General features: G+C 48.8%; 98 protein-coding genes, 1 tRNA gene and 7 pseudogenes (1 of these 106 cut by a window edge). 70 read left to right on the top strand and 36 right to left on the bottom strand.

The features are described 5' to 3' along the window. From HMPREF2606_RS01765 to ubiE, 5 genes are all read left to right on the top strand, one after another. Positions 1-299, top strand: the final stretch of a protein-coding gene (locus HMPREF2606_RS01765) for a CAP domain-containing protein (RefSeq protein WP_070843202.1). It extends 991 nt beyond the left edge of the window; only the last 299 of its 1,290 coding nucleotides appear in the window; its start codon lies beyond the left edge, outside the window; the stop codon is at positions 297-299. A 76-nt stretch (positions 300-375) separates the two neighbouring features. Then, positions 376-609 (top strand): cytochrome b6, encoded by a 234-nt coding sequence (locus HMPREF2606_RS01760; protein ID WP_070843201.1) that lies wholly within the window; start codon positions 376-378, stop codon positions 607-609. A gap of 1 nt (position 610) precedes the next feature. After that, complete coding sequence (locus tag HMPREF2606_RS01755; protein WP_003746392.1) at positions 611-1,042, top strand: gamma-butyrobetaine hydroxylase family protein; 432 nt, start codon at positions 611-613, stop codon at positions 1,040-1,042. A 19-nt stretch (positions 1,043-1,061) separates the two neighbouring features. Further along, on the top strand, positions 1,062-1,427 hold the full coding sequence (locus HMPREF2606_RS01750) for an MBL fold metallo-hydrolase (protein ID WP_283122332.1): 366 nt from the start codon (positions 1,062-1,064) through the stop codon (positions 1,425-1,427). A gap of 29 nt (positions 1,428-1,456) precedes the next feature. Next, positions 1,457-2,194 carry a bifunctional demethylmenaquinone methyltransferase/2-methoxy-6-polyprenyl-1,4-benzoquinol methylase UbiE gene (gene ubiE, locus HMPREF2606_RS01745; protein ID WP_003746386.1) on the top strand — a complete coding sequence of 246 codons (738 nt, stop codon included), beginning with the start codon at positions 1,457-1,459 and terminating at the stop codon, positions 2,192-2,194. 168 nt (positions 2,195-2,362) lie between these two features. Here the strand turns inward: ubiE and HMPREF2606_RS01740 are convergent, their stop codons facing one another. Beyond that, entirely contained in the window at positions 2,363-3,493 is a 1,131-nt protein-coding gene (locus HMPREF2606_RS01740) for a polyamine ABC transporter substrate-binding protein (protein ID WP_070822079.1), read from the bottom strand. Between the two features lie 251 nt (positions 3,494-3,744). Between HMPREF2606_RS01740 and alaS the strand changes: the two genes are divergently transcribed. Both alaS and HMPREF2606_RS01730 read left to right on the top strand, forming a co-directional pair. Continuing rightward, the gene (gene alaS, locus HMPREF2606_RS01735; protein WP_070843200.1) at positions 3,745-6,558 is read left to right on the top strand and encodes an alanine--tRNA ligase; all 2,814 of its coding nucleotides are present in this window, start codon (positions 3,745-3,747) and stop codon (positions 6,556-6,558) included. 86 nt (positions 6,559-6,644) lie between these two features. Next, positions 6,645-8,075 carry a hypothetical protein gene (locus HMPREF2606_RS01730; protein WP_070843199.1) on the top strand — a complete coding sequence of 477 codons (1,431 nt, stop codon included), beginning with the start codon at positions 6,645-6,647 and terminating at the stop codon, positions 8,073-8,075. A gap of 60 nt (positions 8,076-8,135) precedes the next feature. Here HMPREF2606_RS01730 and HMPREF2606_RS10890 read toward each other — a convergent pair. From HMPREF2606_RS10890 to HMPREF2606_RS01715, 4 genes and pseudogenes are all read right to left on the bottom strand, one after another. Beyond that, positions 8,136-8,276 (bottom strand): annotated as a pseudogene (locus HMPREF2606_RS10890) (folate-binding protein); the annotation flags it as partial. A gap of 273 nt (positions 8,277-8,549) precedes the next feature. Further along, positions 8,550-9,407, bottom strand: coding sequence for a CAF17-like 4Fe-4S cluster assembly/insertion protein YgfZ (locus HMPREF2606_RS01725; protein WP_070843198.1), 858 nt, complete (start codon positions 9,405-9,407; stop codon positions 8,550-8,552). Between the two features lie 122 nt (positions 9,408-9,529). Further along, the gene (locus HMPREF2606_RS01720; protein ID WP_004519955.1) at positions 9,530-10,093 is read right to left on the bottom strand and encodes a peptidylprolyl isomerase; all 564 of its coding nucleotides are present in this window, start codon (positions 10,091-10,093) and stop codon (positions 9,530-9,532) included. A 198-nt stretch (positions 10,094-10,291) separates the two neighbouring features. After that, positions 10,292-12,550, bottom strand: coding sequence for a TonB-dependent siderophore receptor (locus HMPREF2606_RS01715; RefSeq protein ID WP_070714001.1), 2,259 nt, complete (start codon positions 12,548-12,550; stop codon positions 10,292-10,294). Positions 12,551-12,783: 233 nt separating this feature from the next. Between HMPREF2606_RS01715 and HMPREF2606_RS01710 the strand changes: the two genes are divergently transcribed. The 13 genes from HMPREF2606_RS01710 to HMPREF2606_RS01650 all read left to right on the top strand — a co-directional run bounded on the left by HMPREF2606_RS01710 (position 12,784) and on the right by HMPREF2606_RS01650 (position 26,352). Further along, the gene (locus HMPREF2606_RS01710; RefSeq protein ID WP_070714004.1) at positions 12,784-14,550 is read left to right on the top strand and encodes an ABC transporter ATP-binding protein/permease; all 1,767 of its coding nucleotides are present in this window, start codon (positions 12,784-12,786) and stop codon (positions 14,548-14,550) included. A gap of 146 nt (positions 14,551-14,696) precedes the next feature. Beyond that, complete coding sequence (locus tag HMPREF2606_RS01705) at positions 14,697-15,422, top strand: glycosyltransferase family 2 protein (protein ID WP_070714009.1); 726 nt, start codon at positions 14,697-14,699, stop codon at positions 15,420-15,422. 4 nt (positions 15,423-15,426) lie between these two features. After that, entirely contained in the window at positions 15,427-16,356 is a 930-nt protein-coding gene (locus HMPREF2606_RS01700) for an LpxL/LpxP family acyltransferase (RefSeq protein ID WP_070714012.1), read from the top strand. A 26-nt stretch (positions 16,357-16,382) separates the two neighbouring features. Beyond that, the gene (locus HMPREF2606_RS01695; RefSeq protein ID WP_004519960.1) at positions 16,383-16,820 is read left to right on the top strand and encodes an acyl-CoA thioesterase; all 438 of its coding nucleotides are present in this window, start codon (positions 16,383-16,385) and stop codon (positions 16,818-16,820) included. 103 nt (positions 16,821-16,923) lie between these two features. Beyond that, the gene (locus HMPREF2606_RS01690) at positions 16,924-18,303 is read left to right on the top strand and encodes an MATE family efflux transporter (RefSeq protein WP_070714014.1); all 1,380 of its coding nucleotides are present in this window, start codon (positions 16,924-16,926) and stop codon (positions 18,301-18,303) included. 63 nt (positions 18,304-18,366) lie between these two features. Beyond that, entirely contained in the window at positions 18,367-19,140 is a 774-nt protein-coding gene (locus tag HMPREF2606_RS01685; protein ID WP_070714017.1) for an LEM-3-like GIY-YIG domain-containing protein, read from the top strand. A 46-nt stretch (positions 19,141-19,186) separates the two neighbouring features. Continuing rightward, the gene (gene murB / locus HMPREF2606_RS01680; protein ID WP_070714021.1) at positions 19,187-20,227 is read left to right on the top strand and encodes a UDP-N-acetylmuramate dehydrogenase; all 1,041 of its coding nucleotides are present in this window, start codon (positions 19,187-19,189) and stop codon (positions 20,225-20,227) included. 18 nt (positions 20,228-20,245) lie between these two features. Continuing rightward, positions 20,246-20,887, top strand: a complete 642-nt coding sequence (locus HMPREF2606_RS01675) for a TetR/AcrR family transcriptional regulator (RefSeq protein ID WP_004519965.1) — start codon at positions 20,246-20,248, stop codon at positions 20,885-20,887. Positions 20,888-20,976: 89 nt separating this feature from the next. Beyond that, positions 20,977-21,750 (top strand): Rossmann-fold NAD(P)-binding domain-containing protein, encoded by a 774-nt coding sequence (locus HMPREF2606_RS01670; RefSeq protein ID WP_070714024.1) that lies wholly within the window; start codon positions 20,977-20,979, stop codon positions 21,748-21,750. Between the two features lie 50 nt (positions 21,751-21,800). After that, on the top strand, positions 21,801-22,373 hold the full coding sequence (locus tag HMPREF2606_RS01665) for a ubiquinone biosynthesis accessory factor UbiJ (RefSeq protein WP_004519967.1): 573 nt from the start codon (positions 21,801-21,803) through the stop codon (positions 22,371-22,373). 27 nt (positions 22,374-22,400) lie between these two features. Further along, positions 22,401-23,291, top strand: a complete 891-nt coding sequence (locus HMPREF2606_RS01660) for an NAD(+) kinase (RefSeq protein WP_003746351.1) — start codon at positions 22,401-22,403, stop codon at positions 23,289-23,291. Positions 23,292-23,317: 26 nt separating this feature from the next. Beyond that, a complete protein-coding gene (locus tag HMPREF2606_RS01655; RefSeq protein ID WP_036491162.1) occupies positions 23,318-23,623 on the top strand; it encodes a hypothetical protein in 306 nt (101 codons plus the stop codon). A 284-nt stretch (positions 23,624-23,907) separates the two neighbouring features. Further along, a complete protein-coding gene (locus HMPREF2606_RS01650) occupies positions 23,908-26,352 on the top strand; it encodes a TonB-dependent receptor (protein WP_070714220.1) in 2,445 nt (814 codons plus the stop codon). 100 nt (positions 26,353-26,452) lie between these two features. Here the strand turns inward: HMPREF2606_RS01650 and HMPREF2606_RS01645 are convergent, their stop codons facing one another. The 8 genes from HMPREF2606_RS01645 to HMPREF2606_RS01615 all read right to left on the bottom strand — a co-directional run bounded on the left by HMPREF2606_RS01645 (position 26,453) and on the right by HMPREF2606_RS01615 (position 33,655). Then, entirely contained in the window at positions 26,453-27,505 is a 1,053-nt protein-coding gene (locus HMPREF2606_RS01645) for an AAA family ATPase (RefSeq protein ID WP_283122331.1), read from the bottom strand. Between the two features lie 113 nt (positions 27,506-27,618). Further along, positions 27,619-28,422 (bottom strand): RNA ligase family protein, encoded by an 804-nt coding sequence (locus HMPREF2606_RS01640; RefSeq protein WP_070843197.1) that lies wholly within the window; start codon positions 28,420-28,422, stop codon positions 27,619-27,621. A 59-nt stretch (positions 28,423-28,481) separates the two neighbouring features. Then, a complete protein-coding gene (locus tag HMPREF2606_RS01635) occupies positions 28,482-29,783 on the bottom strand; it encodes a polyamine export protein PaeA (RefSeq protein ID WP_070646004.1) in 1,302 nt (433 codons plus the stop codon). Between the two features lie 182 nt (positions 29,784-29,965). After that, positions 29,966-30,391, bottom strand: coding sequence for a low molecular weight protein tyrosine phosphatase family protein (locus HMPREF2606_RS01630; RefSeq protein ID WP_234394521.1), 426 nt, complete (start codon positions 30,389-30,391; stop codon positions 29,966-29,968). Beyond that, entirely contained in the window at positions 30,363-30,578 is a 216-nt protein-coding gene (locus tag HMPREF2606_RS01625) for a hypothetical protein (protein ID WP_003679777.1), read from the bottom strand. Before HMPREF2606_RS01625 ends, HMPREF2606_RS01630 begins: the two co-directional genes overlap by 29 nt. A 187-nt stretch (positions 30,579-30,765) precedes the next feature. After that, positions 30,766-32,073, bottom strand: a complete 1,308-nt coding sequence (locus tag HMPREF2606_RS01620; protein WP_070714033.1) for a replication-associated recombination protein A — start codon at positions 32,071-32,073, stop codon at positions 30,766-30,768. Positions 32,074-32,111: 38 nt separating this feature from the next. Beyond that, positions 32,112-32,285, bottom strand: a complete 174-nt coding sequence (locus HMPREF2606_RS11020) for a hypothetical protein (protein ID WP_168165910.1) — start codon at positions 32,283-32,285, stop codon at positions 32,112-32,114. A gap of 14 nt (positions 32,286-32,299) precedes the next feature. Then, positions 32,300-33,655 carry a hypothetical protein gene (locus HMPREF2606_RS01615; protein WP_070714036.1) on the bottom strand — a complete coding sequence of 452 codons (1,356 nt, stop codon included), beginning with the start codon at positions 33,653-33,655 and terminating at the stop codon, positions 32,300-32,302. Positions 33,656-33,802: 147 nt separating this feature from the next. On the opposite strand from HMPREF2606_RS01615, the gene HMPREF2606_RS01610 reads away from it, so the two are divergent. Next, positions 33,803-34,174 carry a hypothetical protein gene (locus HMPREF2606_RS01610; protein ID WP_070843225.1) on the top strand — a complete coding sequence of 124 codons (372 nt, stop codon included), beginning with the start codon at positions 33,803-33,805 and terminating at the stop codon, positions 34,172-34,174. A gap of 143 nt (positions 34,175-34,317) precedes the next feature. Continuing rightward, on the top strand, positions 34,318-35,727 hold the full coding sequence (gene thrC, locus HMPREF2606_RS01605; protein WP_070843196.1) for a threonine synthase: 1,410 nt from the start codon (positions 34,318-34,320) through the stop codon (positions 35,725-35,727). A gap of 210 nt (positions 35,728-35,937) precedes the next feature. Here thrC and cadR read toward each other — a convergent pair whose 3' ends face one another. Further along, positions 35,938-36,345 carry a Cd(II)/Pb(II)-responsive transcriptional regulator gene (cadR, locus tag HMPREF2606_RS01600; protein ID WP_004364961.1) on the bottom strand — a complete coding sequence of 136 codons (408 nt, stop codon included), beginning with the start codon at positions 36,343-36,345 and terminating at the stop codon, positions 35,938-35,940. Positions 36,346-36,440: 95 nt separating this feature from the next. Between cadR and HMPREF2606_RS01595 the strand changes: the two genes are divergently transcribed. The 14 genes and pseudogenes from HMPREF2606_RS01595 (at position 36,441) to HMPREF2606_RS01535 (ending at position 52,197) form a co-directional block, all read left to right on the top strand. Then, complete coding sequence (locus tag HMPREF2606_RS01595; RefSeq protein WP_070588402.1) at positions 36,441-37,337, top strand: cation efflux transmembrane domain-containing protein; 897 nt, start codon at positions 36,441-36,443, stop codon at positions 37,335-37,337. Positions 37,338-37,340: 3 nt separating this feature from the next. After that, positions 37,341-37,853, top strand: coding sequence for a signal peptidase II (gene lspA, locus HMPREF2606_RS01590; RefSeq protein ID WP_003821921.1), 513 nt, complete (start codon positions 37,341-37,343; stop codon positions 37,851-37,853). Positions 37,854-37,874: 21 nt separating this feature from the next. Then, positions 37,875-39,164, top strand: coding sequence for an ISL3-like element ISPpu12 family transposase (locus HMPREF2606_RS01585; protein ID WP_049331821.1), 1,290 nt, complete (start codon positions 37,875-37,877; stop codon positions 39,162-39,164). A 171-nt stretch (positions 39,165-39,335) separates the two neighbouring features. Next, positions 39,336-41,102 (top strand): lipid A export permease/ATP-binding protein MsbA, encoded by a 1,767-nt coding sequence (gene msbA / locus HMPREF2606_RS01580; protein ID WP_070843195.1) that lies wholly within the window; start codon positions 39,336-39,338, stop codon positions 41,100-41,102. An 85-nt stretch (positions 41,103-41,187) separates the two neighbouring features. Then, on the top strand, positions 41,188-41,964 hold the full coding sequence (locus HMPREF2606_RS01575; protein ID WP_003746329.1) for a ferredoxin--NADP reductase: 777 nt from the start codon (positions 41,188-41,190) through the stop codon (positions 41,962-41,964). 72 nt (positions 41,965-42,036) lie between these two features. Beyond that, a pseudogene (locus HMPREF2606_RS11215) lies at positions 42,037-42,732 on the top strand (uroporphyrinogen-III synthase); the annotation flags it as partial. Positions 42,733-42,888: 156 nt separating this feature from the next. After that, positions 42,889-44,160, top strand: coding sequence for a uroporphyrinogen-III C-methyltransferase (locus HMPREF2606_RS11210; RefSeq protein ID WP_249967818.1), 1,272 nt, complete (start codon positions 42,889-42,891; stop codon positions 44,158-44,160). Beyond that, positions 44,157-45,380 carry a heme biosynthesis protein HemY gene (locus HMPREF2606_RS01565; protein ID WP_049336806.1) on the top strand — a complete coding sequence of 408 codons (1,224 nt, stop codon included), beginning with the start codon at positions 44,157-44,159 and terminating at the stop codon, positions 45,378-45,380. The genes HMPREF2606_RS11210 and HMPREF2606_RS01565 overlap by 4 nt, the downstream gene beginning before the upstream one ends. Positions 45,381-45,514: 134 nt before the next feature. Next, positions 45,515-46,576 carry a uroporphyrinogen decarboxylase gene (gene hemE, locus HMPREF2606_RS01560; protein WP_049336807.1) on the top strand — a complete coding sequence of 354 codons (1,062 nt, stop codon included), beginning with the start codon at positions 45,515-45,517 and terminating at the stop codon, positions 46,574-46,576. 144 nt (positions 46,577-46,720) lie between these two features. After that, positions 46,721-48,214 (top strand): cardiolipin synthase, encoded by a 1,494-nt coding sequence (cls, locus tag HMPREF2606_RS01555; protein WP_049336808.1) that lies wholly within the window; start codon positions 46,721-46,723, stop codon positions 48,212-48,214. Between the two features lie 311 nt (positions 48,215-48,525). Continuing rightward, positions 48,526-50,622 carry a TonB-dependent receptor plug domain-containing protein gene (locus tag HMPREF2606_RS01550; protein WP_070843194.1) on the top strand — a complete coding sequence of 699 codons (2,097 nt, stop codon included), beginning with the start codon at positions 48,526-48,528 and terminating at the stop codon, positions 50,620-50,622. Positions 50,623-51,086: 464 nt separating this feature from the next. Then, on the top strand, positions 51,087-51,281 hold the full coding sequence (locus HMPREF2606_RS01545; protein ID WP_070843193.1) for a YgaP family membrane protein: 195 nt from the start codon (positions 51,087-51,089) through the stop codon (positions 51,279-51,281). Between the two features lie 12 nt (positions 51,282-51,293). Then, entirely contained in the window at positions 51,294-51,815 is a 522-nt protein-coding gene (locus HMPREF2606_RS01540) for a rhodanese-like domain-containing protein (protein ID WP_070843192.1), read from the top strand. Positions 51,816-51,894: 79 nt separating this feature from the next. After that, entirely contained in the window at positions 51,895-52,197 is a 303-nt protein-coding gene (locus HMPREF2606_RS01535; protein ID WP_070843191.1) for an ArsR/SmtB family transcription factor, read from the top strand. A gap of 90 nt (positions 52,198-52,287) precedes the next feature. On the opposite strand, the gene HMPREF2606_RS01530 is transcribed toward HMPREF2606_RS01535, so the two are convergent. The 4 genes from HMPREF2606_RS01530 to HMPREF2606_RS01515 all read right to left on the bottom strand — a co-directional run bounded on the left by HMPREF2606_RS01530 (position 52,288) and on the right by HMPREF2606_RS01515 (position 58,186). Then, on the bottom strand, positions 52,288-52,629 hold the full coding sequence (locus HMPREF2606_RS01530) for a hypothetical protein (protein WP_070714076.1): 342 nt from the start codon (positions 52,627-52,629) through the stop codon (positions 52,288-52,290). Between the two features lie 218 nt (positions 52,630-52,847). Then, the gene (locus HMPREF2606_RS11205; RefSeq protein WP_249967798.1) at positions 52,848-53,828 is read right to left on the bottom strand and encodes a hypothetical protein; all 981 of its coding nucleotides are present in this window, start codon (positions 53,826-53,828) and stop codon (positions 52,848-52,850) included. Positions 53,829-53,958: 130 nt separating this feature from the next. Beyond that, positions 53,959-57,363 (bottom strand): transcription-repair coupling factor, encoded by a 3,405-nt coding sequence (mfd, locus tag HMPREF2606_RS01520; protein WP_070843190.1) that lies wholly within the window; start codon positions 57,361-57,363, stop codon positions 53,959-53,961. Positions 57,364-57,493: 130 nt separating this feature from the next. Then, the gene (locus HMPREF2606_RS01515) at positions 57,494-58,186 is read right to left on the bottom strand and encodes a VIT1/CCC1 transporter family protein (RefSeq protein ID WP_070843189.1); all 693 of its coding nucleotides are present in this window, start codon (positions 58,184-58,186) and stop codon (positions 57,494-57,496) included. Between the two features lie 298 nt (positions 58,187-58,484). Here HMPREF2606_RS01515 and HMPREF2606_RS11015 point away from each other — a divergent pair, with 298 nt between their 5' ends. The 4 genes from HMPREF2606_RS11015 to HMPREF2606_RS01500 all read left to right on the top strand — a co-directional run bounded on the left by HMPREF2606_RS11015 (position 58,485) and on the right by HMPREF2606_RS01500 (position 61,417). After that, a complete protein-coding gene (locus HMPREF2606_RS11015) occupies positions 58,485-58,631 on the top strand; it encodes a hypothetical protein (RefSeq protein ID WP_003685706.1) in 147 nt (48 codons plus the stop codon). A gap of 190 nt (positions 58,632-58,821) precedes the next feature. Then, positions 58,822-59,022 carry a hypothetical protein gene (locus tag HMPREF2606_RS01510; RefSeq protein ID WP_070843188.1) on the top strand — a complete coding sequence of 67 codons (201 nt, stop codon included), beginning with the start codon at positions 58,822-58,824 and terminating at the stop codon, positions 59,020-59,022. An 89-nt stretch (positions 59,023-59,111) separates the two neighbouring features. Beyond that, entirely contained in the window at positions 59,112-60,509 is a 1,398-nt protein-coding gene (aspA, locus tag HMPREF2606_RS01505; RefSeq protein WP_070843187.1) for an aspartate ammonia-lyase, read from the top strand. A gap of 245 nt (positions 60,510-60,754) precedes the next feature. Continuing rightward, positions 60,755-61,417, top strand: coding sequence for an NAD(P)H-dependent oxidoreductase (locus HMPREF2606_RS01500; RefSeq protein ID WP_070843186.1), 663 nt, complete (start codon positions 60,755-60,757; stop codon positions 61,415-61,417). Between the two features lie 180 nt (positions 61,418-61,597). Here the strand turns inward: HMPREF2606_RS01500 and HMPREF2606_RS01495 are convergent, their stop codons facing one another. Both HMPREF2606_RS01495 and HMPREF2606_RS01490 read right to left on the bottom strand, forming a co-directional pair. Next, the gene (locus HMPREF2606_RS01495; RefSeq protein WP_070843185.1) at positions 61,598-63,829 is read right to left on the bottom strand and encodes a FepA family TonB-dependent siderophore receptor; all 2,232 of its coding nucleotides are present in this window, start codon (positions 63,827-63,829) and stop codon (positions 61,598-61,600) included. A 230-nt stretch (positions 63,830-64,059) separates the two neighbouring features. Further along, positions 64,060-64,278, bottom strand: coding sequence for an HP1242/YdcH family protein (locus HMPREF2606_RS01490; protein ID WP_003685475.1), 219 nt, complete (start codon positions 64,276-64,278; stop codon positions 64,060-64,062). A 221-nt stretch (positions 64,279-64,499) separates the two neighbouring features. On the opposite strand from HMPREF2606_RS01490, the gene HMPREF2606_RS01485 reads away from it, so the two are divergent. Then, positions 64,500-64,874 (top strand): hypothetical protein, encoded by a 375-nt coding sequence (locus tag HMPREF2606_RS01485; RefSeq protein ID WP_070843184.1) that lies wholly within the window; start codon positions 64,500-64,502, stop codon positions 64,872-64,874. Between the two features lie 133 nt (positions 64,875-65,007). Beyond that, positions 65,008-66,258 (top strand): serine hydroxymethyltransferase, encoded by a 1,251-nt coding sequence (glyA, locus tag HMPREF2606_RS01480; RefSeq protein ID WP_004520001.1) that lies wholly within the window; start codon positions 65,008-65,010, stop codon positions 66,256-66,258. A gap of 72 nt (positions 66,259-66,330) precedes the next feature. Here glyA and HMPREF2606_RS01475 read toward each other — a convergent pair whose 3' ends face one another. Then, the gene (locus tag HMPREF2606_RS01475) at positions 66,331-67,641 is read right to left on the bottom strand and encodes a sulfate adenylyltransferase subunit 1 (RefSeq protein ID WP_070843183.1); all 1,311 of its coding nucleotides are present in this window, start codon (positions 67,639-67,641) and stop codon (positions 66,331-66,333) included. A gap of 129 nt (positions 67,642-67,770) precedes the next feature. After that, a complete protein-coding gene (gene yddG / locus HMPREF2606_RS01470; protein ID WP_039862220.1) occupies positions 67,771-68,685 on the bottom strand; it encodes an aromatic amino acid DMT transporter YddG in 915 nt (304 codons plus the stop codon). Positions 68,686-68,867: 182 nt separating this feature from the next. On the opposite strand from yddG, the pseudogene HMPREF2606_RS01465 reads away from it, so the two are divergent. From HMPREF2606_RS01465 to HMPREF2606_RS01435, 6 genes and pseudogenes are all read left to right on the top strand, one after another. Next, positions 68,868-69,295 (top strand): annotated as a pseudogene (locus HMPREF2606_RS01465) (MarR family winged helix-turn-helix transcriptional regulator). An 11-nt stretch (positions 69,296-69,306) separates the two neighbouring features. After that, a pseudogene (locus tag HMPREF2606_RS01455) lies at positions 69,307-70,176 on the top strand (ABC transporter six-transmembrane domain-containing protein). A gap of 27 nt (positions 70,177-70,203) precedes the next feature. Beyond that, positions 70,204-70,527, top strand: coding sequence for a DMT family transporter (locus tag HMPREF2606_RS01450; RefSeq protein ID WP_049336818.1), 324 nt, complete (start codon positions 70,204-70,206; stop codon positions 70,525-70,527). 190 nt (positions 70,528-70,717) lie between these two features. Continuing rightward, the gene (locus HMPREF2606_RS01445) at positions 70,718-72,508 is read left to right on the top strand and encodes an assimilatory sulfite reductase (NADPH) flavoprotein subunit (RefSeq protein ID WP_070843182.1); all 1,791 of its coding nucleotides are present in this window, start codon (positions 70,718-70,720) and stop codon (positions 72,506-72,508) included. Between the two features lie 449 nt (positions 72,509-72,957). Continuing rightward, positions 72,958-73,464 (top strand): hypothetical protein, encoded by a 507-nt coding sequence (locus tag HMPREF2606_RS01440; protein WP_070843181.1) that lies wholly within the window; start codon positions 72,958-72,960, stop codon positions 73,462-73,464. Between the two features lie 90 nt (positions 73,465-73,554). Beyond that, the gene (locus HMPREF2606_RS01435) at positions 73,555-74,127 is read left to right on the top strand and encodes a hypothetical protein (RefSeq protein ID WP_070843180.1); all 573 of its coding nucleotides are present in this window, start codon (positions 73,555-73,557) and stop codon (positions 74,125-74,127) included. A gap of 137 nt (positions 74,128-74,264) precedes the next feature. On the opposite strand, the gene cysI is transcribed toward HMPREF2606_RS01435, so the two are convergent. Then, a complete protein-coding gene (gene cysI, locus HMPREF2606_RS01430; protein WP_070714124.1) occupies positions 74,265-76,022 on the bottom strand; it encodes an assimilatory sulfite reductase (NADPH) hemoprotein subunit in 1,758 nt (585 codons plus the stop codon). Between the two features lie 296 nt (positions 76,023-76,318). Here cysI and HMPREF2606_RS01425 point away from each other — a divergent pair, with 296 nt between their 5' ends. Then, positions 76,319-76,945 carry a hypothetical protein gene (locus HMPREF2606_RS01425; protein ID WP_070714125.1) on the top strand — a complete coding sequence of 209 codons (627 nt, stop codon included), beginning with the start codon at positions 76,319-76,321 and terminating at the stop codon, positions 76,943-76,945. A gap of 202 nt (positions 76,946-77,147) precedes the next feature. Here the strand turns inward: HMPREF2606_RS01425 and HMPREF2606_RS01420 are convergent, their stop codons facing one another. From HMPREF2606_RS01420 to HMPREF2606_RS01410, 3 genes are all read right to left on the bottom strand, one after another. After that, the gene (locus HMPREF2606_RS01420; RefSeq protein ID WP_003678634.1) at positions 77,148-77,681 is read right to left on the bottom strand and encodes an inorganic diphosphatase; all 534 of its coding nucleotides are present in this window, start codon (positions 77,679-77,681) and stop codon (positions 77,148-77,150) included. 84 nt (positions 77,682-77,765) lie between these two features. Then, positions 77,766-78,230 carry a dihydroneopterin triphosphate diphosphatase gene (nudB, locus tag HMPREF2606_RS01415; RefSeq protein ID WP_070714128.1) on the bottom strand — a complete coding sequence of 155 codons (465 nt, stop codon included), beginning with the start codon at positions 78,228-78,230 and terminating at the stop codon, positions 77,766-77,768. A 137-nt stretch (positions 78,231-78,367) separates the two neighbouring features. Next, positions 78,368-79,021 carry a metallophosphoesterase gene (locus tag HMPREF2606_RS01410; protein ID WP_070843179.1) on the bottom strand — a complete coding sequence of 218 codons (654 nt, stop codon included), beginning with the start codon at positions 79,019-79,021 and terminating at the stop codon, positions 78,368-78,370. A gap of 86 nt (positions 79,022-79,107) precedes the next feature. Here HMPREF2606_RS01410 and HMPREF2606_RS01405 point away from each other — a divergent pair, with 86 nt between their 5' ends. After that, positions 79,108-79,551, top strand: coding sequence for an RpiB/LacA/LacB family sugar-phosphate isomerase (locus tag HMPREF2606_RS01405; RefSeq protein WP_039862203.1), 444 nt, complete (start codon positions 79,108-79,110; stop codon positions 79,549-79,551). Positions 79,552-79,583: 32 nt separating this feature from the next. Here the strand turns inward: HMPREF2606_RS01405 and HMPREF2606_RS01400 are convergent, their stop codons facing one another. After that, a complete protein-coding gene (locus HMPREF2606_RS01400) occupies positions 79,584-81,062 on the bottom strand; it encodes an RNA ligase (protein ID WP_070714135.1) in 1,479 nt (492 codons plus the stop codon). Positions 81,063-81,150: 88 nt separating this feature from the next. After that, positions 81,151-82,725 (bottom strand): vWA domain-containing protein, encoded by a 1,575-nt coding sequence (locus HMPREF2606_RS01395; RefSeq protein WP_070714138.1) that lies wholly within the window; start codon positions 82,723-82,725, stop codon positions 81,151-81,153. A 1,031-nt stretch (positions 82,726-83,756) separates the two neighbouring features. On the opposite strand from HMPREF2606_RS01395, the gene HMPREF2606_RS01390 reads away from it, so the two are divergent. The 3 genes from HMPREF2606_RS01390 (at position 83,757) to rtcR (ending at position 91,573) form a co-directional block, all read left to right on the top strand. Then, a complete protein-coding gene (locus HMPREF2606_RS01390) occupies positions 83,757-84,512 on the top strand; it encodes a tRNA(His) guanylyltransferase Thg1 family protein (RefSeq protein ID WP_070714143.1) in 756 nt (251 codons plus the stop codon). Between the two features lie 22 nt (positions 84,513-84,534). Beyond that, a complete protein-coding gene (locus HMPREF2606_RS01385) occupies positions 84,535-89,862 on the top strand; it encodes a RecQ family ATP-dependent DNA helicase (protein ID WP_070714145.1) in 5,328 nt (1,775 codons plus the stop codon). An 88-nt stretch (positions 89,863-89,950) separates the two neighbouring features. Beyond that, complete coding sequence (rtcR, locus tag HMPREF2606_RS01380) at positions 89,951-91,573, top strand: RNA repair transcriptional activator RtcR (RefSeq protein WP_070714147.1); 1,623 nt, start codon at positions 89,951-89,953, stop codon at positions 91,571-91,573. Positions 91,574-91,723: 150 nt separating this feature from the next. Here rtcR and fghA read toward each other — a convergent pair whose 3' ends face one another. The 4 genes and pseudogenes from fghA to pip form a co-directional block, all read right to left on the bottom strand. Then, positions 91,724-92,551, bottom strand: coding sequence for an S-formylglutathione hydrolase (gene fghA / locus HMPREF2606_RS01375; protein WP_070714150.1), 828 nt, complete (start codon positions 92,549-92,551; stop codon positions 91,724-91,726). Between the two features lie 8 nt (positions 92,552-92,559). Beyond that, positions 92,560-93,669 carry an S-(hydroxymethyl)glutathione dehydrogenase/class III alcohol dehydrogenase gene (locus HMPREF2606_RS01370; protein ID WP_210399768.1) on the bottom strand — a complete coding sequence of 370 codons (1,110 nt, stop codon included), beginning with the start codon at positions 93,667-93,669 and terminating at the stop codon, positions 92,560-92,562. A 126-nt stretch (positions 93,670-93,795) separates the two neighbouring features. Beyond that, positions 93,796-94,050, bottom strand: a pseudogene (locus HMPREF2606_RS10550) (CRISPR-associated helicase/endonuclease Cas3); the annotation flags it as partial. Positions 94,051-94,171: 121 nt separating this feature from the next. Beyond that, positions 94,172-95,101: a prolyl aminopeptidase gene (gene pip, locus HMPREF2606_RS01360; RefSeq protein WP_049323425.1), complete on the bottom strand. Its 930-nt coding sequence runs from the start codon at positions 95,099-95,101 to the stop codon at positions 94,172-94,174. Between the two features lie 124 nt (positions 95,102-95,225). On the opposite strand from pip, the gene yciA reads away from it, so the two are divergent. Both yciA and HMPREF2606_RS01350 read left to right on the top strand, forming a co-directional pair. After that, positions 95,226-95,660 (top strand): acyl-CoA thioester hydrolase YciA, encoded by a 435-nt coding sequence (yciA, locus tag HMPREF2606_RS01355; RefSeq protein ID WP_070585543.1) that lies wholly within the window; start codon positions 95,226-95,228, stop codon positions 95,658-95,660. Positions 95,661-95,906: 246 nt separating this feature from the next. Next, on the top strand, positions 95,907-96,698 hold the full coding sequence (locus HMPREF2606_RS01350; RefSeq protein WP_070843177.1) for a formate/nitrite transporter family protein: 792 nt from the start codon (positions 95,907-95,909) through the stop codon (positions 96,696-96,698). 158 nt (positions 96,699-96,856) lie between these two features. Here HMPREF2606_RS01350 and HMPREF2606_RS01345 read toward each other — a convergent pair. Both HMPREF2606_RS01345 and HMPREF2606_RS01340 read right to left on the bottom strand, forming a co-directional pair. Continuing rightward, positions 96,857-96,933, bottom strand: a tRNA-Pro gene (locus HMPREF2606_RS01345). 154 nt (positions 96,934-97,087) lie between these two features. Further along, a complete protein-coding gene (locus tag HMPREF2606_RS01340; protein WP_070714193.1) occupies positions 97,088-98,611 on the bottom strand; it encodes a fumarate hydratase in 1,524 nt (507 codons plus the stop codon). Positions 98,612-99,464: 853 nt separating this feature from the next. On the opposite strand from HMPREF2606_RS01340, the gene HMPREF2606_RS01335 reads away from it, so the two are divergent. From HMPREF2606_RS01335 to trkA, 5 genes are all read left to right on the top strand, one after another. After that, positions 99,465-100,103, top strand: coding sequence for a 2Fe-2S iron-sulfur cluster-binding protein (locus HMPREF2606_RS01335; RefSeq protein ID WP_063068720.1), 639 nt, complete (start codon positions 99,465-99,467; stop codon positions 100,101-100,103). Next, complete coding sequence (locus HMPREF2606_RS01330; protein ID WP_070714197.1) at positions 100,103-101,731, top strand: FAD-binding protein; 1,629 nt, start codon at positions 100,103-100,105, stop codon at positions 101,729-101,731. The genes HMPREF2606_RS01335 and HMPREF2606_RS01330 overlap by 1 nt, the downstream gene beginning before the upstream one ends. Next, on the top strand, positions 101,728-102,981 hold the full coding sequence (locus HMPREF2606_RS01325; protein ID WP_070714201.1) for a complex I 51 kDa subunit family protein: 1,254 nt from the start codon (positions 101,728-101,730) through the stop codon (positions 102,979-102,981). Before HMPREF2606_RS01330 ends, HMPREF2606_RS01325 begins: the two co-directional genes overlap by 4 nt. A gap of 213 nt (positions 102,982-103,194) precedes the next feature. Then, complete coding sequence (locus tag HMPREF2606_RS01320; protein WP_070714204.1) at positions 103,195-104,646, top strand: DASS family sodium-coupled anion symporter; 1,452 nt, start codon at positions 103,195-103,197, stop codon at positions 104,644-104,646. Positions 104,647-104,740: 94 nt separating this feature from the next. Further along, a complete protein-coding gene (gene trkA, locus HMPREF2606_RS01315; RefSeq protein ID WP_070714208.1) occupies positions 104,741-106,153 on the top strand; it encodes a Trk system potassium transporter TrkA in 1,413 nt (470 codons plus the stop codon). A 77-nt stretch (positions 106,154-106,230) separates the two neighbouring features. Here the strand turns inward: trkA and lgt are convergent, their stop codons facing one another. Both lgt and HMPREF2606_RS01305 read right to left on the bottom strand, forming a co-directional pair. After that, positions 106,231-107,091, bottom strand: a complete 861-nt coding sequence (lgt, locus tag HMPREF2606_RS01310) for a prolipoprotein diacylglyceryl transferase (RefSeq protein WP_070843176.1) — start codon at positions 107,089-107,091, stop codon at positions 106,231-106,233. Positions 107,092-107,165: 74 nt separating this feature from the next. Next, positions 107,166-108,296, bottom strand: a complete 1,131-nt coding sequence (locus HMPREF2606_RS01305) for a M14 family metallopeptidase (RefSeq protein WP_070843175.1) — start codon at positions 108,294-108,296, stop codon at positions 107,166-107,168. Between the two features lie 174 nt (positions 108,297-108,470). Here HMPREF2606_RS01305 and argB point away from each other — a divergent pair, with 174 nt between their 5' ends. The 10 genes and pseudogenes from argB to HMPREF2606_RS11200 all read left to right on the top strand — a co-directional run. Beyond that, positions 108,471-109,358, top strand: coding sequence for an acetylglutamate kinase (gene argB / locus HMPREF2606_RS01300; RefSeq protein WP_049323441.1), 888 nt, complete (start codon positions 108,471-108,473; stop codon positions 109,356-109,358). 261 nt (positions 109,359-109,619) lie between these two features. Continuing rightward, positions 109,620-110,906 carry a phosphopyruvate hydratase gene (eno, locus tag HMPREF2606_RS01295; protein WP_070843174.1) on the top strand — a complete coding sequence of 429 codons (1,287 nt, stop codon included), beginning with the start codon at positions 109,620-109,622 and terminating at the stop codon, positions 110,904-110,906. A 23-nt stretch (positions 110,907-110,929) separates the two neighbouring features. Further along, the gene (gene ftsB, locus HMPREF2606_RS01290) at positions 110,930-111,205 is read left to right on the top strand and encodes a cell division protein FtsB (protein ID WP_003679613.1); all 276 of its coding nucleotides are present in this window, start codon (positions 110,930-110,932) and stop codon (positions 111,203-111,205) included. A gap of 101 nt (positions 111,206-111,306) precedes the next feature. After that, a complete protein-coding gene (locus HMPREF2606_RS01285) occupies positions 111,307-111,798 on the top strand; it encodes a DUF1841 family protein (RefSeq protein WP_063068729.1) in 492 nt (163 codons plus the stop codon). 112 nt (positions 111,799-111,910) lie between these two features. Beyond that, a complete protein-coding gene (locus HMPREF2606_RS01280) occupies positions 111,911-112,618 on the top strand; it encodes an SIMPL domain-containing protein (RefSeq protein ID WP_070843173.1) in 708 nt (235 codons plus the stop codon). A 9-nt stretch (positions 112,619-112,627) separates the two neighbouring features. Continuing rightward, positions 112,628-113,167: a hypothetical protein gene (locus HMPREF2606_RS01275; protein ID WP_141762170.1), complete on the top strand. Its 540-nt coding sequence runs from the start codon at positions 112,628-112,630 to the stop codon at positions 113,165-113,167. Positions 113,168-113,245: 78 nt separating this feature from the next. Then, a complete protein-coding gene (locus HMPREF2606_RS01270; RefSeq protein WP_070585516.1) occupies positions 113,246-113,500 on the top strand; it encodes a hypothetical protein in 255 nt (84 codons plus the stop codon). Next, the gene (locus HMPREF2606_RS01265; protein ID WP_002231633.1) at positions 113,497-113,922 is read left to right on the top strand and encodes a hypothetical protein; all 426 of its coding nucleotides are present in this window, start codon (positions 113,497-113,499) and stop codon (positions 113,920-113,922) included. Before HMPREF2606_RS01270 ends, HMPREF2606_RS01265 begins: the two co-directional genes overlap by 4 nt. Before the next feature lie 46 nt (positions 113,923-113,968). Continuing rightward, positions 113,969-114,424, top strand: a pseudogene (locus HMPREF2606_RS01260) (IS1595 family transposase); the annotation flags it as partial. An 80-nt stretch (positions 114,425-114,504) separates the two neighbouring features. Continuing rightward, positions 114,505-115,343, top strand: a pseudogene (locus HMPREF2606_RS11200) (hypothetical protein); the annotation flags it as partial.

Below are 115,343 nucleotides of genomic sequence, written 5' to 3'. Positions count from 1 at the left end.
GAACGGTCGAATGGACATTCAGCACGCAAAAACCCGATTATCCTTATTTCATCGTCAAAGGCGGCGAAACGCTGGCCATCGAATCCGGACAAAAATATTTTATCCATTGGCAGGATTTTTGGTGCTTGAAACAATGCGAACGCTACAACTACCGCATGAACCGCGACACCCAACTCGACATTATCGAGCGGCAGGCGGGCGGCATCATTATCCGTGTCAACGGAAGCAAAGGCAGCAGCATCCGCTTAATGCCCGAAGGCGAAGACAGGCGCGCCATTACACTTTATTTATGGAAATAAAGCCGTTTTCAGACGGCATGAAGCAGCAAAAAACTGATAAAATACCGCCTCATCACCCTACGGCAAGCTATCCAATATGACCAAACATCCGCAAATAGCAGCCAATACCCGCTATGCCTTTGCCAGCATTGCCGCCATGTTGTCCGCATTTCTACTGTTCGTTGCCGTCATGTTGCTGCCTTTGGGGCTGACGGCGGACACACAAGTGAGCCTGATACGGTTTTCACTCTACGCAATCGTGCTGTTTGCCGTACTTGGCGGTATTTTTTCTGTACGCGTTGCCTATTTGCGTAAAAAGAACGGAGCATGACATGACCCAAGCCGATAAAATTCCACAAGAAATCCGCCTCCAAAAAGAGCGGCGCGTACTGACTTTGGTCTATGTTGACGGTGCCAAGAGCCTTCCTGCCGAATACCTGCGCGTGTACTCGCCCAGCGCGGAAGTGCGCGGACACGGTGCCGGCCAAGATGTTTTGCAAACAGGCAAAGCCGAAGTCAGCATTACCGATTTAGACCCCGTCGGCCAATACGCCTTGAAAATTACTTTTTCAGACGGCCACGACAGCGGCCTTTACGATTGGGACTATCTCTACCGACTGGCGCACAATCAAGACGCGCTTTGGCAAGACTATCTCGACCGCCTCGAAAAAGCCGGCGCGTCCAGAACACCAAGTGCCGAAGATTTGAAACCCAAACACACACATTCCTGCGGTAGCGGCGGTTGCGGCGGGAAGGCCGTCTGAAAAAAGCGAGACCGTAAGTTTGGATGACGGAAGGACGATTGACGGCAAAGCGTCCCTCTCCCCGCCCAAAAAAGGCCAAGAAGTGGCCATCTTCGGCGATACCAAAGCCTGTCCGCAGGCAGTACGCACCGCGCAAAACACAGACGTTTTGGCGCATGAAGCAACCTTTGCGGCAGGTGATGAAGAAACAGCGGAACGAGTGTTCCATTCAACCGTATCCAATGCCGCCAAGCTGGCTTTGCAGGCCAATGTGAAACAACTTTACCTGACCCACATCAGCGCACGTTATACCGAAGAAGAACAACGCCTGATGCTGAAGCGACAGGCACAAACTATATTTCCCGCGTCGAAAGTGGTTGGCGATTTCGACGTATTCGATATCTGAATCCGTATTATTTTAAGAAGGCAGACACTATGAGCGACCACAAAACCCATTTCGGCTTCACTACCGTTGACGAAGACGAAAAAGCAGGCAAAGTTGCCGAAGTCTTCCACTCCGTGGCAAAAAACTACGACATTATGAATGACGTAATGTCCGGCGGTCTGCACCGTGTTTGGAAACATTTCACCATCAATACCGCCCGTCTGAAAAAAGGCGACAAAGTATTGGACATCGCCGGCGGTACGGGTGATTTGTCCCGAGGCTGGGCAAAACGTGTGGGCAAAGAAGGCGAAGTTTGGCTGACAGACATCAACTCCTCCATGCTGACCGTCGGCCGCGACCGCCTGCTTAACGAAGGCATGATTCTGCCCGTATCGTTGGCAGACGCTGAAAAATTGCCATTCCCCGACAACTATTTCAATCTGGTTTCCGTCGCATTCGGCCTGCGCAACATGACGCACAAAGATGCCGCGCTGAAAGAAATGTACCGCGTATTGAAACCGGGCGGCACCCTGCTGGTGTTGGAATTCTCCAAAGTGTACAAACCTTTGGAAGGCGTGTACGACCTCTACTCTTTCAAACTGTTGCCGATTATGGGCAAACTGATTGCCAAAGATGCCGACAGCTACCAATACCTCGCCGAGTCCATCCGTATGCACCCCGACCAAGAAACCTTGAAACAAATGATGCTGGATGCAGGCTTCGACAGCGTGGATTACCACAACATGAGCGCAGGCATCGTTGCCCTGCATAAAGGCGTGAAATTCTAAGGCCGTCTGAAACAAACACAAAGGGCGTGATTGATAGACACGCCCTTTGATTTTTCAAACCTTATCCAAGCCAGTCTGACACAAACCAAAGGCCGTCTGAACAGCTGTAAAACGAAATCAAGAATTTCGGTTACACCATTCAGACGGCCTTAATATGTTCAAATCAGCTTATTTTCCTGCTTTCACGCTTTGCCATTGACGGACCATAAATTTCAACGCCGCAGGTTGAATAGGCACCATGATAAAGCTGTTTTTCAAATCTTCATCAGTCGGGAAAATTGTATTGTCGTTTCTAAACTCTTCATCCATCAGCTCCTGAGCCGGTTTGCTGGACGGCGCATAAGTAACAAAATTGCCATTTTTAGCCGCAACTTCAGGATCTAAGAAATCATTGATATACGCATGGGCATTGGCCACGTGTTTGGCATCTTTCGGAATCACAAACGAATCCACCCAAATTCCCACGCCTTCTTTCGGCATCATCACACGGATTTTTTCCTTGCCGCCCGCTTCTTCGGCACGACGTTTGGCAATGTTCAAATCGCCGCCAAAACCAATCGTTACGCAAGTATCGCCGCGCGCCAAATCATCGATAAAACCGGACGAGGTAAAACGCTTGATGTACGGACGGTTTTTCTTCAAAACTTCCGTAGCCGCCTTAATATCCGCCGTTTCGCTGCTGTTTGGATTTTTACCCATATAGTTCAACACCATAGGATAAATCTCCGCCGCGCTGTCCAAATAGCTGATGCCGCATTGCTTGAGTTTGGACGTGTATTCGGGGTTAAACACCAAATCCCATTGATTGTCCGGCAGTTTGTCCGTACCCAAAGCCTTTTTCACACGCTCGGTATTGATGGCGAAAGTATTGGTACCCCAATAAAACGGAACGGCGTATTCGTGATTCGGATCAACGCCTTCCATCAGCTTCATTAATTGTGGATTCAGGTTTTTATAGTTGGGAATCAGGGATTTGTCGATTTTCTGATACGCACCTGCCTTAATCTGCCTACCGACAAACGCATTGGAAGGACCCACGATGTCGTAACCCGACTTGCCGGTCAATACCTTGCTCTCCAGCGTTTCATCGCTGTCATATACATCATAAGTTACTGAGATACCGTGTTTTTTCTCAAACGCGGCAACCGTCTCGGGATCGACATATTCCGACCAGTTATAAATGCTCAATACCTTTTGATTATCGGTTTGCGCTGCCTTGTCGGCAGAAGTTTTGTCCGAGCCGCCGCAGCCGGCCAATGCCAGCGCAGTCAGTACGATGAGGGGCAGATGTTTGGCCATTATCATTCCTTGCGTATCCGGTTGAAAAGAGAAAGGCATTATAAAGCAGGCAAGCCGGGGCGGATAGGCTTCATTGTTAAAAGATATCGACCCGCTTGAGGCCGTCTGAAAGACAGTTTGCCGCCAACTTAAAACCTTTCTGCCGATAGCTTGAAATATGGTTTTGCGGTAAGATAACGCCCATTCGTTTTTAATCTCAACGCGCCGTCCGGGCCGTCTGAAATCTTTGTACAAAATCTTATCGAGACATTATGAAAACCACCGAACTACGCCAAAAATTCCTGAAATTTTTCGAATCTAAAGGCCACACCATCGTCCGCTCCTCCTCGCTCGTGCCACACGACGACCCGACCCTGCTGTTTACCAACGCAGGCATGAACCAATTTAAAGACGTATTCCTCGGCTTTGACAAACGCCCGTACAACCGCGCCACTACCGCGCAAAAATGCGTACGCGCAGGCGGCAAACACAACGACTTGGAAAACGTCGGCTACACCGCCCGTCACCACACCTTCTTTGAAATGATGGGTAACTTCTCCTTCGGCGACTACTTCAAACGCGACGCCATCCACTTCGCTTGGGAATTCCTCACTTCTCCCGAATGGTTGAACATCCCCAAAGACAAACTGTTGGCGACCGTTTACGCAGAAGACGACGAAGCCTACAACATCTGGCTGAACGAAATCGGCATGCCTGCCGAGCGCATCGTCCGCATCGGCGACAACAAAGGCGCGAAATACGCATCCGACAACTTCTGGCAAATGGGCGACACCGGCCCTTGCGGCCCTTGCTCCGAAATTTTCTACGACCACGGCGAAGAAATCTGGGGCGGCATTCCCGGCAGCCCTGAAGAAGACGGCGACCGCTGGATCGAAATTTGGAACTGCGTGTTCATGCAGTTCAACCGCGACGAACAAGGCAATATGAATCCGCTGCCTAAGCCTTCCGTCGATACCGGCATGGGCTTGGAGCGCATGGCCGCCGTCATGCAGCATGTTCACAGCAACTACGAAATCGACCTGTTCCAAGACCTGCTCAAAGCCGTTGCCCGCGAAACCGGCGCGCCATTCAGCATGGAAGAACCCAGCCTGAAAGTCATCGCCGACCACATCCGATCCTGCTCCTTCCTGATTGCAGACGGCGTCTTGCCTTCCAACGAAGGCCGCGGCTACGTATTGCGCCGTATCATCCGCCGCGCCGTGCGCCACGGTTACAAACTCGGTCAGAAACAAGCGTTTTTCTACAAACTCGTGCCTGATTTGGTCAAAGTGATGGGCGACGCGTATCCCGAGTTGAAAGAAAAACAGACGCAGATTATGGAAGCCCTGCGCGCGGAAGAAAGCCGCTTCGGCGAAACGCTGGAAAAAGGTATGGGCTTGTTTTCTAAAACTTTAGAGCGAATGAAATTATTAGATAAGGCGTTATCTCATGATGACATTAATATCGAAGGTGGTGGAACACGTATAGAGTCATTATTAAACATTATGAATAAAGAATCAGCTTTAAAAGCTGAAGAAGCTCTCATAAAAGCTGAGAAACAGGGCGTAACTGGTAGCTTATATGAAAAAATTTTAGCTGGTGGATATGAGTATAAACGAATCATTCCAGGTGAAATTATCTTCAAACTCTACGACACCTACGGCTTTCCCTACGATTTAACTGCCGACATGGCGCGCGAACTGGGCATCGAATTGGACGAAGAAGGCTTCAACCGCGAAATGGAAGCCCAACGCGCACGCGCACGCGCCGCACAAAGCTTCAAAGCCAACGCCCAACTGCCTTACGACGCTCAAGACACCGAGTTTAAAGGTTATAGCGAACGCCAAACCGAATCCAAAGTCCTCGCCCTCTACAAAGACGGCGAGCAAGTCAACGAATTGAACGAAGGCGACGAAGGTGCCATCGTTATCGACTTTACCCCGTTCTATGCAGAATCCGGCGGTCAAGTCGGCGATGTCGGCTATATCTTCGCAGGCGAAAACCGCTTCGAAGTACGCGATACCCAAAAAATCAAAGCGGCCGTATTCGGTCAATTCGGCGTACAAACTTCAGGCCGTCTGAAAGTCGGCGACAGCGTTACCGCCAAAGTGGATGACGAAATCCGTAATGCCAATATGCGCAACCACAGCGCTACCCACTTGATGCACAAAGCCCTGCGCGATGTATTGGGCGAACACGTTGAACAAAAAGGCTCTTTGGTTACCGCCGAATCCACCCGTTTCGACATTTCCCATCCTCAAGCAGTAACTGCCGAAGAAATCGCCGAAGTAGAACGCCGCGTCAACGAAGCCATTTTGGCCAACGTTTCCGTCAACGCAGCCATTATGAGCATGGAAGACGCCCAAAAAACCGGCGCCATGATGCTCTTCGGCGAAAAATACGGCGACGAAGTACGCGTACTGCAAATGGGCGGTTTCTCTACCGAATTGTGCGGCGGTACACACGTTTCACGCACCGGCGACATCGGCCTCTTCAAAATCATCAGCGAAGGCGGTATTGCCGCAGGCGTGCGCCGTATCGAAGCCATCACCGGCCTGAACGCACTCAAATGGGCGCAAGAGCAAGAGCGTTTGGTTAAAGACATTATTGCCGAAACCAAAGCCCAAACCGAAAAAGACGTACTGGCAAAAATCCAAGCAGGTGCGGCACACGCCAAAGCATTGGAAAAAGAATTGGCACTCGCCAAAGCCGAACTCGCCGTCCACGCAGGTGCCAAACTCTTGGACGATGCAAAAGACCTGGGTTCAGCCAAACTCGTTGCCGCACAAATCGAAGCCGATGCCGCCGCCCTGCGCGAAATCGTGACCGACTTGACCGGCAAATCAGAACAAGCCATCGTATTGCTCGCCGCAGTCAACGACGGCAAAGTTTCCCTGTGTGCCGGCGTATCCAAACCGTTGACTGGCAAAGTCAAAGCAGGCGATCTGGTTAAATTTGCAGCCGAACAAGTCGGCGGCAAAGGCGGCGGCCGTCCTGACTTGGCGCAAGCCGGCGGTACAGATGCCGACAAATTGCCTGAAATGTTGGTAAGCATTGAAAATTGGATAAATGAAAAACTCATTTAATCTGAATTGATGAATTTTAAATATGCCAATCAAAAATTATCATTTGATTGGCATTCTAATATTTTCTTAATAATAAAGGGATACATATGCTAATTCACTCTTTTGAATTCCCATTACCTGATAAATTAGAAGTAAAAAAAATTTTGCAATTAGCGTGCGATTGGATTATTGGTAGTAAGCATTACATCTTATCAAAAGATGACTTTAATGGACTACTTGACAAAACTGATGAAATTATTGAAAAAGGAAATGAAAAAGTAGAATTTGGATATGCAAATTTTCCAAATATATCTTCTTCAATTGGGGGGATTAGATTCTCAAAACAAGACAAAGATAATACTACTTGGGTGACAACTATTGTTTCGTCTAAAAATCATAACCAACATTTTATTAGTATTCAATTAAGTTGTGAATTATCTCAAGCTTCCTTGCAAATACCTAAGGCTAAAAAGCCATATATTATTAAACAAATTCTAAAAGAATATAGTGGAGGTATGGATGGACAAATTCCTGTCTCAGATAAGGCAATTCTTTTAAAAGAAGGTGAAGAAGAAATTGCTGCAGCATTGATTCAAGATGTAGCAGAAAATATTTTGCCTATTGTCTACATTAGTTATGATCCTGAATCAAATCAACATCTAATAGATTACAAAAAAATTGCTAAAAACCTTTCTGGAAATGCGCATGTAATTGTAGAACCAAGCCGTAAGTTCTCTATGAAATTAAGAAGCCTCTCAAATGCTAAAAATGTATTTAATGGTACAATTGGCGTTTACTGGCCTCAAAATGGACGAAAATCATATTTCCTTACTGATTCTATTGATACGCCGAATAAGTTAGAACGTAATATCCAAGAGGATATTATTCAAGCACTACTCAACAAAAGACAGACAACACAATGCAATTGGTTATATTTAAAAGAATGTATTTCAAAACAAAGAATTGATCAATTAAGAAAAAATTCTACTGATGTAAACGTAGAAGAATATATTAATGCATTTGATGATGAATTAAGAATCAAAGAAGAAAGACTAGAAGAGGCAAATAAAGAAATTGCAAAGCTAGAAGCAGAGAATCGAAGATTAAATTCTACTAATTTTAGTCGCTCCCAAGGAGTCTTAAACTATGGAAATGAACAAGATCTATACGATTATGAAATCCGAAGTTTTGTAGTAGATGCTTTAAAGTATACTTTAGAAAATAACACAAAAGAGGATTCTAGAAAATATCATATATTGTATGACTTATTTAATCATAATAAATTAGATGAAAAAAAAGATCTTCGAATCATAAAACAAGATAGACTTAAACGTATTATGAATGATTACCAAAAAATGACTCCTAAGACTTTAGAGGAGTTAAAAAATTTAGGGTTTGATCATTCAGATGAAGGAAAACATCATAAATTTGTTTTTTCCAATGATGGCAGATACACTGCAACCATTTCTAAAACAAGTAGCGATTATCGTGCAGGTAAAAATTTCGCACGAGATGTAGCAAATCAAATTTTTAAATAAATTTTCAAAGGGCGCAATTCACACACGCCCTTTTATTTGAATCTTAGATATTAAAGCTAGTTATTCCTTCTCAACCGTAAAAAACAGTTCTTCCTGTTTCAAAGCATTGCCGTCTGCATCGGTTAATGCTGCTTCTGCTGCGGAAAACTTGATAACGGCGAGGCTGAGGCTGCCTTGTTCAGTCAGTGCCGTATTAAGCAAGCCGTAGACCAACCGCGTGCGTGGCTACGCCACACACCCTACCTGTGGGCGACGCAAACCTTAAGATTAAGGTGTAGGGTGTGTGCGGTACGCACGCACGCGGTTTTTGTTGCTACCGAATGATTCCAAACCATGCCGTAATCCAGTCAGCAGCAAACGCAGCTTGGGTCATGTACCAACAAAACTCAATATCAAAGGCCGTCTGAATTTCAGACGGCCTTTCTGTTTTCATTTCAAGCTAATATTTAAGCTTTTTATTCAATCATCTAACAATCAATCTTTCTCAACCGTAAAAAACAGTTTTTCCTGTTTCAAAGCATTACCGTCTGCATCGGTTAATGCTGCTTCTGCTGCGGAAAACTTGATAACGGCAAGGCTGAGGCTGCCTTGCTCAGTCAGTGCTGTGTTGAGGATAACGCCTGCTTCTTCCTCAGCAATTTTGACGGCAATACCGGCGGCTTCTAAAGAATTGCCGCTTAATACGGCCAGGCCGCGTTTGACTTGGCCTCGGTATTGGGCGCGGGCGATGATTTCTTGTCCGGGGTAGCAGCCTTTACGGAAATGGACGGCGCCGATGATGTGTTGGTTGAGCATTTGGGCAACGGCCGCTTCTTTGGTTGCGGCGCAAATCCACGGATAGCCGCTGCGGATTTCGTGCAGGTTCCACGCGTTTTCGGCTTCTGCTTGATATTCGGATGCGTTTTCTGCTGCTGAAATTTTCAGACGGCCTGTGTGCGGCAAGGCGATTTCTACGGTGTTTTCTTGAATCTGAACCGGGAAAGACAGTTGCGGTTCGGCAGCAGGATGTGGTTCTACATTGTCTGCCAACTCGCCGCTGACTGCCAAATCAGGCATCAACTCGAAGACGACTTTTGCACGCAAGACAAACATTCTCAGGCGTTTGACGATGGCTTCGGTCAAATCTTGTGCCATGACCAGCAGTAAATCCTCTCCGCGATTGACGACCAGCATATTCGCCAACACACGGCCTTTAGGCGTATTGTATGTGGCATAACATGCCTGACCAGAAGCTAAATTATTAATATCGTTGGATAATTGGCCATGAAGAAATGAAGCTCTGTCTTCACCGCTGACGCGGACAACGCCGAAAAAAGGCAGGCGGGTTTGCATAATCGACTCCTTAAATAGTAGATGCTGAATTATCGCTCAAATTACCGCTTATTATCAAATAAATAAATTCAGGCCGTCTGAATGTTTCAGACGGCCTGTTGTTTGGGTTCAAACAATCAAAATTATTTGATGCTGACTTTGCGGATAATCACGGCTTCGGTCGGTACATCTTGATGGAAACCGCGTGTCGCTGTTTTCACTTTGCTGATTTTACGGACAACGTCCATGCCGGAAGTAACTTTACCGAAAACGGCATAGCCGTAGCCTTGAGGGGTTTTGCTTTTGAAATTCAAAAAGTCGTTGTCGGCCGTATTGATAAAGAACTGGCTGGTTGCGGAATTCGGATCGCCGGTGCGCGCCATGGCGATGGTGCCGACGTTATTTTTCAAGCCGTTGTCTGCTTCGTTGTTGATGGCTTTATCGGTGGATTTTTGAACCATTTTCTCGGTAAATCCGCCGCCTTGAATCATAAAATTGTCGATAACGCGGTGGAAAATCGTGTTGTCGTAAAAACCTTTTTTGGCATAATTGACAAAGTTTGCCACGGTTTTCGGCGCTTTGACTTCATCCAGCTCCAGTTGGATGTTGCCCATATTGGTTTCAATCACGGCATGGGTAACCGCTTGCGCTTGCACGGAGAGTGACAGTGCGAGGGCGCACAGGGTGAGTTTGATGGATTTTTTCATATGTCTTCTCGAATAATGTATTGTGAAAATGGAATATTAACCTTGTTTCGCGTGAAATCCATAAAAAACATGTAAGATTTTTCAAGCAAAAAACATAAGGCAATCAAATCAGGCCGTCTAAAAAGGGATAAAAAACAAATTCTTGCTTTTTATATTCCCTTTCAGACGGCCTGCTATTACGGTCAAACCGAAATCAGATTAGAAATCCAATTCCGCTTTCAGCCAGTAAGTACGCGGCATACCGACGACGGCGAAGCTGCGGTCGTATTGGCCGCGCTGTACTTGCCAGTAGTTTTTGTTAAACAGGTTTTCTACCGAGCTGCTGACGGTCAAAGTATTTTTGCCCAGTTTGGTTTTGTAGCGCGCGCCTACGTCAACCAAAGTGTAAGATGGGAAGGCATATTGTTTTTGCGTGTCTTGGTAAGACTTGCCGAAATACGAAACATTGCCGTTCAAGGTCAGACCTTTGACAAACGGTGTATCCCACTCAACACCTGCTTTGGCAATCACGCGCGGATTGGCGACTTGCACGCCGTTAACCAGCATATCGCGCGAATTCGGATAATTCTTCACGGTCGATTGCAGATACATCAGGCCCAAAGACGGACGCAAAGTATTATTGAGCAAATTCGCGTAGGTGTTGAACTCAATACCGCGGCTGCGTTCCATGCCTTGCTCGTCTCCGGCTGCGCCTCCTTGGGCTTTATACGCTGCGAAGTCTGTTTTGCTGGTGGTAGAACCGCGCCAGTAGCCCGGACGTTTGATTTGGAACGCGTTTAACGTGGTCACGAAATTGCCCCAGTTTTTACGCACGCCCACTTCAAACTGACGGCTGACACGCGGTTTGGACATGGTGGTATTGCCGTCATCGTCGGTTTTGATATCCGCAGGCTCCAAGTCTTCCATGTAGTTGCCGTAAACGACCAAGTCAGGTTGCGGTACCCAAGCGGCCATCAGCATCGGGCTGAAGCGTTTGGAGTCCCCGCTTTTACCTTCTTTTTTATTGGTGTATTCAACCGCTTGGAAACGACCGCCCAAAGTCAGACGGTATTTGTTGTCGGCAAAGCCCAGTGTGTCAGACAAGGCCAAGCTGTTGACTTTGATATTGGCATCCAGGTTTGCTGAGCTTTCCCAGTCTGTCGCGTAATTAGGGACAAAAGAAGCCAGTTGATTGTCAATATTGCCGTTTGCATCAACCTCAACGCGGCTTTTGCCCGCAGCCGAACCACGGACAGTCGCACGCTGACGAATGATACGGTCAAAAGCAGTACTCCAGTTATGCGTTACCGGGCCGGTTTCAAATTCGCCGCGCGCGGATAAATTCATACTCAAAGTACGGAAATATTGGTCGGTCAGGCGTGCCGTACCTGTGTGGTATTGGTTGGCACTTGAGCAGGTTGCGGTTTGGCTGCTTGCGCCTTTTTTACCGCAGATGGTCGGAGAAATCAGCGTGCCGTAATAACGCGCCTTGTTGTAACCGATACCGCCGGTAATTTGCGCATTTTCAAACGCATCCCATTCGAAAGTCAGCATATTGGTTTGACCGACGGTATTTTGCCAGTTCCAGCTTGGCAACAGATTTGTTTTGCCATCCGGTGCATCGAACAAACGACCATCAGCGTTTTGGATGTCCTGCATACGTGCGCGGCCACCGTTGGTTTTGCGTTTCGCGTAGATGGAGTCGAACGCCACGCGCACTTTTTCGCCGCGATAGTCGGCATTTAAAGCAAATTCTTTGTTGTCTTCGCTGTAACCGTGGCGCGGGGTGTCGCCGTGGCGCAGTTTGCCGTTGGCGCGCACGCCGAATTCTTTGTTTTCGCCGAAGCGTTGGCCCAAGTCAAACGTGCCTTGGGCGCGGTTGTTGCTGAACCAGCCCAAACCGATTTTGCGGTTGCCTTCGTCGGCGGCTTTTTTGGTTTCGATATTGACGGAACCGGATACCGCGCCTTCAGGGTCCATGCCGTTTACGGCGGTGGACGCGCCTTTAATCAGTTGTGCGGAGCCGACTTGCACGCTGGCCGTACCTTGTGTGCCATACATACCGGCCAAGCCGTTGACGCTGAATTGGCGCGAGTCAAGCTGATAACCGCGGAAATACAGGCCGGTCAAGGTATTACTTTCGCCGCCAAACTGCCAAACGGAAGCGTCTTTTTTCGCTACGGCATCTACCAAAGTACGCGCTTCGGTATTATTGAGGGCTTTTTCGTCGTAATTGACCACGGTAATCGGTGCGGTAAAGGCATTGGCTTTACCCAATACACCCAAATTCACACGGTCGCGCATATCGCCGTCACTGGCAATAGAATACGAGCGTGCGGCCTTCACGCGTTTGGCGTTGGCGTGGACTTTGACTTCCTGCACTTCTGCATGGGCTTCGGGAGCAGGAGTGGCTTCATCGGCGGCGTAGGTGAATGCGCTTGCAACCACAAGCGGCATTAAGGCTAATTTGCTTTTCATAAATTCCTTCTGAGTTGAAATATTAATAATTCTTATATCGGGTAAAAAATTACAAAGTAATTTAGCTTTGTGATTATATTTGATAAGATTCCTACTTTCCACAAAAACAAATAAGAACTGTTTGTAAATACAAAAATACAACAGTTTGAAAAACTATTTTCATAGTGATCATAATTTAATAAATTTGCCGTCCTTTTCAGACGGCCTTTACGACCCTTTTAGAGAATACACCCATGCAAAAATGGCAAACCGAGCTTTATTCCTCACCGTCTTGGTTGGTGCAGACCTTGTTGATGGTCGCCGCAGCTTCGGCGGTAATTCTGTTTTTTGCACGCAACACACGCTTCGGGCGCGAGTTTAGCTATATCCTGCGCCTTTGCCTGACGCCGAAAAGTGCAGTTAAAGTATTGCTGCTGATTACGGCGATGATTACGTTGCTGTTAACCGAAGTGCGGCTGAATGTGTTGAGTACATTTATGTCCAAAGGGCTTTACGACTCGATGCAGGATTTGAACGCCTCCGCGTTTTGGATGTTTGCAGCGATGAACGCAGGCGTGGTGCTGATACGGGCGTTTAACAACGTCGTCAACGACTTTCTCGATCAAGGCTTGGCGATTAAATGGTCGGAGCGGCTCAATGAAGTTTTAACTTCGCGCTGGCTTGCCGACAAAAACTACTACCGCCTGCAAATGCGCCGCCATGCGCCGGACAATATTGACCAGCGTATCCAACAGGACGCGCAGGAATTCATTGCTTCGACCATTGAATTTGTGCGCGGCATGGTCAATTCGGTCGTTACCTCGCTGGAATTTGCCGTTGTTTTGTGGGGCTTGGCAGGCATCCTGACCGTGTTCGGCTTCGATATTCCGCACGGCATCGTTTGGTTTGTCTATATGTTTGTGATTTTGGCGACCTTTATCGCCATGTGGATAGGCAACCCTTTGATTCGTTTTAATTATGAAAACGAAAAACTCAACGGCGACTACCGTTATTCCCTTGTCCGCGTGCGTGACCATGCGGAAAGCGTCGCGTTTTACAACGGCGAAAAACACGAACACGACCAGCTTTCTGACCGCTTCAAAGCCATTATTCGCAACCGTTGGCGCATTGCTCGACAAAGCGTCTGCCTGAGCGGCTTTAACGATATGTTCACCAACGGCATCAAACTCTTCCCCATTATTTTGCAAGCTCCGCGCCTGTTTGCCGGACAAATCAAAATCGGCGACATTCAGCAGACCGTCCAAGCCTTCGCACGACTGCAAAACGCGCTGTCTTTCTTCCGGATGTTCTACAACAAATTCACCGCCTACCGCGCCCGATTGGAGCGTCTGTACGGCTTTTTGCTGAGCACGGAAGAAAAACACGCCGCACAACAACCCGAGCTTACCGAAGTTTCAGACGGCCTGATCTTGGAAAACGTTGCCCTATACCGCCACAACGGCGAAGTTTTATTAGACGGTATCAACATCAACCTCAAAAACGGCAACTCCCTGCTGATACGCGGCCCGAGCGGTTGCGGCAAAACCTCGCTGCTGCGCGCGCTGGCGGGGCTTTGGCCTTTCGGCAGCAGCGGCAAAGTCAGCCATCCGCCACATCAAGACATCCTCTTCCTGCCCCAACGCCCGTACACGGCACAAGGCAGCCTGCGCAATGCGATTTGTTACCCCGACATCGACAAGCAGCATCCGGAACTAATCAACGCCATGAATACCTGCCGCTTAGGTTATCTCGTTGATAAATTGGATAAACCCGACGACTGGCAACACAAACTCTCCCCCGGCGAACTCCAACGCGTCGCCTTCGTCCGCGCCCTGCTCTCGCAGCCCAAAGTCATCCTGCTTGACGAAGCTACCGCCGCTTTGGACGAACCGACCGAAGCCATGCTCTACCGCGCCTTAAAGCAAAAACTGCCCGACAGCATCATCATCAGCATCGGACACCGCAGCACACTCAACGAGTTCCATGATTTATGCCTCGATGTCGGTCATGTACAATGCTGAATTAATGGCATATAAAAGGCCGTCTGAAACAGTGAAAAACGAAATCAAACGATTTTGTCCTCGCCGTTTCAGACGGCCTTTTCAAACGCCATGGCATGTTTATTTGCTATACTCTGCATTGTGTTAACGTCGTCTAAAAAATATTTATGAAAACCCTGGCCCTCATTCCACATTACAACCACCCGACCACCATCAGCCACGTTGCCCAAACCATGCGCGGCTTCGGTTTAAACGTTTTAATTGTGGACGACGGTTCACGCGAAGAATGCAAACCTGTATTGCAGGCTTTGGTTTCAGACGGCATTGATGTCCTTTACCGCCCCATCAACGGCGGCAAAGGCGCAGCGGTCAAAACCGGCTTGGAATACGCTCAAGAACATGGCTATACCCACGTCTTGCAGGTTGATGCAGACGGCCAGCATTGCTTGAGCGACACACCCAAACTCCTCGCCGCAGCAGAGCAAAACCCCGAAGCCGTTGTTTGCGGCTGGCCGCAATACGGCGATGACGCGCCCAAAGCACGGCTTTACGGACGCAAAATTACCGATTTCTGGAATATGCTGCACACTTGGTCATGCGACATCAAAGATGGCATGTGCGGCTTCCGCCTCTATCCGCTTGCACCCGCGCTGTCCGTCGTCCGCGAAGAAACCGTAGGTGACCGCATGGACTTCGATACGGAAATCCTTATCCGCCTGTACTGGCGCAACGTCAAACCGGTTTGGGTTAAAACACCCGTCCAATACGCCGCCGACGGCGTGTCCCACTTCGATGCCTTTGCCGACAATGTCCGCATCAGCAAAATGCACACACGGCTGTTTTTCGGTATGTTGAAACACCGATTGGGTAAAGTTTTCGGAAAGGCCGTCTGAAACCATGACCGACCATAAACAAACCCATTGGGCAGCGCAGCCCGAACGCGGCAGCCGCCTGTTTCTCGCCCTGACCACATTGATGGTGCGCTATCTGCCGGCCTTTTTGATGAAGCCGTGCATTTGGTTTGTGGTGCTGTATTTTTATGCAACCGCGCCCAAACCGCGCCGTCATGTCTTACGCTATCAAACCCGTCTTCAGACGGCCTTTCCCCATATCGTCCTACCGAAACACAGCGTATTCAAACAATTCGTTGCATTTGGCGAAGCGGTTTGCGACCGTTTTGCCGTGTGGCAACGCAAAATCCGTTATGAAGATTTGGTGATTGAAGATCCTGACGACATCTATTCGCAAGTCAAACGCAACGAACGCGGCCAGATTTTTGCCTGTTCGCACTTGGGCAATACCGAAGTTTGCCGTGCGCTGGTGTCACACCACAAAGATTTCAGACTCAATGTATTGGTGCACAGCAAACACGCGCAGGCATTTAACGAGGCATTGCAAAAAGCCGGCGCAGAACATATCCGCCTGATTCAGGTAACCGATTTGGACACCACCCTGATGATGGAATTGAACCGCCGTATCGAAGACGGCGAATGGATTGCCATCGCGGCCGACCGCGTACCTGTCCGCGGCGAGAAAACCGCCGATATTAATTTCTTAGGCCACACCGCCCCTATGCCGCAAGGCGCATGGCTTTTGGCTTCGCTTTTAAAAACGCAAGTAAACATGCTGTTTTGCGTCAAACAAAACGGCCGCCATCATTTGAAACTGCGCCGCTTTACCGATACTTCCAGCTGGAAACGCGGTAACCGCGAAGCCGCCGTCAAAGACGCGATGCAGGGTTTTGCCGACATTTTGGCGCAAGAATGTGCGCAAAATCCGTTACAATGGTTCAATTTTTATGATTTTTGGGGCGAAGACGCCGTCTGAAACCAACACACTCACTTTTTTAAGCCATGAAAAAACACATCTACTGCCAACACAGCTTTGAAACCGAAGTTCCTTTTTTTGATGTAGATGCCATGCACATCGTGTGGCACGGCAACTATGTCAAATACCTTGAAACCGCACGTTGCGCTTTTCTGTCTTCCATCGGTTATGACTACAACGAAATGGGGCGGCAGGGGTACAGCTGGCCGATTGTGCAGATGAACCTCAAATACATCCGCCCTGCCCGTTTCGGCCAAAAAATCCGCGTTGATATGGACATTGTCGAAATCGAAAGCTGCCTGCGTATCGATTACACCATTTACGATGCCGAAACCAATGAAAAGCTGACCCGCGCTTCGACTACCCAAGCCGCGGTTTCGCTTTCAGACGGCCTGATGCAGTTTCAAACGCCGGACAGCTGGTTGGAAGCCGTCAAAAGACATCCGACATTTAAGGCCGTCTGAAAAATTTAACGATTAAACCAATCTTTGTCTATGTACAAACATTACCCTTTATAATTTTAAATTTCCGTTTTCAGACGGCCTTTGTCCTCAAACCGCACACATTATGCTACTGAACCTCAACCGCTTTGCCTTTCCTGTTTTCTTAAAAGAAACCCGCCTGCTTACCGCCCTCGCCCTGCCTATGCTGTTGGCGCAAGTGGCGCAAGTGGGCATTGGTTTTGTCGATACGGTGATGGCCGGCGGCGCAGGCAAGGAAGATTTGGCTGCGGTGGCTTTGGGTAGCAGCGCGTTTTCTACGATTTACATTACTTTTATGGGCGTGATGGCGGCGTTGAACCCGATGATTGCCCAATTGTACGGTGCAGGTAAAACCGAAGAAGTCGGCAAAACAGGAATGCAGGGCATTTGGTTTGGTTTGTGTTTGGGCGTATTCGGTATGCTGTTGATGTGGGCGATGATTACGCCGTTCCGTCATTGGCTGACATTGAACGATTATGTCGAAGACACGATGGCGCAATATATGTTCTTCACCAGCTTGGCAATGCCTGCCGCCATGATACACCGCGCCCTGCACGCTTATGCCTCCAGCTTGAACCGTCCGCGCGTGATTATGTTGGTCAGCTTCGCGGCATTTGTGTTGAATGTGCCGCTGAACTATGTGTTCGTTTATGGCAAATTCGGTATGCCTGCTTTGGGCGGCGCAGGTTGCGGCGTGGCAACGGCGGCGGTATTTTGGTTCAGCGCATTGGCTTTGTGGCTGTATATCGCCAAAGAAAAATTCTTCCGTCCGTTTGGCTTGACGGCAAAAATCGGCAAACCCGATTTGACAGCTTTCAAACAGATTTGGAAAATCGGCGCCCCCATCGGCTTGTCTTATTTTTTAGAAGCCAGCGCGTTTTCGTTTATCGTCTTTTTGGTGGCGCCATTCGGCGAGGATTATGTCGCCGCGCAACAAGTCGTCATCAGCCTGTCGGGTATTTTGTATATGGTTCCGCAAAGCGTTGGCTCGGCAAGCACGGTACGCGTTGGCTTTTCGCTCGGGCGGCGCGATTTTTTGCGGGCGCGTTATATTTCAGGCGTTTCACTGGTGTTGGGCTGGATGCTTGCTGCCTGCACCGCGCTGCTCTTGGTCATCTTTCGCTTTCAGTTGGCCGGTATGTACACCAACGATGCGGCAGTATTAGGCATTGCTGCGACTGTTTTATTTTTCGCCTCCCTATTCCAATTGGCAGATGCCACCCAATGTATCGCTTCATATGCGCTGCGCGGCTATAAAGTAACCAAAATGCCGATGTTCATCCATGCCGTGGCTTTCTGGGGGTGCGGCCTGTTGCCCGGCTACCTGCTTGCCTATCATGCCGATATGGGCATTTACGGCTTCTGGACTGCGCTGACCGTTTCACTGACGATTGCCGCCATAGCATTGGTATGGTGCTTGGAATTGTGCAGCAGGGAGATGGTCAGATCGCATAAGGTCGTCTGAAATTTCTTTCAGACGACCTCCATTTATATTTTATTTACGGCTTATTCACTTTTAAGGAAAAAAATGTTTTCAACCTCTATTATAGAAAAACTTGCTTACTATGTTTATTGCTTGATTGACCCTAGAGATGGCAATATTTTCTATGTAGGTAAAGGCGTGGGCAATCGCGTTTTCCATCATGCCCTAGGTTCATTACAAGAAACAGAAACGCCAAGTGATAAAATTGCCTTGATTAGGGAAATACATCAAAGTGGAAACCAACCCGTGTATTACATTCTGCGGCACAACATCCAAACAGACAAACAGGCTTTTGAATATGAAGCGATGGCAATAGACCTACTCTCCTTAGTCAAACCGAGCCAGCAGCCGCTGACTAATATTCAAGGCGGCACACATTCTTCTGAAGTAGGATTGATGAGCTTATCCGAATTAAAACGAAAATATGATGCGCAAGAATTGAAAACTGATAAACCTATTGTTTTAATTACGATTAATAACGAATACGAGAAACTGAAAAAAGACATTAGATCTGGGAATATTCCTGAAGCCAATAGGGATAAGGAAATTTACGAACGCACACGGAAATATTGGAAAATCGGAAGCCGACGTGAAAAAGCAAAATATGCAGTTGCAGTCTATCGCGGCTGGACATTGGCAGTGTATGAAATCGAAAGATGGATTTCTGCCGACGATATTATTCAAGGTCGTTGGATGTTTGAAGGCAAGCCGTTACCAGAAGGCTCCGACATTTATGAAGAAATCGTGAATAAGCTGACCTATTCTTCCCAAGAAAATTATAAAGCGCCCCAAAACCCCATTACCTATCGTAATTGTTAAATAGTAAGTTTTCAGACGACCTGAATCCACAAAATCACAAATCATCATGCAACCCATCCAATACCAAACCGACCTCACCCCCTACAACACTTTCGGCCTTCGCGCCCAAGCCCAAGCATTTGTTGCACTCAAACATGCCGACGAGTTGCGCGACATCGTCCGGCTGTCCGAGTTCAACCGAGATACTGTTTTATGGCTCGGCGGCGGCAGCAATATCCTTCTGATGGAGGACTATGCCGGTCTGGTTGTGCATATGGAAAACAAGGGGATACGCGAAATTGAGCGTTCAGACGGCCTGGTTTATATTGAGGCTCAGGCTGGGGAAATTTGGCATGATTTTGTTTTGCACACGGTTGGGCTGGGTTTAAGCGGGCTGGAAAACCTCAGTCTGATTCCGGGCACGGTCGGCGCGTCTCCGGTACAAAATATCGGTGCATATGGTGTTGAAGCGAAAGATGTTATCCATAGCGTACGCTGCTTTGATTTGGATACGGAAACCTTTGTCGAGCTTTCCAATGCCGACTGTGACTTTGCCTATCGTGAAAGCCTGTTCAAACAGGAAGGCAAAGGGCGTTATGTGATTGTTTCGGTTGTCTTTGCGTTGAAAGAGCATTTTGTGCCGAACTTGGGCTATGGCGATTTAGCGACCGCGGTTGCCGAACTGAGCCAAGGCCGAGAGGCAACGGCCAAAGATGTTTCCGATGCAGTGTGTGCAATCCGCAACAGTAAACTGCCTAATCCTAACGTACTTGGTAATGTCGGAAGTTTCTTTAAAAACCCAGTTGTCAGCGCTGAAAAAGCGGCCGATTTGTTGCAACAATACCCCAATATGCCACGCTATCCGCAGCCTGACGGTTCGGTCAAACTCGCGGCCGGCTGGCTGATTGACCAATGTCATCTGAAAGGCCATCAGATCGGCGGTGCGGCTGTGCATGACAGACAGGCTTTGGTTTTGGTGAATAAAAACAATGCGTCCGCGCAAGATGTCCACCAGCTGGCACAATATGTTTGTAATACAGTATTTACTCAATTTCAGGTAGAATTACACGCAGAACCCAACTGGCTGCCTACTTCATACAGCCTATAAAACAAAGGAGTGTATCCCATGCCGCGCATTGCCAAAGTCAACACTTACACACGAATCATCAATGCCAGCCTCGCCTTGTTCAACGAAGAAGGCGAGCGCAATATCAGCACCAACCACATTGCCGCCCACTTGGGCATCAGCCCGGGCAACCTCTACTACCATTTCCGCAATAAAGACGAAATCATTGTCCAATTGTTCAAGCGTTACAGCGAAGCCCTGCTTGTCTACCTTAACGAAGCCGTATTGCCGTCTAATGTGGAAGACTCCATCAACTACATGGCCGGTATTTATGATGTGATGTGGGAATATCGTTTCCTTTTCAGCGATGTGAATACCCTGCTTGCCCGCAGTGCCGAATTATTGGGCGAACACAATACCTTTACCCAAGCCAAAGTTTCACCGCTGTTGGTCAACCTGCTGACCCAGCTCAACGGTCTGAACATCATCAGCGCAGACCAAACCGCCATGAACGACCTTGCCGTCAATATGTGGATGGTAACGAAATACTGGTTCGACTTTGACAGCTCCCTGCGCGGCCGCGCCAAGTTGACCGAAGACTCCAAAGTACGGGGCATCAGCCGCACACTCAGCCTGTTGCGCCCTTACCTCCTGCCGGAACACCGCGCTGAATTCGACCAAAAAATCGGCAGCAACCATTAATTTTTCCATACAAAGGCCGTCTGAAAACGTGGCTTTAACCAAGTTAAAGCTATTTTCAGACGGCCTGTTAATTTTCGGATGCTTTATTTATGCACCTTCCCGATATTTCCATTCTCGGCTTAGGCTATCTCGGCCTGCCGCTGGCGCAAAAATGTTATGAGCAAGGCAGTCAGGTAGCCGCCATCAAACGCAACCTGACCTCCGACGACATCAATCTGCCGATTGAACTCGACATCCTCGATTTAAATCAAGATGATATTTTTCACAGTTCGGCATTGTGGCAAAATCATATCAACAAGCCGACATGGTTCTGCCTGCTTCCGCCTTCATCATTAAACCATTACGCCGATACCCTGAAAAAATGGATTCAACTTGCCGAGCAATCTAAGGTACAACACATCATCTTTACCAGCAGCACCAGCGTGTATGGCGACCAAGCACGCATATGCGATGAAACCACGCCGCCCGATCCGCAAACCGAATCCGCCCGTCAAATCCTCACAATCGAGCAAGCCTTGCTGAAAAGCGCCGTCCCCCATATCGACATACTGCGACTGGGCGGACTTTATTCTGCCGACCGTCATCCCGTTACCAAGCTGGTTCAAAAAACACGCATTCAAGGCGGCAATCGACCCATCAATATTCTTCATAAGGATCTTGCCGTCCAAGTCCTTTTTCAGACGGCCTGCCAAGCAGACGGCAAACGCATCCGCAATATTGTCGAACCCCTCCACCCAAGCCGGGCCGAATTTTATACTGCCGAAGCGGCCAAACTCGGCCTGCCGGCTCCTGATTTCATCGTTGATGACAAAAGCAACGGCAAAATTGTAAATACCGTTTGCGCAGACGGGCTAAGCCTGTAAAATTGCGACTCAACCCATTAATCCGTTTCAGACGGCATTTAGAGTAAACCATGTCCGCCCTATTTCCCCTTATCAACCACCTGATACAGCAAAATCCAGAGCAACAGCGCGAGCTGTCTGAATTTGCAGGCAGCATCATCTGCATCAGCCTGACCGGTTTCAGACTGACCGGACGCATCAGCGAACAAGGTTTTCTTGAAACCGCAAATGAAACCGCCGACACCAACATCACATTTCACAACAGCGCCATCCAAAAAATCCTCCAAGGCGGCCAGCCCGGCGTGGGCGATATCAGCCTCGAAGGCGACTTGGTATTGGGCATGTCCGTCCTTCCTATTTTGGGTGGACTGCGCTATTATCCGAGCGAAGATTTGGCGCGTGTATTCGGTCATGTGGCCGCAGAAAGCATCAGCTCGCGCGCCGGCGACATCGGCCGCACCATGAAAAAAATCGGCAAAAGCATTGCCGAACAAATTAGCGACTTTTCACGCGAACCCGAATCCCCTGTTATCGACCAAGCCACGCTTGCCGCATGGCTGGAAGAAGTGGACAAACTGCGTGACGACGTTGCCCGCCTAAACGAACGCCTCGACCGGCTCGAGCGCGATATCTGGATAGATTAGACACTTAATTTCAGACGGCCTACTACCATGAAAAGCCCATTTAAAAACATCGGTATCGTTACACGTCCCAATACGCCCGAGATTCAAGATACCGTCCACACATTGGTTTCTTTTCTGCGCGAAAACGGCTTCACCATCTATCTGGATGAATTGAGCGTAGAAGAACACTGCGTCTATATCCAAGATTCCGCCTACTGCGAAACCGTAAACAAAGCCCAGCTGGGCAAATACTGCGACCTCGTCGTTGTACTCGGCGGCGACGGCACCTTCCTCTCCGCCGCCCGTGAAGTCGCCCCGCGCGCCGTACCCATCATCGGCATCAATCAAGGCCACTTGGGCTTCCTCACCCAAATCTCACGCGACACCATGGTTGAGGGCATCCGCCCCGTCCTGGAAGGCAAATATCTGCCCGAAGAGCGCATCCTCATCGAAGCCAGCATCATTCGTGACGGCGAAACCATCGAACGCGCCCTCGCCCTCAACGACACCGTACTTTCTCGTGGCGGCGCAGGCCAAATGATCGAATTTGAAGTATTTATCAATCAAGAATTTGTCTATACCCAACGTTCGGACGGTCTGATTATTTCCACGCCGACAGGTTCGACCGCCTACGCGCTTGCCGCCGGAGGCCCCATCATGCAGGCCGGTCTGCACGCCTTCACGCTTGTGCCTATCTGCCCGCAATCCATGACCAACCGTCCGATTGCCATCCCTGACACCAGCGTGATTGAAATCCTCATTACCAAAAGCGGCGACGCACGCGCACATTTTGACGGACAATCCCATATCGACGTGCAAAACTTCGACCGCATCATCATCCGCCGCTATCACAACCCCTTGCGCGTCCTCCATCCCACCGATTACCAATACTTCAAAACCCTGCGCCAAAAGCTGCATTGGGGCGAACAATTGATTTAAACACCACTTCAATAAATAGGCTTACCATGAAAACCATTCCCCAAACCTTAATCATCGCGCTGTGCGCCCTTTCCTCCCTATCCGTCTCTGCACACGGCATGCACAAAAGCAAACCCTTGTCCTTTGAAGAATTGCCGAAAATCTGCCAGCAATACTTTACCCGTGCAGATGCGTGTTACCAAAAAGCAGGCGATAAAGCATCGTTCCAACGCGACAACACAAAATACCTGCGCCAAATCCTGCCCGCCGCCGACGTAGGCCAACGCGAACGTATGTGCCAAATTGCCATGGATACATTTGCCGAAAAAACAAAAAACTTGAGCTGCGAATAAAGACCTTTGTCTTAACTCTAGCAATTTTTGATTCCATAAAAAGGCCGTCTGAAACATTGGATTGTTTCAGACGGCCTTTTAATATTTTATAACTAATTATTAATAGCTAGTCTATACTAAATTTTACAAATATTTATAATTATTGATAATAATCAAAACTAATTAAAATAGACATGTTTATTTATGATAATTACCATAGAAAAGATATATCATGATGCCTTTCGTAATGTGATATCAATAAAGGATAAGCGGTGAAACAACAATTTTTATGTAACAAAAATAAAATGTTATGCGCCATTTTGGCTGTTTTCTCAGGCCAGTCATTTGCGGAAGAACTTCCTCAAGTAGATATACCTGAAGTCAAAGTTGTCGGTAATGCGCCTTCAAGTAACTGGCGTTTGCAGCCTGGCGCAAAAGACTATCTAAGAGATGGAGAAGTTTTAACTACAAACGATTTAAAAACAAAACGCGCCGTATCGCTCGGACAGACTGTGGAACAAGTCTCCGGCGTTCAAAACAATGCTTACGGCCCTAATACCGGCGTACCGCAAATCCGCAGCTTGAGCGGCTCGCGCGTATATGTCAGTGAAAATGGTTTGGGTATTTCGGATGCCGCTTCTGTCAGCCCTGACTTACCGCTGATGGTCAATCCGTTCATGGCGGAAAAGATTACCGTTTTAAAATCATCGGCAGCAGTCTTGTATGGCGGCAATGCGATTGGCGGCGCAGTTGATGTTGATACCGGCGTGATTGCCACAGAACTGCCTGAAAAAGATTTAAACGGCAAAGTCGAAGTCAGCGGCGGCTACAATACGCCGCGTGTCGAAGCGTTCAAATTAAACGGCAAAGTCGGCAATGTGGCTTGGCATTTGTCGGGGGCAGACACTCATGCCAATGATTACCGTATTCCGGGCGATTCCAAACCGGCCGCCTGTTACGATCATGCCAATATTTATAGCTCTCGCCTGATGTGGGCGTGTCAGGTTACGCCCGACATTACCGAAACCTTAAACAAAGGCTATTACCGTTATGTCGCAAAAGACATTCCGGCTTTCATTGAACAATGGAAACGCTATAACGACGGCTCGGAACCTGACGAATCTGAATTGTACAAATTAAACAAACCGTTTTGGGGCGATTGGGTAGAAAATCCGCTTTATGACGGCAGTCCAAACTTTAGAAATAAAGTCATCAATGCCATGAAAGACGATATGCCTGTTGAAAAAGGCCGTCTGAAAAACAGCCATCTGAGTAATCAAAACTTTGCTTTCGGCTTGAGCCATATCGGTGAACGCAGCTATGCAGGCTTATCCGTCAGCCGCTTCTTGAGCAAATCCGGTATTGCAGGCTTCGGCTATTACAATTTTGCCGAATCAGGCCACCACCACGGCGGAACCCACAAAGCACCGGTACGCGAATACGCTTCCGTACGTGCCCAACAAACCCGTTGGCAGGCAGAAGCCATGTACCGTCCATTGACGCCATGGATTGAAAACATCAAATTCCAAGCCGCCTATACACAAAACCCAACATCCGAATACTTGGGCGACACCAAAATGCAAACTTTGGACAGCAAAACTTTCCAAAGCCGTTTGGAGTTCAACCACAAAGCAAGTTCTTGGCTGAAAGGTACATTGGGCGCAGATTGGAAACAGCGCAGTACAGAATCTTCAGGCATCAACGGCAAACGCACCGGAAACTATGCCTACCTGCCCGATACCGACAGCAAAGAATACGGCATTTTCGCTTTGGAAAACTTCAAGTGGAAAAACTGGAATGCGTCTTTGGGTTGGCGACATGGCGAAGTCCGTCACTCGGTCGACATCGGCGATTACAAACCTGGACGCAACAGTTCGACCGTTAAAGGATTGGAAGAGAGAGGCCGTCTGAAATACAGCTTAAACCACTATCATGCAGGCTTAGGCGTAGATTTGTTTGACTTCTTAAAACTGGGCGCACGATACAGCCGTTCACAACGCGCCCCTGAAGTCAACGAGTTGTATGCAGGTGGCGATCACTATGCACTGATGGCTTCAGAATCACACTGGGGAGTCGATGTCCTACGTCCGGAAACAGCAGGTACTTGGGAAGTAAACGGCGAAATCGGTTGGAAAGACGGCCGCTTCCGTGCAAGCTGGTATAAAACCCAATTTAAAGACTATACCTTCCTCGTAGATGCCGCACATGACGGCGGCCAACGTCTGCCAACCAAATACTGGCGCTCTGGCGATACCCAGCTTCACGGCGTAGAATTGGAGGTAAACCAATGGTTTGACCTGAATAAATACGGCACATTGGAAGCACGCCTATTTGGCGATTTCGTACACAACCGCGCCGATTTGGACGACGAACGCAACAGCACATTAGGCAATGGCAACCGTGTCCGCAACAACGGCTATTACATGCCCAATATGCCCGTATCCCGCTACGGCGCGGGCCTGACATGGAATAAAGGCAACTGGCAACTGGGCACCAGCCTGACACGCTACCGCCCAGCCAAACATACAGGAAACATGGCTGCCAACTACAAAGAGCCTGTTTTAGGCGGCTATACCATGTGGGATATGTACATGAGCCATACCACCAAACATGGAAAATCGACAGCCGAATGGTTCCTCGATGCACGCAACCTTGCCAACCGTACCGCAAGACCGCAAAACTCCATGCTCAAATATATCGCACCATTGCCGGGCCGCTCTGTCCGCGCCGGTGTAAGGCTGACGTTCTAAGTTGAAAATAAAACAAACCGGATCCCCAGCTGATGGAAATCCGGTTTTCTTTTTTGATTATTTGATTTTCAGACGGCCTAATTACAAGGTTCTTACCTTTTTAAGAAGAAACCACAGAATCCACTGTATGCGCTTCACTGTAATCAGGGATTTCTAACTTTTCTATCATGCGGTGCAACACATCATTCGGCACAGAATGTTCGCGGTTACGGTTTTGCGATAGTAATTGCGTGTAAGGCACTTCCAAATAAATGAGATGCACGCGTGCGCCGTAATCGGCAAACATCGGCAGCCATTTGCTGCGCAGGTCGCGGTTAAGATTGGTCGCATTAAAGACAAATGACGTACGGGCTCGCAGATATTCCTTTGCCTGCTCTTTACCCAAACGCACGGCTTCGGCGGTATGTTTGGAATCTGCGGGATTGAGTTTGCGCTCACGGCGAATCTCATCCAGCGACAGCATAGGCAGATGGGCAAGATGTTGCCTGATGTAACTGTCTTTGCCGCTACCTGCTATGGCGCACATGGCGTACACATCAAAGGTTTGATCATCAAATGGCTGATAATCCGGCATTTCGCTACGGCCGTTAAGATAGAGATAGCGTCCGTAGTCGCTGGCAAAAGTACGCGCTTTACCCCAACAAGCATTTTCTTCACAGAGTTCACGAAACAAATCAATGCGCAGCAAAATATCCTGTTGGTCGCAACATATACGACCCAGTACATCGGCTTTAGCCAGCATGGCAAGATGCTCAGTATTGACCTGCAAACTGGCCGCTATGACGGCTCGCTCAGGATTAGGCTTGTTAATCGCCCATAAGGGCAATCCGTGCAAGCGCACGAGTTTGGCAATGGCTTCTCTTACAGCAAACGGAGCGGCAAGTTCGGTATACAGTAAAGTACGGGCGGTATGCTCGCCTTTTTTTGCGTGATGCGGCGAAACGATACGCTCTTTGCCGTTTTCTATTTCACACTTGGTCGTACTGCGTTTTTCCACATCATGCAGCATGGCGGCAGCAAACAAAATATGCTGCTCCTGTTCATCAAGCGCTTGAAACTCGGGCAGTTTCAAAAGGGCTTCGCACACCATTTTGGTATGCGTAAATACATCGCCTTCGGCATGCCACTCAGGGTCCTGGGGAACGTCCTTCATATCGGCAAACCAGCTGAAACGACGTTCTAATGCTTGCCAGTCAGGAAGTTGACCGGATATATAATATGGGAATGTCCACATAATTGTCTTTCTTATTATTGGATCATTGGACTTCAGGCCGTCTGAAACTGCCAGCTTTGCCAATGGTATTTGTCGTAATCGATAAGGTGGGCAGGCTTCCAAGTTTTCGTCCAATGAACGTCGGTTTTAACATGTTTGGCTCGCACCAATTTGAAAAGATTGTCGAATTCATTGGATTGAACAGGCAGGTTGCCGTTGTTGGTGGCAAAATCAGCGGCGTTCCGGATAACAAAACCTTCACTGCATGCCTTTCCTGTTTTCGGATCGTAGCCGCCGATCTTTCCGGCAGTTTGTACGCTGTCTGTCCACGGCTCTCCCAAATTAGCGGCAAGCCATTGCGCTAAAGCAATATCTTCATTGGCGTATTTTTGAGTGAAATCTGCAAGCAGCTGGACAATGGGGATTTCTGGCACAGTCGGAAAATCAAACAGCTGCGCATAAAATTTAACCTCTTCCCATGAAAGCCAATATCCGCCACGTCGGACTGCAAACAGGTAAAAATAGCTTTCCAGTTGTGAATAGGCAATCGAATGAATGCCATACATATTCTCGCCAAAAAGTTCAAGATCGCCTAAATCATCTTTAATTTGCTGCCATCGTTGCAGCAAAGGCTTGTCCCACGGATGCTGGGTAGGTGCAGCATGACTACGGGCATAGAGGCCGTGCGCGGCAAAGCAGTTGTTTTGCCCATCTAATTTTTCGGTTAAAACCAATTTCGGCAGCTCGGCAAAATATGAAAGAAAGCCGCGCGGCATAAAGCGGTCGTCTGAAGTCGTGCCGAGGCTGATGGGCGCGTGCAGGCTGCGGGCGTATTTTTGGGGTTCGGTTGTCGTCATAATATTTTTTCCTTTTTATTCATTTTTTAATTTTCTTTTCAAGTATTCCCAGCGACTTGTTATATTTTCCCCACTATATTTCCTTGTTTGGAAACCAAAAGTTGGTCGATTTTCAAATTTTCGGTATCGATGATTTCAAACTTATAACCGGCATAAACCAGAAAATCCGTACGCTTCGGGATTTTGCGCAGGGAATACATCATAAAGCCGGCGATAGTTTCGTAGTTTTCCGAATTGGGAAACTCTTCAATATCCAATGCGCGCATAACATCGGTAAGCGGCGTGGCACCGTCCACCAACCATGTATCTTCGGTACGGCGGATGATTTGCGGCTCTTCTTCGGTATTGACCAGCTCGCCCATCACAATGCTCATCACATCTTTCAGCGTTACCACGCCGACCACCAGCGCGTATTCGTTCACCACTACAGCAAAGTCTTCACCGGAAGTCTTGAAGGTCTCCAATACATCATAAAGCGACAGCGTGTCGGGGATAAACAAGGCTTTGCGCAACACGCGCTTGTCGGTCAGACGGACATCTTTTTCTTTTAAAAACAAGGTCAGCAGCGTATGCGATTCGATATAGCCGATAACGCGTTCCAAATCGCCGTCACATACGAGGAATTTATTGTGCGGTTTGTCCGACATCATTTCCAACACGGTATCGCTATCATCGTGTTTATCGAAATAGGCGATGTATTCACGCGTGCTCATGGTGGAAGTGACCGTGCGCTCCTGCATATCGAAAATGTTTTCAATCAGATAGTGTTCTTGTTCTTTCAATACACCAGCCTGCGCGCCTGCATCAACAACGGCATAAATATCTTCCGAAGTCAGCTGCTCCTGACGGACGGTTGAGATTTTGAAGAGTTTGAATATTGCGTTTGCCAATCCGTCAAAAACCCAGACAAGGGGCTTTAAGATAAAAATCAAAAACATCATCGGACGGACAATGCGTACCGCCACCGCTTCGGGATGGGTCATTGCCATACGCTTGGGCATCAGGTCGGCAATTAAAATAAAGCTGCCTGTAACCAGCGAGAAAGTCAGCAAAGAGGCAACTGTGCTGCCCCAACTGCCTGCATTCTCCAATAGTTTGCCAAAATAAGGACGTATTGCCGCCTCGCCAACGATACCGGCAAGAATGGCGACGGCGTTCAAACCGATTTGGACGACAGTAATAAAACTGCCTGGCTGCTGCTGCATATTGATTACGTCAAGCGCGCGCGTATCGCCGCCGTCTTTCGCCATGACCTGCAATTTGATTTTGCGTGCCGAAGCAAGCGCTAGTTCGGAACAGGACACAAACGCGCTAATGACAATCAGCAGGCACAATAATAGTAAGGCTTCAAAAATATTCATGAAAAAGTGTGTGTATGGTATAGGTTAAAAATATTCAAACAGCAAAGGCCATCTGAAAAATTCAATTTGATTTTAGATTTGCGTTTTATTTGTCAGTGATGCGTGAAGTAAATGATGTTTTGGAATAAATTTTACTTAGAAGTAAGTCATATTTTTTTCAGATAATCTTGAGGAAAACCTCATTATCTAGACAGATAAGGCACGACACTTTCCTTCAATATTTCTATCAACTCTTCATCCATGTATCTGTAATCATCAGGAATATCTAAAACAATCATTTCCTTATATTGCAAAGCACGGGGAAACTGTGCCAGCAGACGGCTCTTATGTTTTTGTTCCATTACGAAAATCTTATCCGCCCATGCAATATCATCTATGGAAACAGTATGCCGCGCATTGGGGCTGGTCCCTGCAGAACGTGCCTGTACATTTGGATAACGTCGAAATACGGTTTCAGCGGTAGGACTGCGCCATTGGTTACGACTACAAATAAAAAGTGCATTCATAAAAATTAAAAAAGGCGGAAAGTATCCGCCTTGTGAAAACCATCTCGATTGAATCGAAAATGTATCTTTTGAGTTAGTCAAACCATTCAGCATCAAATTCATGCTGTCTGAACGGATAAATAAAACCCAGTTTTTGTGCACGTTTGATTTTATTGCTGCGGAGATATATCAAATCCCACTTTTTTTCAGGTTTATATTTCAAAGGATTTTTGCCATGTACACGATGACTGGGGCGTTGCTCTTGATGTCGTCGCCATGCACGGCTACGACTTTGATCTAAATTGTCCATTATCTGCTTTCTAATTTTGTTTCGGAAATCGGGTTCAGCAGCCGCGATTTTTTATGTATTCGATTATTCGGCAAGAAAATAGGATGACAAAATTATAGCGAAATTAAAGATATAATGCCAATATTAAACCATCTATTAGGCTCAAAATAACCAAAGGCCGTCTGAAACTTGAGACACATTTATTGTTTTAATCATCCAACGCTTCTTCATCCAAGGATTTCAACCATTTCAGCTTTTCGCCGATTTTGATTTCCAATCCGCGTGGAACGGGTTGGTAGAAGTCTGGTTCGTCCAAGCCGTCGGGCATATAGCTTTCGCCGGCGGCGTAGGCGTTAGGCTCATCATGGGCGTAGCGGTATTCGCGTCCGTAACCCAATTCTTTCATCAACTTGGTCGGGGCGTTGCGCAGGTGGACAGGCACTTCGTCGCTGGCGTTTTCTTTGACGAAGCGGCGCATTTGGTTGTATGCCTTGTAGCCCGCGTTGGATTTTGCGGCGGCGGCAAGGTAAAGCACGGCTTGCGCCAAAGCAAGCTCCCCTTCCGGCGAGCCTAAGCGCTCATAAGTAGTGGCGGCATCATTGGCAATCGTTAAAGCACGCGGATCGGCCAAGCCGATGTCTTCCCATGCCATGCGGACAATGCGGCGGGCGAGATAGCGCGGGTCGGTGCCGCCGTCGAGCATACGGCAAAACCAATACAATGCCGCATTGGGATGCGAACCGCGCACGGATTTGTGCAGCGCGGAAATCTGATTGTAGAAACTCTCGCCACCCTTATCAAAACGGCGGATTTGCGCACCCAAACTATCAGCAAGGAATTCGGCGGTTAAGTTTTTCAGACGACGTGTATCGGCGGCGCGTAAAAGTTGTTCCAATAAGTTCAACAATCTGCGCGCATCGCCGTCGGCGGTATTGACGAGCAGCTCTTGCGCATCGGCTTCAATCGTAAAATCCCGGTATTCGGGCAACGCCAACACTTTGGCAATCAGTTTCTTGAGGTCGTCTGAAGACAAGGATTGTAAAACATACACCTGCGCGCGGCTCAACAGCGCGGGATTGACTTCAAACGACGGATTTTCCGTCGTCGCGCCGATAAAGGTCAGCAAACCGCTTTCGACATGCGGCAAAAACGCGTCCTGCTGCGCCTTGTTGAAGCGGTGGACCTCATCGACAAACAAAATCGTCGCGCGTCCCTGCTGCAAAGCAATTTCGGCTTTATCGATTGCTTCGCGTATGTCCTTCACACCGGAAAACACGGCGGAAACAGGCAGAAACTGGGCATTGAAACTCTGCGCCAAAATCCGCGCCAACGTCGTCTTGCCCACGCCCGGCGGCCCCCACAGCAACATAGAATGCGGCTTCCCACCTTCCACCGCCACGCGCAGCGGCTTGCCTTCGCCGATTAAATGCTGCTGCCCGATAACATCATCAAGCGTATGCGGGCGCAGGCGTTCGGCAAGCGGCGCATCGGGTTGGCGGGTAAAGAGGTCGGACATGGCGGTTTCCGTGAAAGAGGATTTTCAGACGACGTGGATTATAGCAGGTCGTCTGAAAACAGACGGATGGCAAAGGGAACAATAAAGACAGGATACATCACAACCGTCATTCCCGCGTAGGCGGGAATCCGTTTGTGAATTTCAGTTGATTGATTTTTATGGCTTTGCTTTTCGTCAAAGATGGATTCCCGCCTGCGCAGGAATGACGGCATGGATTTTCCATAACTTACTGGCAGATTTTTTTGTCTGTGTATCCTATATCAGGATGACCATCCTTGTTTTTTGGCGAATCATGATTACAGCTGCCGTAATTAATCTGGATTGACATATTTTTTGCATTGGATTGTATCGGCAGGACAGGTCGGATATTGTAATTATTCAAGCCGGCATTGGATTGAGCATTAAGGTCATTTTTAAATCTAACGTCCGTATTAATATCAATTGCAGGATCGTCATGAGCGGTATTCTCAGGATTACCGTCGTCAATGCCATCAGTATTGGTACTGATATAACTTTCCGGCATGATTTGCAAGGCTTTTCCGCTGATGACGATACATTCCTTACCTAATTTTTCCTTTTCTTCTTCGTTTCTTATGATGTTGTAAACAGTTGGCGGACAGAAAACTTTAGTATCGCCTAAATTCCAAGCCATATAGCCGAATAGGGCATTATTGCGTGTTTCTGGAGAACAGGTAATTCCTTTTTCTGCTTTTTCTTTTTCTGAAAGAATAGAACATTTGAATTTTTGTTTTAATTTGAGTAAGTCATTTTTATCAATGCCGTTGGCTTCTTGAGAGCCGTTGTTTTGTTGGAAGTTGTTGTGCAGTAAATACCATGAGGAATCTGAGTGAAACTCAACATAATGTATAGGGTATAAAACTTTTGCTTTTTCGCTATGAAACATAAGGATAAGAATGATAAATGCGTTAATAGGGAGATATACAATAAAAAAATTTTTTTTAAATATTTTACTAGATAAATAAGCTATAAGACTAAATACAAACGCAACAAAACAGAAAACTACGAAGTTCGAAAATGAAAAAGATATTATATCTAAGAATATTGAAATTAGATATATTATTACATAAAGTAAAATGATAATAAAAATTCCATCTAGTTTAAATAATGGAATATTTTTAATACCTTCCGAATTTGCTAAACAAAATATAAAGTAAAGCAATACATAAAATATAAGGAAAATTATTCCAAAAGAAATAGATATTGTTAATAAATTTGCTGCACTCGCTATTACATCAGGGAAAATGCTTAATTGACCTATATTAAGAAGATAAGAATATATAGTAATTCCACCAATAAATATTCCAAATATTGCCGAAATACCTAATATTTTGCTGGTGACTTCCAAAACGTCAGTCAGTTTTATTTGCTCTTTTGGTTGCACAACCGTATCAGCTTGTTTCATTTCTGCCTGTTTTGCAGCCTCATCGTTTTTTGCGGCATTTTCTTCTGATTCAGGCTGTTTATTTTCAGCGGTATGCTCTGAGTGCTCTTGAATGCCTTTGTCAGCCGTTTTCTCTTGATTCTCTTTAGGGTTTTGCGTGTTTTCGTTTGAGTTAGCCATTGATCAATCCTCTATTTTCCCAAAAAAACGGATTATACCCGACTTTCCCCAATCCCCCATCTCACACCGCTTACGGTATAATACGCGTTTGTTTAAAGACTTTGCGGGGCGTTTCAGACGACCTTGCGGCAAGGGATGGCTATGAATATGAAAAAGATGGTTGCCGTTGCTTCTGTGGCGGCGTTGTTGGGCGGTTGCGCTTATGATTCTGACTCGGCGTTCGGCGGTTTGGGCGGCGGTACGGGTATCGGCGGCAGCGTGGTGAAAATGGCGGTCGATCATCAGTGCCGTTCGGAGTTGAACAAGCGCAATGAATGGCGCTTGGTCGCGCTGACGATGAGCGCGGACAAACAGCGCGAGTGGGAAGACAAAATCTGCGGCTGCGCGAGCGAGGAGGCACCGAACCAGGTGTCCGCGCAAGAGTTGATGGATGTTTTGAATCCTTCTTCGCACGATCGGGCGATTGCGTCGATAACGGTGAAAACCGTCAATGCTTGTTTCAAGCGTTTGTATAGATAATGTTTTTCAGACGACCTCTGTGTATCGGGGTTGTCTAAAAGTTTATAGTGGATTAAGGTCAGGATAGGGCGGCTTGTGGGATGGTTCGCAGGCGGGTTTCCTGTTTGGATCGGCAATATTTTTGTTTTTATAGAGAAGAAATTATGAAATATATCAGCACCCGCGGTGCAACCGCACGCAAGCAATTCAGCGAAGTTTTATTGATGGGTTTGGCTCCTGACGGCGGTTTGATGCTGCCTGAGCAATACCCTCAAATCGATCGTGCTACTTTAGACCAATGGCGCACACTCAGCTACCCCGAGCTGGCGTTTGAAGTCATGAGCCTGTTTGCCACCGACATCCCTGCTGATGATTTACGCGATATCATCAACCGCACCTACACCGAAGAAGTATTCGGCACCAAAGCCATTACTCCGGTGCGCACACTTTCAGACGGCATCAAAATCCAAGCCCTGTCCAACGGCCCGACTTTGGCATTCAAAGACATGGCCATGCAATTCTTGGGCAATGCGTTTGAATATGTATTGAACAAAGAAGGCAAAGAACTCAATATTTTAGGTGCCACCAGCGGCGACACCGGTTCTGCCGCCGAATATGCCCTGCGCGGTAAAAAAGGTGTCAACGTCTTCATGCTGTCGCCGGAAGGCAAAATGAGCGCATTCCAACGCGCGCAAATGTTTAGCCTGCAAGATGCCAACATCCACAACATCGCCGTTGAAGGCATGTTTGACGACTGCCAAGACATCGTCAAAGCCGTACAAAACGATGCCGAATTCAAAGCCAAATACCATATCGGCACAGTCAACTCTATTAACTGGGGCCGTATCGTCGCCCAAGTCGTGTACTACTTTGCCGGTTATTTCAATGCCACTTCGAGCAATGACGAAAAAGTCAGCTTCTGTGTACCAAGCGGCAACTTTGGCAATGTCTGCGCCGGCCATATCGCCCGTCAAATGGGCCTGCCTATCCATCGCTTGATTGTTGCCACCAATGAAAACGATGTATTGGACGAATTTTTCAAAACCGGCGCATACCGCCCGCGCAACAGCGAACACACCCACGTCACATCCAGCCCGTCTATGGATATTTCCAAAGCCTCCAACTTCGAGCGTTTTGTGTTTGACCTGATGGACCGCGATGCAGATGAAATCAAAACCTTATGGGCTGAAGTAAGCTCCGGCAAAGGTTTCAATTTGGAATTTGTCTTAAACAAAGTACATCAACAATATGGCTTTGTTTCCGGCAAATCAACCCATGCCAACCGCCTTGCCACCATCAAACAGGTTTACGAGCAAGATCATGAATTGATTGATCCGCATACAGCCGATGGCGTCAAAGTTGCCCGTGAAGTCCGCGAAGCCGGCGAAACCATCGTCTGCCTCGAAACCGCACTGGCCGCCAAATTTGAAGCTACCATCCATGAAGCGGTCGGTGAAGTTTCCATCCCCCGTCCGGCCACATTGGAAGGCTTGGAAAACCTGCCGCAACGTGTCCGTGTTGTCCCTAATAATGCAACAGCAGTGAAAGACATCATTAAGGAAGCCCTGGCTTAACCGGCCGTCCTTGACGACTGCACAGGCCGTCTGAAAAAGTTTCAGACGGCCGCAACCGATATTTGAGAAGTGGGTAACATTATTGCCAAACCCACCACGCCGCAGTCGTTCCTAATATAAAATGGGTAAGCGGATTAAATGGTTGATCTTACCTTTGCATGAGAGTGAGACAGACTAGCATCTCATCGGATTATCTGGTTGATGCTTCACCTACTGCTGGTGCATGTTTCCTTCGCTAATTCCAGCAAGAACCCCACACGCCTCAACTTCCCGGTCATCGTTGCAACTCGCTCTCAGTGAAACGAGTTGTTTCTCAAGCGCTTGCAGAGCGGTTATCTGCGACCGCACATGAGAGATGTGATCATCGAGCAAGGCGTTGACGGCGGTACAAGGCTGATGAGGGTCGTCCTGATAGCTCTGTAGTTCGTGAATCTCAGCCAGTGACAGGCCCAGGATTCTGCAGCGACGGATGAAGGCCAGCCCCTCACCATGCTTCTCGGTATAGACACGGTAACCGTTGTCCTGCCGATCAGGCGGCGGCAATAAGCCCTGCTGTTCATAGAAGCGGATCGTCTGTGTTTCGACCCCTACCAACTGCGCCAACTGACCAATGCGCATCAGCCTCCTCCCCAACGGATTCTTTACTCTATTGACCTTATAGTAGCTTTATAGTTTAAAATGGTACCACAACATTGTTCAAGTGGAGTCATATTATGAGCAAATCCTGTGGTGGCGCCTGTGGCGGTGATGCAACGTCCGCAGCGGATACCGATATACAGGCCTCCTCCGAGGCGACAGGGAGATGGGTCAGTGTTTATGCAGTGCCGAAGATGGACTGTCCATCAGAAGAACGAATGATTCGCCTAGCCCTGAACGGCTTTGAGGAGATTCGGGCGCTGTCCTTCGACTTGTCGAACCGCCGGCTGAAGGTCGTGCATGACGGCGAGATCGAGCCCGTCACCTCGAAACTGAAGACCTTGGGGCTAGGCGCCTCGCTTCAGGAAACCGTCGCTGCAAATCCAGAGACCATCAAGGCCGCCGAGTTTTCGGCAGCTTCTGCTAAGCAAGAATCCTGGACCCTGCGCTGGTTGCTCGGCATCAATGCACTTCTGTTCGTAGTGGAAATGACTGCCGGTCTGATCGCCCAGTCCACCGGCCTGATTGGAGAATCCCTGGACAATTTTTCCGATGCGGCGGTGTACGGGCTTGCCCTTTATGCGGTTGGACATAGCGTGAAAATGCAGGTACGTGCCGCGCATCTTGCTGGTGTACTGCAACTGATCTTGGCTGTGGGCGTGCTCGTAGAGGTGGTGAGACGCTTTGTATTCGGTAGTGAGCCTGAATCTCTGGTGATGATGGCTATCGCATTCGTCGCATTGATTGCCAATACCAGTTGTCTGCTGCTCATATCCAAACATCGGGAAGGCGGGGCGCACATGAAGGCAAGCTTGATATTCTCGGCCAACGACGTGGTGATCAACCTGGGGGGCATCACCGCCGGCGCCCTGGTCGCGTGGACCGGTTCCAATTATCCAGATCTGATTATCGGCACCATCACGGGGGTGATTGTACTTAACGGTGCCAGACGCATTTTGGCGTTGAAGGGTTAAATAATGCTCATTATTGGCAAAAAGCTCTCGCCGTATGCCCTATTGTCCATATCGGGCCTGCTGGCAGCGTCTGATCAGGCTGTAAAGTGGCTGGTGCAGCAATCAATGGCCTATGGCGAGTATGTTTCGGTGACCCCGTTCTTTAACTGGGTGCACCTATGGAACACCGGTGCCGCATTCAGTCTTTTTGCGAATGGTGGAGGCTGGCAGCGCTACTTTTTTATCGGAATCGCGGTAGTGGTCTCGATTTTTCTGATCAAGCTGATCCTTGAAAATCGTCATAAAGGAGAAGCCATCGCTTACAGTCTTATCCTCGGTGGCGCCATGGGCAACCTGATTGACCGGGTCTTTCGCGGCTATGTTGTGGATTCCTTTGATTTCTATTGGCGAGACTGGCATTGGCCGGCCTTCAACCTGGCTGATATTGCAATTGTCCTCGGTGCCTTACTTTTCGTTTCCAGCAGCTTGTTGGGTAAAAAAGCAAACACCAATGCCGAGTCGGATGGATCTGACTGACACCTACGCCTATACAACACCATGACCGAACTTCCCGACAACATCCTTCACCTGCCGCAATACCAAGTACTGGGCTGCAAATCAACCGACGACGAAATGCACTTCCAGGTGGACGTGCCCGATCCCATCGCCTGCGAGGAATGCGGCGTGCAGGGTGAGTTCGTACGGTTCGGCAAGCGTGACGTTCCCTATCGTGATCTGCCCATCCACGGCAAGCGGGTCACTCTCTGGGTGGTCCGCCGCCGATACACCTGCCGGGCCTGCAAGACAACATTCAGGCCCCAGCTACCGGAGATGGTGGACGGATTCCGTATGACACTGCGGCTGCATGAGTACGTGGAGAAGGAATCCTTCAACCACCCCTACACCTTTGTGGCGGCACAGACCGGCCTGGACGAGAAGACGGTGCGCGACATCTTCAACGCCCGCGCCGAGTTCTTGGGGCGCTGGCACCGCTTCGAGACGCCCCGCATCCTGGGCATTGACGAGCTATACCTGAACAAGCGCTACCGCTGCATTCTGACCAACATTGAGGAGCGAACCCTGCTCGACCTGCTGGCCACCCGCCGCCAGGACGTGGTGACCAACTACCTGATGAAGCTGAAAGACCGGCAGAAGGTCGAGATCGTCAGCATGGACATGTGGAACCCCTACCGGGCAGCGGTCAAGGCTGTACTGCCCCAGGCCCGTATCGTGGTCGATAAGTTCCATGTGGTGCGCATGGCCAACGATGCCCTAGAGAGAGTGCGCAAGGGCCTCAGAAAGGAGCTGAAACCGTCCCAGAGCCGGACTCTCAAGGGAGACCGGAAAATCCTGCTGAAACGCGCTCACGAAGTCTCAGACCGGGAGCGCCTCATCATGGAGACCTGGACAGGCGCGTTCCCGCAACTGCTGGCCGCCTACGAGCACAAGGAGCGCTTCTACGGCATCTGGGACGCCACCACACGGCTCCAGGCAGAAGCCGCCCTGGACGAGTGGATAGCCACCATCCCGAAGGGCCAAAAGGAAGTCTGGAGCGATCTGGTCAGGGCAGTGGGAAACTGGCGTGAAGAGACCATGACCTACTTCGAGATGGACATGCCCGTCACCAACGCTTACACGGAGTCCATCAACCGACTGGCCAAGGACAAGAACCGTGAAGGGCGCGGTTACTCCTTCGAGGTGATGCGGGCACGAATGCTCTACACCACGAAGCACAAGAAGAAGGCACCGACTGCGAAGGTCTCTCCTTTCTACAAGAAAACCATCGGTTACGGACTGCCGGACTTCGCAGAGGAACTCAACTACGGAGTCGATCTATCAACCATCTGAGGGTGGTATCAGATTGATGGGGTGAAGGTGCCCCATCAACCATTAAATCCGTATACCCTATAAAATCAAGGTGTTAAAACAATACCAACTCCTTTTGACTTTCAATTGCAAACATTGTAATGACAGATATTTTCGTTTAGAATTGCATGTTTGCTCTAAATTTGGATTGATATGCAGACAACACAAGCCACATCCAACTGGGAGCTGTACAAGCGTTTGCTTGGATATTTAAAAAGCTATTGGAAGATGTTTATCGTCTCCGTAGTGGCCATGCTGATTGTCGCCGGTACGATGCCGGCTTTCGGTTACTTGCTCAAACCTTTGATTAATGAAGGTTTTGTCGATAAAAACATGAAAAGCATGTCATGGTTGCCGCTGGCAATTGTGGCACTGTTTTTCGTTCGCGGCCTGTTCAATTTCATTAACGAATATTGCACGACGTATCTGTCCAGCCACTTAGTGCAGCGCTTGCGCGGTGAAATGTTCAACAAAATGATGCACCTGCCGACTTCGTATTTCAGCAGCAATACCGGCGGCCGTTTGATGTCTCGTATCTTGAACGACGTCAATCAAATTACTGATGCAGGGTTTAACGTCATTACCGTGATTGCCAAAGACGGCGTGAGCGTAGTCGGCCTGTTGGGCTTGCTGACTTATCTGAACTGGCGTTTGACCCTGATTACTTTTATTATTTTGCCGGTTGTCGCCGTATGTATCCAAACGGTCAGCAAACGCCTGCGCAAATTGTCTGCCAACAACCAAATTTATCTTGGCCAGCTGATGCAGGTCTTGGGCGAAAGCATCAACGGTGAACGCGTTGTAAAAATCTACGGCGGTCAAGATTATGAAAACCGCCGCTTCAACCGTATTGCCGACGATGTGCGCCGCAACCTGCTCAAACAGGTTTCCGCCAGCTCTGCCGGTACCGGCATTACGCAATTAATGGCTTCGGTTGCACTGGCTGCGATTATTTACGCAGCCGCCCGCCAAGCAGGGCTTTCCGGCTTCAGCGCAGGCGATTTCATGTCGTTTTTGTCCAGCATGATCATGATGTTTGACCCCATCAAACGCATGACCGGCGTGATGCAATCCCTGCAGCGCGGTTTGGCGGCGGCTGAAAGCGTCTTCACCTTTTTGGACCAGCCCGAAGAAAGCAACGAAGGCAAACAAACCCTCAGCCCAAACCCTGGCGATATCGAATTTTGCGATGTTGTACACCGCTATCCTGAAGCCGAACGCAACAGCTTGAACCACATCAACCTGCTTGTACCGCAAGGCAAAGTTACCGCATTAGTCGGCGCATCAGGCTGCGGTAAAACCACCTTGGCCAATATGTTGCCGCGCTTCCTCAATCCGGACGAAGGCAAGGTTTTGATTGGCGGTGTCAACATCAATGAATATACACTAGAAAGCCTGCGCAGCCGCATGGCATTCGTCAGCCAAAACGTTGTCCTGTTTAATGGTACGATTGCTGAAAACATTGCCTATGCACAAGCTGACAAATTCAGTGAAGAAGAAATTATTAATGCCGCAAAAGCAGCCAATGCCTGGGAATTTATCCAAAAAATGCCGCAAGGCCTGCACACTGAAGTTGGCGAAAACGGTTTAAAACTGTCCGGCGGCCAACGTCAACGTCTCGCCATCGCGCGTGCGCTTTTGAAAAACGCGCCGATTTTAATTTTAGACGAAGCCACCAGTGCATTGGATAATGAATCCGAACGTTTGGTACAAACCGCATTGGAAAACCTGATGCAAAACCGTACCACTTTGGTGATTGCCCACCGACTTTCTACCATCGAAAAAGCCGACAACATCGTTGTCATGCATGAAGGCAATGTCGTCGAACAAGGCACACACCAAGAATTAATCAGCGCAGGCGGACGCTATGCCGACCTGCACAGCCTCAGCGAAAAATCAGCCAAACCGGCAAGCAAGTAGCTGAACACCATATTCCATTCTTTTTATTAACCTTGGCCGCCCCGACCTATCCTTTTCAGACGGCCTTATCCGACAGGAAATATCAATGGCAGCATTCAACACCCAGAAAGTCTTGTCCGTACACCACTGGACCGACGCTTACTTCACTTTCACCTGCACCCGTGACGAATCTTTGCGCTTTGAAAACGGCCAGTTCGTCATGGTCGGCCTGATGGTTGACGGCAAACCGCTGATGCGCGCATACAGCGTGGCTTCTGCCAACTGGGAAGAGCATCTGGAATTTTTCAGCATTAAAGTACAAGACGGCCCATTGACCAGCCGCCTGCAACACCTTAAAGTCGGTGATGATGTCCTCATCAGTAAAAAACCGACCGGTACATTGGTTGCCGGCGACCTGAATCCGGGCAAACACCTCTACCTCTTGAGCACCGGTACCGGCATCGCACCTTTCTTGAGCATTACCAAAGACCCTGAAATTTACGAGCAATTCGAAAAAATCATCTTGGTTCACGGCGTACGCTACAAAAAAGACTTGGCATACTACGACCGCTTTACCAAAGAATTACCCGAACACGAATACCTGGGCGACTTGGTTAAAGAAAAATTGATTTACTATCCGATTGTTTCACGCGAAGACTATGTACACCATGGCCGTCTGACCGATTTAATGCGCAGCGGCAAACTCTTCGAAGACATCGGCCTGCCTAAAATCAATCCGCAAGACGACCGCGCCATGTTGTGCGGCAGCCCTGCTATGTTGAAAGACACCTGCAACGTCTTGGACGAATTCGGCCTGACCGTTTCTCCGAAAACCGGTGTCCGCGGCGACTACCTGATTGAGCGCGCATTCGTCGATCAATAACGTATCCCCGGCAGCAGGCCGTCTGAAACCCTTCTTTCAGACGGCCTAAACCTTAATAATTTATCCCACATTATGCCTACTCTACTCATCATCCGTCCGTCCAACCGTCCACAGCAAGATATCCAAACCTGCCATGCAGCTGGTTGGCAGGCTCAAGTATTGAGTCCGATCGAAATAGAGGCAGACCGTTCGGCACTAAACAAACTTCCCGAACAATTTAAGCAAGCCGATGTCGTGTTTTGGGTCAGCCCCACCGCTATTGAAACCGCAGCGCCGCATCTGAACTTTTCAGACGGCCCTAAAGCACACATTACCGTCGGCCAAACCAGCCAACATACTTTGGCGCAATTCTCCCCCTATCCCGTATTCTCCCCCGAAGATGGCAACGACAGCGAAGCCGTCTTGAGAATGCCTATTTGGAAAAACCTGCCACCCAATGCCCGAGTTCTAATCATTCGAGGTCATGGCGGCCGTGATTTTCTGGCAGAAAAACTGACCGAACTGGGTTTCCAAATCGACATCGCCGAAATCTATTTCAGACGGCCACACGCCATCGATTGGCAGAGCTTTAAAACCGAAGACATCGCCGCCGCCTACGTTACATCCGGCGAGATCGCGCGCGAATTTTTCCATCAGATTCCGCCGCAATTTTCCCGATTCTTCGAATCCTTGCTATACTTTACCCACCATCCACGCATTGCCGATGCGCTTCGCATCGTCGGCGCCAAACATGTAGAAACCGTCACTTCTTTATCCGCAGCACTTTCATCCATGCCACAAAGGAGCCAAGCAGTGAGCCCAGTCGAAGACAATAAAGATACCCAACAAGTTGCCAATACGGCAGCTCCGGCGCCTGAACGTTCTGAAAACACCAGGCCGTCTGAACAAATCAAACCTACCCAACCTCAGCGAGTGGAGGCGAGCATGCCCGAGTCCAACAATCTCCCACAAAACAACGCCCCTGTTATCATCAAACAATCCGGCGGCAAAGCCTTGGCCGCAGGTGCAACCGTCTTGGCACTGCTTGGCCTAGGCGCGAGCGGATTCCTGTTTGTACAGGGTCAAAATGTTTTAAAAAACCAAGAGCTCGAATTCAACCAAAAAATCGACAAAGCTGCATTGGGCGAGTCTGAAAACGCCAGCCTTCTAAAAGACAACCTCAACCGCCAAACCGCTATTCAAGCCGAGTTAGACCGCCTGAACAACGGTCAAAAAAACAATAGCGATCAAATCCTGCAAATGCAGAAAGCTTATCAAGAGCTGCTCAAAGGCCGTATCAACTGGCTGGTCGACGAAGCCGAATCCATGTTGAACACTGCTTCACAACAATTGATGCTGTCAGGCAATCTTCAAGGCGCGGTCAGCGTATTGGAACACATTGACAGCCGCTTAAGCCGTTTTGAACAGCCTGAGCTTATCCCCATCAAGCAAGCCATCAGCAATGATTTGGCCGCACTGAAAAACCGTCCTTATGTCGATATTTCCGCTACTGCCTTGCGTATCGACCGTTTGGAAACAGGTATTTCCGGACTGCCTTTAGTTTTGGACGGCGTATTGAAACCGGGTGCCGCGCCTGTCGAAGCCACTAATTCAGGAACTTGGTGGGAAAACACATGGGAGAAATCCCTCAATGCCCTCAAAGGCTTGGTTGAAGTCCGTCATCTGGACAGCAACGACGCCATGTTGATTTCGCCCGATCAAACCTACTTCATCCGTGAAAACCTGCGCCTGCGCCTTTTGGATGCGCGCATTGCCCTGTTGCAACACAACGGCGAAGTGTATCAAAGCGATTTGAACAACGTTGAAGCAACTGTAAAACAATACTTCGACAGCAAATCCCCTGCTACCCAGTCATGGTTGAAAGAGTTGGCCGAACTCAAAGCCCTTGATGTCCGCATGATTTCAGACGACAGCCTGAAAGCCAGCTTGAGCGCCGTTCGCGCTTATCAAGAAGGTTCGCGTACACAAATGACGACCGAAGAAGCTACGCAAACCCAAGCTGCCGAGAAAACCGCTTCCGCTCCGGCTACAACTACCGAGCAAGCCACAACTGCCGCACCGGCTGCCGCTTCCGCACCGCAGTCTTTAGAAGCACCTGCTTTGCCGTCTGAAAACAAAAAAGAACCGGCCGCCGAAGCTGCCAAACCACAAAACCAAACCAAGCCTGCTGCCAAAATTAAAGGAGAGCAAGCATGAAAACCGTCGTTTGGATTGTCATTCTGTTTGCCGCAGCCGTCGGTTTAGCGTTGGCTTCAGGCATTTATACCGGCAACGTGTACGTCGTGGTTGAACAAACCATGCTACGTATCAATCTGCATGCCTTTGTTTTAGGCCTGCTGTTGAGCGTATTCGTCTTGTATTTCCTGATTAAATTCGTGTTCGGCCTCTTGAACATTCCGGCGCGTATCCAACGCTTCGGCATTGCCCGCAAAGGCCGTCAGGCTTCTGCCTCTTTGAACAGCGCAGGTCTGGCATACTTTGAAGGCCGTTTTGAAAAAGCCGAACAAGAAGCCGCCAAAGTCTTGCAAAACAAAGAAGCAGGCGACAACCGCACCCTGGCTTTGATGTTGGGCGCACACGCGGCCGACCAAATGGAAAACTTCGAACTGCGCGACCGCTACCTGCACGAAATCGAACACCTTCCGCAAAAACAACAGCTTTCCCGTCATCTTTTGCTGGCCGAATCCGCACTGGGCCGCCGCGATTATCCGACTGCCGCACAAAATCTTGAAGCCGCAGCCAAAATCAACGGCAACTTAAGCCGCTTGGTGCGCCTGCAATTGCGTTATGCCTTTGATCACGGCGATGCTTCAGATGTCTTGGCAAAAGCGGAAAAACTGGTCAAAGCCGGCGCCATCAACGATTACGAAGCAGAACAGTATCAAAACTGGGCATATCGCCGCCTCTTGAGCGAAGTAACCGATGCAGGCCGTCTGAAAGCCTGTTTGAAACAGATTCCCGAAAACGTGAAATCTGGCGAATTGTGCGTCTCGATTGCCGAAAAATACGAGCGTTTGGGCTTGTATGCCGAAGCGGTCAAATGGGTAAAAACCCATTATCCGCAAAACCGCCAGCCCGAGCTTTTGGAAGCATTTGTCGAATCCGTTCGTTTCCTAAGCGAGCGCGACCAGCAAAAAGCCATCGATTTGGCAGATTCTTGGCTGCAGGAACAACCGGACAATGCGCTACTGTTGATGTATCTTGGCCAACTGGCTTACGGCCGCAAACTTTGGGGCAAAGCCCAAGGCTACCTCGAAGCCAGCATCGCCCTGCAACCCAGCGTATCTGCGCATTTGGTTTTGGCCCGCGTGTTTGATGAAACCGATCAGCCGCAAAAAGCGCAAGAACAACGCAATCTGGTTTTGGAAAGCGTAGCCGAGGAAGAACATCCGACAGCCCTTCCTCAACCAAATTGATGTGCCGGCTTCACATTAACAACTCATGAAATCTTTCATACCAGCTTCTATTTAATTATTTCAGACGGCCTGAATAAACAACTAAGGCCGTCTGAACTTTGTTCCAACACACCAAATCAGAAAGCCTATTTATCATGACTGCTCTGAAAAACGATACTTTCCTCCGCGCCCTGCTCAAACAGCCTGTCGAATACACGCCCATCTGGATGATGCGCCAAGCCGGACGCTATCTGCCTGAATACAAAGCCACGCGCGCACGCGCAGGTAGCTTTCTCGATTTGTGCAAAAACACCGAGCTGGCGACCGAAGTCACCATCCAGCCTTTAGAACGTTTTGATCTGGATGCGGCAATTCTGTTTTCCGATATTCTGACCGTTCCAGATGCCATGGGTTTAGGCCTGTATTTTGCCGAAGGTGAAGGCCCAAAATTTGAACGCGCTTTGCAACACGAAGCCGACATTGCAAAACTGCAAGTTCCCGACATGGAAAAACTGCAATACGTCTTTGATGCCGTGACTTCCATCCGTAAAGCACTGGACGGCCGAGTTCCGCTGATCGGCTTCTCCGGCAGCCCGTTCACACTCGCCTGCTACATGGTCGAAGGCGGCAGCAGCAAAGAATTCCGCACCATCAAAACCATGATGTATTCGCGCCCTGATTTGCTGCATAAAATCCTCGACACCAATGCCCAAGCCGTTACCGCTTATCTCAATGCCCAAATCGATGCCGGCGCACAAGCCGTACAAATTTTCGACACTTGGGGCGGCGTGTTGAGTGATGCCGCATTTAAAGAATTCAGCCTCAAATACATCCGTCAAATCGTAGCCGGACTCAAACGCGAAAACGAAGGCCGCCGCGTGCCTGTTATCGTATTTGCCAAAGGCGGGGGCTTATGGCTGGAAAGCATGGCGGAAATCGGTGCAGACGCATTAGGCTTAGACTGGACCTGCAACATCGGCGAAGCCCGCCGTCGCGTCGGAGAACAAGTCGCCCTGCAAGGCAACTTCGACCCGTTTGCCCTCTTCGGTACGCCCGAATCTATCCGCACCGAAGTCGCGCGCATCCTTGCCAACTACGGCAACGGCAGCGGCCATGTATTCAATCTCGGCCACGGCATCAACCAACACGCCGACCCCGAACACGCCAAAATCTTAGTCGATACCGTACACGAACTGTCCCGTCAGTATCACCGTTAATGAAAGCAACGCAAAGGCCGTCTGAAAACAAAAACACAATTATCGTGTAAATTTGTTTTCAGACGGTTTTTTCTATATACTTAATATTTGAAGCTTGTCGGCCCAAACCTTCAAATTGAAAAACCCAACCACTCCCCACCGAATATGAATTTCTTAAAAGACATTACCTGGACCGAGATTTTTATCTTCGCCCACACCTGCGCCGCACTCGCCTGCATGCTGCGCGTGTTGTACAAACAAAAAAACATCGGCTCAACCTTTGCCTGGCTGATTATCCTTTTCCTTTTCCCCGTATTCGGAACCATCGCCTACATCCTCATCGGCGAGCCGCGTCTCGGTACGGCCCGCGCCAAACGTACCGGTGAAATGAACCGTTTCTACCGCAACTTTGCCGCCGCCCACCTTACCGATATGTATCTCGACATTGCCGACCAGGTCGAATCACGATACCACGGCATCAGTAAAGTTGCCGAAAAAGGAACGGGGCTGGGTGCAACCAAAGGCAACGCCATGAGCCTGCTCTCTACCACCGATACCATCATCGACAGCATGCTCGCAGACATACGCGCCGCAACCCATTCTTGCCTGCTGGCCTTTTACATTATCGAACCCAAAGGCCGCATCGAAGAAATTCTAAATGAAATCCTTGCCGCCAAAGCCAGAGGCGTAGACTGCGCCATACTGGCCGATGCCGTCGGCAGCAGGAGCTTTCTTGAAAGCGATTGGGTAGAGAAACTGCGCCAAGCAGGCGTTGAAGTACATACCTCCTTACCTGTCGGCATCTGGCGTACATTATTCACACGCACCGACCTGCGCAACCACCGTAAAATCCTCGTTATCGACAGCAAAATCGGTTACACCGGCAGCTTCAACCTCGTCGATCCACGCTACTTCAAACAAAACTCAGGCGTCGGCGAATGGATAGATGCCATGATGCGTTGCACAGGGCCTATGGTACTGGAGCTGTCAGCTGTCTTCTTCGCCGACCTTGCCGTTGAAACCGATAAAAACCTCCAAAACGTACAAACATACCTCAACCAAGCAAAAAACCTGCTGCCCCAAATCCTTCCCGAAAAAATGCAGCAAGGCAATATTGTTGCCCAAATCATTCCATCCGCCCCCGAGCAAGGCAACTTTGTCATCTACGAAACCATCATCAGTGCCATCTATGCCGCCACCAAACAAATCACGATTACCACTCCCTACTTTGTCCCCGACGAGCCGCTTCTCATGGCATTAACCGTTGCCGCCAAACGCGGCGTCAAAGTGACCCTGATACTGCCAGCCAAAGTCGATTCACTGATGGTACGCTATGCCTCACGCGCCTACTACCCTATGTTGCTGGAAGCCGGCGTCAAAATCGCCATGTTTGAAGGTGGGCTCTTACATGCCAAAACCATGACCATTGACGAAGACTACTCCCTCTTCGGCACGGTCAATATGGACATGCGCAGCTTCTTCCTCAACCTCGAAATCAGCCTCGCCATCTACGATCGCGATACCACCAAACAAATCTGCCACCTACAGCGCAGTTACCTTAAAAACAGCAGCTATATTGCCATCAAATCATGGCAACAACGCTCCAAACTCCGCGGCCTCGTGGAAAATGCCGTCCGCCTGATGAGTCCTTTACTGTAAAAAAGAAGTAGTGAGGCCGTCTGAAAGCACTGTTCAGACGGCCTTTTAAAACACCTATACACAATATTGATCATCGATAAATATTCAACTCATCCCTTTTCTTCAGTTTCAAAAAAGTAAGCCTCACTATATTTTCTCTTAAAATAGTTTTACAAAATTTAACCATAAATAAACCGATTGATATTTATAAAAATATTCAAACTACAAATCAAAATGAGACCAATATGTTCTTTTACATTTATTTGTAGTTTGATAATCATTATTAAAATAATTAGAATAAGCGGTCAATTTTTTATTCCTTGGGAAAAATCATGAATAAAACCTCTTTTCCTGTATTCCGCCTTAGTCTCATTACACTCGCACTATCAACAGGCTTCGCCCATGCCGAAAATACGCACCCCGCAGAAACTGCCGAACTGAATGAAATTAAGGTTACCGGTACCGCCGTACCGACCCGCTTTACCCGCAACCAGCTTGACCGCGAGACTTCGACCGATTTGAAACAAGTCATGAAAGACCAAATCGGTATGGATGTCGGCGGTGGCAACGGCGTGGCGCAGTTTTACAGCATCCGCGGCGTCGGCGAGGACAAAATTAATCTGGAAGTGGACGGCACCAGCCAATCCACCAAAATTTTCCACCACCAAAGCCGCTTCCAGCTTGACCCTGCTTTGGTGAAAAGCATCAACGTCGAAAAAGGCACGGGCGCGGCGAGCGCGGGCTTGGGCGCGGTCGGCGGTACCATCCGCGTGACGACGGTTGACGCGAAAGACCTGCTGACCGACGGCAAACCTTTCGGTTTCAAACTCGGCGCGGGCTTGAGCAGCAATAAAGGCTCAACCGGCAACGCGGCGGTTTACGGCTATCAAAACGGCTTCGATGCCCTGTTTGCAGGCAACTTCCTCAACAACCGCGACTACAAAGACGGCAACGGCAATGTCAACCACGGCAGTCGTCTGAAACAGCACAGCTACCTCGCCAAAATCGGCTACGACTTCAACGACGACCACGGCATCCGCCTGACCTACCGTCAGGAATACCAAAAAGGCAACCGCACCGATAAAGCCGAGTTCCAAAACGTTGACAGCTACGTCGGCGTGGACGGCACTTATCAAAAAGAGCAGACCTACAATCTGGAATACCGTGGCCGCAACGTCGGCTTCATCGACAAAATCGACGCCAATGTCTTCCAAATCAACACCGACGACACCAAACCGCCTAAAGGCGCTCCTTCTCCAAAAGCCCAAGCTTCCGGCACGGCGCAAGGCGGCGTTCCCATTGGCCAGCTTGAGTTAAGCAAAATCAAAGCAACCGGCGCGAATCTGAACCTCGCCAGCTCTTTCGGCGACGGACACATGGTGAAATACGGCGTCAACTACCGCCACGAAACCTCCGAGCCGTCCGACAAAGGCGCGTGGCTGAAGATTCTCGGCCTGTATGACCGCGACAAAGAGAAGAAATCCGAATACGGCGTGTACGCGGAAGGTATCTGGAACCTGCACCCCGTTACCCTGACCACCGGCCTGCGTTACGACCATTTCAAATACAACGCCGCCAGCAGACAAAGCGCGTCCCACGGCCAGCTCAACCCCAGCATCGGCGCGATTTGGGACATCAACGACAACTTCTCGCTCTTGGCAAACCTCAATCAGGCAAGCCGCGCGCCCCGCCTGAACGAAGCCCTGTTGGCTAACGAACGCGCAGGCGCCGCCGCCGATTTGGACAGCAACCTCAAAGCCGAAACCGCCCGCCGTGCCGAACTCGGCTTCAAATGGCGCAACGATAACTTCAACGTCAGCGGCAGCGTGTTCCACCAACGCATCAAAGACCTCATCGTCTATCGTTGGGCAAAAATCAACAACAACACCGCCTCCATCACCGAACGCGGCAAGATTTACAACGGTGGCACGCTCAAAACCTACGGCTACGAACTTGACGCATCCTACCGTTGGGGCGGCCTGACCGCGCGCGCCGGCGTGTCCTACGTCAAACCCCGTCTGAACGGAGAAATGTACTACGGCGAAAGCCCGATTCAAGCGGAAGACCACGAAAGCTCGTTCACCTTCTGGAACACCGGCCGCCAATGGCTGACCGGTCTGTCTTATCAGTTTGAAAACCCCAAACTTGAAATCGGCTGGCGCGGCCGCTACGCCCAAAGCGTGAAATACACCGATGTCGCCCGCGGACTAGGCACGATACACGGTAAGAAAGCCGGTTACGGCGTACACGACATCTACGCCAACTGGCAGCCGCTGAAAAAAGACAACCTGAACGTCAACTTCGCCGTCAACAACATCGGCAACAAGCAATACCGTTCGCACAGCCAACGCTTCCCTAACGGCAACGGACGCGTGCCCTTCTACGAACGCGGTCGCGAGTTTGCCTTGGGCGTTAACTATCGTTTCTGATGATACGAACGACGTTATAAAGAAACCAAAGGCCGTCTGAAATTCAATTTTCAGACGGCCTTTTATAATTCGTAAACAATTTGATTTTAAAGTATTGCCTCTCCCTTGCTAGTTACACAACGGATTATCCAGTCTTCAAATCTTCTCTATTGGGCTTCTTTTCCAAATCGGTCATGATTTGATTCCTTCTGAAAACTGACTACCAATTCTTCCAATATAAATAAAATATTATATAGATCATCTCCAGTGCCGTCTGAAAATATAAGGCTGTAATTTTACATTGAACCATATCGTTGGAGATTGATTCTATTTGTGCGTTTAAAAAATACAATGCAAATATTCATTACACTTTTACTGTAAACCATTTGACAAAGTCATCTTTAAAGCTATAATATTTCTCATATATGATTTTTGTTATATATGTTTATTTATAGACAATCCATTCTGAAATAAGGAGCAATAAAATGAAACGAAACTTGGGTAATTTGGATCGCGTTATCCGTATTGTTATCGGTGTCGCACTGATTGCTGCTGCCGCTACCGGACAAATTGGCTGGTGGGGTTGGCTGGGCATCATCCCTCTGGCTACAGCACTGATTGGCAACTGCGCACTGTACAGTTTATTGGGCATCAACACCTGCCGCATCAACAAAAAATAACGAAGGCAACACATGAGTACGGTCGGACAACTACCGCGAATTACGCCTTCCGAAGCCATGGCAAAAATCCGCGAGGGCGCGTTGGCAGCGGATATCCGAAGCCAAGCCGAATATCGGGGCGGGCATATTGGCGGTGCATTATCCCTTCCGCCTGAACGGCAGCGAGACAAACTGCCCGATGATACAGCCCCATGCCTGATTTTTTATTGCCTGAGCGGCAAACGTACAGCAGGGGCTGAAACAATATTGTCAGCGCTTGGCCAAAGCCGCGAATGCTATATTTTAGAAGGCGGCTTACAGGCATGGAAGGCTGCAGGGCTTCCTATTGTTGCCGACCGTGCCGCACCGGACATCATGCGGCAGGTGCAAACCATAGCGGGCAGTTTGATTCTGTTGGGCGTGCTGGCAGGTTGGCTGGTATCGCCTTGGTTTTATCTGATAGACGTAATGGTCGGCGCAGGCCTGTTGACGGCGGGGTTAACCGGATTCTGCGGCATGGCGCGCCTGCTGGCCAAAATGCCATGGAATCATTAAGCAAAGGCCGTATAAAAGTTGCTGCTGAGGCCATTATGACTGATAATTCGACCTCCTCATTTGCCGACAAGCGTGAAAAATGACCATTGCCGACAATCAACCGCCCTACGAAGAAGCCAGCGCTTTTCTCAAACTACTGGCCAATCCCAACCGCCTCGCCGTATTGTGCAAACTACATGAAAGGCCCTACAATGTAACCGAGTTGGCTGAATCATCCGGACTGCCGCAAGCGGCAATGTCCAGCCAATTAGCCCTATTACGTGAAGCCGGTTTAGTATCGTTTGAAGTGAACCATCGGGAACGGCAATATTACATTGCCGATCCGAGGGTAACCGAGATGATACAGTTGCTGTATTCCTTTTTCTGCGCAAAAAAATCTTGAAATATTATCGAAATAGGATAGCCAAAAAATCTATCCATTTATAATTTTAAAGGCCGTCCGAATCTTTTTCAGACGGCCTTTATTGTATTTTTAGTCTTGCCATATAATCTCGTGTTTAGAACCATAAGTAATCTTCTTGATATTGTTTTCAAGAGCAATTTCTTTATCTAATGTTCCTGAGTATTCCGAACCTGCTAATTTTTGAAATAAAGTAATATTCAGCTCATCGTTGCGACTAGTTGTTTTGATATCTGAAATACCCATTGCACTATTGCCTAATAAGCCTGTCAAATGCACCTGCCTATTCCCCTTAGCTTCATTGACAGCAACTTTGAAATTCCAAATATCTTCCAACTTAATTTCATCATTAGAGAAAAAGCAACCGGATAATATCAAGCCTGTCACACCCAGCATCATTGCCCTCATTTTCATAATAATTCCCTGATCGATTTAGTAACCTTAGGTTTGATTTTCAAAACTGATAGTTTCAGTATTTTCAGACGGCCTTTATTTCATACTGTTTCTGTATTTTCACTTAAAATCCACATGCGTGCATACCGTACACACACTACCTAAAGGTTTTATGCATGCTACCGCATTCTTTGTTTGACGCTACTGAAGTAATTAATTTACATTATATGACTTACTAATTACTCACCATCACATTCATATATATCTGAAGATTTCGGATATATAACTTCTAATAAATTATAAATCGACTCAACCTCATTAATATATGATATATCAGAATTATAATGTTTAATACTCTCTCTTCTGGCTGCATATAGGCTGTGATTTTTATCTTGAGTATCATTATATTTATCTTTGTACACTTCGTTATATTTTTCAATTAAGATACATGCCCCTTTTTTTACGCTATCTTGATTAGATAAATATACGTCTGAAGTTACCTGCATAATGCCAGATGTTTTAATTCTACCAGTCCCAAAAAGTAATCTTTCCATAAACCTACATAATATATGTCTATTAAAGTCTTCATAAATTAAAATCGAATATATTAATGCTTTTTGTTTTTCAATAATGCTATTATCTATATCAGTCCCAATTGCTTCTTCAATAATAGAACCATATTTATGAGAAAAACGATCGTGCTTATGCTTTACATAATTTAATTTCCTATTATTATCCAAAGATGATATTGAAATATCTTTAATAACTTTATATATATAACCAATAATCGCAAACCACAATGCTGTTGTAATTTCTTGTTCCGTTGGCAAAGGGAAGTATCTTTTTTCAATAAAATTTTTATAAACAATGTATGAGATAAATATAGAAATAAAAGCTGTTAGAATATATTTTACCCAGTTTGTAATTTTTAATCTGCCTATGATTAAGATAAAAATAAATCTGATTAAGAAATAAAATATTGTTGTTATATAAATATTTTTTGTCAAATAAAAAAGATTTATTTTATCTAAAAAAACTGATACTACTAATATGAAAACAACAGGAGTAAAAGATCGATATAATATATTAAATATAGGTTGTTCTTCACTACTGTCAAATGACAATTGGTGATATCCAAATTTTATTGATCTCTTACCAAACCAATTTGATATAAAGAATAATAAAAAAGAAAATAATAAATTCAGTAGCAAATTATCCATGTTACGCCCCATATGCATAAATTATAATAAAATAATTAATAATATAGCCTTGTGCAGACTACTTTTTTGCTGTTTCAACACCTTAAAAAGCAGCCTGCACCTTTTTCAGACGGCCTTTTTTCCTCCATCCTTACTTAGCCATCACCCTTTCTTTCAAAGTCTTCAATACGTTCTTCACCGTATTAATCCGCACTTCAATATTTTCCATCTCGGCTGTAAACCTCAACTTATCTGCTCCAGCAAGGCGATATTTTTTGTCGTTCTGAATCAGCAGGATGATTTCGGTTGGATCGACATTGTTGTTTTTGCCAAAGGTTACCGTTACCGCTTCGCTGGTCGCATCGATGGCGTCTATACCCAATTCTTTTGCCGCAAGCCGTAAGTGGTGGCTTTCGATGAGGGTTTTGATGGGTTGTTCGGGCAGGCCGAAGCGGTCGACCAGTTCTTCATGTATGGCGTTGATTTGCTGTACGGTTTCGCAGACTGCGAGGCGTTTGTAGAGGACGAGGCGCTCGTGAATGTCGGGGCAGTAGTCTTCAGGCAATAATGCCGGGCTGTGCAGTTTGATTTCTGTGGTAATGCCCAGCGGTGCGTCGAGGTCGGGCTGGCGGCCTTTTTTGAGGTCGCGCACGGCTTGTTTGAGCATTTCGGTGTAGAGCGTGAAGCCGACCTGTATCATTTCGCCGCTTTGCCCTTCGCCTAGGATTTCGCCTGCGCCGCGGATTTCCAAATCCTGCATGGCAAGGGTGAAACCTGCGCCGAGTTCGTCTGCCGCCGCGATGGCGTCGAGGCGTTTTTCTGCGTCTTTGGTGATGTATTCGGGCGTGAGCAGGTAGGCGTAGGCTTGGTGGTGGCTGCGACCGACGCGCCCGCGAAGCTGGTGCAGTTGAGCCAGTCCGAATTTGTCGGCGCGGTTGATGATGATGGTGTTGGCGTTGGGGATGTCGATGCCGGTTTCGATGATGGTGGAACAGAGCAACACGTTGAATCGTTGCTGCAAAAAGTCGCGCATGACTTGTTCCAGCTCGCGCTCGCGCAGTTGTCCGTGCGCCACGCCGATGCGGGCTTCGGGCAGCAGGGTTTCCAGCCGCTCGCGCATATTCTCAATCGTATCCACTTCATTGTGCAGGAAAAACACTTGTCCGCCGCGTTTGAGTTCGCGCAATACGGCTTCACGCACGCTGCCTTCGCTGAATGGTTTCACGAACGTTTTGACGGCGAGGCGGCGGCTGGGCGCGGTGGTAATCAGCGAGAAGTCGCGCAGACCTTCGAGCGCCATGCTGAGGGTGCGCGGAATCGGTGTGGCGGTCATGGTGAGGATATCGACATTGGCGCGCAGGCGTTTGAGCTGCTCTTTCTGTCGCACGCCGAAGCGGTGTTCTTCATCGATGATCACTAAACCTAAGTTTTTGAATTTGATGTCGTCCTGAACCAATTTGTGTGTACCGATAACGATATCGACCGTGCCGTCCGCCATGCCTTCCAGAGCGGCTTTGGTGGCTTTGCTGTTGTTGAAACGCGAAAGGCTGGCGACTTTCACGGGGAAATCGGCGAAGCGGTCGGCGAAGTTTTGCGCGTGCTGCTCGACCAGAAGCGTGGTCGGGGCGAGTACGGCGACCTGTTTGCCGCCCATCACCGCCACAAACGCGGCGCGCAGGGCGACTTCGGTTTTGCCGAAACCGACATCGCCGCACACAAGGCGGTCCATCGGCTTCGCTTGTGTCAAATCTTTAATCACGGCGGCGATGGCGGCGGCCTGGTCTTCGGTTTCTTCGTAGCCGAAGCCGTCGGCAAATGCCTGATAGTCCAACTCGTTGATTTCAAACTTGTGTCCCGATTGGGCGGCGCGTTGGGCGTAGAGGTTGAGCAACTCGGCGGCGGTATCGCGCGCTTTTTCGGCGGCTTTGCGCTTCGCTTTGTTCCACGCGCCGCTGCCGAGCTTGTGCAAAGTAACGTTTTCATGCGCCTGACCGGAATAGCGGCTGATTAAATGCAGTTGCGAAACGGGCACATAAAGCTGAGCTTCGCCTGCATATTCAAGCAACATCATTTCGTTGGTTTCATCGCCCAAATCCATTGTGACCAAGCCCATATATCGGCCGATGCCGTGTTCTTCGTGAACGACAGGGTCGCCGATATTGATTTCTGCAAGGTCTCGCAACAGGCCGTCTGAAACGGAGGCGTGTTTCTTACGATAATGTTTGCGCGAGCGGGCGACATATTGATAAAGATCGGATTCGGTAATAACCGCGATGTTTTGATCTTCTAATTTAAACCCGTAAGCCAACGGCGCCACTGTAATCATCAGCGGCTCATGCGCCGACAAAAAGCCCTGCCAGTCGGACACGCTTTTAACTTTCAAACCGTTTTGCTGCAAGAAACCGAGCATGGTTTCGCGCCGTCCCAAACTTTCGGCGCACAGCAAAATCCGTCCGTCAAAGGCCGTCTGAAAATCCTTCAATGCCTGCAACGGTTCATCTGCTTGGCGGTTGACGGCCAAGTTTGGCAACGTATGTTCATCACCAAAAATATCCGGCAATACCTGACCATAATTTTTCAGACGGCCTGCAAAAATATCGGCAGAGAGATACAAATGCTGTGGAAGCAAAGGCGGATAGGTTTCATCGCCCTGCGCCATGGTGTAACGCGATTTAACGTCGCTCCAAAAGCGGTTTGCCTCGGCGTGAACATCACCCAAAGAGACAAACAGCGCATCTTCGCCGATATAGTCAAACAGCGTTTCCAGCTCGTTTTCAAAAAACAGCGGCAGGTAATATTCCACGCCCGCGCCGAAATGGCCGTTGCTGACGGCTTTGTACACAGCCGCATCGTTCGGATTGCCATCGACTTCTTCACGAAAGCGGCTGCGGAAAATCTTTTGCGCCTCGCTGTCGGTGGGGAATTCGTGCGCCGGCAGCAGGCGGATTTCGGAAACGGGGGAGATGGTGCGTTGCGTTTCGGTATCGAAAGTTTTGATGCTGTCGATTTCATCGTCGAACAAATCGATGCGGTACGGCATTTCGCTGCCCATCGGGAACAAATCGACAATGCCGCCGCGCACAGCGAACTCACCTGCCGCAACAACATGGGAAACATGGTTATAACCTGCATCCACCAAATCACTTTTCAGACGGCCTATATCCAAAGTCTGCCCCGTTTTCAGCCAAAACGTGCGCCCTGCCAGAAACGGCACAGGCGGCAGCTTCTGCATCGCCGTGGCAACCGGCACAAACAACACGTCCGCCGCGCCGCTCTTAATCTGCCATAAAGCCGAGAGCCGCTCCGATACCAAATCCTGATGCGGAGAAAAACGCTCGTAAGGCAGCGTTTCCCAGTCCGGCAGGAACACCGCCGTATCGTGCGGACGGAAAAACAGCCAGGCCGTCTGAAGGCGTAGCGCCTGTTCCGCATCTTGGGTCAAGACAACCTTGAGCTGTTTATGCGGCAGATAACGCGCCAAAGCCAAGGGCAGCGAGCCTTGCGAAAGATTGAGCCAACGGGATTTTTCACGGGGTTTAGGAATCGGATAGGTCATGACAAAACAGTTTGTAATAAGTAAATACAAGCACCATAGGCCGTCTGAAAAATTTTCAGACGGCCTTTAGCGATCAAATAGATTTTCAATTTTACTGGATACAGGTTTAAAAGAATATAAGGCCTTACATTCAGACGGCCACGCCCGCCAGTTTTCCAATAAATCCGGTTATCGCCAATGCCGCAACGCCCCATAAGCACACGCGCAAAACGGCAGGAACGACAGGCGCGCCGCCGAGTTTGGCGGAGACATAGCCCAGTCCGACCAGTCCGCATAAAGTGGAAACTGCCAAGGCCGGAACAATGGCACTAGAAGCCGTCAATGCGACCAGTAAAGGCAAAATTGCGCCGGCACAAAATGAAGCGGCAGAAGCCAGCGCGGCCTGCATGGGTTGGGCGGCAGAGGTTTCGGTAATGCCGATTTCGTCGCGCGCGTGGGCGGCGAGCGCATCGTGCTCCATCAAGGCTTTGGCCACCTCTGCGGCGAGCGGGTCGGACAAACCGCGGCGGCGGTAAATTTCAGTCAGCTCTTCAAGTTCGGCATCAGGATTATTTGCCAACTCAAAACACTCTTTGTGCAAATCGGCTTTTTCCGTATCCGATTGGCTGGACACGGAAACATACTCCCCTGCCGCCATTGACACCGCGCCCCCGATAAGCGCCGAAACGCCCGTCAAAAGCAGGGTTTGGAAATCTGGCGCGGCAGCGGCTACGCCCGTCAACAGCGAGGCAGTGGAAATCAGGCCGTCATTGGCACCCAATACGCTTGCCCGAAGCCAGTTGTTGCGGTCGCTGAAATGGCGTTCGCTATGGTATGAATACATATATGCTCCGATAAATTGGCTGTTTCCAGATGATGATAACATTGTATTGTTTTTTGAAATCAATGTCAGTTTATCCCTTCAAATCAAGCATTCTTAAATCTTTCCACTGCCATTTCAAACCATAAAAACCAACACTCTTCTTTGGATTTTTTCAGACGGCCTGAACGCTTTTACAAGCAAATTTATTGTTCCAAGTCATGGCATTATCACAAGGCAGTTTTGTACTGCTTGGTTTATTCGTTTAAAGATGCTATCTTTATGAATCTTTCCACTCCTCAATCCATTGAAAGGATGTATCATGGCCGAAGAAAACAAAATCAAAGTAAACGATTTGCCTGAAGATAAAAAAGAGCAAACCGAAGAAACCGAACTGCCCGTTATCAACAACGAAGAAAAACGCGGCGGTCACAGCGAAGGCGGTTGCTGCGGCGCATGCGGCGGCTAATCTTCCCAATAAAACTCCAAGGCCGTCTGAAAAGTCTTACTTTTCAGACGGCCTTTTCCTTTCTAAACACTTACAGGTAAATCAATGAAAGGATGCGGGAGAAGAATTCAAACCCAACCGCGTTTGTGCTACATTCACATCTTTACAAACCACAACAATCTGCACCCGCAGACACACAAGGAAGAAAAAAATGTTTTGGTATATCGTTGGTTTTTTCGCCTTCATCGTTTCCCTGCTTTCCCTTTGGGTCAATGCCAGCGCATTCGGCATGGAAGAGGATGGCACGCCGCAATCCGAATATGAAAAAATGTTGGGCTTGGGTGCGAAGCTGAAAGATAAAGATACGGTTGCCAAGGAACGCGAAGCAGCGCGCCTTCACCCTGACGATTAAGCCTTATCGACTGGACAATCTTGCCGAACTGGGCTAATGTTCCAAACGCATAACGCACACCAACACAACTATACGAGAAGGTAAGAGAAATGACTGTACGAATCGAACACGATTTATTGGGCGACCGCGAGATCCCTGCTGAAGTATATTGGGGCATCCATACTTTGCGCGCCATTGAAAACTTTAAAATTTCCACACAAAAAATTTCCGACGTACCGCAATTTGTCCGCAGCATGGTCATGGTTAAAAAAGCCACCGCGCAAGCCAACGGCGCATTGGGTGCCATCAAGCCGGAAATCGCGGCAGCCATCGAAAAAGCCTGCGATGAAGTATTGGTCAAAGGCCGCTGCCTCGACCAATTTCCGTCCGACGTTTATCAAGGTGGCGCCGGTACTTCGGTCAACATGAATACCAACGAAGTCATTGCCAACCTCGCATTGGAAGTCTTGGGTCACGAAAAAGGCAGCTACGACATCGTCAATCCAATGGATCATGTTAACGCCAGCCAATCCACCAACGACGCCTACCCTACTGGCTTCCGTCTTGCCGTGTATTACAGCATCGGCGAATTGCTCGACAAACTGGCCATCTTGAAAAATTCTTTTGCCGCAAAAGCCGAAGAGTTTAAAGACGTTTTGAAAATGGGCCGCACCCAGCTTCAAGATGCCGTGCCGATGACTGCCGGCCAAGAATTCCAATCTTTCCAAGTGTTGTTGGAAGAAGAAATCCTCAACCTCGACCGCACCCGCTCCCTGCTGCTTGAAGTCAACCTTGGCGCCACCGCCATCGGTACCGGCGTAAATACGCCTAAAGGCTATGCGGCTTTGGTTGTTGAGAAACTCTCCGAAGTCAGCGGCCTGCCTTGCAAACTGACTGAAAACCTGATCGAAGCGACCTCCGACTGCGGCGCATATGTGATGGTACACGGCGCATTGAAACGCACAGCCGTCAAACTGTCCAAAATCTGTAACGACTTGCGTCTGCTCTCTTCCGGTCCGCGCGCCGGTTTGAAAGAAATCAACCTGCCTGAATTACAGGCCGGTTCTTCCATTATGCCTGCCAAAGTCAATCCCGTGATTCCCGAAGTCGTCAACCAAGTCTGCTTCAAAGTCATCGGCAACGACACCACCATCACTTTCGCAGCCGAAGCAGGTCAGTTGCAGCTGAACGTTATGGAGCCGGTCATCGCCCAATGTATGTTTGAAACTATTTCCCTCTTGGGCAATGCCGCGGTCAACCTGTCCGACAAATGCGTCAAAGGCATTACGGTCAACCGCGAAATCTGCGAACACTACGTCTTCAACTCCATCGGTTTGGTCACTTATCTGAACCCATACATCGGCCACCGCAATGGCGACTTGGTCGGAAAAATCTGCGCCCAAACCGGCAAAGGCGTGCGCGAAGTCGTACTGGAGCGCGGCCTGTTGAGCGAAGAAGAACTCAACCGCATCCTCTCCCCAGAAAACCTGATTAATCCTCATCTGTAATCAGGATTTGAAATCAAAGGCCGTCTGAAACTTTACTTTTAAAATTTCAGACGGCCTTTTCATATTCATATTGATACTTAATCGATTTTTTTCTGCGAAATTCAAAATTAAAAGATAGCCTGACCGTCAGGTTTGATTTAACATGGTGTTGCCCCAGCCTGTTTCTTCCTTAAGGTTATGCTGGTAATGATGCCTCAAAAGGAACCGGATATTGGAATAACATCTTCATTTATTAGGAAAACCAGATGAATCAAATTACACGCGAACAAATGCTGCAAGTATTCGAAAATCGCTGCTCCACCCGTTATTACGATCCCAACAAAAAAATCAGCCAAGAAGATTTTGCAGCGATTTTAGAATTTGCCCGCCTCTCGCCCAGCTCTGTCGGCTCCGAGCCATGGAAATTCTTGGTGATTCAAAACAAAGCCCTGCGTGAGAAAATCAAGCCTTTCAGCTGGGGGATGCAATTCCAACTGGACGACTGCAGCCATCTGGTGATTATCCTTGCCAAGAAAAATGCCCGTTACGATACCCCGTTCTTCCACAGTGCTGCCGAACGCAGGGGCCTGCAAGGAGAGCAACTGGAAAAAGCGTTGGCAAGATACAAAAGCTTCCAAGAAACCGATATTAAAATTGCCGACGACCAACGCGCACTCTTTGACTGGAGCGGCAAGCAGACCTATATCGCTTTGGCCAACATGCTCACAGGCGCAGCGGCCATCGGCATCGATTCCTGCCCAATCGAAGGTTTCAACTACGATAAAATGAATGAAGTATTGGCAGCAGAAGGCCTGTTTGATGCCAACGAATGGGGCGTATCCGTAGCGGCAACATTCGGCTATCGCGCCAAAGAAATCACTAAAAAATCACGCAAACCGATTGAAGAAATGGTAACTTGGGTCGAATAAGCAGTTTGGATTTTCAGGGCGGACCATGCCGCCCTTTTACTTTTTTCTAAAAGAGAAGCAAATTCCGTAACAACAAAGACTGCTAAAAATCCAAATAAAAAGGCCGTCTGAAACCATGTGTCAGAAATCTTAGATTTCATTTCACATCGTTTCAGACGGCCTGATTTAATACGCTTCTACTTAAAACGATACTTTCAAACTGCCGTAGAAGGCACGGCCATGCTCATTGTAAGTTTGTGCGCCGTTACCAGTGCGGTACAGTTTTTTATTGAACAGGTTGCTGACACCGCCACGGACGGCCACGCGTTTGTTCCAGTTGTAACCGGCGTTGATGCCCCAAATGCCGTAAGAGCCGACTTGCGTTTGGTTATGTTCAGAAGTTAAAGGCGTGATACCTGAACGTAGATTACCGTCTCGTTCCAGTCTATTAATCGCTACACCGCGCGGTTTAGTACGGCCATAGTGGGTAAAGGTCAGGTTGGCATCGAAGCGTTCGTTCGGCGTCCAAGACAGTGTACTGTTGATGGTGTGTTTCGGCACCAAAGACAATGGATTGCCTTGATAATCTTCGGATTTATGCATGTAAGTGAAATTGTTGCTCCACTTGAGTGTGTCATGCAACGGAATCACCAAGTTGCCTTCGATACCCGAAATGGTCGCTTTCGGCGTATTTTCCCATTGCAGGAGCCAGTTGCCGATATTGCTGGTGGCAATGAGCTGGTCGCCGATCACGATTTTATTGCGGTACGCATTATGGAAATAAGTCGCCGAAGCCTGCCAGCCGTTTTTGTTGAACTCAAGCCCAATCTCTTTATTGATACTGGTTTCAGGTTTTAAATTGCCATTGCCCATGTAGAAACAGCTGACACTACCCGGCGCATTGAGCGGACAGCCCTGACCGCGCGTGTACAGGATAAAATCAGAACTAGCTTGATACAGATTTGGCGCTTTATACGCACGGGCAACACCGCCTTTAACCAACCAGTTTTCGCCGATTTGATGCGAGAAGTTCAAAGCCGGACTCCAGTTGCTGCCGCTGGCACTGTTATGGTCGAAACGGATAGCTGGAATCAGATGGGTTTTGTCGGTCAACGAAATATTGTCTTCAACGTAGGCCGCCCAGTTGCGTTGTGAAGTTTTACCGCTACGATGTTCCGACACGCCCGAGAAGATGTTCACAACCTTGCGTGGTTTCCGTCCAGGGCCACCGGGAATAATATCTGTCAGACTTTGCGAGTTAGATGTAGGATCATCCAATTTGCTGTCAGTAAATTCCGCACCGACCGTCAATACATTATCAACACCGAGTTTAAACGGAATATTCGCTTCGCTGCTGAAACGCAGGTTTTTCAGACGGCTTTGAACAAAATCCAAGCCTGTATAGCTGCCTTCAGGACCACCGGCCAAACCTTCCGGCAAGTGGCTGTTGACTGTACGCTCATAACTGATCACGTTTTTGGTATCGCCCCATTCCCATGCGCCATCATGAGTAAGCGAGAAAGCAGAACGATATAAACGGGCAGTTTCGGCTTTGCCGTCAGCCAAAGAATTAACCAAAGCGGAACGCGGATTGCTGTTTTGCGTATCGCCGTTGTAGATATTGCCCTGACGGCTGTAACTGCTATCTAAAATCAATGTTTGTGCAGGGCTAATTTTCCATTGCAGACGGCCGGCAATGTCTTTATTGCGTACGCCTTCGACACCGGCCGCACTGTCATTACCGTGTCCGGCATTAATATCGGCAGCATCGGGTTCGGTTTTATTGAGATTGCCATAAATGCGGAAGCCCAAAGTATCTTGGATAATCGGGCCGCTCAAATTAAAGCCGATACGGCGGGTTGCGCCCTCTTTGCTGTCTTGCGGCTGATTGGCATACAGATTGACTTGGCCTTTAAATTCTTTAGACACTTTTTTGGTAACAATATTGACCACGCCACCCATCGCGCCAGAGCCGTAACGGGTCGCCGCCGGACCGCGCAAAACAGTAATCGATTCGATTTCTTCAACCGGCACCCAGTTACTGTCGCCACGCGTATTGCGTTCACCACGCATACTAATACGCTCGGATTGGCGCGAATTAACCGGCTTGCCGTCAATCAAAATCAATGTATTTTCAGGGCCCATACCGCGCAAGTCGATTTGGCGTTTGTTGCCACGCTGACCCGTCGCCGTATTGCCGGTCAGGTTGACACCCGGCATGGTGCGGACAAATTCGGAAATATCATTAGCTGCAGGGCGTTTGTCGATGTCGTCTTTAGAAATACGCGATACGCCGAGCGACTGTTGCAACTGCTTCTCGGCAGTAACGTAAACGGTATCGACTTCAGCCTGCTCAACTGCTTTCTCTTCAGCTGCGTGTGAGAATGCACTAATTAACGCCAAAGGCAAAATAGCGAGTGTGAATGTTTTCATTGCATTGTTTCTCTTGGTTTTGTTTGTTTAAAATCAAAATAAAAATTATTCGAGATTTTAAATAACCTTAACAGAGTTTTCAACGCAATTAAGAGTGATTTACAATTGAAAGTTAAATTGTGCTAATAAAAATAACAAATACCAAACAACTAAAAAGGCCGTCTGAACCAGTATGAAACGAAATCCGAGATTTCTATCATACCGTTCAGACGGCCTTATTCAATTTTTAATTATTTGCCTGCTGCTTTTTGCAGAAGAGCATACAATTCGTCTTTGAGTTTGAGTTTGGCTTTTTTCAGCTCTTCAATCTCTTCGGCACCGCTGGTAACAGGGTTGTTAACCAAACCGGTAATTTTATCGTCCAGCTCATTGTGCTCGTCAAACAAACGGGCAAAGTGTGCATCTTCTTGTTTCAGTTTAGAAATCAAATCGCGATATTCTGGAAACATTTTGTTTTCCTCTCTTGTTAATTAAATAAAAAAGTACTGCTGTCAAAAACTAGGACGAATCAATCTTTAGCTTCATTATAACAAACACGGGCGTTTTATCCAGTCTTTTTTAAGTCGAAACTGTTTTACATCAAAATTAATAATATCAACATAAGTTAGCGCCAAAATAGAAAGAAACGGCTTTATAGACGGCTTGCCGACTTGGGCATACAATCGGGCTTATGCGTTTACACAACGGCCGAACCACCCTATTCCGTCATATCAACGGCATGGACGGACAATTTATCCTGCTTGAGAATCATCCTTCATGGATGCCGGTCAATGATGCCGATTTCAACCATGCCGCGCCCCTGCCCGACGGTTTGGCAGTACACGAAGAATCGTTTTATCCATTTGAAAAAATAAATGCCGCCGAATCGGCCGACAATATCAAAATCTTCAGCGAAGAAGCCCTACGGCTGGAGAAAGAACGATTAAATGCGGTAGTCTTAGTAGAACTGGCAAAAAATCTTAAAGCCGCCCAAGCAGAAGCCGATTTAGCCGCGCTTCTAGAAAAAATGGATTTTCATTTAAAACAAGATGATATTTTCAAATAAACCCTTCAATCTCAGGCCGTCTGAAACCAAACACCCGACACAATTGTTGACAATGCAAGAAAAATAGTTCATCTTGAACCAATTCGCAGCACTCCATCCTATATTTTCAGCCCATCACAAAGGAATCGAGAACATGTTTTCAAAAAGCGTTACCCTCGCACAATATGACCCCGATTTGGCAGCAGCCATCGCCCAAGAAGACAAGCGCCAGCAAGACCACGTCGAGCTGATCGCCTCTGAAAACTACGTCAGCTGTGCCGTTATGGAAGCCCAAGGTTCGCAATTGACCAACAAATATGCTGAAGGCTATCCTGGCAAACGCTACTACGGCGGCTGTGAATATGTTGATATTGTCGAACAATTGGCGATTGACCGCGCTAAAGAGTTGTTTGGCGCAGAATATGTCAATGTCCAACCGCACTCCGGCTCCCAAGCCAACCAAGCCGTGTACGCTTCTGTTTTGAAACCGGGCGACACCATTTTGGGCATGTCTCTGGCACACGGCGGCCACTTGACCCACGGTGCCAGCGTCAATATTTCGGGCAAACTCTACAACGCCATTACTTATGGTTTGGATGAAAACGAAGTTCTCGATTATGCCGAAGTAGAACGCTTGGCTCTCGAACACAAACCTAAAATGATTGTGGCCGGTGCATCTGCCTACGCGCTGCAAATCGACTGGGCAAAATTCCGCGAAATCGCCGATAAAGTCGGCGCATACCTTTTTGTCGACATGGCGCACTATGCCGGTCTGATTGCCGGCGGCGAATATCCTAACCCGGTGCCATTCTGCGACTTCGTAACCACCACCACCCACAAAACCCTGCGCGGTCCTCGCGGCGGTGTGATTTTGTGCCGTGACAATACCCATGAAAAAGCGCTGAACTCTTCCATCTTCCCAAGCCTGCAAGGCGGCCCGTTGATGCACGTTATCGCTGCCAAAGCCGTAGCGTTTAAAGAAGCATTGCAACCTGAGTTCAAACAATACGCGAAACAAGTGAAAATCAATGCTGCCGCCATGGCGGAAGAGTTGGTCAAACGCGGTTTGCGCATCGTTTCCGGCCGTACTGAAAGCCACGTTTTCCTCGTTGACCTGCAACCGATGAAAATCACCGGCAAAGCCGCCGAAGCCGCTTTGGGCAAAGCTCATATCACCGTCAACAAAAATGCCATCCCGAATGATCCGGAAAAACCATTCGTTACCTCCGGCATCCGCATCGGCTCCGCCGCCATGACTACGCGCGGCTTTAACGAAGCCGACGCACGCGTATTGGCGAACTTGGTTGCCGACGTATTGGCCAATCCTGAAGATGAAGCCAATCTCGCCAAAGTCCGCGAACAAGTGACTGCTTTGTGCAATAAATATCCGGTTTACGGTGCATAAGCATTTCCGACTTGGATAAAATATTAGGCCGTCTGAATGTTCAGACGGCCTTCTTTTATTTCAACTTTTCTTTTAAATTTCAAAACTGTTTGTTTCGCTGACTTTGCGTATCATGCCTGCCGCGACAGTATGGTTGGTGGCTTCGTCAATCAAAATAAACGCGCCTTGTGCATGGTTGTCTTCGTATGCGGCAGCGGCGAGCGGCTGCTGGGTTTTAAAGCTGACGCTGCCGATGTCGTTGAGCTTGAGCGTTTCGGCGGATTCGACCCGGCTGAGGGTGTTCACGTCCCAAACGTAGGCAATTTCGCTGATTTTTACCGGCGTGGTTTGGGTAGTGTGCTTCAGCAAATATTTACGGCGCAGATTGAGCGGAATATCGTCAAACCAGCAAAGCGCGGCTTGAAATTGTTGTTCGGGAACAATGCCACTGTCGGCTGAAACAATACTGTTGCCGCGTGAAATATCGATGTCTGTATCCAAAACGACAGTCAACACTTCCCCTGCCTCGGCAGATTCGGTTTTACCGTTGGCATTATAGATTTCGGCAACTTTGGCAACATGGCCGCTGGGCAAAACTTTAACTTCATCACCCACTTTCAGACGGCCTGCTTCCAATCTGCCTTGATAGCCGCGGAAGTCGTCGCTGCTGCTGCCGTCTTGGCGCGCCACGCGTTGTACGGGAAAGTACGCGGCTTGGTCGGCGGCATTTTGACGATTGACAGGCAGGCTTTCCAGCAAAGGCAAAAGCGGCAAACCTTGATACCACGGGGTTTGACTGCTTGCATTGACGATATTGTCGCCTTTCAAGGCGCTGATGGGCAGAAAGTGGATTTGTGCTTTGAGGCCGATTTGTTCAGCCAGTTTGCGGTAGGCTGCGGTAATGGCCTGATATTTGGTTTCGTCGAAGTCGAGCAGGTCGAGTTTGTTGACGGCGACGATGACGTTGGGGCAGCCCAAGAGTTTCAGAATCGCGCTGTGGCGTTTGGTTTGCGGCAGAAGGACGGGTTCGCTGCCGGAAAAATCGACGCGCGTTGCGTCTATCAGGACGATGGCGGCATCGGCGGTCGATGCACCCGTTACCATGTTGCGGGTGTATTGCTCGTGTCCCGGCGTGTCGGCAATAATGAATTTGCGTTTGGGCGTGGCGAAATAACGATAGGCCACGTCAATGGTAATGCCTTGTTCGCGCTCGGCGGCAAGGCCGTCTGTCAAACTGGCAAAATCAGGCGTTTCGCCGTTTTCAGTGGCACGGTTGAGCTTGTCAATCTGGTCGGTCAGTAAGGTTTTGCTGTCGTAGAGCAGGCGGCCGATGAGGGTGGATTTGCCGTCATCGACACTGCCAGCGGTAATGAAGCGTAAAAGCGGAGCGGAAGCTACGGTCATGATTCTTTCCCATTTCTCGTGATTTCTCAAACTGACTGCTACTTTAAACAGGCCGTCTGAAAATGGGAAAGAATGTTTGGTTGTTAAAAAAGCTGTTTTCGTTATATCGCAAAACTATGGGATATTACCTCACACCATCCGTTTTCTCCGGGTCGCCAACCAACATACAATCGACCCTAAGCACACCATTCCCGCACCCTGCCAAAATGTCATGGACAAAGGCGCGCTAATCAAAAATGATGACACTACCGCAGACAATACCGGAATGAAATAAGATGCGCCTGCCAATACGGTCAGGTTGCCGCGCGAAATACCGATATTCCACACTGCATAGCCCAAGCCCATACAAGACGCGGCGGCAACGGCATAGCCGAGCGATACGGAATCAAAACTCAACGTATCCGCGCCGCTGAGAAAATACTCTATCCACAACAATATCGACACCAGCGCAAAGAAAAAGCCGACGCTGCTGCCTTCCGCTTTCACACGCGCCGTCAGCGTACAATATGCCGCCCAAAACACTGCGTCCGCAAATGCCATGATGTAGCCGCCGGGATTGGTGCGGACATTGTGGTAGATGCCGGAAATCGACAAGCCGACATCGCCGCCCAATACAGTGGCAATCCCTAAAAACGACAGCACAAAGCCGATGACTATCCACCATTTTGATGGCTGTTTGTTGAAATATACCGCCCCAACGATGGTAAACGTCGGCCACAAATAATTGACCATGCCGATTTCCACTGCCTGTCTCGCGTTTTGCGCAAAACCGACCGAGAGCGACAAACACAGTTCGCAGCCGACAAAAAACACGCTTGCCCAAAACAAATAGCTGCGGTTGTAATTGCGCAAATGCGGCCGGCCGAAAATCAGCCAAATCAATACGGTGGACAAGGTGTACATCATTGCCGCGCCGCCCACTGCCCCCATATGCAGGCTCAAAGAGCGTATCAGAGAAATGACGAAGCTCCACAAAGCAACGGCAAGCAGCCCGATGGCAGTGGCTTGTTTGGAGGAGATGTTTTGAGATAAGAAATGAATCATGGCGTATGTGTTGAAGATGGTTTTATTAGGTTTATCGTAGTTTGAATATATCGTTTCCACATTAATTATTTTAACGGTTTCAAGGCCGTCTGAAAATGATTGTTTCAGACGGCCTTCTATTTGCAATTAGTCCCAAACATGACTATAATCCGCATCCAATTAGTCAATATTGAGACCAATTTATGAATCAGCTCGACCAACTCGGTATGCGCATCAGCCACATAGACAGCGCATTTGACCAATATGGATTAAACAGCAAAACACCAACTACAATACCTTTGCCGTTCTCTACACTTTGGCTACCGAAGGCAGCCGCACTCAAAAATACATAGGCGAAGAATGGAGCCTGCCCAAGCAAACCGTTTCCGGCACATGCAAAACGCTGGCGGAACAAGGCTTGCTGACATTTCACGAAAGCGAACAAGACAAACGCGAACGTTTATTGTCACTGACCGAGCAAGGCAAGGAATCTGCCACACCATTGGTGCAAAACATGCAAGAATTCAGCAAACGAATATTTACCGCCTTCGGTGAAAAACGTGCAGCCCGACTGTTTGCCGATTTGGACGCGTTGGCCGAATTAATGGCGCAAACCCTCAATACTAAATAAGGAGGGCAACCATGTGGAAAATGTTGAAACACATCGGTCAAACACACCGCCGCAAACTCATCACAACTTTCTCTCTCGTCGGCTTGGATAATCTGCTCTTGCTGGTATATCCCGTATTTGGCGGCTGGGCGATTAATGCCGTTATGGAAGGCAAAGTCTGACAGGCAATGTTGTATGGTGTGGTGGTTTTATTAATGTGGCTGGTCGGCGCCGCCCGCCGAGCAGCAGATACGCGTACGTTTACCCAAATCTATACCGAAATCGCCGTCCCCGTTGTATTGGAACAGCGCAAGCGAGAAGTACCGCATTCCGCCATTACCGCACGCGTTGCCCTATCGCGTGAGTTTGTCAGTTTTTTTGAAGAACACCTGCCCATCGCTGCTACTTCGCTGGTCTCCATCTTCGGTGCATGTATGATGTTGCTGATACTGGAATTTTGGGTGGGCGTATTGGCTGTCGCGATACTTGCCCTGTTTTTATGGTTGCTGCCGCGTTTTGCCGCCATCAGCGAAAACCTATATTTCCGTTTAAACAACCGGCTTGAACGCGACAACCACCTTATTCGCGACGGCAACGAGCATCAGCTCTACCGCCACTATGGCTGGGTTGCCAAACTACGCGTGCTGATTTCCAACCGCGAAGCCTTAGGCTATCTCAGTATCGGCATGGCGATGAGCGTATTGTTCGGCTTCGCCTTTATACACATGACGCTTAAAGGCTACGGAAGCGCCGGCCATATCTATTCCGTCAGCACTTATTTATGGATGTTTGCAATGAGCTTGGACGATGTACCGCGCTTGGTCGAACAATACTCCAATCTAAAAGATATCGGACAACGCGTTGAACTCTCGGAAGAAAACAATCTTTCTAAGGCCGTCTGAAACCTTAACACACTATCAGGACATATTATGAGTTGGTTTTATTTAATCTTAGCCGGTATGCTGGAAATCGGCTGGCCATTGGGCTTGAAGCTGGTACAACAGGAAGGCTACCGCTGGCATGGCTTTGCCGCCGCGCTTGCCTGCATCGTCGGCAGCGGATACTTCCTTTACCTTGCCCAAAAAAGTATTCCGATGGGTACAGCCTACGCCGTCTGGACAGGCATAGGCGCGGCAGGGGCTTTTTTGGTAGGCGTTGTATTTTTCAACGATGCTGCCAACTTCGGCCGCTGGCTTGGCGCATTTCTCATCATCTCCGGCGTCGTAGTGATGAAACTCTCCAGCGGAAACTGAAAATCTCGTTTCTATCCAATCCAAGGCCGTCTGAACAGGTATGCTCAGACGGCCTAATACCTTCCCGAATATAACGAAATCATCTTAAATTAAAACCAAGCATTCTTTCCTTTTTTCAGACGGCCTGTTTAAAGTGGCGACTGTCCATTATTCAAACAATCGGTTATAGCCGTCCAATAAAGGAATCCAAATGAGCCAAGCCAATCCGCTTCCCCCCGAACTCTCCGTCCAACTCTCCACACTATCCCCCACCCAACTTGCCTGGCTCTCCGGCTATTGCTGGGCGCAAAGCCAAGGCGTATCCGGTATAGTAGCCGAACCATCTGCCCTGCAAACGGCCGCTTCGGCAGTCAGCCGCCGCGTGTTAGTCCTCTCCGCCTCCCAAACCGGCAATGCCCGCAGCGTTGCCGAATCCCTACACGCCAAACTTCAAGCCGCCGGCGTAGAAGCCCGCCTCAGCAGCGCAGGCGATTTCAAAAGCAAAACCCTGCCCGACGAAGACATCGTCCTTTTGGTTACCTCCACCCAAGGCGAAGGCGAACCGCCCGAAGAAGCCCTACCCTTGTACAAATTCATCTACGGCAAAAAGAAACCTGATCTCAGCAAACTCACCTTTGCCGTCTTGGGCCTTGGCGATTCCTCCTATCCCAACTTCTGCCAAGCAGGCAAAGACTTTGATGCCAAATTTGCCAAACTGGGTGCAGGCCGTCTGAACGACTTGGGCATTTGCGACTTAGAATTCCAGGCCGATGCCGACGCATGGATTGCCGCCGTCGTACCCAAAGTGGCTGAGTTAACCGCCCAAGCAACAAGTCCAAGTACAACCGCTGCACCAAACAGCTCAGCCACACCAAGCAACGATGCCATCTACACCAAAGAAAACCCCTACATAGCCACCCTATCCGTGCGCCAAAAAATCACCTCGCGCGACGCGGAAAAAGACGTCGAACACATCGAAATCGATCTCAGCGGCTCAGGTTTGTATTATCAGGCAGGCGACGCGCTCGGCGTATGGCCGCTTAATTCCGCCGACCTCGTTCAAGAAATCCTCGACCTCAACCAACTGAACGGCAACGAAACCGTCCAACTTTCAGACGGCCGCGAAACCGACATCCGCACCGCCCTGACCGAATCCGCAGACATCACCCAAAACACACCGGCATTCGTCCAACAATACGCCGAATTAACAAACAACGAGGAACTCAAAACCATAGTTGCAGATAAAGCCCAACTGGATGCCTACCTCGCCGCCACACCGCCCGTAGGCGTACTTGCCGCCTATCCGCACCCACTGGACGCACAAACCCTATACAGCCTCTTACGTCCACAAACCCCTCGCCTTTACTCCATCGCCTCCGCACAAGATGAAGTCGGCGAAGAAGTCCACCTCACCATCGGCGTCGTCCGTTTCGACCACCACGACCACACCTACACCGGTGCAGCTTCCGGCTACTTGGGCGAACGCCTCGAAGAAGGCAGCGAAATCCGTGTCTTTGTCGAACCCAACCCCAACTTCCGCTTGCCCCAAAACGGCGACACTCCCATCATCATGATTGGCGCAGGCACAGGCGTCGCCCCCTTCCGCTCCTTTATGCAACAACGCGCCGCCAATGGCGACAGCGGTAAAAACTGGCTCTTCTTCGGCAACCAACGCCTGGCCGACGACTTCCTCTACCAACTCGAATGGAGCGATTGGCGCAAAGACGGCCTCCTCACCCGCGCCGACCTCGCATGGAGCCGACAAGGCGAACACAAAGTCTATGTCCAACACAAAATCACCGAACGCGCCGCCGAAGTTTGGAACTGGCTGCAACAAGGCGCACACATCTACGTCTGCGGCGACGCTACACGCATGGCACGCGATGTCGAAAACGCCCTGATCGAAGTCATCGAAACCCAAGGCAAACTCAGCCGTGACGAAGCCGAAGACTACCTCAACGACCTGCGCGAAGACAAACGCTACCAACGCGACATTTATTGATTGGATAAACAAAAATAAAGGCCGTCTGAAATTCAGTTTTCAGACGGCCTTTTTAAAGAGCCTGCTCGGATTGTTATCAATTCACCCGGTTTTGCATTATAATTGTGCAAATTTGACTCACTCGAAAGAAAATAAATTGGAAGGATTACAACAACTTGTAGATTTATTGGTGGGTTTTGTCGATTGGATATTGAAATTACTGGCATTCTTGTTTTAAACTACGTTCCATTCTTTTATACATTAAAGACGTATTTTCATCATGCAAACCGCGCAACGCTCTGCTACTTTCTTCTATTGGTACCACACAAACGTGCGGTACTTTTTTGCGCTTGTCTAAAACAGACCAAATTGAAAATACGCAAATTAGAGCCGCCTCATTTGAGCGGCTTTTTTTATACCCACCATGGCCGCTTAAATCCACCCATTTTTAAGAAATAAGGAATACAGCCATGACTGCCTCAACTAAAATCCACAGCCAAACACAAATGTTACACACCTGCCGCATGGTCGTTGACAGCAACAGCCACCACAGCATGCCCAACACGCTCACTTTGCCTGATACGCCCGACAGCCTCATCAGTGAAGCCTTAATTCCGCAAGTGCGCACCATCGCGACTTTGATTGCCGCAGAGCGTCACGACTTCAATCAAAGCAGCCCCAACGTTTTTACTGATGAAGCGGATTTCTTCGCGGCGCGTATTTTGGTTTTGGGCGTACGCCGTTTCCATTTGGATATTACCCTGCTGCCCATGCTCAAAACCGCCAACAAACGCGCCGAAGCTTTCGCCAAACGCCATCACATGCCCTTCTCTCCCGCTGAAATGCAAATGTCCCTGCACACCCGCCGCCCTGCCAACCTACTGATTATCGAAACCGAACACGAAATGCCTGCACTTGGCAATCTGGCTGCTAACAGCCGTGCATTTGCAGCGCAACTTTCCAACATTATTTTGTAAAACCACTTGAAAAACAGGGAAATGGTTTAATATTAGGCAAACACACTCCGCCGAAATCTCGGCAAAGACAAACTTCTCTCAGGAAAAACAATGAAAAAACTGATTGCCTTAGCCGCCCTTTCCACTTTTGCCCTCGCTGCCTGCAAAGACAATACCCAAGCGCAGCTTGAGCAACAACAAAAACAAATCGAAGCATTGCAACAACAGTTGGCACAACAAAACGGCCAACAAGAAGACAATACGGTTTACCAGCTCACGCCTGAAGCCGTGAAAGACACCATTCCTGCCGAAGCACAAGCCAACGGCAACAACGGCCAACCGGTAACCGGTACAGACGGCCAACAATATATCTACGACCAATCCACCGGCAGCTGGCTGCTGCAAAGCTTGGTGGGCGCGGCAGCCGGTGCATTTATCGGCAACGCATTGGCCAATAAATTTACTCAGGCGCGCAATCAAAACAGCCCGATTGCCCGTCAAGCCCGTGCCAACTATTATCAAAGCGCACGTCCAAACGGACGCACCAGCCAACAGCTGAATACACGCACCCTGCGTGCCCAGCAACAAAACGCCCAGCAGCAACAACGATACCGTGAAACTACGCGTCAGCCTTCCAACTACCGCCGCCCAAGCATGGGTCGAGGCTTTGGCCGCCGTCGCTGATCCGATTTATATCCTATCTTTCATATAAACATCCCTGATATAAAAGGCCGTCTGAAAACCAGTTATCCTGATTTTTCAGACGGCCTTTAGTCCTTCTCTATTTTCTTATTGCAGACTTGTGGGTCTGTCTGTATGCGTTATGCCCAGAAATCGCGAGGTGCGTCCAATACGGGTTTGACGATACCGGTGCGGACAGCAAAATCGCCGAAGCCTTCATCATCGAGTCGGTTTTGCGCCCAATCGGCCACCCAGCCTTCGACAATTTCAAGGATTTCAGGTTCGGTAATATTTTCTTTAAACAGGCGCGGGATGCGGGTGCCTTCGCGGTTGCCGCCTGCGTAAAGGTTGTAGCGGCCGACGGCTTTGCCGACCAAGCCGATTTCCGCCAGCATGGCGCGGCCGCAACCATTCGGACAACCGGTTACGCGCAAAACGATGTATTCGTCTTCCAAGCCGTATTTGGCGAACATTTCGTCGATTTTATCGGAGAATGTCGGCAGGAAGCGTTCGGCCTCCGCCATTGCCAGCGGGCAAGTCGGCAAGGCAACGCAGGCCATGGAGTTTTCACGCTGGATGGTAATCGATTTGCTGATAAGGCCATGATCTTTGGCGATTTTATCAATCGTGTCTTTCAATTCGGGCGGTACATTGGCAACCACCAGATTTTGGTTGGCAGTCAGACGGAAGTCGCCGGGATGGATTTTGGCAATTTCGCGGATACCTGTTTTCAACGGTCTGCCGGGATAATCGAGCAGGCGGCCATTTTCAATAAACAAAGTCAAATGCCAGTTGCCTTCATGCCCTTGTACCCAGCCGATATGGTCGCCGCGATGGGTAAATTCGTAAGGGCGGATGGGTTCAAACTTAATGCCCATGCGCCTTTCTACTTCTTCTTTGAACACATCAACGCCGACGCGTTGCAGCGTATAGCGTGTACGGGCAGCTTTGCGGTCGCTGCGGTTACCCCAGTCGCGCTGGGTGCTGACGACAGCTTCGGCAGCGTTAAGGGTGTATTCGAGCGGAACGAAACCAAATTCGTAAGAAGTGTTCGGATAAGTTTTGGTATTACCGTGTTCGCTGGATAAACCGCCTCCGACCAATACATTGAAACCCACCAACTTGCCGTTTTCTGCAATCGCCACAAAACCCAAGTCATTGGAATGAATGTCCACATCGTTATCGGGCGGGATCACGACGGCAGTTTTAAATTTGCGCGGTAAATAGGTTTTACCCAAAATCGGCTCTACGTCGTCGGCAATTTCTTTATTTCGCGGCTCGGTCGGCTCGGTTGTAAACACTTTTTCGCCGTCCAACCAGACATCGGCATATGCCATGGTACGCGGCAAAAGGTGCATACTGATGCGCGCCGCCCATTCATAGGCTTCTTGGTGCAAAGTGCTTTGCACCGGATTGCTGGTACACAACACATTACGGTTGACATCGCTGGCTGTGGCAATGGAATCCAAACCAAGTTTGTGCAATGCCTGATGTGCCTGTTTTAAATCGGTTTTCAAAATGCCGTGGTATTGGAAGGTTTGGCGGTTAGTCAGGCGGATGGAGCCGTAAATCGTATTTTCACCGGCAAATTTGTCGATCCCCAGCCACTGCTTCGGCGTAATGATGCCGCCGGGCAAACGGCAACGCAACATCATGTTTTTTAAAGGCTCAAGTTTTTGTTCGGTACGCTCGGCACGAATATCGCGGTTATCCTGTTCGTACATGCCGTGGAAGCGGATAAGCTGAAAATTGTCGGCGGTAAAGCCACCGGTAAAGTCATCTTTCAACTCCTCCTTAATCGTACCGTGTAGATAATCGCTGCGCTCTTTCAAGGCCTCGTTGCCAGACAAAGGTGTCTCAGGCAGCTTGGCTCGTGGGTCGGTTGTGGTAGCAGTCATTGAAGCACTCCTTATTTTTGGTATAGGCGTTACTTTAATGAGGCCGTCTGAAAATGAGAAAGAATGGTTTGTTTGTTTTAAAGACGATTTTGTTATATCGGTAAAATGCCGCACTTACCTATAACTAATTTGAATTTACTATATTTATGTTCTGACTGATGAGCGTTGACAGATTAGAAATAAATTGAACAGATGACTTACATCATTAGCCTGCATCAAGCCCGATTCTAATTAAATCCACTATAATCCATTATTTTCCACGGGCTTAAACCGTAAAAATACAGCAAGCAAACTTTATGTCTCACTCCCTTATACGCACCTTCGCTCAAACCTTTAGTTTTCCCTATACAGAAACGTTGCAAGAACTGCCCCCACTGGAAGACAACCGTCATCTGCATTTGGGTGCATTAGCAGATTTCTACCGCCATATGGACGATACATGGCATTCCGACAATCCACTTGCCGATTATTGGCTGGAGATGGAGACTCTGTTTTTACATTGGGTAACTTATCCCAAGTTGCCCAACAGTTGGCACGATTGGGCCTTCAGCTGGGATAGGAAGACCAAGCAATATCTGCCTACACAAGGCTGGCGTGAAGAATGGGCGATATTTGGCATAATGTTCGACGATTCAATTCTTTTTGCCGATACTGCCGCCCCCGACAGTCCTGTTTATTGGCTGATAACAGGTTACGGTACGATAGAAAACCGCCGCCTTATCGCACCTTCCATAGCAATACTAATGCAAACCTTATTGGCAATTTATGATTTTGAGTGCGAATGGCGGAAAGCAGGCGGAGAGTTTTACGATGAAGAAAGCTGTGACATACCTTCAGCATTATATTCTGCTCTGCATGATTTACTACAACGGGAACTGCCACCGGAATGCGCGGCAGGATTTGAAAAAGCGTTTTTGGGGTGATGCTGTAATTGCAATCTAGAAAACCTATTCTCTGGCCGTCTGAAATTTCGGCTTTAGGGAACAATTATTTAAAATAATATGATTGATTCGTTTGAAATATCAGTTTGAAAATGCTTGAAGGATTGATAGGCTGCTGAGATATAAAAAGGCCGTCTGAAAATTTGATTTTCAGACGGCCTTGATATTGGATGGGACAAACCGATTAGGCTTGTTTGTTCCAACGTTCGATGGATTCTTTGATGACTTGTTTCGCTTCTTCTACATCGCCCCAAGATTCAACTTTAGTGGTACCTGCTTTTTTCAGGTCTTTATAGTGGTTGAAGTGGAACTCGATTTGTTTGATCAGTTGTTGCGGCAAATCGGCCAAAGTTTTGTAGGCGTTGCCGTTGTTGCGGTCGTCGGCTGGAACGCAGACGATTTTGTCGTCCACTTCGCCGTCGTCAACGAATTTCATCACGCCGATAACGCGTGCTTCCAGGAAAATACCGGTTGCCAAAGGCTGCTCGGTAACCAGCAATACGTCCAATTCGTCGCCGTCTTCGTCCAAAGTTTGCGGAATGAAGCCGTAGTTGGTCGGTTTGGCGAAAATTGCCGGTTCAACGCGGTCGAGTTGGAAGGCGGCCAGTTTGCGGTTCCACTCGATTTTGTGGTTGCTGCCTGCTGGGATCTCGTTGACAACGTTGATGATGCCGCCATCCACATCGCCCGGGGTCAGGATTTTGTTGAAGTCTGCCATGATGGTTTCCTTTGATTTTAAAGAGAGTCAAACGGCGAAAGTATAGCAAACCCAAGGCCGTCTGAAAATGTGAAACTGTCGTATTCAGACAGCCTTTTTGGCATTCAGCCTTTTGACCAACTCTAAAATTGCGCGTTTATTGGAAGGCGAAAACACTTTTTCCGCCGCCTCTTCCGCACCAAACCAACCGTAGGCAACGTGTTCGTCCGGTTGCAGGACGATAGGCGTATCGCGCGAAATTTGGGCGGAGAAGATGTGTTCGCGGTTCTCAAAAACGCCTTTGGGATAGCGATGGCGCCAGTGATGATAGATTTCATAAACGGTGCTGTCATGCCAGTTTTCCAACTGTCCGTCTGCCAGACGGATACCGGTTTCTTCCCACACTTCGCGCCATGCGGTTTCTTCGATACGCTCGCCTTCTTCCAAGCTGCCGGTAACCGACTGCCAAAAACCTTGCGGCGCCGTGCGTTCAATTAGCAGGATATTGCCGTCTTCATCATGCAAAACGACCAAAGCGGAAACGGGATACTTCAAAGGCTTACCGCTCATGACTTGTCCTTGCCGGATTGATTGGGGAGGCTGATTTTTTGTAGTAAGTAAGCCAAAAGGTTTTCCATGTATCACTCAAAAATGGGAAATTGATATTCAGACGGCCTTTGTCGGAAATCCGCAAAGGCCGTCTGAAATTATACCTGATTTAACTGCGCCAGTTTCCGAGACACCAGCTCAGCCGCTTCTTCCGGCGAGTTGGCTTTCAACCCTGCTTCGCCAAAATACGAAATTTTAGGCAAATCGCACAAAAACTTATCGACGTCTTCTGCCGTCAAAAAACGGCCGTGCAAATCAAATCCGACATTTAAAGCACGCCCTTTGATTTCCGCCACCCTGTCATGCAAATGGCCGTACAAGTGATACCAACCCTGATAGCAGCCGTCCCATTCCTGAATCGGATAGTGAAAGAGAACCAGCATATTCTTAATTTCCGGCAATTTGAGTTTCAAATACGGCCGTATGGACGACAGCAGCGGATGACCGTCATGCTTGGTTTGGCTGCGGAAAAAATCGGCATGCTGCCGAATCACATGATCATGATTGCCGTAAATCAAGTGATGTTGCCCGTTTAACCGCGACAAAACGCGCTCTATCTGCTTATGGTCTTGGGCAAAGGAAAAATCGCCCAAGTTGTACACCGTATCTTCAGGCGTAACGGTTTCATTCCATATCCGGATTAAAAATTCATCCATCTGCTCCACGTTATCGAACGGTCGAAATTGCGGACAGAATTTGGCGATGTTTTTATGCGAAAAATGTAGGTCTGATGTGAAGTAGGTTTTGCTCATACCGTGCTTTCTGCGTTGCAGGCTTGAATCGTATCACGCGCGGGCGTATGCTGAGTAATGTTTATTGTGTGCTTCAAGGAGTTTTTATGCGTTTGGTTATTGCCGCGCCGGCCAACGGCGCAATATTGAAAGACGCGCTCAAAGCGCATCTGCAAAACGACCCGCGCGTCAGCAGCTTGGTCGATTTATCCTCGCCCGAAGGGACCTATCCGCAACTCTCGTTTGCCGCGGCCGAAGAAGTCGCGGCAGGACGCGCCGACCGTGCGCTGTTGATTTGCGGCACCGGCGTGGGTACGGCAATCGCCGCCAATAAGGTGCGCGGCATACGGGCGGCAACGGCGCATGATTTACTCACGCTCCACGGCTCGGTGGAAAACTATGATGCGCAGGTTTTATGTATGGGGCAAAACGTGATTGCCGCTCCGGCTGCTTGGGCATTGGTCGATATCTGGTTGGACTTGCGTCACGACACAAACAGCGGCTATGCACCTAAAGTCGGTGAAATTGAAGCATACGAGCGCGGAAAATAAATACATGTTGCTCCATATATTTTTAGACGACCTTACAACTGTCTCAAAAACGCCTGAATGAACGCGATTTTATCCAATTCCGACATAGCGTTGAACGTTTCCTGATATTCGTGGATGTAGTCGATTAAAGGATAAAATTCTTCATCAACATGGCGTTTGTCCAGTTTGCGGCCGATATTGCCCTCGTTGCTTCGTCCTAAAAACTTGGAAATTAGGTAATACGGCGATTTGAGTTTAAACAGCATTTTGCCGTTTTGGGCATCAAATACCATAAAACCTTCGTGTTCCACGTTTTTCAGACGACCTTTCAGCTCCCCGAACGTGATGTTTTTCAACGTTTCAGGGCGGCGGATGCCGTATTGTTTGCCGATTTCGTCCAATTCGGCTTCGCCAAACTGACGGCCTGTCGCCACGTCGATACAGCCGATTAGGGTTTCGCCCAATTCTTCACGGATGATGTGAACGTCTTTCGCATCTGTGATTTCAAACAAAAAAGTATGGTTCGGATACGTGCGGAACAGGGTTTCGTATTGAGCGCAATGTGCGGCGGTCATGTCGGCAAACGCGCTATCAAGCGAACCTGTAGTCGAATACAGCACTTTGCCGTCAAACGTTGCGCCATGGGACGGATGGTCGTCTGAAAGCGAGACGAAAGTGCAGCAGCCGAGGAAGCCGTTTACTTTCACCACTGCGTCCACCAATCTCTCGTCGCTGATTCTGATCGGATAGCGGCTGCCTTTGGCAATACGTTCCGAATAATTGAACACTTTTTTAAACGGGCGCACGATGATTCGATTATGCGCATCGATAATCAAACCGCGCATTTCCAGCAAAGCATCATCAAAGCGGTTGTTATAGAACACGCTGCGTGCGTATTTCAACACGCGCAATTCAGGATAACGCTTAGATGCTTTGGCGGTAAAGTTGCGGCTGCCGTGTTGCAGATAATGATCGGTCACAAAGGTTTGCTGCGCCTCATCAAATACCAGCGGCTTATGATCGATAGCCTGCATCTGCTCGATTTTTTCTAACTGTTCCGCATTTGCTGGTTGCACGGCCTCGATGTGGATTTCGTTTGCCACTCGGTTTTGGTTCAGCTTGATATACGCCGCCAATACGTCATGCTCTTTCACGCCATGCAGGTTGGGATAGAAATTGTGCAGTCGATAGACCTCTGTTTCAAAACCGCTTTTCTCCGCCTGATCCAATAAATGACGGCAACGCGAAGCTTTTTGGTTGGTATTGGAATTAATGATCAGAATATTTCGATTCGGATTTTGACGTCCAAGTCTCAAGGTTTCAGTCATCAAAGCATTACCACGTTTTTGCGCCTTATCCACTGCTTCACCCGACCAACGATATTCGCCGTATTCATCGGTAATGAACAAATCGTTTTCAATACGGACCACTTCCGCATCCTGATACTGCACTTTAAATTCAGCGGCTTTTTGTTCGGCAAACGTCGATTTTCCCGAACCTTGATGACCGCGGATTAAGATAAATTTTTGCATTTTGTTTCCTTATTCTTTTTCACAGCGTGTCCTGAATAAATAGGCCGTCTGAAAAATATTTCTACCCTTTTTTCAGACGGCCTTAGCTTCAGTTCACAGCTGCCAACGGCGTTTTCTCAATCTCTTCTACCCAGAAATCTGTACCCATACCTCGTTTGGCAAAGGAGCCAATCAGGGAGAATACTTGGTCGGAGAAGCCGCCGATGTTCAAGATATCCTGACGGTTTCGTGCTTGAGCCTTAGTGTAGGGCTGGATATCCAGACAAACGAGTTTGGCTTCCGGACAACGTCGTTTCAGAATGTCCCACTCTTTCATCAGGCTGGTTGTGGCGCCCCATCCTTGGCTGTCATCTGCCCAACTTTCGTTGTCTGATACGATGATGACCAAATCCACATCGGCTTTTTCACGGTTCAGCATGGCGAGCGGTGCGCTGCATGCCGTTCCGCCGCCGCCGATATTGGCGAGTTTTTCGGCGTTGGTCATGATGCTGTCGCGCGGATTGAGCTGCACGTTTACCGTGATTTGTTCAAACGGTATCACGCGGGCTTGCGGATTGGTACGCAACATGGCGGCGGATACGAGCGCGGCAATGTCGATGCAGCGGGTTTTGCTGGTCGCGCTGCCGCGATAGCCTGTAACCGAGCTGTGCATAGAGCCGGAAACGTCCGGACAAACCACGACTTTGCCTTGGATTACCGGTACGTTTTGTACGGCGGTTTCCATCGCATCTTGCAGGGCTTCACGGATTTCAGACGGCATTTGATTAGATGTTGCCTGATACGCGGTCAGCAATTGGTAAGGCAGGACGCGGGCGCGGGCAATGGCGGTTTCGTCACGCAGTTTTTCTGCCACCATTTTGATGTTTTTGCTTTTCGCAAATACTTCGTGGCGCAGGAAAGTGTTCAGGTTTTGACGAACCTGCTGCCATGAACCGTTACAGGCAATTTGCGCCCAGTCGCCGCTGTTCAAGTCTAAAGCAGTAAGCATTTGGAAAGGAACGTTGGGCAATTCGCCTTCTCGGCTTTGTTTGTAATCTTCAAAAGCGCGGGTAATGGGCGGCAATGCTTCGCGGTCGTAAGGTTTGCCGATCAGCCATGCAAACCATGCGGCGCGCCATGCTTCACGCGGTTTGGGGTGCACCATTTTGACCACGTCTGCCAGCGACGGCGAATTACCGACGGCGGCGTTCAACAGTTGTTTTTCGGTGGCGGTCAAAAGCCAAGTCTGCATCAGTTTTTTCGGACGGTTGCCGAAAGATTTTCTGCCGACTGCGCCACTGCGGATAATTTGTGCGAAATTACGCAACATTTTACCGTTGTCCACTACTTGGTCGAAGACGCGGGCGAGCATGTTCACATCTTTTTGCGCCAATACGGCAAGCAACAGCGCAGGCATATCTTTCATAAAACCTTTTTGACGGGCATATACGGCAGTTTTGGCGATAAACTCGGCATCCAGGCTTTCTGCCAATTTCAGCACTTGGTCAAGCTGGCTTTGTGCATCAGCATAGAAGGTATTGTTCAGACAACCGGTAGCGGCAAGCTGGGCCAGCTGTTGTTTGGGTGTCAGCGTGTAGGCGATGCCGCCGGCTTCATTATAGGTATCGGTTTTAGTAAAACAGTTTTTAATCGATTGAAACAAGGTAGTATTAGCCATTTTCATTTTCTTTCATATTGTTGGTTTGAGGCCGTCTGAACTTGTTTTAGCTTTGTTTTTCAGACGGCCTTGAATGGGTGGCAGTGTGGCGGCTAAAGATGAAGAGAAGCGTTTTTAACTGAAAGCTAATGTATTCTCTTCCGGGCATCCGCCTACTGCCGTAGGGCGACTAGTTTAATTAGGATCATTCGGGTTTGTAGCAAGGAAGGAATGTAATCCTAATGGCATTCGCCCATAAGGGGTGGTACATTGGGCAACAAAGAGTGGAGAAATTTTTACGCGCTCTATCCTCTGAGCTACTCTGCCATAGTTGGCGGCAGAGACGGGACTCGAACCCGCGACCTCGAGCTTTACAGGCTGTAATTCCTCCGGCATTCGCCGAATGTACCGAAAACGGTTTTTATATCAGCCCGTCCGAATATTTCAGACGGCCTTGCATGGGTGGCAGCGTAGCGGATAAACATGAAGAGAAACGGTTTTAACGTGAAAGGTTCATGTATTCTCTCCAGACATCCGCCTGCTGCCGTAAAAGTAATATGGCACGCAACAAGTTTTTAAGGGAAACATGCCTTGGCTCTACCAACTGAGCTACTCTGCTATTTTGAACAACAGAGACAGGACTCGAACCTGCGACATAAGGATATCCATGTTGTAGTTTCCCTAGGCATTTGCCTGCCATATTGAAAAAGGGTGGGCGACTAAATAAACAAGACGTTCAACGTCTATCAGACGAGACAGGATTCGAACCTGTTAATCCAAATGTAGTCTTGTTGGCATTCGCCCTGTAACCACACAGCAACTAAATTTACGGAAAATTTTTCTCCGGTAACTGTATTTCCCGAAGCATCTGCTGTATCGTTACATTCACAACATAGCCAACAGCGTGCCAAGAATAAAATTTTTATAAAAATAATTTTTAATCAATTGAATATAAAGAAAATATATTTTAAAGTGGCTTTTATCGGCAAGAAGCGTAAAATGATAAAAAATATGTTTATAGATAGTTATATAGAAAATAAAATATACAAGGATATATAATGCGATTCGATGATTTGGACAAACGCTTGCGACAATACGAAACCGCTTATGATTTTTGCGTACCACTGGAAAATTTTATTGTTGTTCGCTTAGACGGGCGCGGTTTTACACGACTGACCAAGGAAATTTGGCAGTTTGAAGCCCCGTTCGACATTCGTTTTCGCGACCTGATGGCACACACCGTCCGCCATCTGATGCAGTGTGGTTTCAATGTAGCGTACGGCTATTCGGAAAGCGATGAAATTTCACTGTTGCTGCGCCGAGACGACGATACGTTCAAACGCAAAACGCGCAAAATCATTTCAGTATTGGCGGGAGAAGCCAGCGCCGCCTTTTCCGTGGCGCACGGGCAGACCGCCGCTTTTGATGCTAGAGTTTGCGTTTTGCCGAACGAAAAACTGGTGGTCGATTATTTCCGTTGGCGGCATGAAGACTCATACCGTAACGCGCTCAACGCCCACTGCTATTGGATGTTGCGCAAGAAAGGAGAAAGCGTGTCCCGCGCTACAGATGCCGTCAGCGGCCTGACACGCGTGCAAAAGCACGATTTGTTATTTGAAAACAATATCAATTTCAACGAACTGCCTGCGTGGCAGAAACGTGGCTTCGGTGTGTATTTTCAGACGGCCTTAAAAGAAGGTTTTAATCCGAAAACTGACGAAACCGTACAAGTCAAACGCCAAATCCTGCATACGGATTTCGAGCTGCCGTTGGGCGATGATTACGGCGCATTTGTCTTGGAAAGAATTGTTTAATTTGTTTAGAGGTCGTCTAAAAATGAATACCGCTATAAAAGGACAAATCCCCGCTGTTCTTATCATTGATTTGGAAGTCGATCCAAAAACCGACAAGCCGTTCAAAATTGGTGCATTCCGCCCCGACTCAGGTTTGTTTTTTGAAAAAGCTTTTCGTGGAGAAAAGGGTTTTCATACCGCCTTGTGTGAAATGGCTCATCTGACCAGTGGATTAAAGTGGCTGATGGGGCACAACATCCTCGGGCACGATTTAAAATATTTGAAGGCCGTAGTGCCCGAAGCCGCATGGCTTAAAGTGCCTGTTATCGATACGCTATGGCTCTCGCCTTTGGCATTTCCGCAAAATCCGTATCACCGACTAATCAAAAACCATAAAATCATCTCTTCTGAAATTAATTCCCCGCTTGCCGACTGTCACGCTTGCTGGCAGCTTTTTCAAGACCAATGCACTGCGTTCGGAAAAATCAAAGCCGAAAAGCCCGAGGAGTTTGCGCTGTGGACAGCCCTGTCTGATATACCCCTGCCGTATCGTCTTTCAGAAGACATTATGATTCCCGAGCGTGATACATCGCCAGATGTCAAGAAACTGATCGACACTATTTGGTTGATGATGCAGGACAACAATGATCAAGGTCGTCTGAAAGTCTGCCGTACACGTTTTTTGGAGTTAATGAAAACTGACATCCGCAATCCTGCCATATATCCTTCCCTCAGCTATGCCTTATCTTGGTTAAATGTCTCTGGTGGTAATTCTGTGTTAGCTCCGTGGGTGAGGCACCAGTTTCCCGATACGGCTCGGCTGATTGCCGAATTGCGCGACCATGATTGCGGTAGTACGGAATGCCGTTATTGTCAGGATACACTCAATCCTGAAGCGCAGTTACAGCGTTATTTCAAACTACCTACTTTTCGCGATGTAAAAGGATTTGATGGTGGACAACGTGCTGTGGTGCAATCAGGTATGAAGGGGTTGCATACGCTGGCGGTGCTACCCACGGGCGGCGGCAAATCCTTGTGTTATCAGTTGCCAGCACTCAACCGCTACTACCGCAACGGAGGCTTGACAATAGTTGTTTCACCTTTGCAATCGCTGATGAAAGATCAGTTGGACGGTTTGGAGAAAAAAGGAGCTACCTGCGCTGCTATGCTTAACGGCTTGGTTGAGGTGGTTGAGCGCGCCCAAATTTTAGACAAAATAGCCTTAGGCGATATCGGCATTTTGTTTGTCGCGCCTGAACAGTTCCGCAACACCAGTTTTATTAACGCTATTTCGCAACGCCAAATCAACGGCTGGGTATTCGATGAGGCACATTGTCTGTCTAAATGGGGCCATGATTTCCGTCCAGACTATCTATACGCAGTCAAATTTATCGCTAAACACAGCAAAAACAACGGTACGGTTGCTCCGATAAGTTGTTTTACTGCTACTGCCAAACCTGATGTCCTCGCCGACATCACTAACCATTTCCGTGAAGAGGCTGGTATTGAATTCCGCCAATTTATTGGTGACAACGAGCGCGACAATCTGTTTTATGATGTGCTGGAAATTTCAGATGACCTTAAAAAGCAAAAAATCAACGAACTGTTGCATCGTGAACTTGATCATCAAAGCGGAGGTGCAGTGGTATTTGTCGGGCGGCGGAAAAGTGCGGAAACCTATTCAGATTATCTGAAAGAACAAGGCTGGGCATGTGAGCATTTCCACGCAGGCTTGGGGAACAACGAAAAAGCCGATATTCAAAACCAGTTTATTGGCGGTAATTTGCGCGTTATTGTCGCCACCAACGCCTTTGGTATGGGCGTGGATAAACCTGACGTACGCTTGGTTATTCACGCTGAAATCACCGGCTCGCTGGAAAATTATTTGCAGGAAGCGGGCAGAGCAGGGCGTGATCAGGCAGAGGCAAAATGCGTGTTGCTGTATGACGGCAAAGACGTGGATACGCAGTTTTCCATCAGCAAAATGTCGCAAATCGAATTGCGCGATTTGAAATCAGTGTGGAAGAAAGTTGGTTGGCTGAATCAGGCGGCATACGGCAAAGACCATTGCGGTGAAATCGTGGCAACAGGTGGCGAAATTTTGCGCGACACCGAGGAGTACATGAGTTTTGACAGCGATGATAGACAGGCAGATACCAAAGTCAAAACCGTATTGGCATGGTTGGAACGTGCAGACTTATTGGAACGTAAGGAAAATCAAACCCGTATTTTCCCCGCACGCTCAGGTCGTCTGAATCTAGATGAGGTGCTGGCGATTATTGAAAAAAACAAGTTCAGCAAGCGTATCTCGGAAATTTACCAAACGATTGCCGAAATTGTGTTTAAAGCGCCAGAGGACGCGCCTTTGAGTACCGATGATTTGGTGCAGGCAACAGCATGTAGTTTCACCGAATTGCGAGGTCATCTAAAAAAGCTGGAGGAATTGGGTATCCTTACCAACGATACGCATATGACGATCATTTTGCGTACCGATAACATAAAGCCTGCCGACAAACGTCTGGCACAAGTTATCGCCTGTGAGGAAAAACTCTGGCAGATTTTAAAAAACGAAATTCCAGAAGCAGATCAAGGTATTTGGCAAAACCTCTCATTGAGCGCTGTCTGCCACCAAATGCATGAGGTAGGTTTAGAAACCAATCCTGCTGAAATCAAACTTCTGATGCAGTCGCTTGCCGATGATAAAGCAGCAGAGCGAACAAACAGCAGTGGAAGTTTCCAAATCCGTGATGTTGGCAACAACCTTTTGAAAGTACGTTTCAAGAATCCCCAAAGCGACAGTTGGGAAAACCTACAAAACAATGCCGAACTTCGCCGTAATATCGGTCTGTGCCTTTTACCATTCCTAATGACAAAAACCAATGGAGTGCGTCAAAAAGACGTAATGGTTGAAACCCGTATGGGTGAATTGGTGCAGCAGCTTGCCGACGATTTGGTATTATCGGTACAAATCCCGGCTGACCGTCGCGAGCTTCTGCTCAGGCAGACACTGCTGTTTATGCACAAACAAGGCATTATCAAACTCAATCACGGTATGACCATTCTGAGACATGCCATGACTATTACACCCAATCCAAAAGCACTCTCAGCTAAACGCCAGTATCTTGCGGAGGACTATAAACCGCTTTCCATTTTTTACGGCGAAAAACGCTTTCAAATCCATGTGATGCAGGAATATGCCCTTCGCGCACTGAAAAATCTTACTGAAGGGTTGAATTTGGTGCGTGATTACTTTGGCTTGGAAGAAAAGAATTTTAAGAATAAATGGTTTAAAGGTCGTCTGAAAGAATTGGACGAGCCTGCATCGCCACAAACTCTGCGCGAAATTACAGATGGGCTGAATGAGATGCAGAAAGCCGTTGTTACCGACCAAAGCGGCAGTAACCGTCTTATTCTTGCCGGACCGGGTTCAGGCAAAACGCGAGTTATTGTGCACCGTGTTGCTTACCTTTTACGGGTGCAACATGTTCCCGCATCCGCCATCATTGTATTGACTTTCAACCGGTTGGCGGCGCAGGAGGTCAAGCGCCGCCTGTTCGGACTGGTCGGTCCTCTTGCTGCTGCCGTTACGGTCATGACTTATGACGGTATGGCAATGCGGCTTTTGGGGGTTCGTTTTGACGGCAACAACCGAGAATATGGCAAAAGTCAGTTTAAAGAATGGTGCAGGCAGGCTGCCGCTATGCTTTCAGACGACCTTGAAAACGATGATGGTAGCGACGAGACACGCGAACGTATCATGGCAGGTTTCCGCTATATTCTGGTAGATGAATACCAAGACATCAGCGAAGAACACTACCGGCTCGTTTCTGCGCTTGCGGGTAGGAAGCGGGCTGAAGAAGACAAGCTGACGATTCTGGCGGTCGGTGACGATGACCAAAACATCTACGCCTTCAATGGCACGAGCAACGAGTACATACACCGTTTCCAAAAAGACTACGACGTTGCCCAACCCGACTATTTGACCTACAACTACCGCAGTACGCAATACATCATCAGCGCTGCCAACAGCGTGATAAACGGCATGACAGGTCGTCTGAAAACGCTGCATCCGATTGTTATCAACCCTGAACGTCAAACACAGCCCAACGGTGGCGTATGGGCTGCAACAGACAGCGAAAGGCAGGGGCGTGTGCGCCACATCAGCCTGCCGTTCGGTAGCAGCAGCAACATACAGGCACAAGCTGTTATCACCGAAATAGGTCGTCTGAAAACCTTGAGCGAAGTCGCATGGAATGAGATTGCAGTTTTATCCCGTCATAATGCCAGTCTCAAACCTCTGCAGGCATGGTGTGAACAAAACGGCATACCTTATTTTTTGAGTGCCGACAAAAGCAGCAAAATCAAATTGCGTCACACCCGTGAGTTTGTCCGCCTGATTGATGGCGTGGAAAAACAAACCGAAGGCTTTACATCACAAGCTTTTGCAGAACTTATTAGTGAACAAGTGAAAAAAAGCGGTGGCAGTTGGTGTGTTTGGTTTAGGCAATTACAAACTGATTTCTTAAACGAATATCCACTGCAAGATGAGAAGCTACCTGAAAAGTCGGATAACCTTGCAGAGAGTCGTGAGGCAGAAATCCAAGCGTCGCCCATAGAAGACAACGGGTCGTCTGAAAACGGTAGTGGCACTGTTAACCGATATTCGTCTGCCTTTCTGAAAAGCTGGCTCTACGAATATGTAGGTGATGAACATGAAACCCGTTCGGAAGGTATATTTCTAGGCACGGCGCACGCAGTCAAAGGGTTGGAGTTTAAGCACGTCTTCATTTTAGACGGCGGTTGGCAGGGAGTTGACGAAGCCGAACAGAGGCTTTATTACGTCGCTATGACTCGTGCCATAGAAACACTGACCCTACTGCAAACTACTCCAGAGCATCCTTGGATGACAAAGCTACCTGATGATATTGAAAACGTGGCTCAAATCTTTACCGAATTACCTGAGTTGAATACCGAATACAGACGTTTGGCAGCTTATCGAAACACGGCAGTCGAGGGAGAAACCGATAGCAAAAGTGATTTGGATATCGACTTCATTGTCTGTCACAACAATGTCGAAACTGTGAAACAACGTCTGTTTGCTGCTGCGAAGCTGAAAAAAGACGACCCACTGGAAATGAAGCGGACGGAGGATGGCAGATATATTTTCCTTTCTGATGATATTGAAGTTGCCCGTACCGTCAAATTACCACCGTTGCCGACAAAAACTACCGCCTATGCCAACACTTTCAGAGTACGTTATTTAGACGAAGTCGGAGAATCATTTCGCCAACGTATCCCAGAAAAAATCGGCACTCAAAAGCTGGAAAAATGGACGCTTGTTATTCCTATGTTAGTGATACCGCCTGAGTAAAAAGAGTTTTTCAGGCCATCTCAAACATGAAGAAGGCAGCTTGAATACAAGGCTGTCTGAGACTCAAACGGAATAAACGGAATAAAAGATGAGTAACAAAAAACAAGTCGCCGTCAGCTTTCTCGGTACGGTATTGGACAGCGGTTTCGGTCAAGGGCGTTGGTTGAAATGGCGGCCAAATGTCGCCATGAATCAGCGTCAAGATTTTCATCTTGACCGCATGGAGCTGTTTTATGCGGAAAAATACCGCGAACTGGCGGATCATGTAAAAGCCGATATTCAGCAAGTATCGCCGCACACAGTCGTCAATCTCGTGCCTATGGAGCTGGCAAACCCGTGGGATTTCTCCGAGGTTTATACCAAGCTGCACGATTGGGCAGCAAGCTATCCATTTGATATAGAAGAAGAAACCTATCTCACCCACATCACCACGGGTACGCACGTTGCCCAAATCTGCCTGTTTTTATTGGTGGAATCGCGTCAAATCCCCGGCGTACTGTTACAAACCGCTCCGCCCAAAAATCAAAGACGCAGTATGGAGGACGGCAATGTCGGCAGTTATGAAATCATTGATTTGGACTTGGCTCGTTACGACGTACTGGCAGAACGCCTTGCCGCCGTACGCGACGACGCAGTGCGCTACCTGAAAAGCGGTATTTCCACCCAAAACGCTGCCTTCAACCGCATGATTGCCGAAATCGAACAGGTCGCACTCAACTCCCCTTCCCCCATTCTTCTTTCCGGCCCCACAGGCGCAGGCAAATCTATGCTGGCACGCAGGATTTTTGAATTGAAAAAAGCACGCCATCTGATTAAAGGCACATTTGTCGATGTAAACTGCGCCACCCTTCGCGGCGACGGCGCAGCATCTGCCCTGTTCGGCCACAAAAAAGGCGCCTTTACCGGCGCCGCAGAAAAACGTGAAGGTTATCTGAAAACTGCCGACGGCGGCGTATTGTTTTTAGACGAAATCGGCGAATTGGGCTTAGACGAGCAAGCCATGTTGCTCAAAGCCATTGAAGAAAAACACTTTTATCCCGTCGGCAGCGACAGCGAAGTCAAAAGCGACTTCCAACTCATCGCCGGTACCAACCGCGACCTGCGCCACGAAATCCGCGCCGGACGCTTCCGCGAAGACCTGTTCGCCCGCATCAACATCTGGAATTACCCACTGCCCGCACTCGCCAACCGCCGCGAAGACATCGAGCCCAACGTCGAACACCAGCTTGCCCTAGCCTCGCAAGAACTCGGCCGAACCACCCGCTTCAACAAAGAAGCCCTGGCCGCCTACCTTGACTTCGCCCACTCCAACCAAGCACCATGGCGCGGCAATTTCCGCGACCTCGCCGCCAGCATCATGCGCCTGGCCACACTCGCGCCGCAAGGCAGGATACAGGTAGAACAAGTCCAAGCCGAAATCGAACGCCTCAAATGGTTATGGTCGGAAGAACCCTTTTCAGACGGCCTCTTACATAAAAGGCCGTCTGAAAAAACACAAGACTACCCCGATAAAGTCAATTGGGACACATTGGATTTGTTCGATAAACTACAACTGCAACACGTCATCGACGAATGCCGCAAACATCCCAACATGGCCGCCGCCGGCCGTGCATTGTTCAACGTCTCCCGAACAGAAAGGGCAAAAGTCAATGACAGCGACCGATTGAGAAAATATTTACAGCGATTTGGATTGGAATGGGGGGATATTTAAATAGAGTGTGCAAGCTAGCTCATTTTAATCGCATTATTTTTCATCATTTATAAAAAATAAAAGGCATCAATCCGATGCCTTTTATTTTCGTTAATATGAAAATTAACGTTCATTCCAACGTTTGATCGATTCCCGAATCACTTCTTTGGCTTACTTCAAAAATGCCGCATGATAGGTAATATGCTCACCAATAAAACTGGCGATGAAGTAATAGCTATGATCATAGCCTTTGTGAAAGCGCACATCGGCCGGTTGATTTGCCGCACGACAGGTTTCGATAAAATCTTCGGTACGCAATTGTGTCGGCAAAAACTCATCTTCCAAGCCCTGATCAATGCGCATACCTTGCACTTTATAGCCTTGTTGAATGAGCGAGTTGGCATCATATTGCTGCCATTTTTCACGATCTTCCCCTAAATAAGCAGTAAAAGCTTTTTCTCCCCAAGGCACGAGGCTTGGCGACAAAATGGGCGAAAAGGCAGAAACACTTTGATAACGTTCTCGGTTTCGCAATGCCAATACCAATGCGCCATGTCCGCCCATTGAATGTCCCATAATCGAACGTTTGCCGTTGGTAGGAAAATTTTCCTCAATCAGACTAGGCAACTCATTCAAAATATAATCATACATTTGATAATTCGTCGCCCAAGGCTGCTCGGTCGCATTAAGATAAAAACCCGCACCCTGCCCTAAATCGTAAGCATCATCGTTCGGCACTTGCTCTCCGCGAGGGCTGGTATCGGGGGCAACCACAATCACTTGATGTTCTGCCGCATAACGCTGAAAGCCTGATTTGGTAATGAAATTTTGTTCCGTACACGTTAATCCGGAAAGCCAATAAATCACACCAAGCGGTCGATTCTCTGGATTATCCGGCAAATAGACGGCAAATTTCATTTCGCATTGAAGCGTTTGGGCATGATGCGCCCAAACTTGTTGCGAACCACCAAAAATTTGATGTTGTTCAATCAGTTTCATCGCGTACCTTAGTAATGAATAACAGCGCGGATCGATTTACCTTCATGCATTAACTCAAAGGCTTCATTAATTTGATCGAGCGTCATTGTGTGGGTCACAAATGGTTCCAACTGGATGTCGCCTTTCATTGAATCTTCGACCATTTTCGGCAGTTCAGAACGGCCTTTCACGCCACCAAACGCCGTGCCTTTCCAAACACGACCTGTTACCAACTGGAACGGACGAGTTGAAATTTCTTGTCCTGCACCTGCTACGCCGATGATAATGGATTGTCCCCAACCACGGTGTGCACTTTCTAATGCCTGGCGCATTACGTTTACGTTGCCGATACATTCGAAGGTATGGTCAATGCCCCATTTATTGATGTCTAACAATACATCTTTGATCGGTTTATCGTAATCGTTTGGGTTCAAACAATCAGTTGCACCAAACTGTTTTGCCAGCTCGAATTTTGAAGGATTGGTATCAATAGCGATAATGCGACCGGCTTTGGCTTGACGCGCACCTTGCACCACAGCCAAACCAATCGCCCCCAAGCCAAACACCGCCACAGAGTCGCCTTCTTGCACTTTTGCTGTGTTATGCACCGCACCAATACCTGTAGTAACGCCGCAGCCAAGTAAACATACTTGTTCGTGATTCGCTTCCGGGTTGATTTTCGCCAATGAAACTTCGGCAACAACTGAGTATTCACTGAAAGTCGAACAGCCCATATAGTGATAAATCGGCTGACCTTGATAAGAAAAACGCGTCGTGCCGTCCGGCATTAAACCTTTACCTTGTGTATCACGCACTGAGACGCACAAGTTAGTTTTACCTGAACGGCAAAACTCACATTCGCCACATTCAGCGGTATAAAGAGGAATAACGTGATCACCCGGTTTTACGCTTGACACACCTTCGCCCACAGCAACAACCACACCCGCACCTTCATGCCCAAGCACCACAGGGAATACACCTTCAGGATCGCTTCCTGATAACGTAAATGCATCAGTATGGCACACGCCCGTATGGGTATTGCGGATTAACACCTCGCCTTTGCGTGGCATTTCTACGTCGATTTCCACAATTTGTAAGGGTTGATTTGGTGCGAATGCCACCGCCGCACGAGATTTGATGGTTGAATTGGTTTGTCTATTTTCCATTATTTTTGCCTTTTAATTCATTAATTAAAGTTATCTAGCCTAAGAAAGAGAACAACAGCTTATACTTTGGAATTCACTATAAAGCAAGCATTTTTGAAATTTTGCGCCGGAGGTAGCATGATCGACTGATGGGCCACCATGCAATCGATGATTAAAGGCTTCCGAATATTTCCCTAAGCCATGCAGCTTTCCCGTCTGGCAGGCCTGTTCCTGCGCACCAAATACCCAAGCAAACTCAGCCCCCATTTCGCCAACATTTACCGAATGGTTTTGCAAGGTTTGCCAATGTTCGTAAGGCAAGAGATTGCCGAGTTTGTCTTGGGCGGAATGGGCGTAGTAAATGAGGGGGCTCATATTGAAATTCTAAAAAATTCAAATTGATACAAATGCAATGATAATATGCTATCAAATTTAATATGTAAATAGAAAAATGCCGTCTGAAACTTTTTCAGACGGCATTTTCATTGATTAACCTTTATAACTTGCTTCTAATATCCTCTACTGCTTTCACTAATGCTTCAGAAAGCGAGGGATCAAAAGAAGAGTGGCCTGCTTGGACGATTCTCAATTCTGCCTCAGGGAAGGCTTGCGAGAGTTCCCACGCGCTTTGCATCGGGGTACATAGGTCGTAGCGGCCTTGGACGATGATGGTTAGGATATGGCGGATTTTGTCGATGTTTGCCAAGATAGCTTTATCGCCCTGCAGCCAGCCTTCGTTCACGAAGTAATGGTTTTCCATTCTTGCGATGGCAAGGGAAGCTTGCGGGTCTTCATCTACGTCTTTAGGTTCAAACTGAATAAGGTAGCTTTCCCAGTCTGCCCATGATTTAGCCGCTTTGAGGCGCGTGGCCTCATCTTCGCTGAACAGCATTTCATGGTAGGCTTTGATTAGGGCTTGGCGTTTGTTTTCGGCTACGGGGGCAATGAATTTTTGCCATTGAGCCGGATAAATTTGGCTGACGCCGCCTGCTTCGTTTAGCCATGCCATTTCAGACGGCCTGCACAGGAAAATACCGCGCAAAACTAAGCCGCTGACGCGCTCGGGATGGGTTTCGGCATAAGTCAGCGACAAGGTGCTGCCCCATGAGCCGCCGAAAACCAGCCATTTTTGAATACCGAGCATTTCGCGCACTTTTTCAATATCTGCAACCAAATCCCATGTGGTGTTGTCTTCGATACAGGCATAGGGTTTGGAACGTCCGCAACCGCGTTGGTCGATAATAACGATGCGGAAATGCTCTGGATTGAAAAAGCCACGACAGGCCGGTGATGCCCCTGCTCCGGGGCCGCCATGCAGGAAAATCACGGGGTGGCCATCCGGATTGCCTGATTCCTCCCAGTAGATTTCGTGAATGTCGGATACGCGCAAAAGGCCGCTATTTCGTGGTTCTTGAATCGGATGCATAATCTTTCTCCTTTGTCTGATGAATATGTTGATTGTAACACTTTGCCTTCTGATTTTTCAGACGGCCTACATAGGTTTATCGCCACAAATGGCGTAAAATAACACTTTTTTGACAGGATTATTTATGGCTGACAACAAACAAACCCATCCGGCACCAGAAGGACAACTTTTATTGCGTACGGTAGCCATGCCGCGCGATACCAATCCTAATCAGGATATCTTCGGCGGCTGGATTATGTCGCAAATGGATCTGGGCGGCGGTATTTTGGCGGCAGAAATCGCACAGGGACGAATTGTAACCGTGGCTGTTCAAGAAATGAATTTCATCAGACCGGTAAAGGTCGGCAACGTCGTGTGCTGCTACGGTCATTGCGTCCGAGTAGGCAATACTTCTTTGCAACTGAAAATCGAAGTATGGGTGAAGACTTTGATGAACGATATGGTAACGGAAGACCGCCAACTGGTCACCGAAGCCGTGTTCACTTACGTCGCCATCGATTCACAAGGCAATCCGCGCCCTATCCCTCGCGAAGGCAATGCAAAGCTGGCTCATTTGTAAGTTTAAAAATTCAAAACAAGGCCGTCTGAAACCTCAACGTTCAGACGGCCTTTTTTCATACAGAAACAAAATGTAATAATATTTCTTTTGAGCTAAAGCAAGGCGAAGTATCTGTTTTTTAGGTTTAATTCAGGCTGATTGATAAAACAAAGACCGTACACCGGCTCCCTATAACACTGCTCTACCGCGACAGTTTGCGCCACTTTTGAAACGGCGTTTCCTCCTCAATCCACTTTAAGGAACATCATGGCTTCGCGCGATTTATACCCACAGGAAATTTTACAGGTTGTTCTCGACAAAAGCTGCGCCAAAGCACAATCCAGCATCCCCACTCTGGCAATCTTGAGCGTTTTGGCCGGCGGATACATCGGTTTCGGTTATCTTGCTTATTTGAAAGTAGTCAGCGGCATTCCGCACGAATGGAGCGGTTTTGCCACTTTACTCGGCGCAGCCGTGTTCCCAATCGCTTTGATTTGCATCCTGCTTGGCGGCGGCGAACTGGTAACCAGCAACATGATGATTATGTCTTTAGGCAGATTGGCCGGACGGATTTCCTCCAAAATGCTGCTGCGCAACTGGGTTATCGTTTGCATGGGCAATTTGGTGGGTACGCTGGCGATGGCGTTTTTCCTCGGATACTATGTCGGCATGATTGAAGGCAGCGTGGCAGAAAAAACCATTGCCGTGGCGGAAGCAAAAGTCCATATGGATTTCGGCCGCGCTTTCGTATCGGCGGTCGCATGTAACTGGATGGTCTGCATGGGCGCGTGGCTGCACTTTGCCGCTAAAAACACAACCGGACGAATGCTGGCCATTTGGTTCCCCGTCATGATTTTCGTATTAAACGGCTTCCAACACCTTGTCGCCAATATGTTCGTTATCCCCGCAGGTATTTTGGCAGGCGCAAACATCACATGGGGACAGTTTTTCTTCAACATGATTTCCGTATTCCTGGGCAATGTCGTCGGTGGCGCATCCTTTGTCGGCGCATCTTATCTTTATACCTATAAAGACACGCTGAAAGATAGTGTCGAATAAGCCCTGCTTTATAATAAACAACAAAACCTGCTTTTTTAAAGCAGGTTTTGTTTCAGACGGCATCGGTATTAAGTTTTAAAATCCATTCGGACACATTATTCAGATAAATCATCTAAACGAAAAAAGAGCCGTTTTTAAAACGGCTCTTTCCAATTCTTTGGTCGGAGTGAAAGGATTCGAACCTTCGACCCCTTGCACCCCATGCAAGTGCGCTACCAGACTGCGCCACACTCCGACTCAATAAGCTATAAATTTTAGTTTCAAACGCTGATTTTGACAAGTGCTTTTTAGAAAGGGAAATTTACTCGTTTGAAAACATTTGAATTATTTGTAAACAAAAAAAGGCCGTCTGAAATCGTTCAGACGGCCTTTGATTACTCAGTCAAATATCAAGATTCAACCGGAATAATACCGATTTTGGCCTGCCATTGTTTTGGCGCAATGGCGTGAACCGATTCACCGTTGCTATCCACCGCAACGGTCACAGGCATATCTTTGACTTCAAATTCGTAAATCGCTTCCATACCCAATTCTGGGAACGCTAAGACTTTAGATGCTTTAATGGCTTTGGCAACCAAATATGCCGCACCGCCGACAGCCATCAGGTAAACAGCTTTGTTATCGGCAATGGCTTGGCAAGTTGCTGCACCGCGTTCGGATTTACCGATCATACCCAAGAGGCCGGTTTGTTCCAGCATTTGGCGGGTAAATTTATCCATACGGGTGGAAGTAGTCGGACCAGCCGGACCAACAACTTCGTCACGGACTGGATCAACCGGGCCGACGTAGTAAATCAGTTTGTTGGTGAAATCTACCGGCAATTCTTCGCCTTTGTTAAGCATATCAACCAAGCGTTTGTGTGCGGCATCACGACCGGTCAGGATTTTACCGTTCAGCAACAATACGTCGCCGGTTTTCCATGTGGCCACTTCTTCTTTGGTCAGATTGTTGACATCGACACGTTTGCCGTTGTCCGGGCTGTAAGTCAGATCCGGCCAGTCTTCCAAAGATGGGGCTTCCAGTTTGGCCGGGCCTGAGCCATCCAATTCAAATTCGATGTGGCGGGTAGCCGCGCAGTTTGGAATCATGGCAATCGGTTTGGAAGCCGCGTGGGTTGGGTAGTCAAGGATTTTGACATCCAGCACGGTGCTCAAACCGCCTAAGCCTTGTGCGCCAATACCCAAGGCATTTACTTTTTTGTAGAGTTCCAAGCGCAGGGCTTCGGTTGTAGACAATTCTGCACCGGAATCGGCTTTTTCTTTGAGTTCCTGAATATCGATATGGCTCATCAGGCTTTCTTTGGCCATTAACACTGCTTTTTCAGGCGTACCGCCGATACCGATACCCAAGATGCCCGGAGGACACCAGCCTGCACCCATTTGAGGAACGGTTTTCAATACCCAATCAACGATATTGTCTGAAGGATTGAGCATGGCAACTTTGGTTTTGTTTTCAGAACCGCCGCCTTTGGCTGCACAAGTGACTTCGACTTTGTCCCCTTTTACGATTTCCATGTGTACAACGGCAGGCGTGTTGTCTTTGGTATTTTGACGTTTGCCAGCCGGGTCGGCCAATACAGAGGCGCGCAGTTTGTTGTCAGGATAAGTGTATGCACGGCGTACGCCTTCGTTAACCATTTCCTGTACGCTCATCTCGGCATCCCACTGCACATCCATGCCCACTTTCAAGAATACGGTCGCAATACCGGTATCCTGACAAATCGGACGATGGCCTTCAGCACACATACGGCTATTGACCAAAATCTGCGCCATCGCATCTTTGGCGGCAGGGTTTTCTTCTTTTTGATAAGCCTTATACAAAGCTTGAATATAGTCTTTAGGATGGTAGTAGCTGATGAATTGGAAAGCATCGAAAATACTTTGGATAAAGTCTTCTTGCTTGATGACGGTCATGATTGTGTTCCTTTTCGGAGTCATGGTAGGGAGGATTTGTTTATTTCTTAAGAGACCGATTTTTTCAGACGGCCTTCAATAGTGTAATAGTGCTTTCAAATGAATGACCCAGACAATATCATTTTTATACTTTATTGATTTAAATAAAATTTAATATCGTATTAAATCACTTGGTTATTGATAATTTATATCCACTGACCATTCGCTTACATAGAAATAAAATTACATTATTTTTAAATGATAATCTTATTGCAAGGCCGTCTGAAAATATTTGCCTCAAGCATCTGAGAAAGAAATTTAGTAGCTTGTATTTAAAAGGGAACCACCTAAATTTTAGACGGCCTTTCTTATCTTCCAATACAATACACAATTGTAAAACCTGTGTCATTTTCTCCCTCAACCTTCTTGACTGATATCAAACTTGTTTGATTTTCTGAAATTTTATAACAGTCTTTTCACTTGCTTATATACCTAAATATTATTCAATATATACAATAAGATATGTAAAATTACCTAATATATAATAATGATTTTCACTAGAAAATGGATAAATATTTTTAAAATTATACTAAAAAAGTAATTTTATTTTACTTTTAAAATCAAGTATTTGTAATAAATTTGTCTAAATAATAGGCATATTTTGTTTACAATCTTTTCCTTAAGCAAGGCTAATCCCTCCCTATCATCAAATCCAACAAATTCTGATACACTTCGCCTTATATATATAAACATTGATTTTAAAAGAATTTCTGAGTAAATCACTTGGATATTTTCCTCATACGCACAAATGTAATAAAAATACAATTAATCAAATTACCCACTATTCCACCTTCCAATTTCACAGGAACAAACCATGAGTGAAAATTTGTTAACCCTGACCATAGACGGCCATGAAGTCAAAGCTTCCGCCGACTCGTCAATCATCCAAGCCTATGCCCGTTCAGGCAATGCGATTACTGCCAATGTCGGCTGTATGGGTCAAGGCGTATGCGGTTCGTGCCGCTGCATGATACGCAAGGAAGGCGAGCGTGAGGTAACGACTGCGTTGGCGTGTGAAACCAAAGTCGAAGAAGGGATGCAGGTCAGCTTCTTGGACTACTTTATTCCGGAACATATCCAATATTACGACGTCAGCGAGATTGGTGATGGCTGGAACTGGTTGGATGATACCGCCAAAGCCTTCCCTGAAGCGCAAAACTGCCGCCATTGCGGCGGCTGTAATCGCGCCTGTCCTAAAGGTTTGCAAGTGGAAAACGGCGTAGCGCAGGTAGTTTCCGGCGATTTCGGCGCGGCTGCTCTGACCTTCGACCAATGTGTGATGTGCAACCTCTGCACCCTCTCCTGCCCCGAACACATCCGTCCGAACCACTTGGGCTTGTTCGCACGCCGTATGAAAGCGGCGCGTACATTGCGTCCGGTGGATTTGATGCGCCGCCTGCGCGAAATCGACAGCGGCAAAATGAAAGTCGAATTTGAAGAGGAGTCAGTGTAATGGTTAACAAAATCCAAGGCATAGACTACGAAACCGCCCTTGCCAACCTGCGTGCGTCCTCATTGGAGCTGCGCGGCGATTTACCTGAAAAGAACGAATTACTGAGCCAATTTCACCCTGACTATCAGGCAAATGCGCGTGTGAAACTGCCTATCGGCCCAAACCAAGGCGATTACTGCCATCCTGATTTGGCCAAACTCTTAATCAGTCAGCCTCTGATTGACGACTATGATTTGTCAGGCGCAGAACACTTGAACACTGACGTATTGGTAATTGGCGGCGGCGGTGCAGGTGCGGCAGCAGCGTTATCCGCGACCGAGGCAGGCGCGCGCGTGATTATGGCGAACAAGCTGCGTATCGGTGACAGCAATACCGTGATGGCCGAAGGCGGCATTCAAGCTGCGGTCGGCGCGGAAGACAGCCTGCAACAACACTTTGACGACACCATCAAAGGTGGTCACAACGCAGGCAAAAAAGAATTGGTTGCCCAAATGGTTACCGATGCACCATCCGCCATCCGCTGGCTGATTGGCTTGGGCATGACTTTTGACTTGACTAAAGGCGCAGACAACAACGGCATGTTGAGCCGCAAACGCGCAGGCGGTACGACCGTGCCGCGCATCCTGAGCTACCGCGACTTTACCGGCCTCGAAATGATGCGCGTACTGCGCGAGGCGGTCGAACTCGACGAAAACATCACCCAGCTCAACCGCCACCCTGCCATCGAATTATTATCAGACGAACACGGCCGCTGCGTCGGCGCGATTTTGTACGATTTGGAAAAACGCTCTTTGGTATTGGTTCACGCCAAAGCCGTGGTCTTGGCAACCGGCGGCAGCGGACGCCTGCATTTGCAAGGTTTCGCCACATCCAACCACTATGGCGCGACTGCAGACGGCCTAGTGATGGCTTACCGCATCGGCGCGAAACTGCGCGATGTCGATTCCTTCCAATACCACCCAACCGGCGTCGCCCACCCTCCTCACTTGGCAGGCGCGCTGATTTCCGAAGCCGTGCGCTCCGCAGGTACCAAACTGGTCAACGGTTTAGGCGAACGTTTCGTTGACGAATTGCAGCCGCGCGACGTCGTTGCCGCCGCCATCTTGCGCGAGTGCCGCGAAGGCCGCGGCGTGGTGCGCGACGGACAAGTCGGCGTGTTCCTCGACACCCCGCGCCTGATTGAAAACGATCCTGATGTGTTGAACCGTTTGGTAACACTCGGCCACGTCGCCCACAAATGCGGCATCGACCCCGCCGTCGAACCCGTGATGATTCATCCGACCCTGCACTATCAAAACGGCGGCGTCGAAATCAACGGCGACGGCGCAACCTGCGTCGAAGGCCTCTATTGCGCCGGCGAAGTAACCGGCGGCATTCACGGCCGCAACCGTCTGATGGGCAATGCACTTTTAGACATCATCAGCTTCGGCCGCCGTGCCGGCAAAGCCGCGGCAAATTGCGGCCTGCCGTTGAAAAAAGTACGCGGCGGTGTCGGACACGTCCACGATCTGCAACGCGAAATGACCCGCGCCGGTCTGACCAGCGACATCAAAGCCCCCGTTTTATATCCCGACTACGGCAAATTCGATTTGCGCGAACACGCCGGTTTGCAGGAGCAACAATCATGAATCAAGCCAATCAAAACTTACTGCATCCTTCCCGCCAAGTCGGCGCAGATTTAGCCGCATGGCGCAAAGTCGGCGGCGGAGAAGGCCTGTTGGCTGCGCTTGCCGATCCTCAAAGCATTGTTTCCAAACTGCAAGATGCCAATCTTTGCGGTATGGGTGGCGCAGGTTTCCCGACTTGGCGCAAATGGGAGGCCGCCGTTGCCGCCCAAAGCAAAAATGGCGACAAATACGTCGTCTGCAATGCCAACGAAGACGAACCGGGTACATTTAAAGACCGCGTGTTGCTGGCGAAAACGCCGCACCAAGTCATCGAGGGCGTACTGATTGCCGCCGTCGCCTGCCGCGCCAACAAAGCGATTCTGTACGTCAACCCTCATCAAACCGAATCCATCGCTTCCATCACACCAGCCATCGAGCAATGGAAAAACAGCGATTTGTTTATCCGTATCGAAAACTACTTGGGTAAACCTTTGGACTTGCAACTGGTCGAAACTTCAGGCCGCTACATCGGCGGCGAAGAAACCGCCGTGATTTCATGGTTGGAAGGCGGTTTCCCCTTCCCCCGCCGCAAGCCGCCGTTCCCTGCCGAAAGCGGCGTAGCAGGCGAACCAACCTTAATCAACAACACCGAAACCTTCGCCAACATCCCGCAAATCCTTGCCAAAGGCGCGGAATGGTACAAATCGCTGGGCCTGGGCGATGCCGCAGGCACGAAACTCTACTCGCTCTCCGGCGACGTATTGAATCCGGGGCTGTACGAACTGCCGATGGGCACGACCCTGCAATCGCTGATTTTCGACCACGGCGGCGGTATGCTCGAAGGGCGCACGTTTAAAGCCGTCTTCACCGGCGGCCCGTCAAACACGCTTCTGACCGTCAAAGATTTGGATGTGCCTTTGGACTTCGTGTCCGTGCGCGAACGCAAATCCAGCCTCGGTACGGGCGCGATGATTGTAATTTCCGAAGGCACCAGCGTCGTGCGTAAAGTGGCCGAGTATGTGGAATTTTTTGCGTCCAACTCATGCGGTCAATGCCCGCCGTGCAAAGGCGGCACATTCCAGCTTTCCCGCCTGCTCAACCGCGTGGACACCGGCATCGGCACTCCCGACGATCTGCGCGCCCTGCAAAGCCTATGCCAACTGTTGCCACGAAGCGGTCGTTGCGGTTTGATTGACGGCGCGGTTACCGTGTTGCAAAGCTCGTTGCGCACCTTCCCCGAAGAATACGGCCTGTCGCAAGAACAGGAGTAAAACGGCGTTGTTTTCAGACGGCCTGTTACTGTAAAGGCCGTCTGAAAAACCAATACCAAACTCCCTTTCTCTTCTTTCCAAGATGGAAGAGAAACCCAATAAGAAAAATACCTTCCGAACCTACCAAAACACGTTCAGACAAGCTTAAGCAACACTCAGGCCGTCTGAAAACCGATTTCCCAATACTTCAATCCTCAAATTAGGAGATTCAACATGGGCTTCAAGCCAATTCCTGCTGCGGCCGCACTTGTGCTGACGCTGCTTATCTGGTTCGTTATCCCCGTTCCTCAAGGTGTCTCGCCTGACGCATGGCATCTTTTGGCATTGTTTGTCGGCATCATTGCCGGCATCATCGGCAAAGCCATGCCTATCGGCGCAATGGCGATTTTGGGCATTACCTTGGTTGCACTGACCGGCGTGACCAACGAAAAAGCCGCCGATGCAACCAAAGACGCTTTGAGCAGCCTCAACAACTCACTCATCTGGATGATCGGTATCGCCATCATCATCTCGCGCGGCCTGTTGAAAACCGGCTTGGGTATGCGTATCGGTTACCTCTTGATTTCCCTCTTCGGCAAACGCACGCTGGGCGTAGGTTACAGCTTGGCATTGGCCGACTTGGTCATCGGTCCGGTAACGCCGAGTAATACCGCGCGCGGCGGTGCCATCGTGCATCCGATTATGAAATCCATTGCCTTGAGCTTCGACTCCGACCCTGAAAAAGGTACGGAAGGCAAAATCGGTAAATACCTTTCACTGGTCAACTTCCACTCCAACGTGATTACCTGTCTGATTTTTATCACTGCCACCGCACCCAATCCGCTGGTAGTCGAATTGGTTGCCAAAGCCACTAATTCAGAAATCCAACTCTCTTGGGGTACTTGGTTCTTGGCGATGGTCGTACCCGGCCTGCTTGCCATGCTGCTGATGCCGCTGGTGCTGTATTTCCTGTATCCGCCTAAAATCAAACAAACCCCCAACGCCACTGCATTGGCAAAAGAGCATTTGGCTGCCATGGGGCCGATGAAGCGTGAAGAAAAAATCATGCTGGGCATTTTCCTGGTTCTGCTGCTGTTGTGGGCGGGTATTCCCGAGATGTTGTTCGGCGTGAAAGTTGATGCTACCGCCACCACCTTCCTCGGCTTGAGCCTGTGCCTTTTGACCGGCGTACTGACTTGGGAAGATGCGCTGAAAGAAAAAAGCGCGTGGGACACCATCGTTTGGTTTGCGGCCTTGGTTATGATGGCAAACTTCCTCAACAAACTGGGCCTCATCAGCTGGTTGTCCGACTCCATGCAAAGCGGTATCGCCCACATGGGCTTGGGTTGGGAAGCCGGTTGCGCCCTGTTAATGCTTGCCTACCTCTACGCCCACTACGTTTTCGCCAGCGGTACGGCACACGTTACCGCCATGTTCGGCGCATTCTACGGCGCAGGCTTAGCCTTGGGCGCACCACCGATGCTGTTTGCCCTGATTATGGCAGCCGCTACCGGTATCATGATGTCGCTAACCCACTACGCCACCGGTTCCGCACCTGTCATTTACGGCTCAAACTACGTCAACATGACCGAATGGTGGAAAGCCGGCTTCATCATGAGCGTGGTCGAAATTCTGATTTTCAGCACTGTCGGCATCTTGTGGTGGAAAGCCTTAGGCTATTGGTAATCCTTTAGCCGATTGAAAAATCAGGCCGTCTGAAACTCCAATTTCAGACGGCCTTTTGTTACAATTTCATTTTTACCGAACACACTCGATTACCGTGAAAATACTCATCCTCGGCAGCGGCCAAGTCGGCTCGACCGTCGCCCAAAACCTTGCCTCCGTTCCCAGCAACGACGTTACCATCATCGACATCGACGAAAAAGCGCTCAACCGTATCAGCAGCCGCCTCGATGTCCAAACCATCGTCGGCAACGGCGCATCGCCCTTTACCCTCGAACAGGCAGGCGCGGCGGACTCCGACCTCCTGCTTGCCCTGACCCGCAGCGACGAAACCAACATTGTCGCCTCCAAAATCGCCGCTGACCTATTCAACATCCCCAGCCGCATCGCACGTGTGCGCTCAAGCGAATACCTCGAATATCCGGTTGACGGCAGCGACAACCCCGAAGAAGGCAGCCTCAACATCTTCGGCATTACCGAAACCATCAGCCCCGAACAACTGGTTACCGAACAACTCGTCGGCCTGCTCAACTACACCAGCTCATTGCAGGTACTCAGTTTCGCCAACGATAAAGTGCGCATGGTAATTGTTCAAGCCCGCAAAGGCGGTTTGCTGATCGGCCGTGAAATTGCCGACATCAACCAGCACTTGCTCGAAGGCGTTGACTGCCAAATCTGCGCCATCTACCGCAACAACCGCCTGATCGTCCCCACCCCGCAAACCGTCATCATCGAAGGCGATGAAGTCCTGTTTGCCGCTGACATCAACAGCGTTGAAGCCATCATGCGCGAATTGCGTCCGAAAGAAGCGCGTACCCGCCGCATCATGATTGCCGGCGGCGGCAACATCGGCTACCGCCTCGCCAAGCAGCTCGAGTCCAAATACGACATCAAAATCATCGAATACAAACCCCAGCGCGCCGAATGGCTGGCCGAGAATCTGGACAACACCCTCGTCCTGCAAGGTTCCGCCACCGACGAAACCCTGCTGGATGAAGAATACATCGATGAAATCGACGTCTTCTGCGCGCTGACCAATGATGACGAAAACAACATCATGTCCAGTCTATTGGCAAAAAACCTTGGTGCCAAACGCGTAATCACCATCGTCAACCGCTCAAGCTACGTCGATTTGCTCGAAGGCAACAAAATCGATATCGTCGTTTCCCCCCACCTGATTACCATCGGCTCCATCCTCGCCCACATCCGCCGCGGCGACATCGTTGCCGTCCACCCCCTGCGCCGCGGCACGGCCGAAGCCATCGAAGTGGTGGTACACGGCGATAAAAACACTTCCGCCATCGTCGGCCGCCGCATCAGCGGCATCAAATGGCCGAGCGACTGCTACATCGCCGCCATTGTCCGCGGCGCAACCGGCGAAGTCATCATGGGACACCACACCGAAACCATCCTCCAAGACGGCGACCACATTATCTTCTTCGTCTCACGCCGCCGCGTCCTGCCGGAGTTGGAAAAACTCATTCAAGTCAAAATGGGCTTTTTCGGTTAAGCCCAAAATCCGTTTGCTTGAAGCCATAAAAAGGCCGTCTGAAAACCTTTTCAGACGGCCTTTATTTCTTGTTTTATTTATGCTTTGGCAACGCTGTTTTTACGGCCAAACCAAACAAAACCAATCACACCCAATACAATCATCGGCACGCTCAACCATTGCCCCATGGACAAACCCAAAGTCAGCAGGCCGAGATAGTCATCAGGCTGACGGGCAAATTCTGCAATAAAGCGGAACAAACCGTAACCGCCCAAGAACAATGCTGCCGTTTGTCCGGCCGGACGTGGTTTTTTCGAGAAAATCCAAACGATGACAAACAGGCAAATGCCTTCAAGGGCAAACTGGTAAAGCTGAGACGGATGGCGCGGCAGCATGCCGTATTGTTGCAGCCATTCGGCCCACAAAGGATTGTGCGCCGCAGCTTCCGTATCTTCGTAACGCGCTTGGGGGAAACCCATCGCCCAGAAAGCATTGAGTTCGGTCACGCGTCCCCAAAGTTCGCCGTTGATAAAGTTGCCGATACGGCCGGAAGCCAAGCCCAGCGGCACGAGCGGCGCAACGGTATCCATCAATTTCAAGATACTGATGTTGTGCTTGCGGCCAAACAGCCATATGGCAACGACCACACCCAAAAAGCCGCCGTGAAACGACATGCCGCCTTCCCATACTTTGAAAATATCCAACGGGTTGGCAAGATAGTCGGAAAATTTATAAAACAAAACGTAGCCGATACGGCCGCCCAAGATGACGCCCAAGATACCCCAAGTCAGGAAATCGTCGAGTGTTTCTTTGGTAAACACAGAATTGCCCTGCGCGATACGGCGACGGCCCAAAATCGTAAACAGGATAAAGCCGACAATATAGCTCAAGGCATACCAGCGGATAGCAAGCGGGCCGATGCTGATCAGCACCGGATCAAACTGGGGATGTATTATCATGATGTGTGTTCCTTATCTCAAAGGCCGTCTGAAAGCCTGAACTTTCAGACGGCCTGTATGCGGTGTCGGATGGTTTAACGCAAATCGTCAACCACATTCAAAATAGCAGACAACATTGCCTCGCCCAAGCGCAACGAGCGTTGGCCGTTCCAGCCGAAGTCGTCGTCCGGCAGGTTGGCATTGTCTTTAAACGGCATTTCCAAAGTATAGGCAAGGCAGTTGAAATGATTGCCGACCCAGTTGGTCGCCAAAGTCATGTTTGCCTGACCCGGCGCATCTTTGTCATAGCCGTAATCGTCTTGGAAATCGGGGCTGGCATTGAGCAACGCCAGTTTGAATTGATCTTCCAAGGCTTCGATGCGTTCGTTGTAATTCGGCACGCCTTCGGTACCGGCCACAAAGACAAACGGCAGACCTTCATCGCCGTGAATATCCAAGAACAAATCCACGCCGGTTTCCATCATTTTTTCACGGACGGTAAAGACTTCGGGACTTCGCTCCAAAGTCGGGTTTTCCCATTCGCGGTTGAGGTTGGCGCCGGCGGCATTGGTGCGCAGATTACCCAAAACCGAACCGTCCGGATTCATATTTGGCACAATGTAAAAAGTCGCACGGTCAAGCAGCATGCGCGCGGTCGGATCTTGCGGATCAAGCAGGCGGCCCAGCAAACCTTCGACAAACCATTCCGCCATGGTTTCACCCGGATGCTGACGGGCGATAATCCAGACTTTCATGTCGCTTTCGACTTGGTTACCGATGGTCAGAAGGTTGATGTCGCGACCTTGAACGGTACTGCCCAAATCGTCGATACGGCACAAGCCGCTGCCCTGCGCATCTCCCAAAAGGTTCAAATGCTGCTCGTTGGAATAAGGCTCGAAATAAGCGTAGTAAACGCTGTTGGACAAAGGCGTATGGTTGATGGTCAACACGCCGTTTTCATAGCTGGTCGGCACGCGGAACCAATTTTGGCGGTCGTAAGAAGCGCAAGCCTGATAGTCCTCCCAGCCCAAAGGATACGCAGCGTCCGCCGCATTTTCAAAATGCATCACGCAGTTTTGATAGGCCGCACCCTGTAAACGGAAGTAAAACCATTGGGCAAACTCCGAAGCATTGTCGGAACGCAGGGCGAGACGGATATCGGCAGGGTTGCTCAAGTCTTTGACAACGACCGAACCGGCATCGAATTGGGTGCTGATTTTCATCATGGGTATCCTTAGTAATCGGCAAAGAGGCCGAAGCAAACCGTCATTTTACCGTTTGCATGAGGCTGGTTTCAACCATTTAACTGATTTAACAGGATTTCAAGCGCTTGGAAATATTGTTTCAGACGGCCTTTGGGATTAAGATAAAGGCCGAAATCATGAAACAAGGTTGAAACCATGACTCAGCAACAATCTGTCTCCTCTGCGATCAAAGCACGCGTCCTTGCCGAATCTTTACCTTATATCCGCCGTTTTTCCGGCTCCATCATCGTCATCAAATACGGCGGCAACGCCATGACCGAGTCGGCCTTAAAAGAGGGCTTCGCACGCGATGTCGTCCTGCTCAAACTGATCGGCCTGCATCCCGTCATCGTTCACGGCGGCGGCCCGCAAATCAATGAAATGCTGGAAAAAGTCGGCAAAAAAGGGGAATTTGTTCAAGGCATGCGCGTCACCGACAGCGAAACCATGGACATCGTAGAAATGGTTTTGGGCGGACACGTCAATAAAGAAATCGTTTCCATGATTACCTCCTTCGGTGGTCGCGCCGTCGGCATTACCGGCCGGGACAACCACTTCATCAAAGCGGAAAAACTCCTAATCGACACGCCCGAACAAAAAGGCGTGGACATCGGCCAAGTCGGCACCGTGGCCGACATCGATACCCGTTTGGTGGAAGGCTTGGTCGAGCGCGGCTGCATTCCGGTCATCGCACCCATCGGCGTAGGCCAAAACGGCGAAGCGTTCAACATCAATGCCGACTTGGTTGCCGGCAAGCTGGCGGAAAAACTTCAAGCCGAAAAACTGCTGATGATGACCAATATTCCCGGCGTACTGGATAAAGAAGGCAAATTATTGACCACCCTGACGCCAAGCCGCATTGACGAACTGATTGAAGACGGCACGCTGTACGGCGGCATGCTGCCTAAAATTGCCTCCGCCGTCGAAGCCGCCAAAAGCGGCGTCAAAGCCACGCATATCATAGACGGCCGCGTTCCCAACGCCCTGCTCTTGGAAGTGCTGACCGATGACGGCGTAGGCTCGATGATTTTGGGCGAAGGCTGATCTGGTTTTCAGACGGCCTTATACCTGATTTAATCAGCTTTTCACCCTAAAAAGGGTAAAAAATGTTACACTATACGGCTTATGTTTGTTTGACCGATATTGACGTGAAACAAACTTACAGTCGGTTTCATACCGACGCCGATGCCATGCCCGGCAAAGACGGTATAATGTCTGCATTCATCAGACTTCGGAAATCATCATCAAGGCCGTCTGAAACGTAACAAAGCTACTTTTCTTTTACCATCCTATTTGGAGATATTCATGAGCGCAATCGTTGATATTTTTGCACGCGAAATCTTAGACTCTCGCGGCAACCCTACTGTAGAGTGTGACGTATTGTTGGAATCCGGCGTCATGGGCCGTGCAGCCGTACCAAGCGGCGCATCAACCGGTCAAAAAGAAGCTTTGGAACTGCGTGACGGCGACAAATCCCGTTACTTGGGCAAAGGCGTATTGAAAGCCGTTGACCACGTTAACAACCAAATCGCGCAAGCCCTCATCGGCATCGATGCCAGCGAGCAATCTTATATCGACCAAATCATGATCGAATTGGACGGTACTGAAAACAAAGGCAACTTGGGTGCCAATGCCACTTTGGCCGTTTCTATGGCCGTAGCACGCGCGGCCGCTGAAGATGCAGGCCTGCCGCTGTACCGTTACTTGGGCGGCGCAGGCCCAATGGCTCTGCCGGTTCCAATGATGAACGTTATCAACGGCGGCGAACACGCTAACAACAGCCTGAACATCCAAGAATTCATGATCATGCCTGTCGGCGCAAAATCTTTCCGCGAAGCCCTGCGTTGCGGTGCCGAAATTTTCCATGCGCTGAAAAAACTGTGCGATAGCAAAGGCTTCCCGACTACCGTCGGCGACGAAGGCGGTTTTGCACCCAACCTAAACAGCCACAAAGAAGCCCTGCAATTGATGGTGGAAGCCACCGAAGCCGCCGGTTACAAAGCAGGCGAGGACGTATTGTTCGCCCTGGACTGCGCATCCAGCGAGTTCTACAAAGACGGCCAATACCACCTGGAAGCCGAAGGCCGCTCCTACACCAGCGCAGAATTTGCCGAATACCTGGAAGGCCTGGTTAACGAATTCCCAATCATTTCCATCGAAGACGGTATGGACGAAAACGACTGGGAAGGCTGGAAACTGCTGACCGAAAAATTGGGCGGCAGAGTTCAATTGGTCGGCGACGACTTGTTCGTAACCAATCCAAAAATCTTGGCTGAAGGCATCGAAAAAGGCGTGGCAAACGCATTGCTGGTTAAAGTCAACCAAATCGGTACTTTGAGCGAAACCCTGAAAGCCGTTGACTTGGCCAAACGCAACCGCTACACCAGCGTAATGAGCCACCGTTCCGGCGAAACCGAAGACAGCACCATTGCCGACTTGGCAGTTGCCACCAACTGTATGCAAATCAAAACCGGCTCCCTGTCCCGTTCTGACCGCATGGCGAAATACAACCAATTGTTGCGCATCGAAGAAGAATTGGCCGAAGCCGCTTACTACCCTGGCAAAGCCGCATTCTACCAATTGGGCAAATAAGCAAAATATAGGATATTGATTGTATGAAGTGGGTGACTTTTGTTTTAACCTTCGCACTGTTGTGCTGTCAGTACAGCCTTTGGTTTGGTAAAGGCAGCGTCGGGCATACGGAAGAATTGCAGGAGCAGCTCGTCCGTCAGGAGGAAAAAAACCAAACGCTCACTTTGCGCAACAATTTCCTCAATGCGGAAGTTGAAGATTTGGCACACGGACAAGAGGCTATCGCCGAAATTGCCCGCGTCGAATTGGGCTATGTCCAAGACGGCGAAGTGTATTACCGAATCATCGACCGCCGCTAAACCCTGCAAAACAAAGGCCGTCTGAAAACATATTTTTCAGACGGCCTTTTTTATCGCAATCGCTATATAATCACATATCCCAAAATCAAATCACACCCATCATGTATGACGTAAACACCCACGATGTCCGCCGATTCTTTGCCCACGTCTGGCAACACAGGCTCGCGCCGCTCCAATTGGACGGCCTGCAACAAAAAGCTTTGCGCATTATCGAAGCCCATCCCGAATACGGACACTATCTCGAAGACATCGAACAATATTTAGATAAAGAATGGCTGCCCGAAGACGGTGAAAGCAACCCATTCCTGCACATGTCTCTACACCTTTCCCTACAAGAGCAAAGCGCCATCGACCAGCCCCCGGGCATCCGTGCCATCCACCAACAACTTTGCGCCCGTTACAACGGCGACTGGGTCAAAGCCGAACACGATATGATGGAAGCCTTGGCAGAAACCATCTGGGAAGCACAACGCTACGGACGGGGCCTTGACGTCAATGCCTACATGACCCGCTTGCGGAAATTGGTCGGCTTAGGCCAAGAAGAAAAAGCCCGCCTCAATCCCCATGAAGTCGGCTTGATGGATACAAAATAACTTCTTTTCAGACGGCCTCAACCCAGACAAATCCTTACGCTTGCCAAAGCCAACGTTTCCATCTTTCATGCTAAATTACTTTTTTAAAATCTGCATTACAAGGAAAACCAAAATGCTCCGCCCAGCCCTTACCGCCCTACTGCTAGCCGCCTCCCTGCCCGTTGCAGCAGAAAGCCTCAATTACAACATCGTTGAATTTTCCGAATCCGCGAATATGGAAGTGCCGCGGGATACCATGACCGCGCATTTCAGCGTCAACGCAGAAGGTAAAGACCGTCAAGCCGTCAACCAAGCCTTCATGAAGAAATTCAACCAGTTCAACAAAATCTCCCAAAACAGCAAATTTAAAGCAGAGTTGATGGAGCGCAACGCCTCCCCACGCTATCAATACACCAACGGCAAACGCACCCAAACCGGCTGGGAAGAACACGCCTACTTCAAAGTAGAAAGCAAAGACTTTGAAGCACTCAACCGCCTGATTGCCGACAGCATCAATATCGCCGTTTTGGAGAGCTCCTCATTTTCTGTATCCAAAGAAAAACGCGAAGAAACCGTCGACCAACTGAGCAAAGCCGTCATCCTGCGCTTCAAAGACCGCGCCCAAAACCTCGCCCAAACGCTCGGCTTCTCCAGCTACAAAATCGTCAAACTCAACCTGGGCCACATCGGCAACCGCCAAATCGGCGGCGATTTTGCACGCGCCAAAATGCTGCGGGCAGCCCCTGTCGCAGAGATGGCAGCAGGAATAGAAGATGGCGTACCAGCCTCCCCAGGTTCGGAAGAGATCAGCCTGACCGTCAGCGGCTCGGTGCAAATGTAGGATTTTCTTTTGAATCATTTGAAAGGCCGTCTGAAAGTATATTTTTCAGACGGCCTTTTATATTACTCAATGATTAAAATGGCATTTAATCCCGAAAGAAGGCAGGCTCATAGCGAAGAGTTCGGCAAAACCGATACTGTTATGTTAATGTCTTACGGCAAATCACCGGAAGAAATTGCCGCCAATGCAAAAATGATGCGGATTGGCAGCGAACTGCTTACCGATATGACGGTTGTCGGAACGATTAAAGATTTCAAACAGGCCGACACGTTTAGAGATTATGCTGTTGCAACTATTTTTGCCATTCCAGGAGTGAAAGTAGCTAAAAAACTAGAAACCGTCCGCGATTTCAGAAAGGCCTACGAAGCTGCCAAAGAAGCGGGGGATTTGCGCACAGCCAAGAAATTGTTTGAATTAGCCAAAGATGCGAAAGGCTCGCCTAGAAGATTTGAACAACTTGAGGTTAAAGTAAGCAAGATACAAGAAGAGTTGGCAAGATTAGAAATTGATTTTGCTAAAATTCCTAAGGAATTTCAAAAAGCATCTTAGAACCCGCAAAGATTTTCTTTAGCCGATAACCAATTTGGTCGCAAAGTAGGAAAACATGCTACTGAACATGGATTTGATATGAAAACTTCTAGCAGAAGAGAAAGTTTTAAAAAATTTATTTATGAAATTGCTAAACGGCCAGATGAGTTAAGGGTAGGAACTTTTAACGGGCAGGGAATCAGGCAAGGTGCAAATCATGCACGTGGATCAGTTTTATTTAGAATTAAAGGAAATAATGTAGTAGTAACATCTCCTGAAGGAGAGTTTATAACAATTTTGAAAAATGGCTTAACTAATCCATCAGTAAAAGAAGGGATAAGGGTAAATAAATGAATGAGTTAAATGGAAGGATTTTATCAGTAAAGGGGCTTTTCTTCATATATGACGAAACGGATCTTGATATTGATGTCCAACGTCCCGATGAAATACAGTTTGATTTGGAAGGGATCCCTGTTTTATTTAAGTGTAATGGCAGCGAACCGAATCTGTCTTATGAAATCAACAAGGAAGCTGAAAACGTATCTTTAGGTAGTTATGGAGAGCTTAAAATATTCGATTTAACCGATTTTGATTTTTTTGGTTTCCTTAAAGATGAAGACCTATTGGAAATGAGAAAACTATATCTTGATGATGATGAAATCGGGTTTCGGCTAATTTTTTCCCAATCAGTGTTGAATATGATTAATTGGGGAGATGAATTTTTTTTGTTTAAAAACTTACCCGAATTTTTAATAAATGAAAATCTCCATGAATAAAAATTTAGGGGCTATACTAGATAAGCAGTCATGTTAGACTGCAAAAATGAAGATAACCCATTGTAAACTAAAAAAGAGTATTCAAAAGAAACTGCTCCAGTTTTTTGTACTCGAAGTTACCGCCCGTTCAGCAGCTGATTTATCGGGCATCCACCCCAATTCGGCAGTGCTGTTTTACCGCAAGATTCGCGAAGTCATCAGCCATCATCTTTCACTGGAAGCCGATACGGTTTTTGACGGCTCAGTTGAGTTGGACGAGAGCTATTTTGGCGGACACCGCAAAGGCAAACGTGGATGCGGTGCGGCAGACAAGGTGGCAGTTTTTGGTATTCTCAAACGCGGCGGCAAGGTTTATACCGTGGTTATTGAGAACGCTAAAAGAGAGACGTTATTTCCTGTTATCACAAAGAAAATTATGCCTGACAGTATTGTCTATACGGATTGTTTGAGTAGCTATGATGTGTTGGATGTAAGCGGATTTACCCACCACCTCATTAATCACAAGACAACCACTACCAGGATTGGGAAAACCACGAGCGCAAAAAGTCCGGCCTCACCGGCAGCCTGAAAAACGGCGTGGCGATGGCCGGTTACGGCAAAACCCAAACCAAGCTGCAGCAAAACAGCGTATCGTCTGCCGTAGTCTCCTCGCAGATAGGCAGCCTGAAAGGCGATACCACCATCGCGGCGGGCAGCAAACTGACTACCGAAGCCGCACAACTGTATGCCGGCGGCGATCTGCATCTGCAGGGGCGCGAAGTTTCCCTCGGCGAAGCCTACAAACGGAACGAGCGGCACAGCGAAGGCAACATCACCATCGGCGGCAAAAAAACCAGTGCCCGCGCTCTCGGCATCCATACCGATTCGACCACTGCCCATCACGGTGCCGACAGCGTTCCCGATCTGCAAAACCTACTCGACAAACAGCAAACCATTGCCCAATCGACTGCCGTCATCCACAGCGCCGTTGCCACCTATAGTGGCAACCGTGCCAAAGCGGCAGTCGAAGAGCTGGAAAAACAACAGGCCGCTTACGAAGGCCGTCTGAAAGAGCAAAACGACGGCAGTTATGAGCAATATGCCGGTAAAAGCGACAGCGAACGGCTGTCCATGAGGCTGGGGAACGCGAAGTATGCCCAAGCTTACCAAGAAGCCCGAAGCTGGGGCGTAGGCGGCAGCAAAAGCCGTGCGCTTAGCGCCGCCGAAACCCTGATTACCGGCGCCCTGGGCGGACAGGGTGATTTACAGCTGGCGGCCAATACGTTGGCGCCGTATGCTGCAGCCGCCATCGGCAAGCGCTTCGGCCACGGTGAAAACAAAAACGAAGCCGCGCAAGCAATCGGCCACTTTATGCTCGGCGCGGCCTTGGCCTACGCCAACGGCGCCGAGCCGCTTGCCGGCGGCAGCGCTGCCGTTGCCGC

Origin of the sequence: Neisseria sp. HMSC070H10 (assembly GCF_001837635.1) — a bacterium.
Taxonomy (GTDB): domain Bacteria; phylum Pseudomonadota; class Gammaproteobacteria; order Burkholderiales; family Neisseriaceae; genus Neisseria; species Neisseria subflava_A.
Note: the sequence above shows the minus strand (reverse complement) of the source record. Positions and strands in the feature narration are given on the sequence as shown.

What these genes read in the sequence shown, in the direction of transcription:
- HMPREF2606_RS01760 (WP_070843201.1), top strand. Translation starts at nt 376, where the DNA reads ATGACCAAACATCCGCAAATAGCAGCCAATACCCGCTATGCCTTTGCC.
- HMPREF2606_RS01755 (WP_003746392.1), top strand. Translation starts at nt 611, where the DNA reads ATGACCCAAGCCGATAAAATTCCACAAGAAATCCGCCTCCAAAAAGAG.
- ubiE (WP_003746386.1), top strand. Translation starts at nt 1,457, where the DNA reads ATGAGCGACCACAAAACCCATTTCGGCTTCACTACCGTTGACGAAGAC.
- HMPREF2606_RS01740 (WP_070822079.1), bottom strand. Translation starts at nt 3,493, where the DNA reads ATGGCCAAACATCTGCCCCTCATCGTACTGACTGCGCTGGCATTGGCC.
- alaS (WP_070843200.1), top strand. Translation starts at nt 3,745, where the DNA reads ATGAAAACCACCGAACTACGCCAAAAATTCCTGAAATTTTTCGAATCT.
- HMPREF2606_RS01730 (WP_070843199.1), top strand. Translation starts at nt 6,645, where the DNA reads ATGCTAATTCACTCTTTTGAATTCCCATTACCTGATAAATTAGAAGTA.
- HMPREF2606_RS01725 (WP_070843198.1), bottom strand. Translation starts at nt 9,407, where the DNA reads ATGCAAACCCGCCTGCCTTTTTTCGGCGTTGTCCGCGTCAGCGGTGAA.
- HMPREF2606_RS01720 (WP_004519955.1), bottom strand. Translation starts at nt 10,093, where the DNA reads ATGAAAAAATCCATCAAACTCACCCTGTGCGCCCTCGCACTGTCACTC.
- HMPREF2606_RS01715 (WP_070714001.1), bottom strand. Translation starts at nt 12,550, where the DNA reads ATGAAAAGCAAATTAGCCTTAATGCCGCTTGTGGTTGCAAGCGCATTC.
- HMPREF2606_RS01710 (WP_070714004.1), top strand. Translation starts at nt 12,784, where the DNA reads ATGCAAAAATGGCAAACCGAGCTTTATTCCTCACCGTCTTGGTTGGTG.
- HMPREF2606_RS01705 (WP_070714009.1), top strand. Translation starts at nt 14,697, where the DNA reads ATGAAAACCCTGGCCCTCATTCCACATTACAACCACCCGACCACCATC.
- HMPREF2606_RS01700 (WP_070714012.1), top strand. Translation starts at nt 15,427, where the DNA reads ATGACCGACCATAAACAAACCCATTGGGCAGCGCAGCCCGAACGCGGC.
- HMPREF2606_RS01695 (WP_004519960.1), top strand. Translation starts at nt 16,383, where the DNA reads ATGAAAAAACACATCTACTGCCAACACAGCTTTGAAACCGAAGTTCCT.
- HMPREF2606_RS01690 (WP_070714014.1), top strand. Translation starts at nt 16,924, where the DNA reads ATGCTACTGAACCTCAACCGCTTTGCCTTTCCTGTTTTCTTAAAAGAA.
- HMPREF2606_RS01685 (WP_070714017.1), top strand. Translation starts at nt 18,367, where the DNA reads ATGTTTTCAACCTCTATTATAGAAAAACTTGCTTACTATGTTTATTGC.
- murB (WP_070714021.1), top strand. Translation starts at nt 19,187, where the DNA reads ATGCAACCCATCCAATACCAAACCGACCTCACCCCCTACAACACTTTC.
- HMPREF2606_RS01675 (WP_004519965.1), top strand. Translation starts at nt 20,246, where the DNA reads ATGCCGCGCATTGCCAAAGTCAACACTTACACACGAATCATCAATGCC.
- HMPREF2606_RS01670 (WP_070714024.1), top strand. Translation starts at nt 20,977, where the DNA reads ATGCACCTTCCCGATATTTCCATTCTCGGCTTAGGCTATCTCGGCCTG.
- HMPREF2606_RS01665 (WP_004519967.1), top strand. Translation starts at nt 21,801, where the DNA reads ATGTCCGCCCTATTTCCCCTTATCAACCACCTGATACAGCAAAATCCA.
- HMPREF2606_RS01660 (WP_003746351.1), top strand. Translation starts at nt 22,401, where the DNA reads ATGAAAAGCCCATTTAAAAACATCGGTATCGTTACACGTCCCAATACG.
- HMPREF2606_RS01655 (WP_036491162.1), top strand. Translation starts at nt 23,318, where the DNA reads ATGAAAACCATTCCCCAAACCTTAATCATCGCGCTGTGCGCCCTTTCC.
- HMPREF2606_RS01650 (WP_070714220.1), top strand. Translation starts at nt 23,908, where the DNA reads ATGTTATGCGCCATTTTGGCTGTTTTCTCAGGCCAGTCATTTGCGGAA.
- HMPREF2606_RS01645 (WP_283122331.1), bottom strand. Translation starts at nt 27,505, where the DNA reads ATGAAGGACGTTCCCCAGGACCCTGAGTGGCATGCCGAAGGCGATGTA.
- HMPREF2606_RS01640 (WP_070843197.1), bottom strand. Translation starts at nt 28,422, where the DNA reads ATGACGACAACCGAACCCCAAAAATACGCCCGCAGCCTGCACGCGCCC.
- HMPREF2606_RS01635 (WP_070646004.1), bottom strand. Translation starts at nt 29,783, where the DNA reads ATGAATATTTTTGAAGCCTTACTATTATTGTGCCTGCTGATTGTCATT.
- HMPREF2606_RS01630 (WP_234394521.1), bottom strand. Translation starts at nt 30,391, where the DNA reads ATGAATTTGATGCTGAATGGTTTGACTAACTCAAAAGATACATTTTCG.
- HMPREF2606_RS01625 (WP_003679777.1), bottom strand. Translation starts at nt 30,578, where the DNA reads ATGGACAATTTAGATCAAAGTCGTAGCCGTGCATGGCGACGACATCAA.
- HMPREF2606_RS01620 (WP_070714033.1), bottom strand. Translation starts at nt 32,073, where the DNA reads ATGTCCGACCTCTTTACCCGCCAACCCGATGCGCCGCTTGCCGAACGC.
- HMPREF2606_RS11020 (WP_168165910.1), bottom strand. Translation starts at nt 32,285, where the DNA reads ATGCCGTCATTCCTGCGCAGGCGGGAATCCATCTTTGACGAAAAGCAA.
- HMPREF2606_RS01615 (WP_070714036.1), bottom strand. Translation starts at nt 33,655, where the DNA reads ATGGCTAACTCAAACGAAAACACGCAAAACCCTAAAGAGAATCAAGAG.
- HMPREF2606_RS01610 (WP_070843225.1), top strand. Translation starts at nt 33,803, where the DNA reads ATGAAAAAGATGGTTGCCGTTGCTTCTGTGGCGGCGTTGTTGGGCGGT.
- thrC (WP_070843196.1), top strand. Translation starts at nt 34,318, where the DNA reads ATGAAATATATCAGCACCCGCGGTGCAACCGCACGCAAGCAATTCAGC.
- cadR (WP_004364961.1), bottom strand. Translation starts at nt 36,345, where the DNA reads ATGCGCATTGGTCAGTTGGCGCAGTTGGTAGGGGTCGAAACACAGACG.
- HMPREF2606_RS01595 (WP_070588402.1), top strand. Translation starts at nt 36,441, where the DNA reads ATGAGCAAATCCTGTGGTGGCGCCTGTGGCGGTGATGCAACGTCCGCA.
- lspA (WP_003821921.1), top strand. Translation starts at nt 37,341, where the DNA reads ATGCTCATTATTGGCAAAAAGCTCTCGCCGTATGCCCTATTGTCCATA.
- HMPREF2606_RS01585 (WP_049331821.1), top strand. Translation starts at nt 37,875, where the DNA reads ATGACCGAACTTCCCGACAACATCCTTCACCTGCCGCAATACCAAGTA.
- msbA (WP_070843195.1), top strand. Translation starts at nt 39,336, where the DNA reads ATGCAGACAACACAAGCCACATCCAACTGGGAGCTGTACAAGCGTTTG.
- HMPREF2606_RS01575 (WP_003746329.1), top strand. Translation starts at nt 41,188, where the DNA reads ATGGCAGCATTCAACACCCAGAAAGTCTTGTCCGTACACCACTGGACC.
- HMPREF2606_RS11210 (WP_249967818.1), top strand. Translation starts at nt 42,889, where the DNA reads ATGCCCGAGTCCAACAATCTCCCACAAAACAACGCCCCTGTTATCATC.
- HMPREF2606_RS01565 (WP_049336806.1), top strand. Translation starts at nt 44,157, where the DNA reads ATGAAAACCGTCGTTTGGATTGTCATTCTGTTTGCCGCAGCCGTCGGT.
- hemE (WP_049336807.1), top strand. Translation starts at nt 45,515, where the DNA reads ATGACTGCTCTGAAAAACGATACTTTCCTCCGCGCCCTGCTCAAACAG.
- cls (WP_049336808.1), top strand. Translation starts at nt 46,721, where the DNA reads ATGAATTTCTTAAAAGACATTACCTGGACCGAGATTTTTATCTTCGCC.
- HMPREF2606_RS01550 (WP_070843194.1), top strand. Translation starts at nt 48,526, where the DNA reads ATGAATAAAACCTCTTTTCCTGTATTCCGCCTTAGTCTCATTACACTC.
- HMPREF2606_RS01545 (WP_070843193.1), top strand. Translation starts at nt 51,087, where the DNA reads ATGAAACGAAACTTGGGTAATTTGGATCGCGTTATCCGTATTGTTATC.
- HMPREF2606_RS01540 (WP_070843192.1), top strand. Translation starts at nt 51,294, where the DNA reads ATGAGTACGGTCGGACAACTACCGCGAATTACGCCTTCCGAAGCCATG.
- HMPREF2606_RS01535 (WP_070843191.1), top strand. Translation starts at nt 51,895, where the DNA reads ATGACCATTGCCGACAATCAACCGCCCTACGAAGAAGCCAGCGCTTTT.
- HMPREF2606_RS01530 (WP_070714076.1), bottom strand. Translation starts at nt 52,629, where the DNA reads ATGAAAATGAGGGCAATGATGCTGGGTGTGACAGGCTTGATATTATCC.
- HMPREF2606_RS11205 (WP_249967798.1), bottom strand. Translation starts at nt 53,828, where the DNA reads ATGGATAATTTGCTACTGAATTTATTATTTTCTTTTTTATTATTCTTT.
- mfd (WP_070843190.1), bottom strand. Translation starts at nt 57,363, where the DNA reads ATGACCTATCCGATTCCTAAACCCCGTGAAAAATCCCGTTGGCTCAAT.
- HMPREF2606_RS01515 (WP_070843189.1), bottom strand. Translation starts at nt 58,186, where the DNA reads ATGTATTCATACCATAGCGAACGCCATTTCAGCGACCGCAACAACTGG.
- HMPREF2606_RS11015 (WP_003685706.1), top strand. Translation starts at nt 58,485, where the DNA reads ATGGCCGAAGAAAACAAAATCAAAGTAAACGATTTGCCTGAAGATAAA.
- HMPREF2606_RS01510 (WP_070843188.1), top strand. Translation starts at nt 58,822, where the DNA reads ATGTTTTGGTATATCGTTGGTTTTTTCGCCTTCATCGTTTCCCTGCTT.
- aspA (WP_070843187.1), top strand. Translation starts at nt 59,112, where the DNA reads ATGACTGTACGAATCGAACACGATTTATTGGGCGACCGCGAGATCCCT.
- HMPREF2606_RS01500 (WP_070843186.1), top strand. Translation starts at nt 60,755, where the DNA reads ATGAATCAAATTACACGCGAACAAATGCTGCAAGTATTCGAAAATCGC.
- HMPREF2606_RS01495 (WP_070843185.1), bottom strand. Translation starts at nt 63,829, where the DNA reads ATGAAAACATTCACACTCGCTATTTTGCCTTTGGCGTTAATTAGTGCA.
- HMPREF2606_RS01490 (WP_003685475.1), bottom strand. Translation starts at nt 64,278, where the DNA reads ATGTTTCCAGAATATCGCGATTTGATTTCTAAACTGAAACAAGAAGAT.
- HMPREF2606_RS01485 (WP_070843184.1), top strand. Translation starts at nt 64,500, where the DNA reads ATGCGTTTACACAACGGCCGAACCACCCTATTCCGTCATATCAACGGC.
- glyA (WP_004520001.1), top strand. Translation starts at nt 65,008, where the DNA reads ATGTTTTCAAAAAGCGTTACCCTCGCACAATATGACCCCGATTTGGCA.
- HMPREF2606_RS01475 (WP_070843183.1), bottom strand. Translation starts at nt 67,641, where the DNA reads ATGACCGTAGCTTCCGCTCCGCTTTTACGCTTCATTACCGCTGGCAGT.
- yddG (WP_039862220.1), bottom strand. Translation starts at nt 68,685, where the DNA reads ATGATTCATTTCTTATCTCAAAACATCTCCTCCAAACAAGCCACTGCC.
- HMPREF2606_RS01450 (WP_049336818.1), top strand. Translation starts at nt 70,204, where the DNA reads ATGAGTTGGTTTTATTTAATCTTAGCCGGTATGCTGGAAATCGGCTGG.
- HMPREF2606_RS01445 (WP_070843182.1), top strand. Translation starts at nt 70,718, where the DNA reads ATGAGCCAAGCCAATCCGCTTCCCCCCGAACTCTCCGTCCAACTCTCC.
- HMPREF2606_RS01440 (WP_070843181.1), top strand. Translation starts at nt 72,958, where the DNA reads ATGACTGCCTCAACTAAAATCCACAGCCAAACACAAATGTTACACACC.
- HMPREF2606_RS01435 (WP_070843180.1), top strand. Translation starts at nt 73,555, where the DNA reads ATGAAAAAACTGATTGCCTTAGCCGCCCTTTCCACTTTTGCCCTCGCT.
- cysI (WP_070714124.1), bottom strand. Translation starts at nt 76,022, where the DNA reads ATGACTGCTACCACAACCGACCCACGAGCCAAGCTGCCTGAGACACCT.
- HMPREF2606_RS01425 (WP_070714125.1), top strand. Translation starts at nt 76,319, where the DNA reads ATGTCTCACTCCCTTATACGCACCTTCGCTCAAACCTTTAGTTTTCCC.
- HMPREF2606_RS01420 (WP_003678634.1), bottom strand. Translation starts at nt 77,681, where the DNA reads ATGGCAGACTTCAACAAAATCCTGACCCCGGGCGATGTGGATGGCGGC.
- nudB (WP_070714128.1), bottom strand. Translation starts at nt 78,230, where the DNA reads ATGAGCGGTAAGCCTTTGAAGTATCCCGTTTCCGCTTTGGTCGTTTTG.
- HMPREF2606_RS01410 (WP_070843179.1), bottom strand. Translation starts at nt 79,021, where the DNA reads ATGAGCAAAACCTACTTCACATCAGACCTACATTTTTCGCATAAAAAC.
- HMPREF2606_RS01405 (WP_039862203.1), top strand. Translation starts at nt 79,108, where the DNA reads ATGCGTTTGGTTATTGCCGCGCCGGCCAACGGCGCAATATTGAAAGAC.
- HMPREF2606_RS01400 (WP_070714135.1), bottom strand. Translation starts at nt 81,062, where the DNA reads ATGCAAAAATTTATCTTAATCCGCGGTCATCAAGGTTCGGGAAAATCG.
- HMPREF2606_RS01395 (WP_070714138.1), bottom strand. Translation starts at nt 82,725, where the DNA reads ATGAAAATGGCTAATACTACCTTGTTTCAATCGATTAAAAACTGTTTT.
- HMPREF2606_RS01390 (WP_070714143.1), top strand. Translation starts at nt 83,757, where the DNA reads ATGCGATTCGATGATTTGGACAAACGCTTGCGACAATACGAAACCGCT.
- HMPREF2606_RS01385 (WP_070714145.1), top strand. Translation starts at nt 84,535, where the DNA reads ATGAATACCGCTATAAAAGGACAAATCCCCGCTGTTCTTATCATTGAT.
- rtcR (WP_070714147.1), top strand. Translation starts at nt 89,951, where the DNA reads ATGAGTAACAAAAAACAAGTCGCCGTCAGCTTTCTCGGTACGGTATTG.
- fghA (WP_070714150.1), bottom strand. Translation starts at nt 92,551, where the DNA reads ATGAAACTGATTGAACAACATCAAATTTTTGGTGGTTCGCAACAAGTT.
- pip (WP_049323425.1), bottom strand. Translation starts at nt 95,101, where the DNA reads ATGCATCCGATTCAAGAACCACGAAATAGCGGCCTTTTGCGCGTATCC.
- yciA (WP_070585543.1), top strand. Translation starts at nt 95,226, where the DNA reads ATGGCTGACAACAAACAAACCCATCCGGCACCAGAAGGACAACTTTTA.
- HMPREF2606_RS01350 (WP_070843177.1), top strand. Translation starts at nt 95,907, where the DNA reads ATGGCTTCGCGCGATTTATACCCACAGGAAATTTTACAGGTTGTTCTC.
- HMPREF2606_RS01340 (WP_070714193.1), bottom strand. Translation starts at nt 98,611, where the DNA reads ATGACCGTCATCAAGCAAGAAGACTTTATCCAAAGTATTTTCGATGCT.
- HMPREF2606_RS01335 (WP_063068720.1), top strand. Translation starts at nt 99,465, where the DNA reads ATGAGTGAAAATTTGTTAACCCTGACCATAGACGGCCATGAAGTCAAA.
- HMPREF2606_RS01330 (WP_070714197.1), top strand. Translation starts at nt 100,103, where the DNA reads ATGGTTAACAAAATCCAAGGCATAGACTACGAAACCGCCCTTGCCAAC.
- HMPREF2606_RS01325 (WP_070714201.1), top strand. Translation starts at nt 101,728, where the DNA reads ATGAATCAAGCCAATCAAAACTTACTGCATCCTTCCCGCCAAGTCGGC.
- HMPREF2606_RS01320 (WP_070714204.1), top strand. Translation starts at nt 103,195, where the DNA reads ATGGGCTTCAAGCCAATTCCTGCTGCGGCCGCACTTGTGCTGACGCTG.
- lgt (WP_070843176.1), bottom strand. Translation starts at nt 107,091, where the DNA reads ATGATAATACATCCCCAGTTTGATCCGGTGCTGATCAGCATCGGCCCG.
- HMPREF2606_RS01305 (WP_070843175.1), bottom strand. Translation starts at nt 108,296, where the DNA reads ATGATGAAAATCAGCACCCAATTCGATGCCGGTTCGGTCGTTGTCAAA.
- argB (WP_049323441.1), top strand. Translation starts at nt 108,471, where the DNA reads ATGACTCAGCAACAATCTGTCTCCTCTGCGATCAAAGCACGCGTCCTT.
- eno (WP_070843174.1), top strand. Translation starts at nt 109,620, where the DNA reads ATGAGCGCAATCGTTGATATTTTTGCACGCGAAATCTTAGACTCTCGC.
- ftsB (WP_003679613.1), top strand. Translation starts at nt 110,930, where the DNA reads ATGAAGTGGGTGACTTTTGTTTTAACCTTCGCACTGTTGTGCTGTCAG.
- HMPREF2606_RS01285 (WP_063068729.1), top strand. Translation starts at nt 111,307, where the DNA reads ATGTATGACGTAAACACCCACGATGTCCGCCGATTCTTTGCCCACGTC.
- HMPREF2606_RS01280 (WP_070843173.1), top strand. Translation starts at nt 111,911, where the DNA reads ATGCTCCGCCCAGCCCTTACCGCCCTACTGCTAGCCGCCTCCCTGCCC.
- HMPREF2606_RS01270 (WP_070585516.1), top strand. Translation starts at nt 113,246, where the DNA reads ATGAAAACTTCTAGCAGAAGAGAAAGTTTTAAAAAATTTATTTATGAA.
- HMPREF2606_RS01265 (WP_002231633.1), top strand. Translation starts at nt 113,497, where the DNA reads ATGAATGAGTTAAATGGAAGGATTTTATCAGTAAAGGGGCTTTTCTTC.